Source organism: Sediminibacillus massiliensis (genome assembly GCF_900156915.1).
In the GTDB taxonomy this organism is placed as follows: Bacteria; Bacillota; Bacilli; order Bacillales; family Amphibacillaceae; genus Sediminibacillus_A; species Sediminibacillus_A massiliensis.
The window spans coordinates 3102026-3189603 of record NZ_LT732535.1 but is presented as its reverse complement, the minus strand read 5'-3'; the positions used below and the strand labels follow the sequence as shown (position 1 = coordinate 3189603).

86 protein-coding genes, 13 tRNA genes, 3 rRNA genes, 3 riboswitches and 3 other annotated features (1 of these 108 cut by a window edge) are annotated in these 87578 nt (G+C 43.9%); of the genes, 20 read left to right on the top strand and 82 right to left on the bottom strand.

The window, feature by feature from the left end; all coding sequences use genetic code 11:
* Nucleotide 1 precedes the first annotated feature (1 nt).
* From rrf (CZ434_RS16730) to CZ434_RS16630, 20 genes are all read right to left on the bottom strand, one after another.
* A 5S ribosomal RNA gene (gene rrf, locus CZ434_RS16730) occupies nucleotides 2–95 on the bottom strand.
* A gap of 281 nt (nucleotides 96–376) precedes the next feature.
* Nucleotides 377–1246, bottom strand: a sequence feature (23S ribosomal RNA rRNA prediction is too short).
* Nucleotides 1247–1255: 9 nt separating this feature from the next.
* Nucleotides 1256–1917 (bottom strand) — a sequence feature (23S ribosomal RNA rRNA prediction is too short).
* Between the two features lie 510 nt (nucleotides 1918–2427).
* Nucleotides 2428–2874, bottom strand: a complete 447-nt coding sequence (rimI, locus tag CZ434_RS16720; RefSeq protein ID WP_077624180.1) for a ribosomal protein S18-alanine N-acetyltransferase — start codon at nucleotides 2872–2874, stop codon at nucleotides 2428–2430.
* Nucleotide 2875: 1 nt separating this feature from the next.
* Nucleotides 2876–3574, bottom strand: a complete 699-nt coding sequence (gene tsaB / locus CZ434_RS16715; RefSeq protein WP_077624179.1) for a tRNA (adenosine(37)-N6)-threonylcarbamoyltransferase complex dimerization subunit type 1 TsaB — start codon at nucleotides 3572–3574, stop codon at nucleotides 2876–2878.
* Nucleotides 3571–4026 (bottom strand): tRNA (adenosine(37)-N6)-threonylcarbamoyltransferase complex ATPase subunit type 1 TsaE, encoded by a 456-nt coding sequence (gene tsaE / locus CZ434_RS16710; RefSeq protein WP_077624178.1) that lies wholly within the window; start codon nucleotides 4024–4026, stop codon nucleotides 3571–3573. Before tsaE ends, tsaB begins: the two co-directional genes overlap by 4 nt.
* A 174-nt stretch (nucleotides 4027–4200) precedes the next feature.
* Nucleotides 4201–4277: transfer RNA gene (locus tag CZ434_RS16705), tRNA-Asp, on the bottom strand.
* 3 nt (nucleotides 4278–4280) lie between these two features.
* Nucleotides 4281–4357, bottom strand: a tRNA-Met gene (locus tag CZ434_RS16700).
* 217 nt (nucleotides 4358–4574) lie between these two features.
* Nucleotides 4575–4690, bottom strand: a 5S ribosomal RNA gene (rrf, locus tag CZ434_RS16695).
* A gap of 199 nt (nucleotides 4691–4889) precedes the next feature.
* A 23S ribosomal RNA gene (locus CZ434_RS16690) occupies nucleotides 4890–7201 on the bottom strand.
* 207 nt (nucleotides 7202–7408) lie between these two features.
* Nucleotides 7409–7485: transfer RNA gene (locus CZ434_RS22810), tRNA-Ile, on the bottom strand.
* Between the two features lie 10 nt (nucleotides 7486–7495).
* A tRNA-Gly gene (locus CZ434_RS22805) sits at nucleotides 7496–7569 on the bottom strand.
* A gap of 22 nt (nucleotides 7570–7591) precedes the next feature.
* Nucleotides 7592–7668, bottom strand: a tRNA-Pro gene (locus CZ434_RS16675).
* 4 nt (nucleotides 7669–7672) lie between these two features.
* Nucleotides 7673–7749: transfer RNA gene (locus CZ434_RS16670), tRNA-Arg, on the bottom strand.
* A 73-nt stretch (nucleotides 7750–7822) separates the two neighbouring features.
* A tRNA-Leu gene (locus CZ434_RS16665) sits at nucleotides 7823–7910 on the bottom strand.
* Between the two features lie 37 nt (nucleotides 7911–7947).
* Nucleotides 7948–8020 (bottom strand) — tRNA-Lys (locus CZ434_RS16660).
* A gap of 60 nt (nucleotides 8021–8080) precedes the next feature.
* Nucleotides 8081–8155, bottom strand: a tRNA-Gln gene (locus tag CZ434_RS16655).
* 4 nt (nucleotides 8156–8159) lie between these two features.
* Nucleotides 8160–8236 (bottom strand) — tRNA-Asp (locus tag CZ434_RS16650).
* A gap of 21 nt (nucleotides 8237–8257) precedes the next feature.
* Nucleotides 8258–8329 (bottom strand) — tRNA-Glu (locus CZ434_RS16645).
* A gap of 6 nt (nucleotides 8330–8335) precedes the next feature.
* Nucleotides 8336–8426: transfer RNA gene (locus tag CZ434_RS16640), tRNA-Ser, on the bottom strand.
* 2 nt (nucleotides 8427–8428) lie between these two features.
* A tRNA-Asn gene (locus CZ434_RS16635) sits at nucleotides 8429–8503 on the bottom strand.
* 223 nt (nucleotides 8504–8726) lie between these two features.
* Nucleotides 8727–9200, bottom strand: coding sequence for a SprT family protein (locus CZ434_RS16630; RefSeq protein ID WP_179107299.1), 474 nt, complete (start codon nucleotides 9198–9200; stop codon nucleotides 8727–8729).
* A gap of 97 nt (nucleotides 9201–9297) precedes the next feature.
* Between CZ434_RS16630 and cmpA the strand changes: the two genes are divergently transcribed.
* A complete protein-coding gene (gene cmpA / locus CZ434_RS21765) occupies nucleotides 9298–9411 on the top strand; it encodes a cortex morphogenetic protein CmpA (RefSeq protein WP_095742930.1) in 114 nt (37 codons plus the stop codon).
* A gap of 42 nt (nucleotides 9412–9453) precedes the next feature.
* Here cmpA and CZ434_RS16625 read toward each other — a convergent pair whose 3' ends face one another.
* The 15 genes from CZ434_RS16625 to acpS form a co-directional block, all read right to left on the bottom strand.
* Entirely contained in the window at nucleotides 9454–11622 is a 2169-nt protein-coding gene (locus tag CZ434_RS16625) for a Tex family protein (protein WP_077624177.1), read from the bottom strand.
* A gap of 154 nt (nucleotides 11623–11776) precedes the next feature.
* Nucleotides 11777–12355 carry a SpoIIE family protein phosphatase gene (locus tag CZ434_RS16620; RefSeq protein ID WP_077625232.1) on the bottom strand — a complete coding sequence of 193 codons (579 nt, stop codon included), beginning with the start codon at nucleotides 12353–12355 and terminating at the stop codon, nucleotides 11777–11779.
* Between the two features lie 20 nt (nucleotides 12356–12375).
* Complete coding sequence (gene sigB / locus CZ434_RS16615; RefSeq protein WP_077624176.1) at nucleotides 12376–13164, bottom strand: RNA polymerase sigma factor SigB; 789 nt, start codon at nucleotides 13162–13164, stop codon at nucleotides 12376–12378.
* Nucleotides 13136–13612, bottom strand: a complete 477-nt coding sequence (gene rsbW / locus CZ434_RS16610) for an anti-sigma B factor RsbW (protein WP_077624175.1) — start codon at nucleotides 13610–13612, stop codon at nucleotides 13136–13138. The genes sigB and rsbW overlap by 29 nt, the downstream gene beginning before the upstream one ends.
* A gap of 1 nt (nucleotide 13613) precedes the next feature.
* Nucleotides 13614–13943: an STAS domain-containing protein gene (locus CZ434_RS16605; protein ID WP_077624174.1), complete on the bottom strand. Its 330-nt coding sequence runs from the start codon at nucleotides 13941–13943 to the stop codon at nucleotides 13614–13616.
* Nucleotides 13944–14003: 60 nt separating this feature from the next.
* A complete protein-coding gene (locus CZ434_RS16600) occupies nucleotides 14004–15014 on the bottom strand; it encodes a PP2C family protein-serine/threonine phosphatase (protein WP_077624173.1) in 1011 nt (336 codons plus the stop codon).
* Nucleotides 15015–15029: 15 nt separating this feature from the next.
* Entirely contained in the window at nucleotides 15030–15431 is a 402-nt protein-coding gene (locus CZ434_RS16595; RefSeq protein WP_077624172.1) for an anti-sigma regulatory factor, read from the bottom strand.
* 2 nt (nucleotides 15432–15433) lie between these two features.
* Entirely contained in the window at nucleotides 15434–15790 is a 357-nt protein-coding gene (locus CZ434_RS16590) for an STAS domain-containing protein (protein WP_077624171.1), read from the bottom strand.
* A gap of 5 nt (nucleotides 15791–15795) precedes the next feature.
* Nucleotides 15796–16665 carry an RsbT co-antagonist protein RsbRA gene (locus CZ434_RS16585; RefSeq protein WP_077624170.1) on the bottom strand — a complete coding sequence of 290 codons (870 nt, stop codon included), beginning with the start codon at nucleotides 16663–16665 and terminating at the stop codon, nucleotides 15796–15798.
* Nucleotides 16666–16924: 259 nt separating this feature from the next.
* The gene (locus tag CZ434_RS16580; RefSeq protein WP_077625231.1) at nucleotides 16925–17275 is read right to left on the bottom strand and encodes a type II toxin-antitoxin system PemK/MazF family toxin; all 351 of its coding nucleotides are present in this window, start codon (nucleotides 17273–17275) and stop codon (nucleotides 16925–16927) included.
* Between the two features lie 4 nt (nucleotides 17276–17279).
* Entirely contained in the window at nucleotides 17280–17561 is a 282-nt protein-coding gene (locus CZ434_RS16575) for a CopG family ribbon-helix-helix protein (protein WP_077624169.1), read from the bottom strand.
* Between the two features lie 213 nt (nucleotides 17562–17774).
* Nucleotides 17775–18935 carry an alanine racemase gene (alr, locus tag CZ434_RS16570; RefSeq protein ID WP_077624168.1) on the bottom strand — a complete coding sequence of 387 codons (1161 nt, stop codon included), beginning with the start codon at nucleotides 18933–18935 and terminating at the stop codon, nucleotides 17775–17777.
* A gap of 249 nt (nucleotides 18936–19184) precedes the next feature.
* Nucleotides 19185–20201 (bottom strand): LolA family protein, encoded by a 1017-nt coding sequence (locus tag CZ434_RS16565; protein ID WP_077624167.1) that lies wholly within the window; start codon nucleotides 20199–20201, stop codon nucleotides 19185–19187.
* A gap of 54 nt (nucleotides 20202–20255) precedes the next feature.
* Nucleotides 20256–21764 carry a bifunctional ADP-dependent NAD(P)H-hydrate dehydratase/NAD(P)H-hydrate epimerase gene (locus CZ434_RS16560; RefSeq protein ID WP_077624166.1) on the bottom strand — a complete coding sequence of 503 codons (1509 nt, stop codon included), beginning with the start codon at nucleotides 21762–21764 and terminating at the stop codon, nucleotides 20256–20258.
* Nucleotides 21765–21854: 90 nt separating this feature from the next.
* A complete protein-coding gene (gene acpS / locus CZ434_RS16555) occupies nucleotides 21855–22220 on the bottom strand; it encodes a holo-ACP synthase (protein ID WP_077624165.1) in 366 nt (121 codons plus the stop codon).
* A gap of 155 nt (nucleotides 22221–22375) precedes the next feature.
* On the opposite strand from acpS, the gene CZ434_RS16550 reads away from it, so the two are divergent.
* Complete coding sequence (locus CZ434_RS16550) at nucleotides 22376–23140, top strand: rhomboid family intramembrane serine protease (protein WP_077624164.1); 765 nt, start codon at nucleotides 22376–22378, stop codon at nucleotides 23138–23140.
* A gap of 48 nt (nucleotides 23141–23188) precedes the next feature.
* Here the strand turns inward: CZ434_RS16550 and CZ434_RS16545 are convergent, their stop codons facing one another.
* The 3 genes from CZ434_RS16545 to cshA form a co-directional block, all read right to left on the bottom strand.
* Nucleotides 23189–24637, bottom strand: coding sequence for a PH domain-containing protein (locus tag CZ434_RS16545; RefSeq protein ID WP_179107297.1), 1449 nt, complete (start codon nucleotides 24635–24637; stop codon nucleotides 23189–23191).
* Entirely contained in the window at nucleotides 24630–25064 is a 435-nt protein-coding gene (locus CZ434_RS16540; protein WP_425442064.1) for a PH domain-containing protein, read from the bottom strand. The genes CZ434_RS16545 and CZ434_RS16540 overlap by 8 nt, the downstream gene beginning before the upstream one ends.
* Before the next feature lie 162 nt (nucleotides 25065–25226).
* The gene (gene cshA / locus CZ434_RS16535) at nucleotides 25227–26690 is read right to left on the bottom strand and encodes a degradosome RNA helicase CshA (RefSeq protein WP_077624162.1); all 1464 of its coding nucleotides are present in this window, start codon (nucleotides 26688–26690) and stop codon (nucleotides 25227–25229) included.
* A 425-nt stretch (nucleotides 26691–27115) separates the two neighbouring features.
* On the opposite strand from cshA, the gene CZ434_RS16530 reads away from it, so the two are divergent.
* On the top strand, nucleotides 27116–28033 hold the full coding sequence (locus tag CZ434_RS16530) for a DMT family transporter (protein ID WP_077624161.1): 918 nt from the start codon (nucleotides 27116–27118) through the stop codon (nucleotides 28031–28033).
* A gap of 114 nt (nucleotides 28034–28147) precedes the next feature.
* Nucleotides 28148–29002, top strand: coding sequence for a DegV family protein (locus tag CZ434_RS16525; protein ID WP_077624160.1), 855 nt, complete (start codon nucleotides 28148–28150; stop codon nucleotides 29000–29002).
* A 71-nt stretch (nucleotides 29003–29073) separates the two neighbouring features.
* On the opposite strand, the gene CZ434_RS16520 is transcribed toward CZ434_RS16525, so the two are convergent.
* From CZ434_RS16520 to CZ434_RS16495, 6 genes are all read right to left on the bottom strand, one after another.
* On the bottom strand, nucleotides 29074–30564 hold the full coding sequence (locus CZ434_RS16520) for an MFS transporter (protein WP_077624159.1): 1491 nt from the start codon (nucleotides 30562–30564) through the stop codon (nucleotides 29074–29076).
* Complete coding sequence (locus CZ434_RS16515) at nucleotides 30561–31271, bottom strand: alpha/beta hydrolase (protein WP_342745704.1); 711 nt, start codon at nucleotides 31269–31271, stop codon at nucleotides 30561–30563. Before CZ434_RS16515 ends, CZ434_RS16520 begins: the two co-directional genes overlap by 4 nt.
* A gap of 213 nt (nucleotides 31272–31484) precedes the next feature.
* A complete protein-coding gene (locus tag CZ434_RS16510; protein WP_179107296.1) occupies nucleotides 31485–31853 on the bottom strand; it encodes a YppG family protein in 369 nt (122 codons plus the stop codon).
* Nucleotides 31854–31971: 118 nt separating this feature from the next.
* A complete protein-coding gene (locus CZ434_RS16505) occupies nucleotides 31972–32253 on the bottom strand; it encodes a glutaredoxin family protein (protein WP_077624157.1) in 282 nt (93 codons plus the stop codon).
* 135 nt (nucleotides 32254–32388) lie between these two features.
* Nucleotides 32389–33018: an SDR family oxidoreductase gene (locus tag CZ434_RS16500; RefSeq protein ID WP_077624156.1), complete on the bottom strand. Its 630-nt coding sequence runs from the start codon at nucleotides 33016–33018 to the stop codon at nucleotides 32389–32391.
* Between the two features lie 119 nt (nucleotides 33019–33137).
* Nucleotides 33138–33593, bottom strand: coding sequence for a MarR family winged helix-turn-helix transcriptional regulator (locus tag CZ434_RS16495; protein ID WP_077625228.1), 456 nt, complete (start codon nucleotides 33591–33593; stop codon nucleotides 33138–33140).
* Between the two features lie 147 nt (nucleotides 33594–33740).
* Here CZ434_RS16495 and CZ434_RS16490 point away from each other — a divergent pair, with 147 nt between their 5' ends.
* The gene (locus tag CZ434_RS16490; protein WP_077625227.1) at nucleotides 33741–34352 is read left to right on the top strand and encodes a class I SAM-dependent methyltransferase; all 612 of its coding nucleotides are present in this window, start codon (nucleotides 33741–33743) and stop codon (nucleotides 34350–34352) included.
* Between the two features lie 574 nt (nucleotides 34353–34926).
* Here CZ434_RS16490 and CZ434_RS16480 read toward each other — a convergent pair.
* From CZ434_RS16480 to CZ434_RS16470, 3 genes are all read right to left on the bottom strand, one after another.
* Nucleotides 34927–35352 (bottom strand): cupredoxin domain-containing protein, encoded by a 426-nt coding sequence (locus tag CZ434_RS16480; RefSeq protein ID WP_077624154.1) that lies wholly within the window; start codon nucleotides 35350–35352, stop codon nucleotides 34927–34929.
* Nucleotides 35353–35428: 76 nt separating this feature from the next.
* A complete protein-coding gene (locus tag CZ434_RS16475) occupies nucleotides 35429–36328 on the bottom strand; it encodes a YegS/Rv2252/BmrU family lipid kinase (protein ID WP_077625226.1) in 900 nt (299 codons plus the stop codon).
* A gap of 129 nt (nucleotides 36329–36457) precedes the next feature.
* The gene (locus CZ434_RS16470; RefSeq protein ID WP_077624153.1) at nucleotides 36458–37108 is read right to left on the bottom strand and encodes a DUF4396 domain-containing protein; all 651 of its coding nucleotides are present in this window, start codon (nucleotides 37106–37108) and stop codon (nucleotides 36458–36460) included.
* Nucleotides 37109–37279: 171 nt separating this feature from the next.
* Between CZ434_RS16470 and CZ434_RS16465 the strand changes: the two genes are divergently transcribed.
* Both CZ434_RS16465 and CZ434_RS16460 read left to right on the top strand, forming a co-directional pair.
* Nucleotides 37280–37960 (top strand): hypothetical protein, encoded by a 681-nt coding sequence (locus CZ434_RS16465; RefSeq protein ID WP_077624152.1) that lies wholly within the window; start codon nucleotides 37280–37282, stop codon nucleotides 37958–37960.
* A 5-nt stretch (nucleotides 37961–37965) separates the two neighbouring features.
* Nucleotides 37966–39225: an efflux RND transporter periplasmic adaptor subunit gene (locus CZ434_RS16460; protein ID WP_179107295.1), complete on the top strand. Its 1260-nt coding sequence runs from the start codon at nucleotides 37966–37968 to the stop codon at nucleotides 39223–39225.
* A gap of 136 nt (nucleotides 39226–39361) precedes the next feature.
* On the opposite strand, the gene CZ434_RS16455 is transcribed toward CZ434_RS16460, so the two are convergent.
* The 5 genes from CZ434_RS16455 to CZ434_RS16435 all read right to left on the bottom strand — a co-directional run bounded on the left by CZ434_RS16455 (nucleotide 39362) and on the right by CZ434_RS16435 (nucleotide 43409).
* Complete coding sequence (locus tag CZ434_RS16455; protein WP_077624150.1) at nucleotides 39362–39913, bottom strand: NADPH-dependent FMN reductase; 552 nt, start codon at nucleotides 39911–39913, stop codon at nucleotides 39362–39364.
* A 165-nt stretch (nucleotides 39914–40078) separates the two neighbouring features.
* Nucleotides 40079–40188: riboswitch (SAM riboswitch) on the bottom strand.
* A gap of 47 nt (nucleotides 40189–40235) precedes the next feature.
* Nucleotides 40236–40733 carry a GNAT family N-acetyltransferase gene (locus CZ434_RS16450; RefSeq protein ID WP_077624149.1) on the bottom strand — a complete coding sequence of 166 codons (498 nt, stop codon included), beginning with the start codon at nucleotides 40731–40733 and terminating at the stop codon, nucleotides 40236–40238.
* Between the two features lie 189 nt (nucleotides 40734–40922).
* Nucleotides 40923–41243 carry a thioredoxin family protein gene (locus tag CZ434_RS16445; protein WP_077624148.1) on the bottom strand — a complete coding sequence of 107 codons (321 nt, stop codon included), beginning with the start codon at nucleotides 41241–41243 and terminating at the stop codon, nucleotides 40923–40925.
* A gap of 70 nt (nucleotides 41244–41313) precedes the next feature.
* Nucleotides 41314–42132 (bottom strand): DUF368 domain-containing protein, encoded by an 819-nt coding sequence (locus CZ434_RS16440; protein ID WP_077624147.1) that lies wholly within the window; start codon nucleotides 42130–42132, stop codon nucleotides 41314–41316.
* Nucleotides 42133–42215: 83 nt separating this feature from the next.
* Complete coding sequence (locus CZ434_RS16435) at nucleotides 42216–43409, bottom strand: CapA family protein (RefSeq protein WP_077624146.1); 1194 nt, start codon at nucleotides 43407–43409, stop codon at nucleotides 42216–42218.
* A gap of 176 nt (nucleotides 43410–43585) precedes the next feature.
* Here CZ434_RS16435 and CZ434_RS16430 point away from each other — a divergent pair, with 176 nt between their 5' ends.
* The 3 genes from CZ434_RS16430 to CZ434_RS21760 all read left to right on the top strand — a co-directional run bounded on the left by CZ434_RS16430 (nucleotide 43586) and on the right by CZ434_RS21760 (nucleotide 45224).
* Nucleotides 43586–44395: a DUF2935 domain-containing protein gene (locus CZ434_RS16430; protein WP_077624145.1), complete on the top strand. Its 810-nt coding sequence runs from the start codon at nucleotides 43586–43588 to the stop codon at nucleotides 44393–44395.
* A 65-nt stretch (nucleotides 44396–44460) separates the two neighbouring features.
* Nucleotides 44461–44967, top strand: coding sequence for a cupin domain-containing protein (locus tag CZ434_RS16425; RefSeq protein ID WP_077624144.1), 507 nt, complete (start codon nucleotides 44461–44463; stop codon nucleotides 44965–44967).
* An 89-nt stretch (nucleotides 44968–45056) separates the two neighbouring features.
* A complete protein-coding gene (locus CZ434_RS21760; protein WP_077624143.1) occupies nucleotides 45057–45224 on the top strand; it encodes a YfhE family protein in 168 nt (55 codons plus the stop codon).
* A gap of 200 nt (nucleotides 45225–45424) precedes the next feature.
* Here the strand turns inward: CZ434_RS21760 and CZ434_RS22535 are convergent, their stop codons facing one another.
* The 7 genes from CZ434_RS22535 to CZ434_RS16390 all read right to left on the bottom strand — a co-directional run bounded on the left by CZ434_RS22535 (nucleotide 45425) and on the right by CZ434_RS16390 (nucleotide 52139).
* Nucleotides 45425–45520, bottom strand: coding sequence for a putative holin-like toxin (locus CZ434_RS22535; protein WP_245831012.1), 96 nt, complete (start codon nucleotides 45518–45520; stop codon nucleotides 45425–45427).
* A 149-nt stretch (nucleotides 45521–45669) separates the two neighbouring features.
* A complete protein-coding gene (locus CZ434_RS16415; RefSeq protein WP_077624142.1) occupies nucleotides 45670–46479 on the bottom strand; it encodes a ZIP family metal transporter in 810 nt (269 codons plus the stop codon).
* Between the two features lie 82 nt (nucleotides 46480–46561).
* Nucleotides 46562–46849, bottom strand: coding sequence for a YkvA family protein (locus CZ434_RS16410; RefSeq protein ID WP_077624141.1), 288 nt, complete (start codon nucleotides 46847–46849; stop codon nucleotides 46562–46564).
* A gap of 42 nt (nucleotides 46850–46891) precedes the next feature.
* Nucleotides 46892–48031 carry a PQQ-dependent sugar dehydrogenase gene (locus tag CZ434_RS16405; protein WP_077625225.1) on the bottom strand — a complete coding sequence of 380 codons (1140 nt, stop codon included), beginning with the start codon at nucleotides 48029–48031 and terminating at the stop codon, nucleotides 46892–46894.
* 161 nt (nucleotides 48032–48192) lie between these two features.
* Complete coding sequence (gene typA, locus CZ434_RS16400; protein WP_077624140.1) at nucleotides 48193–50022, bottom strand: translational GTPase TypA; 1830 nt, start codon at nucleotides 50020–50022, stop codon at nucleotides 48193–48195.
* Between the two features lie 87 nt (nucleotides 50023–50109).
* Nucleotides 50110–51444 carry a sensor histidine kinase gene (locus CZ434_RS16395; protein WP_077624139.1) on the bottom strand — a complete coding sequence of 445 codons (1335 nt, stop codon included), beginning with the start codon at nucleotides 51442–51444 and terminating at the stop codon, nucleotides 50110–50112.
* The gene (locus CZ434_RS16390) at nucleotides 51441–52139 is read right to left on the bottom strand and encodes a response regulator transcription factor (RefSeq protein ID WP_077624138.1); all 699 of its coding nucleotides are present in this window, start codon (nucleotides 52137–52139) and stop codon (nucleotides 51441–51443) included. Before CZ434_RS16390 ends, CZ434_RS16395 begins: the two co-directional genes overlap by 4 nt.
* Before the next feature lie 171 nt (nucleotides 52140–52310).
* On the opposite strand from CZ434_RS16390, the gene CZ434_RS16385 reads away from it, so the two are divergent.
* Complete coding sequence (locus CZ434_RS16385; RefSeq protein WP_077624137.1) at nucleotides 52311–53582, top strand: S1C family serine protease; 1272 nt, start codon at nucleotides 52311–52313, stop codon at nucleotides 53580–53582.
* A gap of 91 nt (nucleotides 53583–53673) precedes the next feature.
* Here CZ434_RS16385 and CZ434_RS16380 read toward each other — a convergent pair whose 3' ends face one another.
* Nucleotides 53674–53970: a hypothetical protein gene (locus CZ434_RS16380; RefSeq protein ID WP_077624136.1), complete on the bottom strand. Its 297-nt coding sequence runs from the start codon at nucleotides 53968–53970 to the stop codon at nucleotides 53674–53676.
* Nucleotides 53971–54134: 164 nt separating this feature from the next.
* Between CZ434_RS16380 and CZ434_RS16375 the strand changes: the two genes are divergently transcribed.
* Together CZ434_RS16375 and CZ434_RS16370 are read left to right on the top strand one after the other, a co-directional pair.
* Entirely contained in the window at nucleotides 54135–54587 is a 453-nt protein-coding gene (locus CZ434_RS16375; RefSeq protein ID WP_077624135.1) for a GNAT family N-acetyltransferase, read from the top strand.
* A gap of 16 nt (nucleotides 54588–54603) precedes the next feature.
* Nucleotides 54604–55002 (top strand): GNAT family N-acetyltransferase, encoded by a 399-nt coding sequence (locus CZ434_RS16370; RefSeq protein WP_077624134.1) that lies wholly within the window; start codon nucleotides 54604–54606, stop codon nucleotides 55000–55002.
* Here the strand turns inward: CZ434_RS16370 and CZ434_RS16365 are convergent.
* From CZ434_RS16365 to CZ434_RS16345, 5 genes are all read right to left on the bottom strand, one after another.
* On the bottom strand, nucleotides 54997–55521 hold the full coding sequence (locus tag CZ434_RS16365; protein ID WP_077624133.1) for a GrpB family protein: 525 nt from the start codon (nucleotides 55519–55521) through the stop codon (nucleotides 54997–54999). The two genes, CZ434_RS16370 and CZ434_RS16365, sit on opposite strands and share 6 nt — an antisense overlap.
* 59 nt (nucleotides 55522–55580) lie before the next feature.
* Nucleotides 55581–56282: a TraR/DksA C4-type zinc finger protein gene (locus tag CZ434_RS16360; RefSeq protein ID WP_077624132.1), complete on the bottom strand. Its 702-nt coding sequence runs from the start codon at nucleotides 56280–56282 to the stop codon at nucleotides 55581–55583.
* Between the two features lie 105 nt (nucleotides 56283–56387).
* A complete protein-coding gene (locus tag CZ434_RS16355) occupies nucleotides 56388–56831 on the bottom strand; it encodes a GNAT family N-acetyltransferase (protein WP_077624131.1) in 444 nt (147 codons plus the stop codon).
* Nucleotides 56832–56942: 111 nt separating this feature from the next.
* Nucleotides 56943–57986 carry a ribonucleotide-diphosphate reductase subunit beta gene (locus tag CZ434_RS16350; protein WP_077624130.1) on the bottom strand — a complete coding sequence of 348 codons (1044 nt, stop codon included), beginning with the start codon at nucleotides 57984–57986 and terminating at the stop codon, nucleotides 56943–56945.
* Between the two features lie 13 nt (nucleotides 57987–57999).
* On the bottom strand, nucleotides 58000–60249 hold the full coding sequence (locus tag CZ434_RS16345) for a ribonucleoside-diphosphate reductase subunit alpha (protein WP_077624129.1): 2250 nt from the start codon (nucleotides 60247–60249) through the stop codon (nucleotides 58000–58002).
* A 157-nt stretch (nucleotides 60250–60406) separates the two neighbouring features.
* A riboswitch (cobalamin riboswitch) is annotated at nucleotides 60407–60599 on the bottom strand.
* 224 nt (nucleotides 60600–60823) lie between these two features.
* Here CZ434_RS16345 and CZ434_RS16340 point away from each other — a divergent pair.
* Complete coding sequence (locus tag CZ434_RS16340) at nucleotides 60824–61699, top strand: NAD(P)-dependent oxidoreductase (protein ID WP_281252281.1); 876 nt, start codon at nucleotides 60824–60826, stop codon at nucleotides 61697–61699.
* A 36-nt stretch (nucleotides 61700–61735) separates the two neighbouring features.
* Here the strand turns inward: CZ434_RS16340 and CZ434_RS16335 are convergent, their stop codons facing one another.
* The 4 genes from CZ434_RS16335 to CZ434_RS16320 all read right to left on the bottom strand — a co-directional run bounded on the left by CZ434_RS16335 (nucleotide 61736) and on the right by CZ434_RS16320 (nucleotide 65406).
* Entirely contained in the window at nucleotides 61736–62038 is a 303-nt protein-coding gene (locus CZ434_RS16335) for a hypothetical protein (RefSeq protein ID WP_077624127.1), read from the bottom strand.
* Nucleotides 62035–62730, bottom strand: coding sequence for a class I SAM-dependent methyltransferase (locus CZ434_RS16330; protein ID WP_077624126.1), 696 nt, complete (start codon nucleotides 62728–62730; stop codon nucleotides 62035–62037). The genes CZ434_RS16335 and CZ434_RS16330 overlap by 4 nt, the downstream gene beginning before the upstream one ends.
* A 940-nt stretch (nucleotides 62731–63670) precedes the next feature.
* Complete coding sequence (locus CZ434_RS16325; RefSeq protein ID WP_077621189.1) at nucleotides 63671–64786, bottom strand: IS110 family RNA-guided transposase; 1116 nt, start codon at nucleotides 64784–64786, stop codon at nucleotides 63671–63673.
* A 422-nt stretch (nucleotides 64787–65208) separates the two neighbouring features.
* Complete coding sequence (locus CZ434_RS16320; protein ID WP_077624125.1) at nucleotides 65209–65406, bottom strand: cold shock domain-containing protein; 198 nt, start codon at nucleotides 65404–65406, stop codon at nucleotides 65209–65211.
* A 298-nt stretch (nucleotides 65407–65704) separates the two neighbouring features.
* Here CZ434_RS16320 and trhO point away from each other — a divergent pair, with 298 nt between their 5' ends.
* Together trhO and CZ434_RS16310 are read left to right on the top strand one after the other, a co-directional pair.
* The gene (gene trhO / locus CZ434_RS16315; RefSeq protein WP_077624124.1) at nucleotides 65705–66679 is read left to right on the top strand and encodes an oxygen-dependent tRNA uridine(34) hydroxylase TrhO; all 975 of its coding nucleotides are present in this window, start codon (nucleotides 65705–65707) and stop codon (nucleotides 66677–66679) included.
* 88 nt (nucleotides 66680–66767) lie between these two features.
* A complete protein-coding gene (locus CZ434_RS16310) occupies nucleotides 66768–67247 on the top strand; it encodes a glutathione peroxidase (protein ID WP_077624123.1) in 480 nt (159 codons plus the stop codon).
* 107 nt (nucleotides 67248–67354) lie between these two features.
* Here CZ434_RS16310 and CZ434_RS16305 read toward each other — a convergent pair whose 3' ends face one another.
* Entirely contained in the window at nucleotides 67355–67555 is a 201-nt protein-coding gene (locus tag CZ434_RS16305) for a hypothetical protein (protein WP_077624122.1), read from the bottom strand.
* 79 nt (nucleotides 67556–67634) lie between these two features.
* On the bottom strand, nucleotides 67635–69074 hold the full coding sequence (gene proS / locus CZ434_RS16300; protein WP_077624121.1) for a proline--tRNA ligase: 1440 nt from the start codon (nucleotides 69072–69074) through the stop codon (nucleotides 67635–67637).
* A 75-nt stretch (nucleotides 69075–69149) separates the two neighbouring features.
* Nucleotides 69150–69351: a binding site (T-box leader), on the bottom strand.
* Nucleotides 69352–69496: 145 nt separating this feature from the next.
* Here proS and CZ434_RS16295 point away from each other — a divergent pair.
* Nucleotides 69497–70273 (top strand): SDR family NAD(P)-dependent oxidoreductase, encoded by a 777-nt coding sequence (locus CZ434_RS16295; RefSeq protein ID WP_077624120.1) that lies wholly within the window; start codon nucleotides 69497–69499, stop codon nucleotides 70271–70273.
* A 59-nt stretch (nucleotides 70274–70332) separates the two neighbouring features.
* Here CZ434_RS16295 and ribH read toward each other — a convergent pair whose 3' ends face one another.
* The 5 genes from ribH to murB all read right to left on the bottom strand — a co-directional run bounded on the left by ribH (nucleotide 70333) and on the right by murB (nucleotide 75613).
* Nucleotides 70333–70797 carry a 6,7-dimethyl-8-ribityllumazine synthase gene (gene ribH / locus CZ434_RS16290; RefSeq protein ID WP_077624119.1) on the bottom strand — a complete coding sequence of 155 codons (465 nt, stop codon included), beginning with the start codon at nucleotides 70795–70797 and terminating at the stop codon, nucleotides 70333–70335.
* Nucleotides 70798–70836: 39 nt separating this feature from the next.
* On the bottom strand, nucleotides 70837–72036 hold the full coding sequence (locus CZ434_RS16285; protein WP_077624118.1) for a bifunctional 3,4-dihydroxy-2-butanone-4-phosphate synthase/GTP cyclohydrolase II: 1200 nt from the start codon (nucleotides 72034–72036) through the stop codon (nucleotides 70837–70839).
* A gap of 11 nt (nucleotides 72037–72047) precedes the next feature.
* A complete protein-coding gene (ribE, locus tag CZ434_RS16280) occupies nucleotides 72048–72710 on the bottom strand; it encodes a riboflavin synthase (protein ID WP_077624117.1) in 663 nt (220 codons plus the stop codon).
* Complete coding sequence (ribD, locus tag CZ434_RS16275) at nucleotides 72711–73805, bottom strand: bifunctional diaminohydroxyphosphoribosylaminopyrimidine deaminase/5-amino-6-(5-phosphoribosylamino)uracil reductase RibD (protein WP_077624116.1); 1095 nt, start codon at nucleotides 73803–73805, stop codon at nucleotides 72711–72713.
* A 592-nt stretch (nucleotides 73806–74397) separates the two neighbouring features.
* Nucleotides 74398–74544: riboswitch (FMN riboswitch) on the bottom strand.
* 118 nt (nucleotides 74545–74662) lie between these two features.
* Nucleotides 74663–75613, bottom strand: a complete 951-nt coding sequence (gene murB, locus CZ434_RS16270) for a UDP-N-acetylmuramate dehydrogenase (protein ID WP_077624115.1) — start codon at nucleotides 75611–75613, stop codon at nucleotides 74663–74665.
* A gap of 420 nt (nucleotides 75614–76033) precedes the next feature.
* On the opposite strand from murB, the gene CZ434_RS16265 reads away from it, so the two are divergent.
* Nucleotides 76034–76879 (top strand): STAS domain-containing protein, encoded by an 846-nt coding sequence (locus tag CZ434_RS16265; RefSeq protein WP_425442063.1) that lies wholly within the window; start codon nucleotides 76034–76036, stop codon nucleotides 76877–76879.
* A 63-nt stretch (nucleotides 76880–76942) separates the two neighbouring features.
* Here the strand turns inward: CZ434_RS16265 and argF are convergent, their stop codons facing one another.
* The 5 genes from argF to CZ434_RS16240 form a co-directional block, all read right to left on the bottom strand.
* Nucleotides 76943–77905 (bottom strand): ornithine carbamoyltransferase, encoded by a 963-nt coding sequence (gene argF / locus CZ434_RS16260; RefSeq protein WP_077624114.1) that lies wholly within the window; start codon nucleotides 77903–77905, stop codon nucleotides 76943–76945.
* The gene (gene carB, locus CZ434_RS16255) at nucleotides 77905–81153 is read right to left on the bottom strand and encodes a carbamoyl-phosphate synthase (glutamine-hydrolyzing) large subunit (RefSeq protein ID WP_077624113.1); all 3249 of its coding nucleotides are present in this window, start codon (nucleotides 81151–81153) and stop codon (nucleotides 77905–77907) included. Before carB ends, argF begins: the two co-directional genes overlap by 1 nt.
* Nucleotides 81146–82249, bottom strand: coding sequence for a carbamoyl phosphate synthase small subunit (locus tag CZ434_RS16250; protein ID WP_245831011.1), 1104 nt, complete (start codon nucleotides 82247–82249; stop codon nucleotides 81146–81148). The genes carB and CZ434_RS16250 overlap by 8 nt, the downstream gene beginning before the upstream one ends.
* Nucleotides 82250–82379: 130 nt before the next feature.
* The gene (argH, locus tag CZ434_RS16245) at nucleotides 82380–83801 is read right to left on the bottom strand and encodes an argininosuccinate lyase (RefSeq protein ID WP_077624111.1); all 1422 of its coding nucleotides are present in this window, start codon (nucleotides 83799–83801) and stop codon (nucleotides 82380–82382) included.
* Entirely contained in the window at nucleotides 83798–85057 is a 1260-nt protein-coding gene (locus tag CZ434_RS16240; RefSeq protein ID WP_077624110.1) for an argininosuccinate synthase, read from the bottom strand. Before CZ434_RS16240 ends, argH begins: the two co-directional genes overlap by 4 nt.
* A 273-nt stretch (nucleotides 85058–85330) precedes the next feature.
* Here CZ434_RS16240 and CZ434_RS16235 point away from each other — a divergent pair, with 273 nt between their 5' ends.
* A complete protein-coding gene (locus tag CZ434_RS16235; protein ID WP_077624109.1) occupies nucleotides 85331–86116 on the top strand; it encodes a carbon-nitrogen family hydrolase in 786 nt (261 codons plus the stop codon).
* A gap of 62 nt (nucleotides 86117–86178) precedes the next feature.
* Here the strand turns inward: CZ434_RS16235 and CZ434_RS16230 are convergent, their stop codons facing one another.
* Nucleotides 86179–86598 carry a DUF4064 domain-containing protein gene (locus CZ434_RS16230; protein ID WP_077624108.1) on the bottom strand — a complete coding sequence of 140 codons (420 nt, stop codon included), beginning with the start codon at nucleotides 86596–86598 and terminating at the stop codon, nucleotides 86179–86181.
* Between the two features lie 398 nt (nucleotides 86599–86996).
* On the opposite strand from CZ434_RS16230, the gene CZ434_RS21670 reads away from it, so the two are divergent.
* Nucleotides 86997–87578 (top strand): IS3 family transposase gene (locus tag CZ434_RS21670; protein ID WP_095742929.1). Its coding sequence is split into 2 segments (ribosomal slippage): nucleotides 86997–87465 and nucleotides 87465–87578, totalling 1359 coding nucleotides (it continues 776 nt past the right edge of the window); the frame shifts between segments, so codons are not numbered across the junction.

Here is an 87578-nt window from a genome sequence, read left to right as displayed (position 1 = left end):
GCAGGGGCAATGCCCCAACTACCATGGGCGCTGGAAAGCTTAACTGCTGTGTTCGGCATGGGAACAGGTGTGACCTTTCCGCTATTGCCACCAGACAATGTCTTTAAATTTCAAGGACAAGGTATATTATATGCAGATTCCGTGAAAAAAGCAAGCTTTTTTTGAAAATCTTTTTTATAATTTCTACCTTCAAAACTAGATAAGAGGGTGGAGACATCTAAAGGTGTTTTCATGTTGTGGAGTCTAGTTACGGCTCCTAACAGCTAGTGTATAGTTCATCCATCACCAGGACTCCAAAAGCAGAGTCCTTTGTGCTGGCTGATCTATCCATACGCTGTTGGACAGTCGCCTTCACTTTCTTTATATAGTTAAGTCCTCGATCGATTAGTATCCGTCAGCTGCACGTGTCACCACGCTTCCACCTCGGACCTATCAACCTCATCGTCTCTGAGGGATCTTACTCATTTAAAATGATGGGAAGTCTCATCTAGAGGGGGGCTTCATGCTTAGATGCTTTCAGCACTTATCCCTTCCACACGTAGCTACCCAGCTATGCTCCTGGCGGAACAACTGGTACACCAGCGGTGTGTCCATCCCGGTCCTCTCGTACTAAGGACAGCTCCTCTCAAACTTCCAACGCCCACGACGGATAGGGACCGAACTGTCTCACGACGTTCTGAACCCAGCTCGCGTACCGCTTTAATGGGCGAACAGCCCAACCCTTGGGACCGACTACAGCCCCAGGATGCGATGAGCCGACATCGAGGTGCCAAACCTCCCCGTCGATGTGGACTCTTGGGGGAGATAAGCCTGTTATCCCCGGGGTAGCTTTTATCCGTTGAGCGACGGCCCTTCCATACGGCACCGCCGGATCACTAAGCCCGACTTTCGTCCCTGCTCGACTTGTAGGTCTCGCAGTCAAGCTCCCTTCTGCCTTTACACTCTGCGAATGATTTCCAACCATTCTGAGGGAACCTTTGGGCGCCTCCGTTACTCTTTAGGAGGCGACCGCCCCAGTCAAACTGCCCACCTGACACTGTCTCCGGACCGGATCACGGTCCTGGGTTAGAATGTCCGTACAGCCAGGGTGGTATCCCACCGACGCCTCCACCGAAGCTAGCGCTCCGGCTTCTAAGGCTCCCACCTATCCTGTACAAGCTGTACCAACATGCAATATCAGGCTACAGTAAAGCTCCACGGGGTCTTTCCGTCCTGTCGCGGGTAATGCGCATCTTCACGCATAGTATAATTTCACCGGGTCTCTCGTTGAGACAGTGCCCAAGTCGTTGCACCTTTCGTGCGGGTCGGAACTTACCCGACAAGGAATTTCGCTACCTTAGGACCGTTATAGTTACGGCCGCCGTTTACTGGGGCTTCGGTTCAACGCTTCGCCTTGCGGCTAACGCGTCCCCTTAACCTTCCAGCACCGGGCAGGTGTCAGCCCCTATACTTCGCCTTACGGCTTCGCAGAGACCTGTGTTTTTGCTAAACAGTCGCTTGGGCCTTTTCACTGCGGCTTCTCGCAAAAGAAGCACCCCTTCTCCCGAAGTTACGGGGTCATTTTGCCGAGTTCCTTAACGAGAGTTCTCCCGCTCACCTTAGGATTCTCTCCTCGCCTACCTGTGTCGGTTTGCGGTACGGGCACCTCTTTCCTCACTAGAGGCTTTTCTTGGCAGTATGAAATCCGGAGCTTCGGTACTTATGTTCCCTCCCCGTAACAGCTTGAGATTGTTGGACGGATTTGCCTATTCCAACTCTCTTACTGCTTGGACGCACATTTCCAATCGTGCGCTCTCCTTATCCTCCTGCGTCNCTCCAGCCAGGCCCTTGGAAAGTCGATAGTGGTCTCGCCTTCTGCCGATAACTTATCGATTTGCGGCCCACCAGGATAAGGCAGTTTTAATGTTCGTGCCACTTTGTCGTATGCCTCTCCAGCCGCATCATCTCTTGTTTCGCCAATTACCTCGTATGATCCATGTTCTTTCATGATGATTAATTCGGTATGCCCTCCGGAAACGACAAGTGCAAGTAAAGGGAAAGTGAATTCTTTAAACAGGCGATTGGCATAAATGTGACCTGCTATATGATGGACGCCTACTAATGGTTTGTTTTTAGCAAAGGCCAAAGCTTTTGCGGTATTTACGCCGATAAGTAATGCCCCGACAAGGCCCGGACCCTCTGTAACAGTCACTGCATCCATGTCATCAATCGTTAAGCCGGCCTTTTGAAAAGTTTCTTCCAACACCATCGTTATTTGTTCAACATGATGCCTCGAAGCTATTTCCGGAACGACGCCACCAAAACGCTTATGGCTTTCTATTTGGGATGCAACTACATTTGCAACTATTTCTGTACCGTTTTTAACAATTGCTGCCGCTGTTTCATCACAGCTAGTCTCAATACCCAATATATATTTATCTTCATTCTTCATAATTTCACCCACATTACTAAAGCATCTTCTCCATTATCCGTGTAATAGTTACGCCGGATCCCACCTGGAGTTAATCCGAATTTTTTATACATATTCTGCGCCGTTATATTGGACACTCTTACCTCTAATGACAATGTGGCAGCTCCTAAGGCAACAGCTTGATTAAGTACAAAGTGAAACAAAGTCTGCCCGTATTTCTTCCCTCTGCACTGCGGCAGGATGGCAATATTGGTAATTTGGGCTTCATCAAAAATAACCCATAGTCCGCAATATCCAACAATTTGTTTACCTTCTTGCATGATGAAATAAATAGCATAAGGATTCTCAAGTATTTCTTTATAGAATATATCTTTTGTCCATGGGGTTCCGAAGCTGGCAGCTTCTACTGCCATGACCCGATCGATATCCTCTACCCTCATTTGTCTGATTACAGGGGCCGACATATCAATTCTCCCTTTGCTTTTCCAACCATTTTGACTCTGCCTCTGCCAACCGCAGATATTCCGGTGTCAACGCATGTACAGGCTCTGTCTCCTTATCCGCTCCTGCCAGAGCCAATAAAGACGGTTTTGGAAAATGATATGGCAATTCAGGAATGATGGCCAATTTCCCCATCGTTTCAAGAATCTTGTCTCGATGCAATTCGATATCCGGGCTGAGGAACAATACTTGCTGTCCTTGGTTTGCTAAGGTCGTCAGCCACTCTTCGAAAAGGATGTTTGTCTCCTTCGCAGCCAGCTGCGCCTTTCCATTTGAATCGAAGTTATATAAACCAGTATAGACAAGGCCTCTGCGGGCATCGAAAAACGGACAGACCGAAAAAGGTGAAAAACTACCTTGAAGGGCAACTGCCTCTAAACTTGAGACACCCACTACCGGAATATTCAACGCCCAGCCCATTGTCTTGGCTGTCGATAAGCCAATCCTTACACCGGTAAAGGATCCAGGTCCCTTCGCAACTACTATTTTATCCAACTCTTCCGGAGCTGTGCCCGTCTCGTCCATGAGTTTGGAAATCGCCGGCATTAACCGGACAGAGTGATTTTTTTTGATATTGTTAGTGTACTCTCCGACAATAACCCCATTCTTGACGATTGCTATCCCCATTGTCTGATTGGATGTATCCATTGAAAGTATATTCATCGTGCTAACTCCTTACAAACCGCTTCAAAATGATGTCCTTTTGGTGAAAAGGTTATCTCCCTCTCCTGTTCATCAATCAGACGTATTTCTATATCCAAGCGTTTTTCCGGCAAGTAATCCGCAATAAAATGAGCCCATTCGATCACCGTTATTCCATCGCCGTTAAAATATTCATCAAAACCAATGTCTTCCTCACTGTCTTCCAAACGATACACGTCCATGTGATATAGAGGAATTTCTCCCTGGTATTCTTTCACGATTGTAAATGTCGGGCTGTTAATCGTTCTACGAACACCGAGTCCGGCACCCAGTCCTTTGGTAAAGGTGGTTTTTCCAGCTCCTAAGTCACCTTCAAGTGTTAAGACATCACCAGGGCGAAGAGATAAAGCCAGCTTTTCAGCAAGCTTTCTTGTCTCTAATTCTGTTTTCGTAGTTATTACTATCGATTCCATATTTTCACCTATTTCATCAGGTTTCCTTATTATGTTTTGGTCAGTAATTCTATCATAGCAAAAAGGAAGCTAAAAAGAAAAATCCCAGTGCTTCTTTTCACTATTTCGATTAAAACATAAAGAAAGCCTTAGGATTTTCTCCTAAGGCGTATGCTTGATTTAAATTTATGTAAGTGGCGGTCCGGACGGGACTCGAACCCGCGACCTCCTGCGTGACAGGCAGGCATTCTAACCAACTGAACTACCGGACCATTTGGTTGCGGGGACAGGATTTGAACCTGTGACCTTCGGGTTATGAGCCCGACGAGCTACCAGACTGCTCCACCCCGCGATAGTGTAAGAGTGTTTATTACTGCATCTTACGATAGTGTTTCTGTTCGTCACGTTGCAAGTGAATTCGGAGATGATTACGCTCCTCACAAAGCCTTCACTGAAGTTAATCAATGGTGTTGAGCGGCTTTGCTCCACCCCGCGATAGTGTAAGAATGTTTTTTACTGCATCTTACGAAAGTGTTTCTATTTTGTTTTAAAAACATTTAGTAATTCAAGCCTAGCGGCGTCCTACTCTCGCAGGGGCAATGCCCCAACTACCATGGGCGCTGGAAAGCTTAACTGCTGTGTTCGGCATGGGAACAGGTGTGACCTTTCCGCTATTGCCACCAGACCTGAATTTTAAAGGATGTACCTTCAAAACTAGATAAGAGGGTGGAGACATCTAAAGGTGTTTTCATGTTTGTGCAGTCCAGTTACGGCTCCTAACAGCTAGTGTATAGTTCATCCATCACCAGGACTCCAAAAGCAGATTCCTTTATGCTGGCTGATCTATCCATACGCTGTTGGACAGTCGCCTTCACTTTCTTTATATAGTTAAGTCCTCGATCGATTAGTATCCGTCAGCTGCACGTGTCACCACGCTTCCACCTCGGACCTATCAACCTCATCGTCTCTGAGGGATCTTACTCATTTAAAATGATGGGAAGTCTCATCTAGAGGGGGGCTTCATGCTTAGATGCTTTCAGCACTTATCCCTTCCACACGTAGCTACCCAGCTATGCTCCTGGCGGAACAACTGGTACACCAGCGGTGTGTCCATCCCGGTCCTCTCGTACTAAGGACAGCTCCTCTCAAACTTCCAACGCCCACGACGGATAGGGACCGAACTGTCTCACGACGTTCTGAACCCAGCTCGCGTACCGCTTTAATGGGCGAACAGCCCAACCCTTGGGACCGACTACAGCCCCAGGATGCGATGAGCCGACATCGAGGTGCCAAACCTCCCCGTCGATGTGGACTCTTGGGGGAGATAAGCCTGTTATCCCCGGGGTAGCTTTTATCCGTTGAGCGACGGCCCTTCCATACGGCACCGCCGGATCACTAAGCCCGACTTTCGTCCCTGCTCGACTTGTAGGTCTCGCAGTCAAGCTCCCTTCTGCCTTTACACTCTGCGAATGATTTCCAACCATTCTGAGGGAACCTTTGGGCGCCTCCGTTACTCTTTAGGAGGCGACCGCCCCAGTCAAACTGCCCACCTGACACTGTCTCCGGACCGGATCACGGTCCTGGGTTAGAATGTCCGTACAGCCAGGGTGGTATCCCACCGACGCCTCCACCGAAGCTAGCGCTCCGGCTTCTAAGGCTCCCACCTATCCTGTACAAGCTGTACCAACATGCAATATCAGGCTACAGTAAAGCTCCACGGGGTCTTTCCGTCCTGTCGCGGGTAATGCGCATCTTCACGCATAGTATAATTTCACCGGGTCTCTCGTTGAGACAGTGCCCAAGTCGTTGCACCTTTCGTGCGGGTCGGAACTTACCCGACAAGGAATTTCGCTACCTTAGGACCGTTATAGTTACGGCCGCCGTTTACTGGGGCTTCGGTTCAACGCTTCGCCTTGCGGCTAACGCGTCCCCTTAACCTTCCAGCACCGGGCAGGTGTCAGCCCCTATACTTCGCCTTACGGCTTCGCAGAGACCTGTGTTTTTGCTAAACAGTCGCTTGGGCCTTTTCACTGCGGCTTCTCGCAAAAGAAGCACCCCTTCTCCCGAAGTTACGGGGTCATTTTGCCGAGTTCCTTAACGAGAGTTCTCCCGCTCACCTTAGGATTCTCTCCTCGCCTACCTGTGTCGGTTTGCGGTACGGGCACCTCTTTCCTCACTAGAGGCTTTTCTTGGCAGTATGAAATCCGGAGCTTCGGTACTTATGTTCCCTCCCCGTCACAGCTTGAGATTGTTGGACGGATTTGCCTATTCCAACTCTCTTACTGCTTGGACGCACATTTCCAATCGTGCGCTCTCCTTATCCTCCTGCGTCCCCCCGTCGTTCAAACGGAAAGGAGGTGGTACAGGAATATCCACCTGTTGTCCATCGCCTACGCCTTTCGGCCTCGGCTTAGGTCCCGACTAACCCTGAGCGGACGAGCCTTCCTCAGGAAACCTTAGGCTTTCGGTGAAAGAGATTCTCACTCTTTTTTCGCTACTCATACCGGCATTCTCACTTCTAAGCGCTCCACCAGTCCTCACGGTCTGACTTCGCTGCACTTAGAACGCTCTCCTACCATTGTTCGCAAGAACAATCCGCAGCTTCGGTGATACGTTTAGCCCCGGTATATTTTCGGCGCAGAGTCACTCGACCAGTGAGCTATTACGCACTCTTTAAATGATGGCTGCTTCTAAGCCAACATCCTGGTTGTCTAAGCAACTCCACATCCTTTTCCACTTAACGTATACTTTGGGACCTTAGCTGGCGGTCTGGGCTGTTTCCCTTTCGACTATGAACCTTATCACCCATAGTCTGACTCCCAAGATCGAGTAGCTGGCATTCGGAGTTTGACTGAATTCGGTAACCCGATGAGGGCCCCTAGTCCAATCAGTGCTCTACCTCCAGTACTCAACTCTTGAGGCTAGCCCTAAAGCTATTTCGGAGAGAACCAGCTATCTCCGTGTTCGATTGGCATTTCACCCCTACCCACACCTCATCCCCGCGTTTTTCAACACGCGTGGGTTCGGGCCTCCAGTCAGTGTTACCTGACCTTCACCCTGGACATGGGTAGATCACACGGTTTCGGGTCTACGACCAACTACTACNCCATGCAGAGAAAAGTGTTATCCGGTATTAGCCCCGGTTTCCCGGGGTTATCCCAGTCTTACAGGCAGGTTGCCCACGTGTTACTCACCCGTCCGCCGCTCGTTCCACAAGCGCACACCCCGAAGGGTGATTGCTTGCTTCCCGCGCTCGACTTGCATGTATTAGGCACGCCGCCAGCGTTCGTCCTGAGCCAAGATCAAACTCTCCATAAAATGTGAGCTTGCTTGCTCGAAAACTTGACTAGCATTTCTTGCTTGACATAATGATTGTTTTGTTCAGTTTTCAAAGATCAAATAATGGTGGGCCTGAGTGGACTTGAACCACCGACCTCACGCTTATCAGGCGTGCGCTCTAACCAGCTGAGCTACAGGCCCATTATCTAAATGGAGCGGGTGAAGGGAATTGAACCCTCGACATCAGCTTGGAAGGCTGAGGTTTTACCACTAAACTACACCCGCATATTCAATTTGTTGTACGAAATGGTCGGGAAGACAGGATTTGAACCTGCGACCCCTTGGTCCCAAACCAAGTGCTCTACCAAGCTGAGCTACTTCCCGTAAATGGCGCGCCCGAGAGGAGTCGAACCCCTAACCTCTTGATCCGTAGTCAAACGCTCTATCCAATTGAGCTACGGGCGCTTAATAAAGCAACATCATTTATTGTATCATTTTCATTCAGTTGAGTCAACAACTTTTTTAATTTTTTAATTTATGGTGCGGTCGAGAGGACTTGAACCTCCACGGGATTAACTCCCACTAGGCCCTCAACCTAGCGCGTCTGCCAATTCCGCCACACCCGCTAATTGGAAGCAACCTTATTAAGTTTGAACTTCCTGATGAGCCATGGAGGATTCGAACCTCCGACCCTCTGATTAAAAGTCAGATGCTCTACCAGCTGAGCTAATGGCTCAAGATTAAATAGTGATTGTTACGTTACGCTATGCCACTCTATTATTAGAAAACATGAAAATGGCTGGGCTAGCTGGATTCGAACCAGCGAATCACGGGATCAAAACCCGATGCCTTACCGCTTGGCTATAGCCCAAGAGTGGCGGTCCGGACGGGACTCGAACCCGCGACCTCCTGCGTGACAGGCAGGCATTCTAACCAACTGAACTACCGGACCGTTTCTGTTTAATTGTAAAAGTGACCCGTACGGGATTCGAACCCGTGTTACCGCCGTGAAAGGGCGGTGTCTTAACCGCTTGACCAACGGGCCATGTAATGGCGGAGAAGGAGGGATTTGAACCCTCGCGCCGCTTACGCGACCTACACCCTTAGCAGGGGCGCCTCTTCAGCCACTTGAGTACTTCTCCAATGGCTCCACCGGTAGGATTCGAACCTACGACCGATCGGTTAACAGCCGATTGCTCTACCACTGAGCTACGGTGGAACAAAAAAAATAATGCCTGCCGCTCTTTGCGACATTTAATATCATACAACATTGCCGGTAGTTTGTCAAACCTTTTTCCAAATTTATTTTGGATGAAAAGATTCAATCTGCGCAATGAAGAAAAAAAGAAAAAACTCAAAAACTCCGTTTTTTCTAGGGCTTATTTAATTTAACATGCATTACATCATTCGTCAATGGTTTTTGAGTGTTTTCTGCTAAAATTCTACTTTCTCGTGGTTTTTTCCGCTAGTTTAAGCTTTCCTCTGCACTTTCCGCACCTATATCTATCCGTATTCACCCTTCTTCTCCTTTTATATACATGCTGGCATGCTACGCACGTATATGTGTATATGGTTGTCTTTTTCTCTACGGACGGAAGTGGTTGGCAAAACCTTGGTGATCCTGTCTTTTTTAACAACTTCCTGAAGTCCTTGTCCCTGTGCTTATAACCTTTTCCTTCAATATGCAGATGATAATGACATAATTCATGTTTTATGATTCCCGTAAACTCCTCTTCCCCAAGCTCTCTCCGAAACTTTGGGTTCAACTCGATTTTCCGTTTGGATGGTATATATCTTCCACCAGTCGTTCTCAACCGGTTATTAAAACTTACCGAATCTTGATATGGCTTGTCAAAATACGTCAGCGATATTTCATTCACCAATTCTTTTAGCTGAGCTTGTGTCATTTTTTCCATATCTGTCACACCTTCTTCTTCTATTGCATACTGTAAATTAACTTGACTTCTGTCTGCATCCAAGAGTCACACATTTTATCCAGGGGGGTTGTTACGAATGCCTAATTGGTTTAAAAAGCAAATGACAGAAGCCTTCCTTGCAAAAGACTTGTACCAGATTAAAATACTTAATCAATGCTGGTTCTTCTATCAGAATAAAAATTGCTCGTAATATACCAGCCAAAGGAATAAAGGAGCTGCAAACGCAGCCCCTTTATTCTTTGACCATTGTCAAGGCGATTCGCTGTTTATTAATGTCCACGTTCTCTACCCAGACTGTTACGACGTCTCCTACTGCCGCTATATCCATCGGATGTTTCACAAACTGCTTCGACATTTTGGAGATATGGACAAGCCCATCTTGTTTTACGCCGATATCGACGAAAACGCCAAAATCGACAACATTACGGACAGTGCCTTGCAGCTCCATCCCTTCACTTAGGTCCTCCATTGCCAGGACATTTTGTTTCAGGATCGGTTTCGGCAAATCGTCACGGGGATCTCGTTCAGGTCGGACCAGAGCACTGATTATGTCTTTTAAGGTGGGCAGCCCGATCCCTAACTTATCAGCAGTTTCTTTCTTATCTAGACTGTTCAAATGCTGCTGAAGATTTTCTGAACCGATATCTTTAGTAGAAAAACCAAGCATCCTCAATAGGGATAAGGCGGCATCATAACTTTCCGGGTGGATAGGTGTTCGGTCTAATGGCTCCTCTCCATCAGGCACACGCAAAAATCCGATACTTTGCTCATATGTTTTACTGCCAAGCCGCGGAATCTTTTTCAATTGTTTTCTACTAGTGAATTTTCCGGCTTCATTCCGTTGCTTAACAATATTATTTGCAACAGTTTTACTTAGACCCGATACATATTGAAGCAAGGAAACGGAAGCAGTGTTTACATTGACCCCGACTTGGTTAACAGCCGTTTCTACTACAAACGTCAATGAGTCATTTAAATTTTTCTGGCTTACATCATGCTGGTACTGCCCCACACCTATGGACTTCGGATCGATTTTCACTAATTCAGCAAGCGGATCCTGGACCCTTCTCGCAATCGAGACAGCACTCCGTTCTTCCACTTTAAAATCAGGAAATTCTTCGCGGGCGAGCGCTGAAGCAGAATATACACTGGCCCCTGCTTCATTGACGATCATGTAAGCCGCGTCAAGGTCATTGTTTCTTATCATATCAGCAATAAACTGTTCCGTTTCCCTTGAAGCAGTTCCGTTACCGATAGCAATCAATTCGACAGGGTATTGACTCAATAAATGAAGTACAGTCTTTTCCGCCCCTTTTATGTCATTTTTAGGCGCCGTAGGATAAATGACATCGACAGAAAGCACTTTGCCAGTTTCATCTATAACCGCCAGCTTACAACCAGTTCGAAAGGCCGGATCAACACCGAGCACTACCTTCCCTTTTAACGGAGGTTGTAACAGCAAGTTCTTCAGGTTGGTCGAAAAGACGGAAATAGCCTGCTCTTCTGCAGTTTCCGATAATTGATTCCGGATTTCCCTCTCTATGGAAGGTTGAATTAACCGCTTGTAACTATCCTCAACCGCCGCCTTCAACAGTTCCTGAACTTCCTGCGAAGCTTGTCGTTTTACCAACTTGTTCACAAGATACGTGGTGATTTGATCGACCGGAGGGACTACGGTAATTTTTAAAATATCTTCTTTTTCCCCACGGTTCAATGCCAATACACGGTGGGATACGATGGACTTTATCGGTTCTTCATAATCATAATAGATTTCGAATATTCCTTTTTCGTCCTTTTCTTCATTTTTCCCACTGGATTTTATTTTGCCAGCCCTAAAGGTCTTCTCTCTTATGTAGTTACGGTGTTGTGGCTCATCAGAAATCCACTCCGCTATAATATCGTTAACACCGGAAAGCACCTCTTCGATGGAACTAAGTTCTTTTTCATCCGAGAGAAAAGCCTGAGCCTCTGAATGCAAATCCTCAACCTGGTTATTCCACACTTTTAAGGCCAAAGGCTCCAAGCCTTTTTCCTTGGCAACAGTTGCTCTGGTCCGGCGCTTCTGCTTATAAGGCCTATAAAGGTCTTCTACTCTTTGCAGCTGTTCGGCACTCTCTATTTCAGACTTCAATTCAACAGTCAATTTGCCTTGTTCTTCAATTAGGCGCAAGACTTCCTGTTTTCTGTCAGCCAGATTTTGAGCATACTCCCACTTATCTTCGATGGCTTTAATCTGAACTTCGTCAAGTCCGCCCGTCTGCTCTTTACGGTACCTGGCGATAAAAGGTACCGTATTGCCGGTTTCTAATAAAGAAATGACTTGGTTTATAGGATTGGCCGCCAGATTCGTTTCTTTGGCAACCCATTGAATTAAATGTTCTCTTGAACTGCTTTCACTCACATTAACTTCCTCCTTGCCTTCTTCTCTTCTATTTTACCAATAAATAAGAGGGATTAGCCACTATTACTACGGCTAATCCCTCTTCCTATTTCTTACCGGAAGTAATAAAACTCTTATCTTCCATGATAAGAGTATATCCTGTCCGATATTTCCCTTAATCCAAGTACCTCATTGCAATCAGTGTGGTATCATCATCTCTGTTCTTTCCGCCTATGGCAGCATACGTCTCCGTAATGCGGTCGACGTCTTTCCCTAAAAAGTACTTGGCTGACAAATCCATGGAGTTTACACCATCTGAAAACATGATAAAAATAATTCCTGGATCGAGCACTCCATCAAATACTTTGAAAGGGCGCCGGTATCCGCCCAAATATCCGGAGTTTGGAATACTTCGCTTTTTTTCCTGTTTTTCTGTAATAGTCATGATTCCGATATTGCCAATCGAACTGAACGTATAAGCGTTAGTGCGGAAATTAACTTTCAATACACCTAAAACAACTCCGCGTTTCCCGACCAGCTTTTCATTGCAAATTCTGATCAGTTGTTCAACATCGGCATGAACATTCTCTTCAATAATGTCCATAACAATTTGAGAAGACTCCTTAGCGTATTCACCGCTTCCCAGACCATCGGCCAAAGCGCAAATAAATTCATTTTCGGTTTCTTTATAGTAATAACTGTCCCCGCAATAGTAGTTGCCCTTTTTAGGCTGTTGAAAGACAGAAACTTCCATATGATTTTCACTTACACCCACTAGAAGACCTCCGAGCTTTCCGATTGCAATGTTTCCCTTAGCTTTCTTAACGCACGTCTTTGTAGCCTCGATACATGCATTTGTGATATTCCCAGCATTTCACCGGTATCTTTCTGGCTCATATTCTCAAAGTATGTACATTTGAGAATTTCCTGTTCTCTTTCTGTCAAGATTGGCAGGATTTTCTCCAGCAGCATACGTTGATCGATGTTTTCATATCCAGCATCCTGGTTACCGATCAGATCCAAGATCGAAACGGTACTCCCATCAGAATCTGCTTCAATTTTACGGTCGACAGACAAGGCTTTATAGCTTTTCCCCATTTCCATCGTTTCCAATACGTCCTCTTCACTCACTTCCAAATATGCGGCAATATCGGCAACGGAAGGGGATTTTTGCTGATCAGAAGTCAATTCTTCGATAGCCTTTTTGATTTTCGGTCCTAGTTCTTTTATACGACGGGGTACATGGACACTCCATGTCTTATCACGGATGAACCGTTTTATTTCTCCGATAATTGTAGGAATTGCAAAGGATTCAAAAGACTTACCAAATTCAGGGTCGTATCTTCTTATTGCAGCCAACAACCCCAGCATCCCGACTTGTACCAAGTCTTCGTGAATGGAACTATTTTTCGAATATTTACGGGCAATAGACTCCACCAGATCTTGATAGGCCAATACAATTTTCTCCTGAACTTCCTCATCTTGGGGATAATCTTGCAGATGCCTTATCCATTGGTAAATCTCATCCTCACCTCTATTGTGTGGTTGAGATTTGGTCGTCATCTAATCCCACCTTATATTCGTGAAGATATTTTGTCATCAATACGATTACCCCGTGGTCGCTATTTATCTCCACTTTATCCATTAATGCATCGATCAAAAACAACCCGAATCCGCCTTCTCTCAAATTCTCGATCGGTTCGGATTGTTCATAAGGACCGATATCAGCCTTCACCTTTCCAAGGTCAAAGCTTCCACCGTGATCAGCTACCATAACCTCCAATCGATCATTATAGACACCGAAACCGACTGTCACTTCACCCTCTTCGTTTTCATTATAAGCATGTGTGACAGCGTTGGTCATTGCTTCGGAAATGGCAACTTTTAAATCCTCGATATCTTCGTAACTGAAACCCATCCGATTAGCTACTCCCGAAGTACTGAGACGGACAACTCCGACATATTCCGATTTAGCAGGAACTTTAATTTCGATAAAGTCAAAAGGTTCCATATTAAGACCCACCCTGTACTGTAGAATCAATATTAATAATATCAGTCAAACCTGTTATTTCGAACAGTCGTAATACTCTGTCTTGCAGCTGTACGAGCTTTAACTCGCTGTTATTTTCTTTTGAAGATTTCAACGCACTGACAAAAACACCCAAGCCTGTACTATCCATATAATTAACATTTTCCAAGTTAACTTCTACTAACTGACCCTCTTGCTGGGTAAGCGGCATTAAAGTTTCCTTTAGTTTGGGAGCTGTATATGCATCAATCTCTCCACCTAGCACAACAACTGCTGAAGCTTCATTATTTATCACATCAATTTCCAGATTCATATTCATCCTCCTACTCCAGAAAAGATTCACTCAATAGATGTTACCCTGATTAGAAAGCAATCAAACTTCTTTACGCAAAATAATTAGTGTAAAGTCATCCCTCAGATGGAAATCCTGTAGCCGTTCAAAGTGTTTGTACACTTGTTCGACAATTTTTTGTGCAGGCAAATGCATGTATTGCTTGATAACATCCAATACTTCTTCAGGCTCGATAAAACGATCACCCTGCCTGCATTCTGTCACCCCGTCAGTCAGAAGAATCACCATATCATTGGGATTGATCTTCTTCTCATACTGCCGGTAGGTCGTATCCTTGGTTACCCCGAGGACAATTCCTTTTGCTTCTATTTCTTCGAATTTGTCTTCTTCTGCATTGTAATAAAAACCAGGCTCATGACCGGCAGAAGAATAGAAAAATGTGTCCAGATCAGGATCAAACAACCCATAAAACATGGTGATGAACATGCTCGGATCGACGTTTCGCTCCACCACTCTGTTCAAGCTTTGCAGGATACTGCTAGGATTCATTCCATTTTCAGGAAAACTATCCATTGAATACTTGATCATGGACATCGCCAGGGCAGCAGGGATGCCCTTACCGATAACGTCGGCTATCGCTATTCCCAATGAGCCGCGGTCATTATGGACGAAGTGGTAATAATCTCCATTCATTTGGTTGGCAGGAACACTGATAGCGCCGATATCTAATCCCTCTATCTGAGGTTTAACTGTCGTAAGCAACGTCTGCTGCATGCTTGCTGCCACGGATATTTCCGATTTCAATTCCAGCTGTTTCTCTCTCAGCGATTGGAATTCCTGGTATGCCAGGCCGTAAGATATCATCGCTTCCAACAAAAAATTCATGGAAGACTGGATACCCTCCGGCAAGTCTGGGTATATATCTTGTAAGGCCTGGATATGAACATTAATAATTTCTTCAGGGGAAATGTTGTGCTGCATCGACAACTTACTGAACTGTTCAGCTTGATATAAAGCCGTTTCATCCTGTGTCCTTATATATTGTTTCAATAAATCCCGATAATTGCCTAAATCCAGATTTAGTGTACTCATTTAGAACCCCCCTCATCAACGAACCCACTTAATGGTTCTTATCTCTGTCCCCTTCCCTTGCTCGGAAACAATATCAAACTCATCCATGAGTCGTTTTACCCCCGGTAATCCTGCACCCAATCCGCCGGATGTGGAATAACCATCTTCCATGACCTTATTTATTTCCGAAATACCCGGCCCATCATCCATGGCGATTATGCAGATACCTTTATGGTCAATTTCTTCGATTGTTTCAAAACATACCTTTCCTGTACCAGCGTATAAATATATATTACGAGCGAGTTCAGATATAGCAGTGGCTATTCGGGCCTGGTCCACAGTGCCGAACCCTATTTTTCTTGCAAAATCACGCCCTATTTGGCGAGCGCCGACTATATCCCACTCTTTTTGAATATTAACGCAGGATTGGAAGTCCATGCTCACTCCTCCAATTCCTGTCTCAATTTGATCAAGCCTTGCTCAAGGTCAAGGGCAGTCGGGACATCTTGAAGATGAATGCCTAAGTCAATCAATGTCATGGCAACCGCTGGCTGGATACCAGTCAAGACGACTTTAGCTCCCATGAGATCCGACATTGTTACTACATCCCCCAGAACTTTCGCAATAAATGAATCAATGATGTCGACTGAAGTAAGATCGATCACTACCCCTGTCGCGCCGCTTGTATGAATCTTATTCAACAAATCTTCCTGGAATTGAATCGCGCTCTGATCATCCAGATCTATTTGGATAGAAATCAACAAATAGTTATGCAGCTTTAGAATTGGTATTCTCATGACGTTCACTCCCTATCCAGAGAATCGACTAGTTTCTCTATATCTTCTTCTTGACTCTTCGTGCTGACAATTGTCCGGTTGGTTAGCTCCAATGCAGTCTGGAATCCTTTTCTCAAGGAACTTTTGGTCGGGAATTTCCCTAAATCAATGCCTAAGTTGACAATTGTCTGGGCGATTTCCGGACGAATCCCAACCAGGATACATGTGGAACCGATAAGACGAACAGCCTCCGCTGCTTGAATGATATGGTGTGCTACCATCGTATCCACGACCGGAACACCGGTAATATCAATTAACACAACCTCTGCGTTATGCTTTATTACCCCATCAAGTAAATTTTCCATGATCAGTTTGGCACGTTCCGTATCTATTGTTCCAATCAGGGGCATCACTGTAATGTTTTCCATTACCGGAATCAAGGGAGCCGATAACTCTTGAAGCGCTACCCTCTGCAAGGAAACAATATGTTCCCAGCTTCCAGAGTATTCGTTGACGAGATGGTTGATAATAGGGTCCACCCATTTATCAACCGCCTGCAGAACTTGGGTAAAGTACTTGGAGTCGACCTTTTCCGATCGTGTCAATATAAAATCAATCGTGACTCTGCGGAAAGCCTGAAGTCCGTCCGTAAGATAGCTCAAAGGCCATCCTAAATTAATCAGCCTTTCAGAAAAGTCATTTAATTCATTCGTTTTACCCTGCTTTTCGACACTGGCGAAGATGACATTGACAAACTCTCTGTTCGTGCTTTCGAATAGCTCTTCAGAGATTGTCGCCGTATAGTCACCCCGCCGGTTTTTCGAAACTTCTTCCAGCCACATTTGGACAATGGTGTCGCTGTTTTCGATCACTAGATTTTTAAGTTTCTTATCCATTCCGCTACCCCCTGATAAAATCCCAATAATATGCTGCTTCTATTGTCACATGTTTAGGACAAGTGCGCAAACTTTTTGATAGCATATGTAAGGACGCTCAATCCCTGTGTTGATAATAACCTACCATTAAAATTAACTTAATTCCACAAATTACCCTTTCTTCCAAGATCGAAATTTCCCTTATGCACAAAAAATGCCCAAGTCATTCCTATGACAAGGGCACGTTGTTTTACATTCGGTTTTTCAGGGTAACATTCCATTAAAAATCAGTCAGACCAAGACTTATTTCCAACGCTTTATTGATATTTTCCATCATATGATTGTCTAACTGGGTAATCTTATCAGTCAATCGCTGTTTATCAATAGTCCTAATCTGTTCTAATAAAATAACAGAGTCACGTTCAAATCCATATTTCTTGGCATCAATTTCAACATGTGTAGGCAGTTTTGCCTTTTGTATTTGCGCGGTAATCGCTGCAACAATAACCGTAGGGCTAAAACGGTTGCCAATATCGTTTTGCAAAACCAATACTGGACGAACGCCCCCCTGTTCTGAACCCACTACAGGGGAAAGATCGGCGAAATAAACTTCGCCTCTTTTTACAATCAATCCCTTACACCCCACTCACTAGTCGCTCTAGGGTGTTTTCTGCCTCCTCTTCAGCTTGGAAAGCTTCTGAAGCAATGTTGAGATTTATTTTCGCCATTTCCATGTAGCCTCTTTGCATTGATTCCCGAATATGGCGTTTTTTCTTTTCACGCAAATACGATTTTGTTGCCTGACAAATAAAGTCGCTCAGATCACTGTTCTCTGTTTCCATTAAACCATCCACCTCGCTAAGCAGGTTTTTTGGCAGCCTTACAACAACCTCTTGTAAGCTCTCTGACACAACCATACACCTCCACCATATCTACAAGCCCAGTCTGTTTTTAATCCATTTCAATCATATCATTCTATAAAGCGCTTTGCAAAGTCATTTCGTAACTTTTTGTTAGAAAAACTTGGTCATGAATAGTCTGCCGCAGTAATCGACCTGTTTGTTTTTCTGATTCCGGGAAACTTTTCCTTTCCGTTCACTGTTACAGGACGCTGAATTTTCCCTCTGTTCCTATAATAACCAATTTTTGATTTTCTTTACTTGATTATTTTCCATATAGATCCTGGGCACGCGTGGATTGATCATACAAGTTATTTCATAATTGATTGTTTCCAGATAATCCGCGACTTCATCGGCTGTGACTTCCTCACCGTCCTGGCTTCCGATGATTGTCACCTGTGTCCCGACAGGAAGCTCCTCATCCAGACGAACCATCAGTTGGTCCATGCAAATCCGGCCTACAATCGGGCATCTCTTACCGCCTACAAGAACTTCTTTTCCTTGAAGTTTTCTTGTCACCCCGTCTGCATACCCGAGGGGGACTGTTCCGATCCACTCTTCTGAAGCAGTGGTGTAAGTTGCCCCATAACTTATCGATTCTCCAGCCGGGAGCTTTTTGACATGGATGAGTCTGCTATGAAGAGAAAAGGCCGGTTTCAGATCAATCGGCTTTTCTGCCTTCACTTGAGAAGAGGGATAAAGACCGTACATACTAATTCCGAATCTTACATATTGTTTCATCCTGTCAGGGAACCTCATGCTCGCCGCACTGTTTCCTGTATGAAAAACAGGTGAAATTCCTTCCCAGTTCTTATTAAACACCCGGTAGAGTTCATCAAAACGCGCTTCCTGCAACTCAAAATAGCCAAACTCGGCCTCATCAGCGGTAGCGAAATGCGTGAATACTCCCTCTAGTTCAAAGCAGTCACTTTTCAGCTGTTCGAGCATCTCTGTTAGTTCTGCTGCCTCACGGAGCCCGAGCCGTCCCATGCCGGTGTCCCATTTCATATGAACTTTCACTCTACCCTCAAAATCTATGGTTTTCACTTGTTGCAGCCAGTCTTTTTGATAAAAAGTGACCGCGATGTCGTGTTCAACAGCGACAGGGACATCTTCCGGGCGGACTCTCCCCAATACCAGCACAGGAGCCGTTATCCCGTATTTTCTAAGTTTCAAAGCCTCATCCAACAGTGCAACCGCAAGCCTGTCTGCGCCAGCCTTCAAGGCTGCCTCCGCCACTTCTACATCCCCGTGCCCATATCCATTTGCCTTCACAACGGCAAATATGTCAGTCGTTTGCGGGAGACGCTGTCTTAGCTGTTGAATATTATAACCAATATTGTCTAAATTTACTTCCACCCAGGAGTCACGATAAAATCTGTCATGTTGCAACGCTTACCTCTCCCATCACTTTTCGTATTTTTTTATCATACCAAAAAGTGAAGGGCTGTGCATGGATGAAGGGGGAATCAGCCAACCTGTGACGGAACTGGTTTGTCCCGCCATGAAGAAACTTAAGATTATATCCGCTCCGCTCCCCTGTAATGATTGGTATTACACAATATACCTGGTAAACTTTCTTCCGGCGGCATCAAGATAAAAATAAAGCAGACCCCCACTATGAGCCTGCTTACGTATCCATCACTTCACTTGTTGTCCTGTTACCGAGCTCGCAACTTCCACCAATTCTTCTTTTGTCAATTCATCACTAGCCAGATAGTAGGTTGCCCCATTGTAGCTCCATTCTATGGAAGCAGCACTCAGCGCCCCCATTGTAAAGCCTAAGTTAACTGGTTCTCCATTTACTTTTTCAGGTGCTGCGGCACTGGCAGGGAATGAATTTGCCATTTCCTGCACAAGGGTGAAGTTCTTCTCGCCTTCGTAGGTTAAAATGACGCGTTTCCCGTTTTCTGTCTCGATTTCTTTTGTTTCGACCAACTCGGAACCAAGACTAACGTTTGGATACAATACCGCCAATTCCTTGTTTTCTGTACCCTCAGCCATGGCCGGAATGCCAAGCACACCGCTCGTCATATTCTTTTCGATTTCGAAAGTATCATCGGTAAATTCCGGATCGATTTCAAAGGCGGAGAATTGCACTTCCACCAGTGGATTTTTATCCTTGTCGAGCACTTTGACCATTACCGGCGTGTACGTTTTCTTATCAAAATAAATTTCCTGGAAAGGCAGATTATTATTGTTTTGATAATTCGTTTTCGTCTCAAACACAAAGTAGTTTTCCGTCGCTTTGAATACCGATTCCGCATCATTCAGGACATCTTGTACTAGCGACTGATAAAGATAAGGCTGACTGCTGTTATTCGGCCATTCACTTTGGAACTTGAAGCTTTTGTTCAATGCAGGTGTCAACACAAATACACCGTCATTGTTTCTCAGGATGATTTGACTGCCTTTCTCATCTTTTTCATTTTTTAAAAGAACACGATAGAAGTCTTTCTTTTTGTGAGCAACTTCTATATTGTAAGTCTGGCTTTCTTCTCCTGTCTGCAAACTCATGCTTGCCTGTGCTTTGTAACCATTCATTTTCTCCATATTGTCGGCTAGTTTCCCGGCTACGTCCTCTTTTGATTTTTCTCCGCAAGCTGCTAAGACCAGGATCAACAATAAAATGATTCCTAAGCCGAATTTTCTCCTCATTGTCACATCTCCTTTGTCTCATTTCAAAGGACAAAGGGAACGCACAAGCCTGTGTCAAGAAAATGTACGAAAGACAGATGCCAATCCATCAATAACGTCACTTGCCAATAAATCCTGTTGAGAATGGGAATCCCGTACAGCATCATCCGCTGATTTCCCATGAATAAAGCAGCCATTGGACAGCGCTTCCTGAATGGTCTGCTTCTGCATGATCATCGCCAACAAAATACCGGATAATACGTCGCCAGTGCCTCCTTTGGCAAGCCCGGCGTTGCCAGAGGTATTAACCCATTGATTCCCCTCGGGATCGGCAACAATCGTATTCGATCCTTTGAGCACCAAATACACTTGGTGTTCAACAGCAAACTCTCTGGAAACAGAAAATGGCTTCTGGAGTATTTCCTTAACTGAATACCCAGTAAGCATGGCCATTTCGCCGGGGTGCGGCGTCAACACGGTAGGCTTTTTCCGATTTTTCAACAAGGATATATTTTCTTTGGCATGGTGCAGCCCGTCTGCGTCGATTAAGACAGGGATATCCGCTTTCAACAGCAGATTCTTCGTAAAATTACTTGTATGAGGTTCTCGCCCCATCCCCATGCCGATCGCCAACGCGTCAAAAGCCGATACATCTATCTGTTGATCATCGATCCTTCCTTGTTTCTCCTGCAGTAACAGGTACGTTGCTTCAAGACAAGTTGATGAAAGGACAGGAATCACTTCCTGAACTGTTGCGGTAGTGATCAGACCCGAACCGGCTTTTAATGCTGCACGAGTTGTAAGCGAGATGGACCCCGGCATTTCCCTGGCACCACCGATCACAAGCCCTTTGCCGTGACTGCCCTTGTGGGAGAATCGGTCCCTATCCGGCAGAGACTTGCCTGCTTCTTTCTCCCCCCATAATTGGATGGAAGAACGGAATGCTTGATGAGGGATTCCGATACGCACGATCTCCAACTCCCCATAATAGGGGGCCGTATGCTGAAGATATGCACTCACTTTCGGCTGTTCGATAACAATGGTGCGGTCTGCCTGAATACCATCAAACTCCGCAACCCCTTCATCGGCGGGAACGCCGCTTGGTATGTCGACAGCAATTGTCAGTATTTCCATCTCGTTCACCGCCTCGACCGCTTCATCAAACGGGGATCTCAACGGTCCACTGACACCGATTCCGAGCATCGCATCGATCACCACCCCGAAATCCTTAAGCAACGCTTTGAAAGAATCGACTCCCTGCCAATAGCATATATCGCCTCCACTTTTGACAAACAGTTGTTTATGAAAAGCAGCATCCCCTTTTATTTTGTGATCGGGAACCAATTGGAGCAGGGTTACTCGATACCCGTTATTCGCCATTGTCCTGGCAATGACAAACCCGTCCCCACCGTTATTCCCGGCCCCAACAAGAACAAGTACAGCCGTTTCCTCCGTAATTCTGGACTGTATCTTTGAAGCTGCTTCTCGACCGGCATTTTCCATCAGCATTCTACCATCTATCCCTATTTTCTCGATCGCATAACGGTCTGCTTCGTACATTTCTTTCGCGGTAACAATGTGCACAATGTTCCCTCCTACCCGCACTAAAATATATGAGACAAACTATGTGATTATGCAGACTAGACTGACAAGCTTCTTGAAACGGACCAACTTCTATATCTCCCTTTCTTCCAATACAACCTGTGCCACTGCATACTCCTTACTATGGGAAATGGATAAGAAAGTGTGAACCCCAGACCCTCTTTTGTCTACTAATTGCGGAGCACCTTTCTCATCGGCCTGGATTTCGATGTCTTGAAATCCCAATTTACCCAAACCCGTCCCAAGTGCCTTAGAATAAGCTTCTTTTGCCGCAAATCTTCCTGCCAGATATTCTACTTGCCTGCCGGGAGATTTTATGGCGTAATAGGCTTCCCTTTCTTTTTCCGTCAAAACCCTTTGGACAAACCGGTCATTTTTATTTATACTGGACTGAATTCTTTTTAATTCAATTATATCAATACCTATACCCTTTATCATTTGCACCAACCTTTTCACACTACATTTTCCCATCATATCCGGTAAAACCTTAGAAAATCATGCATACTAACAAGAAACACGATGGTTGTGAATAACTCCAATTGTAAAGTATTATACATAAGTAGCAGCAATATATCATTCAAAGGAGAAACCATATGTTTATCCGAAATGAAAGCTTTAAAGAATTCATCCGTTTCTATCCTGTCGTGACTGCCCTTGTAGCTTTCCAGTTATTGATCTGGATATTGGTTCTGCTGGCACCCGAGTTCGGGAATCATATATTCCAGTTCGGCGTCGGAGTCAATTTGCTGATTGCCCAGGGAGAATACTGGCGGCTCGTCACGCCAATCTTCCTCCATGACCCGAACGGTGTCATGCATGTACTTTTCAACTCCTTTTCACTAGTCTTGTTCGGTCCTGCATTAGAACAAATGACGGGAAAATTCAAGTTCTTGCTTATTTACTTGCTGACAGGCATAATCGGGAACTTTCTCACTTTTATCACAGATCCAGGCGCGTACTATGTTCATGTCGGTGCATCAGGAGCCATTTATGGTCTGTTCGGGCTTTATATTTACATGGTTTTCTTAAGGAAGGACTTAATTGACCCAGGGAATGCCCAAATTATTACCACGATATTCATCCTGGGAATTATCATGACATTCCTGCGTCCGGGCATCAATATCCTCGGACATTTATTCGGATTTATTGCAGGGTTCGCTGTTGCTCCCATCTTTTTACGAAATGTCCTTCCTTTTTCCATATGGAGGAACAGAAGGCATGACAGGGATGGAGGAATACAGTTCGATCCAAACCGTTGGAATAAGAAGCGGTTTCCGTGGAGAAAGTACATCGGTCCGGCCATCTGGCTGTTCCTCGCCATCCTTGTATTCCTCGGGATAATCGCGATGTTTCTCTAATTTACAGCAGAAGGCCAAGCCTGATTGACTATCGGGCTTGGCCTTTTTTTATTCCCTTTCGAAAGAGTACCAATCTATTATGCTCTCTGCCTGGCTATCTTCGATGTCTTTGACTTTAAAACTTTTTCCCATGCCGGTATGGGAGGCGATTGAGAAAAAGGCCGTCTTCAGATTCCTCCTGGATTGGAACCAATGAACAGATGTCGATAAGGACTGTATCCTTTTTCTCTTTGTATAAATCGTTTCTCTACTGATATTTCTGTACCGGAACGCCAATTGATCGGCTTTTTTGATATAGCCGGCATCCTTATAACGAAAGTAACCCAGTAATCCCGCGGCCAGCAGCACAAACAGTAGAACCCAGCTATAAAAAGGAAAAAAATAGACTAACGGTGAAACAACGATCAGTACCGGCAAAACAGCTCGGATAATAAACCTCCTGGCCGAACGCTTGGGCAATGGATTCCATTCGACATCCATAGAATAATCAGGAACAAACTGGCTGATAAACACAGCAATTTCTTCTTGCTTAAGTAACGGAAACAGAACAGTGGAAAATTCCTCATCCTTGTCGGCGGATCCCCCGGCAACTTCCGCATACACTGCTGCATATCCGAACGGCTGCCGCAGAACATTCTCCTGGATCCGGATGCCCTGGATTCGTTTGAGTGGTACCGTTAATTGTTTTTTCTCCAGCAGACCTCGTGTTATATAAACTTCCTCACTGTTTTTTTGGATGGTAAAATAGCTATACTTCAATATGGTCCCCGCTATCGCCATCAGCCACAGCACCACGAAGACGAAAAATATGATGCTCACCAGGAAATAGATACTTAGATGTACTGCCCAATTATAAATGTCCATGAAAAAGTCATCTGGAATAACCTGATTTAATTGGGAGCCACCAAGGGCGAACAAAGATAAAAACACCCCGACCCCTCCTGAGGTAGTGGCCGCGATCAGCAAGCGGGAAAGATCGATTTTCCTGGTTGGACCTGCTACCGGGACTTTCTCGTCATCAGGCTGGTCCTCTTCCGGCAAAACAGGTTCCTGTCTGTTTTTCAAGGTTTCCCTGAGCAGCTCTCCATTTTGTCTGGTTACAGCTTTCAATCCTGCTTCTGCCGCGTTGTCACTGCCGGCAGTCTGAACCTCGACCCGGACCAATCCGAATATCCGGTGTATTATTCCAGCCGTTAAGTCGATCGACTGGATTCTGTTTTTAGATATGTAACGTTTCTTCCGGACGATTATGCCATATTCTATTTTCAGCTCATCATCTTCAACCCGGTAAGTGAACCTGTACCAGGATAAGAAACTATATGTAATAGTGATCACCAGAAAGAGAACGATATATAAAACTTCAAACCAGAACCCACCAAGATTGATATTGCTGAAGGTAGCAAAAAAACCGATAATTGCCGGGATAATGACATCTTTTATAATTCGGAGAAAATTAAATATGGTGGCCGCAGGATGCATGCGCATAGGCTTAGACATCATCTTCATCAACCCTTGCCAGTCTTGAAATTTTGTCCCTTAAATCCGATGCTTCTTCTTCTGCGAGAGCCGGGATTTCGTGCGTGGTAGCCGCAGTGGAGATAGTGACGGTAGCCAGTTTGAAATATTTCAAAATCGGTCCTTGCTTGGTATCAACATGCTGGACCCTGATCATCGGAACCAATGTTCTTTGTATAATAATGATGCCATGCTGGATATCTATTTCCTGCTCAAAGACTTCATAACGCCATCGCCTCCACTTAATCGAAGGAATCAAAACCACAACTAAATATGTAGCAAGTACAACAACACCCCAAGCGGTAAGTACCGCCCAAAGCGGAAGGGAAAACCGCTGCGCCAAAAACGACAACGCAATAACAGCAGCCCATAGTAAAATAAATGGCAGGGATGCAGCTATTCTCCACACTTTGACCGCATCCTTCGCAATATAATTCCTTGGTGGTTGCCTCACGTCTCTCACCAGCCTTTCCTAAAATGAAATCATTTCCATAATTCATTTTATCCTTTATCCACACACAAAAAAAGCCCCTTCAGCGATTGAAGGAGCTTCTTGTTATTACTTATAACATTAGTTGTTGTTATTAGAACGTTTATTTTGGAATTTACGGTTTCTGGATGACTTACCAGATGGCTTGCCTTTTCTGGAGAAACTGCGCTTTTTGTCATTATTTCTGTAATTCCGTTTCTTTTTATCCTTGTATGCCTGTTTAACACTCACAGGTGCAATCGAAGTCAAATTAACAGGCGTGTTTCGGCGTTCTTTTGTCAGCAATTTGAGAGCCGCAGATACAATGGTGACAGAATCGTATTGGTTCAACAACTCATTGGCTGTCTCACGATATGATTGAAGATCTTTCTTATCGATTGCAGACTGGAGCTTGTCGACCGTTATTTGCTGCTGGCCGCGCAACGCTTCATCAAAAGAAGGTGCCTGACGGCGTTTGATTTTACCTTTTGTCACTTTCTCGATCAAATGAAGATGCGGGATTTCCCTCGGTGTAATGAAAGAAGTCGCCTCACCAGTTTTTCCTGCACGGCCGGTACGTCCGATTCTGTGGACGTAACTTTCCGGATCCTGGGGAACGTCAAAGTTATACACATGAGTGACACCGGAAATATCCAATCCCCTTGCAGCCACATCTGTTGCAACCAGGATTTCGATACGGCTGTTCTTGAACTTGTTCAATACAGACATCCGCTTGCCCTGGGTCAAGTCGCCGTGTATTCCTTCTGCGCGGAACCCACGAGCTTGAAGTCCTTCCGTCACTTCATCTACTCGTTTTTTCGTACGTCCGAATATAATAGCAAGCTCTGGTGCATGAATGTCAAGCAAGTTTGTCAATGTATCAAACTTTTGCTTTTCGTTTACTTCGACGTAGTATTGGTCAATATTTTCTACGGTCATCTCTTTGGCTTTGACTTTGACTTCTTCCGGCTTCTTCATCAAAGTGGTCGCGATTTCCCTGATTTCCTTCGGCATGGTCGCAGAGAATAGCAATGTCTGTCTCTGTTCCGGAATTGCTTTTAAAATATCGCGGATATCATCGATGAAACCCATGTTCAGCATTTCGTCAGCTTCATCCAAAACAGCTGTATGAACATTGCTGATATTAATGGTTTTTCTGCGGATGTGGTCCAGTAAACGTCCAGGAGTCGCCACTACAATATGCGGACCTTCTCTCAAAGCCCTGATTTGGCGATCCATGTGCTGGCCGCCGTAAACCGGAAGTGTCCGAACACCTTTGAAACGTCCCAAACGGTGGATTTCTTCGCCAACTTGAATTGCCAATTCCCTTGTAGGCGCGATTACAAGTCCTTGAATTTTTTTCATGTCTTGCTCGATTTTCTCGATCATCGGGATACCAAATGCAGCAGTCTTCCCTGTTCCTGTTTGAGCTTGCCCAATAACATCTTTGCCTTGCAGTCCCAATGGAATGGTCTGTTCCTGAATCGGGGTAGCTTCTTCAAAACCCATTTTCTCCAAAGCCTTCATTATTGAACTGGATATACCTAAAGATTTAAAAGTTGTCACTATTTTTTCCTACTCCTTTAACAAAATTCTCATTTTCTGCACGTATCAGCACGTTAAAGAGAACTTGTCCATTGAGCCGATCCTTGGCTTTTAAGAGCTTTCAGAGCAATTGTCATACCTCTACTAAAAAATCTAATATAGTCGAATCGACTTCTCTATTGCAAGTTCGAATGAATTATAACGCGGTTAGAAAAACCAGTTTTGTTCCAGTGCTTAGTTTTCCCAATACTTTGCTTTGAATTATACCATCTTTCAATTCAAAAAGCCTTCCTCCAGCATAAGGACGGAAGAGGCCTGTTAGCAAGCATTCAATGGATTAATAAATCTTATCATACTCTACAGCCTAATTCTACCTGTATTAGAAATGATTTTCAAACAAATGAGTGTTAAACTTAGATAAAACGCTTACTGCAAGGAGGAGCTTCATGGACAAGCCTCCCTTTCATCCATATATCGCAATCTCTGTTGGAGTGCTTTCCATTTCAACTGCAGCTGTACTCGTCAAGATGGCGGAATCTGCCCCGGCATCCATCATTGCCAATTATCGCCTGTTGATTGCTGTTTTCCTGATGGCTCCGTATGTTCTATTGAAACACCGGCATGAGTTCCGGATGATCAGTAGAAAAGATTGGGTCTTATCTGGATTTGCGGGAGTTTTTCTGGCGCTTCACTTTATTTTCTGGTTTGAGTCATTAAATTATACATCTGTGGCAAGCTCTGTCGTACTTGTTTCGCTCCAACCGATTTTTGCGTTCATCGGAACTTACCTATTGTTCCAGGAAAAATTCTCTCCAGGTTCATTCATCAGCATGGTGATTGCGCTGACCGGGAGCCTGCTGATCAGTTGGGGTGATTTCAAAATGAGCGGTCTGGCTCTTTTGGGAGACCTGCTGGCTTTAGCCGGAGCTCTAATGGTCACCATCTACTTTCTGGCAGGTCAATCAGTCCGGAAGCGCCTTTCTCTAATGACGTACACTTTTATTGTCTATGGAGCGAGCTCGCTCACATTGATAGTGTATAATTATATCTTGGACAATTCCTTTACCGGTTATACTCTCAATGAATGGCTCCTCTTTCTTGCCCTGGCAATTATTCCGACTTTCTTTGGCCATACATTATTCAATTGGGCCATTAAATGGGTCAGTACTTCCACTATCTCCATGAGCATTCTTTTTGAACCGGTTGGTGCATCCATATTGGCTTATTTCCTTCTGGGAGAAGTCGTAACCTGGTCCCAATGGCTTGGAGGGACGATTGTCATCACAGGGCTGTTTTTGTTTATTGTGAGCACGTCGAAAAGAAAACCCAGGCTCGCTTTACCAAGGCTTAACAGGAAAAACTGACAGCCGGCAGATGGGACGCAAGGACTGCCTGTCCGGATATACCACCTGTTTAAACAGGTATAATAAAGGATAAATAATCGTACGATATTTATATCAGTGAAAAAGGTGATAAATATGAAGATTCAATTAATAACAGATTCAAGCTCAGACCTTCCTAAAGAAATGCAAAGGAAATTAAACATAGAAGTAGTCCCTATTTATTTACGGATTGATGGAAAACAATTCAAGCCGGGTATCGACCTGGAACTGCCCGAATTCTACGAAAGGATGGAAAACTCCAAGGAATTACCGAGCTCCTCTGCTCCTAACCCGAACGATTTCTATCAGGCTTTCAAGAAGGTGGATGCTGATACACCGATTCTTTGTTTAAGTCTCTCCAAAGGAATCAGCAGTACCTACAATAATGCAGAAATGGCCAAAAACATGCTTTTGGAAGAAGAACCTTCACGTAAAATCGAGGTTCTAAACAGCAAATCAGCAAGCAGCGGATTGATTATTTTACTGAACGAAGCAGCTCAAAAGGCAGAAGAAGGCCTCTCCTTTGAACAATTAATTTCGCATATGAAAGACAAAATCGAGCAGACACAGACTTTATTCGTCCTTAAAACACTGGAAAACGTCATCAAAGGAGGACGTCTCGACCGTGTTAAAGGTACCATCGCAAAAACTTTGAACATTAAATTACTGCTGAAAGCGAGTGACGAGGGTACGATTGAAGTATCTGAAAAAGTGCGCGGTGACAAAAAGTCAATCCGCCGGTTTGTCGATCAAATAGGAGAGTACACGAAAAACGTGGAAAACAAAGTGATTGCCCTTACACATTGCAATGCGGAAGACAGAGGAAAGTCCGTCATGGAAGAAATCAAAAATAAATATCCGTTCAAAGAAACCATCTTGACAGAAATGGGTCCTCTTATTGCCACCTATGCCGGCGAGGGCGGACTGGTCGTTTCTTTCTTCGGAGACTGATACATGGGGATATATTCACTCGACAAGCTGACAGCTGCCTGGGTCCAGGCAGCTGTTTTTTAGTTTATTCATTATGCTGAACGGTGGTATTCATAAGAAGGCTGGGGAGCCAGAAGTGCCAGAATCCCCGCTGTAACAGGCAGGAACATCATCACAATCAAAATTTGTTGATAACTACCGAACCAGTCATAGAACAGCCCGAAAGGAAGCGGCCCAAATGCAGAAGAAACCACCATACACGTCTGTGCTATACCTTTGATACTTCCCAAGTGTTCTCTCCCAAAATAATTCGGCCAGACAATGTTAAGCACGATCCGCTCAAATCCATTGACAATTCCCCAAAACACCCCAAACAAGAGAGCCATGAATGCAGAATTGGCAAACAATAAGATGAACAGCGATATCAAATGCCCCAGGAATGTCACGGCCAGGACATAGTGAACCGAAACTCTGTCGACTAAATAGCCGACCACAAAGCTTACCGGGAAACCCAGAATCGCCATCAAAGACAAGATGAGGGCCGCCGTTTCAGGGCTCAACCCTTTCCCTTCTGCTATAGAAACGATATGAAATGTCACACCGGTATTAACCAAAGCCGGGACACTAACGGCAAATAAAACAAACCAAAAAGCTCTTGTTTTCATCGCTTCATTCAGTGTCCAGCTTATTTCCGGTTCATCCGCATTCGGATTCGCAGCCTGTCCGGGTTGTTTTTTCCGCTTTTTCTCCGACGATTTCAACACTAGGAAAATACCGGCAGCAATCAATAGAAGTCCGGCCCAAAACGCTAAAACAAACAACAGCTGATAACTGACCGCTAACCAAATAGATACACTTATCACCAAAACAGCCATAACAAGCCAAAAAACTTTGGTACGGAAGATATCTTTTCCCGCACGTCTTGTCCCGCTTAATTCATCTCTTGGTTTACCATCCGGAAGCTCGCCAATATCTTTGGGCTGGTTGCGGACGAATAAAAAAGCCAACGGAACGAAAACAACCAACAAAGCAATACCCCAGAATGACCATGTCACTCTCCATCCAAAACTATCGATCAACCACGTATTCAGTGGCGGGAAAAGTGCCGGGCTGGCGAAGCCGCCGATTGTCATAATACTTAGCGCCCTCCCCCTTTTTATCCTGAACCATTGAGGGACAAGCGTATTCGGCAAAAGGGTCATCGAACCTTGTCCAAATAAACGAAGCACATAAATACCGATGAACATCATCACGGCTCCGGTCAACAGGGCATTCCAAAAGCAGGCAGCGGCCAACAAACCTCCGACTGCCACCATCATGGTCCTTTGCCCAAAACGGTCAACCAGCCGTCCGACCAAGAACAAGGAAAAGCCAGCACATAAGGTCGCTGTGGAGTAGATTCCAGAAACAAACGAGCGGGAATAGTCAAAATCCTCGATGTAGTGATCGATAAATATCGATATGGAATAAGTTTGACCAGGACCAGAGAAAAAAACACTTAGTCCGGCTATAAACACAACAATCCACCCATAAAAAAAGGGTGGGTTGACAACGGTTTGATTTTGATTCATTTTCGATTTCACGTAGCCAAAACTCCTTTGCGACGGGTGAGAAAAGAGAAAACAGTTTGGATCAATTCCTCTTTTTGTTCTCCAAGGCAAATCATGTGTTTTGATTTGTCATACAGGATTAGCTCCGTGTCTGCTCCTGATATCTCCTTATCAAGATAATGCAATGTTTTGAAAGGGACCAAACTATCCTGCCTTCCTTGGGCAATCAACACCGGGCATTCTATGTTCTCGAGATATGGTCTGGTAAAGCGGACACATTTTTGAAACTCGATCATCGCTTTGAAAGGCACGGAACCCCATTTGCATTTATAGTTGTTGAACATAGGATCATTGTCCAGTTCGCCTTTCAGTCCCTTTACGAAAAAACTGCCTAATTCTACCCCCATCTGTTTAATATCGATATACTTTCCGGCAGGTGAGAGCAACGCCAACTTTGCAACAGGGTATTTGGCAGCTAGATAAGATGCAATCATTCCACCCATCGAAAATCCAACCACGAATACTTGCTCACATTGCTTCTCCAACATTCTAAATTCATCTTCTGCCGCGCTCACCCATTGATCAAATGTAACCCCTTTTAAATTGAGGGTATCTCCATGACCTGGCAGGCAGGGAACTTTCACAAGCCAATCTGTGTTTTCTCTCACATATTCTGCAAGCGGATCCACTTCATACGGACCACCGGTAAACCCATGGATACACAAACATCCTTTCATCATGATGCTCCTCCTCAATAGTGTCGAACATATACAAAATATTAACGAATAACGTGGAGATGATGCCAGACATCTGCACTTCACTATAACTTTAATACCCTTGCCGGAAAATTTTAGTCCATGTATAACACCAAAATGGAATCAACCGGGATTTTTAGTGTGCGTTTGCCTGAAGATAAAAAAATCCCTGTCGAATTCGACAAGGAGATGATTTGATTATTTAATTCCTTGCAGGAAACTGCCGAATCCTTTAAATATTGGTGCAACTTGCTGGACAGTCGAAGCCATTTGGCCCACGGTCGATAACATCTTATCCAAGTCCATTTGACCATTCTTATCCTGGAAAAGATTCATGAAACCAGGAGCGGACTGCTGCTGCCAATATCCTGTCTGTCCCGGCTGGCTGCCGACGAATCCCGGCCAGGGTGCAGGATGAGGCGGCTTTGCGAAATATTGATATGGATTGGTGCCTGTTCCCCCAGGAAAACCTTGGCCAGGGTTTACGGGCCCACCCTGATAATAAAAAGGATCATACATCTGTGGATTTTGCCCATAGAAAGGATACGGCGCTCTCTCATGATTCATCATAGAAGACACCTCACATTCTTTCATTTACTACACTATATGCTCATGAAGAATGATTGTTAAGGAACTCTTCTCAGCACAAAAAAAAACAAGCAGGAATACCCAACTTGATTTAGTATCACTCGGAATATAACCCGCTCTGTTGGTAAAAAGAATAGACAGGCTCTATCCCGAGTGCTTTCTTTATTTTCGATTTTTGGAAACCCAGTATCTTTTGATCTTGGATAAAAACGGCCGGAGTTCCGTATACTTTGTGTTCTTGCAGTTCCTTGATGTGTTCTTTATTATTCGTAACGTTTTTCTCTATATAATCTACTTCCCACTTATCCAGATGGGACAGCAGCTGATCACATTGGCGGCAATTCTCACTTACATAAACAACGACACTTTGCCTTGTCATAGGTGTACCTCCTGGGTAATTTTTTCTGCGTCTTTTTTCCTAAAACATTCCCCTACTAAATCTTTCTATTGATATTTACCCATTAGCGGAGGGACTAAACCTACTTTTTTACAAATTTTTAACATCTTGTTTTGATCAATAAGCAAGCACTTCTCCCAATTCATCCGTACCCCTGATCAAGTCAAAACTTTTAAACTCTGCCCGCGGAACACTCAGCAGGTAAACCAGCACTTTTGCCACATCGGCACGGGGGATGGTTCCTCCTTCTGGAATAGATTCTTCCAGCCGGACTTTTCCTGTTCCTTCTTCATTGGTTAAGCCGCCCGGGCGGATAATCGTATAATTCAACCGCGATTTTCTTAAGTAATCATCTGCCCTGTGTTTAGCAAAAAGATAATGCTTCATGGCCGGGTACTGTTCGGGTTTATCTGCATTCATCGAGCTTAACATGATAAAGCGGCTGACTCCGAATTGTTCAGCCAGTTCGATCGATTTTATCGCGCCCTCCTGGTCGATGATGATGGTTTTGTCCGGACCAGTGTGCGGGCCGGATCCGGCTGCAAAAATCACACCATCTATTCCGTAGAAAGCTTCTTCGAAGTTGCTTTCCAGGTTGCCGAGGACTGTTTTGATTCCCTGTTCTTCAAACCATGGAACTTGATCTGTATCCCTGACCATCGCAACTGGTTCGTGGTCTGATTCTTGCAATGTTCTGGCAACATGTCTGCCTACTTTTCCATTGGCTCCTATGACTAAAACTTTCATGACAGTTCCTCCTTGTTACAATCTGATAATGACTTTGTTCCCACTTATGTCCTTAAGTAAACAAGAGCCGATTGTTCAAACAACAACAAGTGTTATAGAAGCCAAGGATGCACAGGAATCTATTTCATCTTTTCAGCATAGAGTCCAAGTTTTTTGAGCAGTTGGATTGCTGTTTGCTTCTCTTCCGTATCTAGACCGCCTGTAATTGCTTCAATTTGCTCCCAATGATCCGGGAAAATATCATGAAGGAATTCACGGCCTTTGTCTGTGATGGAGGCATAAGTAATTCTTCTGTCGCTTTCCGAGGGTTTCCTGATCAGATACCCTTTTTTCTCCAATTTATCTACCACATATGTTATACTTCCGCTCGCCAGCAGGATTTTATCACCGATTTTCTGCAATGCTTGGTCTCCTTGGTGATAAAGCAATTCCAGTACACCGAATTCAGTAGGATTTAATCCTTTTTTCCGGATATCCGCTTCTACTTGATCTGCAATTGACCGGTAAGCTTTGGATAATACCACAAAAAGCTTCAAAGACGGATCCTGCTTTTTGATGAGGTATTCGTTATCCATACTCATAAAGCCCACCCTTTCTTTTATCTTGAATTAAAGATAGTATATAAAACTTTGAAAAAGCATGTCAAATTCCGGTAAAATAGATAGAGTCTTTCTAATATAGGCGCGATTTACTAAATAGAAGGTAAGAAAGCGGTGGACAAATTGGTCAAAGATACAGGGGAAAGGGTCATCCCGGACTATATGACCCATATGAACAAGCTTGTGTTGGAGCATACAGCAAGATATCAGTTTGCTCTGAACTATGTGAAAGGCAGGGTCTTAGACTTATCCTGTGGCGCTGGCTATGGAACCCACATGATTGCAAAGGAAATGAAAGACGAGATAGATGAAATAATAGGGGTTGATATTGACCCTGAGATTATCAAATATGCCAAAGGAAGGTACTATCATCCCAAGTCAGCTTTTGTAGTCGCGGACGCAACAGAAGCTAAACTCAAGGAAAAAGTCGGCACATTCGATACTATTGTCAGTTTTGAAACGATCGAGCATATTGAGCAGGAAGAATCTCTTTTAAATAACTATGATCAATTACTGAACGATGGAGGTACGCTCATTGTTTCCACACCTTTCGGGGAAGGGCGCGGGAAGCCGTGCGGTTCTCCTTTTCATGTCCATCAGTTGAAGCCTGAAGAATTTATAGAACTGTTCCAGCAATATGAAACGGCATTTTATTATCAAAAAGGGGTATTGATCGAACCAGCCCGCCCCGACCTCGATTACCCGCTGGGAATAGCAGTTTGTCAAAAAGTCTAATCACCCCCCCTCATAAAGATTCCCATCCCCTTCTTTCAGATTTTACATTGAGAGGAATTGCGACATAGTGACAATTCTACATTATGAAGTTTTCATTCCTTCTGATGTTAGTTGAGTGCTAACCCAACGCTGCGGTAAAATACTCGCTTTCCACGGGGAACGCTTCTGCCAGGGTACTACTTGAGTAGGCTCCTTTGCTCCCTTGGGACTGCGATTACTCGTCCCACCGAAAACCATGCGTCGAGGAAGCTTGCTACGAAGCGATACTAGAAGACGCAGACGCATTACTGCGGGTTCTTCAGACTGTTCCTTTCCCGTAGGACTTTGAAAGACCTGGGGGAAGAGCATCTTCCGAAGACCCCGCAGTGAGTGCAGTTTGCTCACGAGGAGGCTGAGGTGTGCTGCCCCCGGAAAGGGAGTATTTTTCCGTAGCGCCGGAATACCACTCAATCTAAAAAGAATGGAAGGAAGCCACACAAGTTATGTCGCAGTTTATGGATTTTCTGAAGGATTAGAGTTCAACCTATATAATAAAAGCTTCCAAGTTTAATAGCCTGGAAGCTTTGCTGTTCTTTTATTGTACAACTAGTGTGGAGACCATGCCAGAGTGTCCTTGGCCACAGGGTACGCTGCAATAGATTTCATATTCACCCGGCTCTTCCGGTGTGAAAGTCGCCGAACCTTCACCCTCGATATTCACATCATACTCATCGATGGCCAAACCATGCTGCCCTTCTTCACTAGTAAGGTTGATGGTTACTTCTTCGCCGGCCTCAACTGTATATTCTTCTTGGTCAAATTGAAAGTTTGTAGCACTGATATTCAAAGTGTTTTCCCCTGAATCACCACCGGAATCTGCATTCTGGTCATCCGTTGATTCCGATTGCTCTGTTTGATCTTGACCACCTTCCTGGCTGCTTTCATCAGAGTTGTTGCCGCCGCAAGCTGTTAAAACAACCATCAAACTTATCACCATCACGATAAAAAGATTCTTCTTCATGATGTATTCTCCCTCCTTTGAAGTCTACTTTCTCTGTTTCTCCATTTATGTGTTTTTAAACTTCAACCATCTTTAATTATTCGGTACTTCCCACAATCATTTTCAAACGGCCCGGAACAATGGAGATTTCAGAAGGAGTGGTTGTATAAATTTCGCCATCCATATCGATCTCTTGGACTGTTTCCGACTCCACCCTCAACTCTTTTGCCTTGATATGCGACAATTCCGTTAAATCTTCCGAGCTGACGTCGCCTTGATTCATCATCATTAACTCTTTGAACAGAGTCAGGTTGGAATTCTTTACAATCAACAAATCCAGCTTGCCATCTCTTGGGTCGACTTGTTGGAGAGGTATTTCCCGCGTTCCTATAAACCTGCCGTTCATTACGAGGATCATGACTGCTTCACCAGACTGCTCTTCACCGTCTGCCGTCAATGTGTAGGGAAATGGCTCAGCCTGATTCAAGCTTCTTAACGTACTCAAAAAATAGCTCAATACCCCTAAACGCCTTTTCTGGTCACTGTCTATATTCATGGAGGTCTGTGCAACAAGACCTATCCCCCAAAAATTCAGGAAATATTGGTCATCGGCTTTCCCAATATCTATTTCTTCCACATCACCATCTAATATAGTCTGCGCGGCTTGAGACAGATTTTGGGGAATGTGAAGCATTCTGCTGAAATCGTTACAAGTCCCGCCTGGAAGAATGCCGATAGCAGGACGTTCATCCAACTTTGCAAAGACATTAATACATTCATGTATTGTTCCGTCCCCTCCGAGAATAATCACGGCGTCGACGATTTGGGCATACTCTTCACATGCTGCCCTTAATTGCTCCACGTCGGCAGTTTGAACGATAAAGAGCCTTTCAAAGCCTTTGGCGAGAACTGGCAATGTTTGATTGAGTTTCCGCTCTATCTCCTGTTCATCGTCATTTCCATTGAACAGAAATAAACCCTTCCCATATTTGGGCATGTTTTTCACACTCGCTTTCTAATTTCCCTACATTTCATATTTCCTCGAATCAGAAAATTTCAAACTGGAGTAATAGAGAAGAAAAAAAGAGACTATCACCCCTTCGAAGCGGGGGAGCAGCCTCCTGATTTACATCTCTTCCTTTATCCCTTTTCTGACAAGCCACCAGTTAACAGGGTAACTAGTGAGAAAACCAATAATCATGGCAATTTGCATCATAAACCAATAACTCGGCTCATTTGGTTTCGGTGGCTGGGAAAACAAGATAAAATGAACGATCGCCATCCAGCCGAACATACCGATCTGGAATGATATTAATGCCAAAGTGTCTGCCTTTATGGCATTTTTCAAAGAAGTGAGGATGCCATCTTCTTTATTCATAGGATATATGGCAAAGAATTGGAAAACTACCCCGAAAATATACGCTAAAATAAATTCGACAAAATAATGGGCGAAGAGCGCCATTCCAAACAGAGTAAAGCTTGTCATGAATACAATCGGAACACCAAGCACATCCCCCGCTGTACACCCTGATGCACAGTGGCTTGTAGAACCGAATACTTTAGCCGGTTTGCCTCTGTTATCTTCCGCTTCCGAATCTTTGGCCTTCAGTTTGCCCCATTTCCAATATAAATACACAGCTACAGGTCCTAAAAACCAGCCATTGATCGGCCAGACAATATTCATAATCCACATCATTTGCGGATGCTTATATACATCGAAAGCGATAACAGCTGATGATAATAAACCTGCAGCCAATGCAATAATCGATACAACCATTAACCAATCGATAATATCACCTACCTGTTCATTTTTGTTATATCATTAAGTTCCACTGTTCTGCACCACGTTAAACATCATCTCTTTTATATTCCATTAGAATTTAATGGAAATATGAGATAAAATGATAGAATATAAACATCATAAAATAACAGAAAAAGGATGACTTCCATGGTGTACTCCAGCAATATCGTGAAACTATTCTTTCATCCTGAAGACCACCTTTTCAGAATAAGAGAAGCAGAAAAGATCACTCATACCACTAGGCTCACCTTCTTACTGATCGGATTATGTTTAGTTGTTTACGGATGGATGAGCTGGCTCGGAATCGGGTCTGCACCTATCTCGGCTAATGCCGTAACTATGCCACAACCAAATTACGAAACAGCAAAAGTCTGGTTTTTGATAGCAAGGCTCGCATATGCTCTTCTATTTGCCTTATTCATTCTGACGGTTCCAACCTGCTTCTTTTGGCTCTTTTACAATATCCCTTTCAAAAAGATCGTCATTATGCAATTGCTTGTATTATCGGTGTTGTTGGTAGAAAGGTTATTGTGGATTCCTTTATTCATTTATGCCGGGCTGGAATGGTATGTTTCTCCGCTCTCGTTTGGAATAATAGCTTCACGCCTGACAGAAATTCCTTTGCTGATCCATCTACTTGGGGTCATTTCTATTTTTCAATTATGGATAGTCGGTTTCCAAGTAAGGTATTTAAGCTACCTTTCCAAGGTATATAAAGCATGGATATGGACCGGTGTCCTGTTATTCCACTTCACCGTGTGGTTCATAGCCGCTTTTGTTTCCAGTTATGACTCCTATCTTATCAATATGATCACGGAAAGATGGTGATGGGGATGAAAAGAAAAAGAATAACCAAAATTATCTTTTACAGCTTCATAGTCCTGCTTATCGGTACGAATATTACCTTGCTTATCACTGATGAAGATAACTATATTGATAGAATGTCTTACATAAAAGAGTGGTCAGAGATTTTCACACACGATTTATACGAAAGAACCCTTACAGAGGGTGTATTGGCATCGAGCGAGGAAACCCCTGTATATTTTGAAGAGAGCCAAGGCGCATTCCAGCAGTTCCTTGTGGAAGAAGGCGATACCGTCACGGAAGGCCAGCCCTTGTTCGAATATCGCGTGAAAGATTATGATGTCACACTGAACCGGTTGGAACAGGAAGTAGAAAAACTTACAGGAGAGATTACTGCGATTGAGACGGCACTCAGAAATATCAATACGTACCAGATCTCCCTCCCTGAAACAAATCCAGACCCTTTACGCGGCTTCGGCGATGAAGATGATGAAACAGAATCAGAGGAACAAACGGACACATCTGATACAGAATATATGAAAGAGCAATATTTGACTGAAAAAGAGTTGGAACTGGAACAGAAACAAGCAGCACTACAGGCTGCTGAAGCTCAGCTTGCCGAGCTTACCTCAGAAGGCAGCATTGTCACAGTTAACAGCCCTGCGCCCGGAAAAATCGAGGAGATTGAAACAGACTTGAAAAATCCCGTAGTTACGCTGCAAAGCGAAAATCTTCATATTGAGGGAGAACTTCCTGAAACAGACAGAAAGAGGATCGAAGTTGGAATGCCAGTGAATATCCATATCGATGACGTTGCTGGCGAGCTGGAAGGTGAGATAAAGTCTATTGCAGACTCGCCGAATGAAGTCAGTATTAATAACACCAGTTTTTATCCATTCGAAGTAGAAATGGATGAAGCGGAAACAGAAGTGCTTCCTGGTTATCACACAAATTTGGAAATCATCACAGATCAATTCTTAGAGGCACCGACTGTTAAGATGGATCATATCACTCAAGCCCCCTCCCCTGCTGTCTGGGTGATGACACCAGAAGGAACTGTTTACTTGCAAGAGGTTGAATTGGGTCTTGCTGAAGCGGGATTTCAAGGCCTTACTTCAGGAGTTGAAGTTGGTGAGACTATTGCAGAGGAGCCAAAGGGCCGGTTGATCGATCAATCACCATTTGTCACTCCTATAAGAGAAAGCAAAGTTCAATGGAAGAAAATGGCTGCAGCGGGAGACTATGCATTCAACAAAGCATCCTTTCTTACAGGGGTCATCTCCCGGTAAACGGAACATTAATAACCAGAGAAGCTTTTATCCCACACTCTGAAACCAGAATCTTATAAACAGTTCAGATAACACTAAAAAGGTTGACTATGCCAATAGCTTAGTCAACCTTTTTTCCTGATCGAATTAATTTGCATCAACCGACCAATCCAATCCCATGGATTTTTTCATGAAGCTCGACGATTGATTCACCAAGCCTTTTGAGACTTTTTTTAATCGATTCATCGGTTAATTCCCTTTCTGAATAATGCCTGTCATCTACATAAACATTGGAAGGGACAATATGTACTTTGAAGTAACCGGCTAACGGTTTTAATTGGTGGTCAATTACGTAAGAATGCCCGGACTTCTCTCCGATAGCGATGAAACCGGTGACTTTTGCCTCCAAGGCGTCTTCCGGCAAAAGATCGAACAAGTTCTTCAAGGCACCGGTAATGGCTCCCCTGTATATAGGAGACCCTATAATCAGGGCATCGGCTTCTTTTATTTTATCGATGACAATTCTGCTGTCACCCTCATACATCTCTGGATCCCTTCCATCGCAGAATTGCAATTGATAGTCTTCCAGCCTGATCAAGTCCACTTCCACGTCTGCAGAAACTTGATCTGCATGTTCCAAAGCCTTCCTCACTGCCTCCTGAACCTTTGATTCACTTTCCAAGCTGCCTGATAGTCCTAATAGCTTCATAGATGTCGCACCACTTTCCCCACAAATTTTGAAGTAATCGTCTTAAGAAGTACCCTGTGGCACATTCTCGAACCCCTTACAAATCCATGTCCATTCTTACAGAAACAAAAAACCTTCTCCCGATAAGAGAGAAGGTTTAAAGGCATATCATTATGTATTCCCTGCTTCTTATCTTCTGGACAAATATATCCACTCTGAAGTTGGCACCGTGCAATAATGTTAAGCTGGTTGCCGAGGCTTCGACGGGTCAGTCCCTCCACCTCTCTGGATAAGAATATAAGCGATTTTAATTGTTAACCTGAGTATAAACAAAATGAAACATTCAGTCAATTAGTTTATCAAAGTACCATAATTCATCATCTTTTTCTTCTACCCTTCTTGCCTGGACGAATTGGTATCCATTCTTCCTGAATAACCTCTGTGCTGACTGATTTTTTGAAAAGGTGTCTGTTTTCAAATAATGCAGGCCCTTCTCCCTGCCGACTTGTTCGGCATGCTTATACAATCCGGAAGCAATGCCACTTCCCCTGTTGGAAGGGTCGACGGCCACCCTCTTAACAGTTAAAGCCTTATCGTTTTTCCGCCAACTGATAAGCGGGTATTCGCTGTGTTCTTTTTCACTTATACAAGCTGCCCCTGTCACCGTTCCGCCTATTTCAGCGACGTACAGCTCCTGATTCTCCAAGTCTCCTTTAAAGTCTGATTCCAGGGGATAGTCCTCATTCCACTGCTCGTTCCCCTGTTCATTCATCACTTTGACAGAAGCCTTCACAATTTCCATAATTCTTGGCAGGTCTTCCTTGTTTGCAAGTCTGATCACGATGTCTCCTCCGTCGTTTTTTAGTCTTATCCTATCCCTTTCCTATATAAAAGGAAAATCATTTGTTTATTGATCAAACGTTTGTTTAAGATAGAAAATAGCATGAAAAATGGTGGCCCAACCTCTCTAAGCTTGTTTCTCTACGTATAAAAAAACCTTGCCGTTCTTACGACAAGGTCTTCAAGAGCATTACCCCAATTGCTGTTGCAAAAATTCCTGCACCTCTTCGGGTGTCTTAGTATAAGCACTATGCTGATGGGCAAGCTTTTCCCCATTTTGGAAAATCAACAAGCTTGGTATGCCCATCACATCATATTCCTGGGCAATTCCTTCCACTTCATCGTTGTTGATTTGGTACCATTTATACTGATTGTATTCTTCCAGGATATCACCGATGAACATATCCATCCGTTTACAATCCGGACACCAATCTGCATAAAACTTAATAATAACAGGTTCAGCAGAATTTATAATTTCGTTAAATTGTTGCTCTGACTTAATCTCTTCCATTTAGCAAAAACCCCTTTCTTAGCATTATAATCTACCAATTGTTTTCCAATCATGCAACATAACTGCTTGTCTAATCACCCTTGTATTCAAATCTCCCTAATGCCATCGCCGCTGCTAATCCCGCCGCAAATGTAAAGATGTTGACTACTACCGCTCCACCGTCAGAGGGCCAACCCGGAAAAATAACAACAACCGAACCGATTACCAGCCCTATCACCAATGCATAAGTACCAGTCGGGAAGCGTTCAAGGCAAAAATGAATGATTTTACTCATCACGATGATACCCAGCACGATACCTATCCCAACCACAATAATGACATCAAATTGAAAATTGGATATACCGTTTATGACGGTCGTATATACTCCGATGATCAACAGGATAAAAGAACCGCTGATGCCCGGCAGAATCATCGCGGAACTCGCAATAAATCCGGAGAAAAACAGGATAACGTATGAACCAAATGATAAATTCTGCATAGGTCCTGATTCGCTGGCCTGGAAGAATACCATGGAAGCTACCAGAATAGCACCAACAGCCAGCAATAAGATATGTTTTGCTTTGAAAGTATGTTTGGCATCTGCTTTGTGAAATAAAAACGGAAGCACGCCGACAATCAAGCCTAAAAAGAAAAACTGAGTCGGCCCTGGATAATGTTCAAATAACCATTCAATCAAATTGGCCAACAAAACGACCGAAGTTACTATTCCAATACCAAGCGGCAACAAGAAGCCGAGATGTTTTTTCCATTCTTTGCTGAAAAAACCATTGACGGCAGCAATCAACTGGTCATAGATCCCCAGTATTACAGCAATAGTACCCCCACTGACTCCGGGTACAACATCACTGGCCCCCATCAACATTCCACGATAGATATTTTTCCATTCCATATGACTTCTCCTTTTATCGAGCTTAAATTATACCATCCATATCATACCAAAAAAGCCCTTCCTTTCCTATCCTTATTGTAGGTTCACTCAATAAATTCAAGTTCCGGAACCCACCGGGACATGTGCTCTTTCACTCGATTATAATGCAGTTCCGGGCTCGGCATTTCCCTTTCATTCACTTGATGCATCGGGACGACCCGGTAATCGGCCCACTGTGAAAAGGTTACATATGTGGGCAAAAACCGGGGATTTACCACCTCGAACTCCCTTTCTTCCTTCTGTCCACTTTCTTGAATATCGAATTTCAGGATGCCGCCAATTTGATTGTAGAATTCATCCTGACCAGATAAAAAGTTACCCAAAGAATAAGCTGCAAATGTTTCATTTCCATTTTTCCCCTCCACCCAGTCGACCGGTTGCAGTACATGTGGATGATGCCCGATTACCGCATCCACTTCCTGATCCGCAGCAAGTTGGACCAAATCGATCTGTTCCTGGTTTGGCATTTGTTCATATTCTGTACCGAAGTGCAGGCTCAATATCAAGACATCTCCTGCCTGCTTTGCTTTTTTGATATCTTCCACAAGCGCTTTCCGCTCAATCAAATTCACCAGGTAATCTTTCCCTTCAGGAACAGGAATGCCATTCGTTCCATAGGTATAGCTGAGAAAGGCAACGTCAATGCCCTCATCTGTTTCCAACACCCTTATCCGATCGCTGTCTTTCTTATTCTTATAGGCCCCTGTGTACATCATGTCTATTTGTTCCCAATGGCTGATAGCATTCTGGACAGCCTCTTCTCCACGGTCGAGTGAATGGTTGTTCGCTATCGAAACTACATCGACACCTACTTCCTTGAGTGTATCCCCGATTTCATACGGGCTATTAAAGGCCGGGTATCCGGACAGGCCGATGTCTGTTCCTCCTATCATTGTTTCCTGGTTTGCAATCGTAATGGTTGTATCATCCAGATATTGTTCGACTTCGCGAAACATCGGCATGAAGTCGTATCCTCCTTGTGAATAAGCATCTTCATATACTTTCTCATGTATCAGTATGTCGCCGACAGCAGTTATACTAATACTTTTTGGGTCCTCTTTATAAGCTGTTGACGGTAATTTCTCTATCTTATTATGTGCCAGCGGTGAATCGATCTTTACTTCATGTGAAGCTACCAAAGGCTCATCCCCGTTCCCGGAATTCTCTTCACAGGCAATAAGCAACAAAAGGAAACAGATTGTAAGCGGAAACATAGTCAAACGGATGAACTTTCTCATGGCAGACTCCTTTTTGTCATAATTTACAACTCGTTCATTCTCATCTTATGACATAATTCTCTGTTTTTCAAAACTTGGATGATATTTCTTGTAGAATAAAATTCCGGGTTATGCTGATAAATGCTCAAAGCTTCGAATACATATAAATGATGACTATTTAAAGGGGATGTTTCTCATTGGCAGATTATTTACAAAGCGCATCATTCGAACATCAATTTTGGCTTCAGGTACTTGGTGATCATTCCAGGTTTATCCGTGATTCGCTCTATCCTTCTGAAACGAATGACGTCCAAACAGCCGCTTCATTTGTCCACACCTTCGATCAGCTTCTTAATCAGTCAAAGTCGCTGACAACGACGAATGTGATCGCCTTTACTAAACAGGCAGAGGCAGCTGTAGATCAATTAAAGGACTTCAAATTAAGTATCATCAAGCGCAAGTTGACAGGAAAGATTGGCATCCACCTGTCTCCTACCTTTATTAATCACATGGTAAATGAATTAGAAGAATATGAACTGGTGATTGGTTTTTTAAAACAAGGAGAGGCACCGCCTGTATTCCACGAGCTTCATCACCACCTTCTCTGGCTTGTCGATGCATCAGGGCATGCAGGAGCAATCAACGATCAGCTGGATGGAGTGGAAAAGAGACTGAAAAAGAAAAGCCATACTTTCAACAAACACTTTGACCAATTTTATCTGAAAGCGATCGAACTTACGGGTTATTTGCGGTCGAACCTGACTTCCTTCCCCGCACTGGCCAAATTCAATAGTAACGTGGAAGTGGAACTGAAATTATTCAAAACTTTTTTACATGAACTGGAGGAAATGGAACTTTCTGAAACAGTTCTAAGTACCTTTTCCGGTCTGATGGCGGATCATATGGCAAGAGAAGAATGCTACTACTTGATAAAGCTTGCCGAGTCGACAGGAAAAATGCCGCCAAATTGTGATCCCCTCAAACCACGCACACCTGATCCACATTAAATTCCATTTATCCGTTTGATTGCTCCCCGGCAGTGGAACAAATATGCTGAAGGAGTGATGTGAAGATGACTCAGCAAAAAGTACAGACCTATGTTTTTGAAGATAATGGCAAAATTCCAAACAACAAAATCTTGCCACTACTGGTGTACCCGCAAGTATTATTGGAGAGGGTAGTAGATTGTGAGATGGTATTCAACGGAAACAAATGGACAAATAGCTGGACCGGCGGAGTATATGATTACCATCACTTTCACAGCAATACCCATGAGGTATTAGGTGTGATCAGCGGAAATGCCACCATCATGTTCGGAGGTGAAAACGGTCGGGAAATAGATATGACAGCAGGTGATGTGGTCATTATCCCGGCTGGCGTCGGCCATAAGAAGGTACAGGCAAGCAGCGATTTCAAAGTAATCGGGGCATACCCGGGCGGCTTGTCTCCGGACCTATTGACAGGAACTCCCGAGGAACGAGAGAGATCATTAGAAAACATAGATAAAGTGTCATTGCCGGAACTAGATCCTGTCTTTGCTGAAGAGGGTCCGTTGCAAGAGTTATGGATCGAGGGCTGAATATTTTCGGTGTTTCAACCTCAACACCTCCGGGTATCGGAATAATATAGAAAAAATGAATCCCACTTCCGATAGAAAGGATGAACAGTATGGCTAAGAAAACACAGTATCAACCGATCAAATGGAATGGGGTAGAATTAACGGATGCACAAGAAGTTCGCTATGCGAAAGAATTCAAAGAAGCCGATATCGCAGGCGGATATAGAAGATCCAAAGTAAACGAGGCGAAAAGAGAAAATCCCGATTTGCTTAAATAACTTCATTCCAATTGAAAAAGCAGCCATCGGCTGCTTTTTTTATGCTTTTTTTTCATATTTTTTCTTTAAATATGATATCATGAGATAAAGAGATAAATTAAAAAGGACCGCAGCTCCAACTGCGGCCTCCGGATAGCAGTTCCCTTACAGGGAATCGGGGATTTGTGAATAGACCTCTGCCCACCAAAAGTGCAAGAGGTCTATTTTTTATTGGTTAATTTTATAACCAATGTGAACAAGGCAATCAAAAAGGTGCCGAAAGTGAACAAAATCATGAAAACCTCGAAAGTATTCATTGGCATCCCCCCATTCTTCCCGTTCGGGAGTTAGCCGACACCCTGTGAAAACTACCTATCCTATCGATAGTATAACACAAAAACAGAACACCTGTTCGTTAAAAGTATAAAAACACGACTATTTCCTTAGAGAAACATGTCTTTTTGACTTAACCTAAGGCCACATCCAAAATCATCATAACAGCAAATCCAACCATCAAACTCATCGTGGCCAACTGCACATGGCCTCTTTCCTGGGATCCCGGAATGACCTCCTTGGCTACGACAAAAATCATTGCTCCGGCCGCAAAACTAAGCGCATATGGAAGCAACGGCTGGATAAATACAACAGCAACCGCCCCGATGACTGCCGAAATAGGCTCGACCATTCCAGAAAATTGCCCATAAAAAAAGCTCTTGTTTTTCGTCATCCCCTCTCGTCTCAAAGGCAGAGAGACCGCAGTTCCTTCTGGTATATTTTGAATACCAATCCCGATCGCCAATGCAATTGCCCCAGATAAGGAAGCTGTTGAAAATTCAGACGACAAAGCACCGAATGCCACACCTACTGCCAGTCCTTCCGGTATATTATGGAGAGTCAGGGAAAAAACGAGCATTGCCGTCCTTCGCTTGGCACTTTTATCTTTTATGTCCTTAAAATACAATTTCTCATCTATCATCGGCAGCCATCTGTCTACCAGAAGTAAAAAGAGCCCGCCGAGTATAAAACCAGTTACCGCCGGAATAACAGGTGCATTACTTTGTTCCTCGGCCATTGAAATAGCCGGTGCAAGCAAAGACCAGAAACTGGCAGCTATCATGACTCCGCCGGCAAAAGCCAGCATACAGTCAAACAATATCGCATTCGTCTTTTTAGTGAAATAAACAAAGGACGCTCCCAAAGCTGTACACGCCCACGTAAACAAAGTGAAAATCAATGCCTGCAGCACAGGATTGACATCCACAAACATCTCATACAAAAAATCACCCCTTCTCTTCGTTGGCACGTCTTTGATGCGACGATCATCGACCTAGTTGTCATTCTCCCTAAACCCTGACAATCTATTTTATCTTATAGCCCAACCCGTGTTTCACCTTTAGTGCTTCCGGTGCATGCTTTATCAACTGCCGCAGAACGAAACCAGCAACAGCTACATCATCCAAAACACCCATCATTAACAAAAAGTCAGGAATGATATCAAAAGGAAACAGAATATATCCCGCTATTAATAACAAGGAGAATGCTTTAGTGGAAAGCTTTACCTCGCGGGATAGAAAAAAATCCTTCAGAAAAGGCACTGATTTTCTGAAATTCAGCAAAAACTTTAATCTACGGAAAAACCTTATCATACTATTTTCCTTTCTGGAATACTTTTGTCCATTATACTTCCTTTAAGAGCGCGGAACAAACAACAGTCGATCATCTTTTTCATCCGGGTTGCCCCGTCCGTCCGTGTTGTTCGTTACCACATACAGACCTTCATCTGTGGCGAGTACGTCCCTTATCCTTCCGAACCCTTCCAGAACAACCTGTTGGGAATTTTCCTCTGGATGAAACTCTCTCAATGCTTCGCCTCTAAGACTTGCAAAATAGAAACGACCATTAAAATAATCCATCCCAGAAGGTGCCCAAGTCTCTTCTCCCGAATGAAGAACCGGCTGCTCCATCCCGTCCATTTGTTCGTCGCCCTGTATTTCAGGCCATCCATAATTACTACCTGCGGAAAGTTTGTTTATCTCATCATGAGCCTGGTTCCCGTGTTCCGTCGCAAATAAAACTTCCTGTTCATCCCAGGCAAGTCCTTGAGGGTTCCGATGCCCCCATGTATAAATAAGAGAATCCTCAAAAGGATTATCTTCCGGGATGGTTCCGTCAAGGTTCATTCGCAGTACGCTGCCAGATAAACTATCACGGTTCTGAGCTGCACTCCGGTTGGTTGCATCGCCTACCGTGACATACAGTTTATCATCCGGTCCGATTTCCAGCCTGCCTCCGTGATGGACATTGCCGCCCGGAATGTTATCCAACAACGTCTCTTTTTCCACCCATTGTCCTTCCTGTTCCTGAATGAACGCGACTCTTTGAAACACTCCCTGTTGTTCGGCATAAGTATAATAGGCGATTGCTTCTTGCGTTTCCTGAAAATCAGCCGGAAAAGCTAGTCCAAGCAGTCCCGCCTCCGGTTCATCGGCTAAGTTCTCCTTTAACCGGACTTCCTTTCTCTCCAAATTATTGCCATTTACTTTTACAATCGCTCCTGTCCGCTCACTAATATAAATATCTTCCCCTTCCTTTACCAGTTCCCAAGGCACATTTAGATCCTCCGCCAATGTCTCTACGTTGTTAAAGTTCAATGACGCATTTTCGGATGCCCCCTCTTCTCCGGATTGCTCCGAGACATCCTTTCCTTGTTCAGATTGCGGCTGTTCCTGCTCTTCACTGCCGGAATTATTCGGTGATTCCTGTTGATCACAAGCAATCAATCCGAACACAAGAGACAAAATGAGTCCTGAGAATAACTTTTTCTTCACCACCTGATCCCTCCAGTAGAAATATTACTATAACGTTCCCCACCCACCCTTCTATTAACCTTTTTAAAAACACAAAAAACTCACAATGGATTATTGGGAGTACTTGTCGGCGTTTCCGATATAACAAAAAAGCCCAGCCTGCTGGCTGGACTTTTCTTCGATTAAACGGTTTTCTTCTTCTTAGCTGCTTTTTCCCGTTCGTTTTTATTAAGGATTTTCTTACGCAAACGAATGGATTCCGGTGTTACTTCACAGTACTCATCATCGTTCAAGTACTCAATCGCTTCTTCAAGCGTCAATGTACGAGTTTTTCTGATGGTCGCTGTTTGGTCTTTCGTAGCTGAACGGACGTTTGTCAGATGTTTTTCCTTCGTGATATTAACGGTTAAGTCATTGTCACGATTGTGCTCACCGACAATCATTCCCGCATAAACGTCTGTACCAGGTTCTACAAAGATGACACCGCGGTCTTCCAAGCCCATAATACCGTATGTCGAAGCTTTACCGTTTTCCAGTGCAACTAGTACACCTTGGCGGCGGCCGCCGACCGGTCCAGGAAGTAATGGCTCATATTTATCAAAAGTATGGTTGATAATACCATAACCTCTGGTTTGGGTCATGAATTCTGTTGCATAACCAATAAGACCTCTTGAAGGGACTTTGAATTCCATTCTGACTTGGCCATTACCGTGGTTTTGCATATCGATCATTTCGCCTTTTCTGGAACCAAGTGATTCCATTACAGCACCCTGATGTTCTTCCGGCACGTCTACTTGCACTCGTTCTACCGGCTCACATTGAACACCGTCAATCTCTCTGACGATTACCTGTGGCTTGGACAATTGAAGCTCATATCCTTCACGGCGCATGTTTTCTATCAAGATGGACAAGTGTAATTCTCCACGTCCTGAAACTGTCCAGGCATCAGGAGATTCCGTTTGTTCAACACGCAAACTCACATCAGTTTCAAGCTGTGTCAATAACCGCTCTTCGATTCTGCGGGAGGTAATATACTTACCTTCCTTACCGGCAAACGGACTGTTGTTGACAACAAACGTCATTTGCAAGGTAGGTTCGTCGATTCTCGGAATCGGCAGTGCTTCCTGCTGATCCTGCGGACAAACCGTTTCCCCGACGTTGATATCTTCCATCCCGGCCAGAGCAATAATGTCTCCTGCTTTAGCTTCTTCAATTTCGATTCGTTTCAATCCGATGAAACCAAACAGTTTGGAAACACGGAACGTTTTCACAGAGCCGTCTTTTTTCATAAGTGCAACCTGCTGACCGACTTTGATCGATCCTCTGAAGATACGGCCGACACCGATTCTTCCAAGGTAATCATTATAGTCGAGCAATGTCACCTGGAATTGCAATCCCTCATCAGAATTATCTACTGGTGCAGGAATGTTTTCCATGATCGTGGTGAAAATCGGTTCCATTGTTTCTTCTTGTTCTTCCGGTTCATTACCGGAGGTTCCATTCAAGGCAGATGCATAAACGACCGGGAATTCCAATTGATCGTCATCGGCACCAAGCTCAATAAACAGATCCAGTACTTCGTCGATAACTTCATTCGGCCTTGCATTAGGACGGTCGATTTTGTTTAAAACCACTACAGGTGTCAATTTTTGTTCCAACGCTTTTTTCAAGACGAAACGTGTCTGCGGCATACAGCCTTCGTAGGCATCTACGACAAGCAGAACACCGTCAACCATTTTCATGATTCGCTCTACTTCTCCACCAAAGTCCGCGTGGCCCGGTGTATCTAAAATATTTATTCTTGTATCATTATAATTAATGGCAGTATTTTTAGCTAAAATCGTAATACCGCGTTCTTTTTCCAAGTCGTTAGAATCCATTGCGCGTTCGTCGACTTGTTCATTTTCCCGGAATGTACCAGAATACTTCAACAGCTGGTCCACAAGGGTCGTTTTTCCATGGTCTACGTGGGCGATGATCGCAATATTACGGATATCTTCTCTTAATTGCATAATATATTTACTCTCCTCTTTTGTATCGAAATTCAGGTCTCCGAATACAACTCACCAATTATAACACAAACGATTAAAATATGGTATTCAATATTCCCTATTAAAGGTAATTGTAAACAGTGCTCCATTCAAATCAGATTTCCCGGCTGTAATTTGGCCCCCGGACCTCTCAACTATCGCCCGTGATATGGCCAGACCCAATCCTGTTTCTCCACCTTCACCTTTTACAAAACGATGGAAAAGGTTTGGAAGGAGATCTTCCTTTATCCCCTTGCCATCATCGGATATCTTAATGGAGATCTTTCCGTCTTTTTGTATCACGCTTATATCCACACTGGACCTGGCATGCCTGATGGCGTTTGAGACGACATTCATCATGGCTTGGAGCATTTTTTCCCTATCCACTTTTATAGTCGCATCGGCTGTGTACGTCTGCGTGAGCTGAACATGCCTTTCATTGGCAAGCGGCAATGCCCGTTCTCTGGTCATCTGAATCAAATCACTTACCTGGATATTTTCCGGACGATAAATGTTTTCTTCACTATCGAGTTTTGCCAGGAGAATCATTTCATTAATAATTTTTTTGAGTCGGGCTATCTCGGCTACCATTACATCCAATCCACGATCAGACTCTTCTTTTTCGAAAACGCCATCTCTTATCCCTTCCGCGTAACCCTGAATGGTCATCAAAGGTGTTTTCAATTCATGACTGGCATTTTGGAAAAATTGCTGTTGGGAGTTGATGTACCTCTCCAGTTCATTCGCCATATCGAGAACACTTTCTTCCACTTCTTTTATTTCTCCGCTGGCATGGATGGCCTCTACTTCATCAAATTTCCTTTTTTCTATTTTCTTGAGCTGGTCCTTCAGCCTTGTTAACGGGGTGGCCAAACGCTTGGTCATCAAATAACTCAACAGTACTGCCGCTGCTAAACCGATCAAGAAAACCAGCAATAAACGGAAGATGAACGTTTCCTGCACCTGCTGTAAGTCATTAAGAGGAGTAACCAGGATCAGCTCCGTATCTGGTTGTCCTGGAGAAAAACTGATTTTCGAAACTACGAAACGCTCTTCTCCTCCCCTCCATAATGGCTGTTCTTCTTCACCTATATCATAATTTTCAATCCAATAGTTGACGATTTGATTTGGGAGCGTCGAAAAAATGACACGATCAGCGGCATGATTGTATATGAACAATTGCAATTGCTGGTCTTGGAGCAGCTGGGACAGCCTCTGTGCATTCTCCATATTGGCCTCATCGTTCAATACACTTACCAACAACTCACCCTTTGCCTGAAGCTGGCGTTGTTCATCCTGAATCAACAAGTTCAGAATCAACGAATAAATGGTAAATGCCGTTACAGACATAATCACAATCAACAATGTCGTAAAGGCAGCATTTATCTGATACTGCAGCTTCATCTGGAACCCTCTTGTGAATTTCTCAACCGGTAGCCGTAACCCCAGACAGTTTCCACCGGAAGTCCATCCATTTTCTTTCTCAGACGTTTAATCAAATCATCCACAGCCCGGTCGCTTCCAAAGTAATCCTCTCCCCATACCTTTGTCAGCAATTCTTCCCTGGAAAAGGCCCTGTTTGGGTTTTTAATAAAAATCAGGAGGATTTCGAATTCTTTGGCAGTGATCTCTACTTCATTTCCTTCCCAAAAAACTCTGCGGTCATCGGGTTTAAGAAGAAGTCTGCCTGCCTCCCAATCATCCTGTCCAGTCCCATCAGCTTCTTCCACTTGATTCCCGGAACGCTTAAACAGTCTCTTCACCCGTGCTACGAGTTCCCTCGGACTGAATGGTTTGGTGAGATAATCATCTCCTCCAAGTTCCAAACCGAGAATCTTATCCAACTCCTCATCCTTGGCAGAAATAATAATGATCGGGACATTGCTTTTCTCCCTGATTTTCCTGCATAATTCATAACCGTCCATCCCCGGGAGCATTATATCTAAAATCCACATGTCAGGCGGGGCTTGCTGCCATAACTCGACAGCTTCCTCCGCTGTTTCTATTGTGGTGACACGATAACCATCTTTTTTTAAATAAGCGGAGACTATATCCCTGATATTGGCGTCGTCTTCCACCACAAAAATCCGATTGTTCATGTTTCGCCCTCCTTGCGTCTTCCTATTTTCGCACATAATTCTTTTATAAGAACATTTTAGCTTGAATTCCACACTTTTTACACAATTACACCAAAGAGTTGCCAAAGCTGATGTATAGAATGTGTAGTATAGAAAGCCAAACAAAATAACTTTTAGAAAGGTGTGACTTTCATGTACGACAATGAAAATCACGATTCAAATATCGAAACCAACCAACATGATGACGTTCAACACGAACAAACCGAGCAAAGCAATCATGTTACCGCGTCTAAAAGAACCAATAAATTCGGGATGTTTTTCAGCGGTATTATAGGAGGACTTGTCGTGGCTGTATTAGGTGTACTGCTGGTTTCTACCAATATCCTGCCTTTAAGTGGAATAAATTCTTCATCAGAAACCGATCCACAGGTAGCCTCTGAATCGACCAGCAATGACAGCAATATCGTGCAAACGTCGAATAATAACAGCAACTCATCGTTGACGGATGCAATCGACCAGGCCGCAGGAGCAGTAGTAGGAGTATCCAACATACAGCAGACAAATATGTGGGAAGAGTCCCAGGCAGCAGGTACTGGATCAGGAGTTATCTATAAAAAAGAAGACGGCAAAGCGTATGTTGTAACAAATAATCATGTGGTAGAAGGCGCAAATGAAGTCGAAGTCATCCTTCCGAATGGCGAGCATGTTGCAGCAACTATTCTTGGAGCAGACTCCCTTACCGATTTGGCTGTTTTGGAAATTGATGGAGCTCAAGTTGATACGGTAGCAGCCATTGGCTCTTCAGAAGAGTTAAGTGTCGGGGAAACGGCAATAGCCATCGGGAACCCGCTAGGAATGGAATTCGCAGGATCTGTGACAAAAGGAATTATCAGCGGAGTAGAACGTTCGGTTGAAATGGACGCCAATCAAGACGGACAGGCAGACTGGACAACAGAAGTGATTCAAACAGATGCAGCCATCAACCCAGGCAACAGCGGTGGCGCACTGGTAAACGAGAACGGGGAACTCATCGGGATAAATTCCATGAAGATTGCCCAAGAAGAAGTGGAAGGAATCGGGTTTGCAATACCGATCGATTCTGCCCTCCCGATTATGGAACAGCTTGAAACAGACGGAAACGTATCAAGACCGTTTATTGGTATCAGCGCCATAGAACTTTCAAGTGTACCGAACGAGCATAGACAAAAAGAACTCAATTTGTCGGATGACATCACAGACGGCGTTGTCGTTGCCCAAGTGCAAAACGGATCACCGGCAAATAATGCAGGGTTGAAACAATATGATGTCATAACGAAAATTAATGACCAGCCTATCGCATCCATGCTCGAACTGAAGGAGTACTTGTACTCCGAGACAGGCGTCGGGGAAAAAGTCGATATCACTTTTTACCGTAATGGAAAAGAACAAACAACATCTCTTACTTTATCAGAACAACAAGCCTGATAACTAATACCTCTTCCAGGTTTCCTCCCTTGCCTGGAAGGATTACATAGATGGACAAAGAGCCGGTATCCTGGATTTAGGATGCCGGCTCTTATTCATAATCCGATAAGGATTTCAATATTTTTGTCAAAATTCCCAGAAATACAACAATGACGGCAAGGAGAATTACAAATTGCACAATAACCAGAAGATAGATATTTTCAATGGTTTCACCAACCCATTGGCCACCATAATAAAAGGTCAAGGATGCTGCAACCAGTGAAATCACCATTAATGCAACCACCCCGATTAAAGGCCCAATCCCGATATTTTTTAAGGTAGTGCGATATTTAACCAATAAATAAAGCAGGCTCAAAACAAACACAACCATCAAGAAAACACTGCTCATGCGTATGCCACCACCACTAAATGATAATTTACTTGTCACAAGAATATGTAACCCTACCGTTATCCCTTCCCTTTTGCTCTTTTTCTAAAACTTCCGGAAAATAGCCGGCATGCGCTCTTATCACTGAATCAAACCTGTTATAATTAGTTTACGGAGGAAGAAAAATGAAAATTCAAAAATTAAACAACAAAGACACATATCCAATGGACTTACTGCTCACAGCAGACCCTGACCCAGCCATGGTAGCCAAGTACATCACAAACGGGGAATGTTTTGCAGCAATGGAAGAAAACAGAATAAGAGGGGTTTATATTCTTGTCAAGACGAAACCAGAGACGGCAGAGATTGTAAACATTGCTGTCCAATCCCAATACCAAGGGAAAGGGATCGGAAAAAGACTGCTTAGGGATGCCGAATACAGAACGAAGGCAATGGGATTGAAAAGACTGGAAATTGGTACCGGAAATTCAAGCATAGGGCAGTTGGCACTTTATCAGAAATGTGGATTCCGTCTTGATAAAATCATTCATGATTTTTTTCTTGAACATTATTCAGAACCCATATTCGAAAATGGAATCGCCTGCCGGGATATGATCCGCTTGTACAAAATGATGTAAGGAGTTGTTGCATAAAATGGCCGTTATCTATGAAGTAAATGGAAAAATAAATGAACAGGAACTGGCAGAAGTATTTAAAAGCTCGGGGATCAAGCGCCCTCATCAGGACGTAAAACGGTTATCCTCGATGATAGAAAAAGCCAACTTGATAATCACCGCAAGAGAAAATGGAACATTAATCGGCGTAGGGCGAGCATTGACCGATTTTGTTTACTGTTGTTATTTGTCCGATCTGGCTGTACACAGGGACTATCAGAAGTCAGGTGTCGGCAGGAAAATCCTCGATAAAGTCCGGGAAGAAATCGGGGAACAGACAGCCCTTGTACTCCTATCCGCTCCCGGAGCAATGGAGTATTACCCAAAAGTGGAATTTCAAAAAGCAGAAAATGCCTTCCTCATTCCGAGAAAATCATAGTTCTCTTTCTCGTTTCCATGTCGATGCTTTTTTGTCTATATCTTTTATAAAGGCATCTTTTCCGGAGATATAGCTTTCCATATCAGCTGAATACCGTCTGGCAAGGTTCATCTTCAGCTCCGCATATTTCCGGGCTTCATCGGGGTGGTTGATTAAATAATCCCGGAACGCCAAATGTCTAGCTATTTCCGGATCTCCCACCCCGAATATATGTACGTGATGTGTCCGCTCATTGCCTCCTTTACTGTAGAACCTCCTGCCCGCTATTCCATTCTCTCCATGCGATTTATAGCCCGCCGCTTCCATTTTCTCTTTACACGCCCTCATAGCATCTATATCCAGAACTTCGATCAATATATCGATGACCGGTTTTGCATGCATGCCCGGAATCGATGTACTGCCGATATGATGGACTGTGCGCAATTGGTATCCAAGCAATTCTTGAAGAAGCTCCTTTTCGCTCTGAAAATCCCGTTTCCATTGGGCCTTGTACTCCTTGACCTCGACTTTTCTGCCCATTTTTTCATCCCCCTCACTTAGAGAAAGAGGCCATTCAATGGGAGGAATGGCCTCTTTGTTTAATCATATAAAATAGAGTTAACATCCTGTTCATCCAAGTAATCTTCGTACTTTTCATGAGCAGGCGCGACGCCGGAGAAATTCCCCTCCATATCTGCGGTCAGCATGTTTTCAATATCTTCTGCACCGCCTACCAGCTCATCTGAATTGAAAAACATATCTTCGTAATCCTTCTCTGTATCGTAAAAATCGGAAGGACTTTCAGAAGAACCATATTTAGCTACACGCTGCCAGGAATCCTCTGCATCGAAAATAGTCGACTCTTCTTCATCAATCTCGGTTTCCATCTCATTCACACTTGGATGGATTACATCTTCCTCCGCCGGCCTTGCAAAAGAAATATGCTTTTCTGCATGTTCCATACAACGGTTTGTCGTGGGCATTGCCAATAATCTTTCATACGGTATATCAGCATTGCATATTTCACATTTCCCGTATTGGCCGGATTCCATCAACTCAAGAGCCGTATTGATATCTTTCATTTCCCGTTCCGCATGCTCGTTAAGCGCGACGTCTTTTTCCCTTTCAAAAAGTTCTGAGCCGAGATCTCCTGGATGGTTATCATAATTCGATAATTCACTCATGGATTCTTTAACAAGCTCATAATGGAGCCCATAATGGTCTTCCAAATGGTCCTCGAGATGCTTTTTCCGCTCTGTCAGCATCTCCCTGCACTTTGATATTTGACTTGGGTTAAGCACTAATAATCGCCTCCTGACAATCATACTTCTGCCGGGCATTATTAGTATATCCTTTATTACTGAACCAACCGGATTAGATTTTGGAAATTAACCAGACCAAAACGGTTATCCCTCATAAACCATATCTACATGCGGGATACCATCATCCAAGTAAACACTTGATACTTTCCGAAAACCAAAACTTCCATAAAAGGAGCGAAGGTATTCCTGGCCTTGAATTTTTATCCGTGGTTCCCCCCATCCCTCTGTGATCGTACTGATGGATCGCTTCAAGAGTTCCTTGGCATAACCGCGATTTCTAAAGTCTTTATGCACAAGCACTCTCCCAATTGATGGGAGGGCGTAAACGGTGTTGCTCGGCAGGAGACGGGCATAGGCGATCACCTGGCTGTCCTTCTTTAACATTAAATGTTCGGATACCTGGTCATAATTGTCCAATTCATGGTAGGGACAAGACTGCTCTACCACGAAGACATCTATCCTTGTTTTGATTAGATTGTACAGTTCTTGTTTCGTTAATTCTTGATAAGTCTTCAATATCCACTCCATCTGTTTCTCCTCCTGATGGCCAAACGGCTTTTCTTTCATGATACAGGATGCAGAAGCGGTTGGAAATTCAGGCGCAAAGAAAGACAGCCTTTGTCAGGCTGTCCTTCTTTCTTACAAATCGTCAAAACCATTGTCGGTAAAGTTCACTTTTGTGTACTGTCTTGATTTTTGTTCAAAGAAATCCGATTTACCTAGATCCACTTCTTCATAGGCTTTAATCCAACGAAGCGGGTTTTTCGTTATCTCCGGATAGATTTTCTCATAACCAAGCTGCTTACAGCGTGTGTTCGCGTAAAATTTGATATAGTCCTCTACTTCCTGAAGAAGAATTCCGTCGATTTTGTTACCGATGATATGGCGGGCCCAGTCAATCTCTAGTTGAACAGCTTCCCTGAAGGTATCATAAACAAACTGTGTTAACTCTTCTGTATCATGGTCTGGGTATTCGTTCAAAACCTCTTTGTAAATACGGACGAAGAGATCTACATGCAGCTGCTCATCCCGGTTGATATAGTTGATCATCGTGGAAGTCGCGACCATCTTCTGGTTTCTGGCCAAATGATAAAAGAAAGCAAAGCCCGAATAGAAGAACAATCCTTCCAAAATGACATCAAACACTACCGACTTAAGCAGATTGTCGACAGTGGCATCTTCCGCAAATGCACGGTAACCATCGGTAATGAAGTCATTCCGTTTTTCAAGGATCGGTTCAGTCCGCCAGAATTCAAATACTTCATCCTGCTTCTGTTTAGAGACAAGGCTGGATAATACATAAGAATAGGAATGATTGTGAATGACCTCTTGCTGGGCAAGGATGATCATAAGCGCATTCAAGCTGGAGTCTGTTAAGTAATCCGCTACTTTGCCCGCATAATCCGTTTGGATACTGTCTAAAAGAGCCAACAAGCCGATTATTTTCAAAAAGGCGTCTTTTTCTTCATCTGGGAGGTTCGGATACTGCTTGATATCTTGGGACATATTAATTTCAAACGGTGTCCAGAAGTTTGCCAGCATCTTTTTGTATTTGGGATATGCCCAGGAAAACCGGACATCATCCCAGTTCAAGATATTGGAGCTTCTCCCATTTATGATTTTCGTTGAGTTGTTTGGTGCCGTTTTATCCATTATGTCTCGTTTGTTTAATGTGTATGCCATGTTATTTCCCCCTTTAACTTGAACAAGATTCACAGTCGACTAAATCGGATGAAGTGGAACGAAGATAATACGTCGTTTTCAACCTCGATTTCCAAGCATCCAAATGGAGATTCAACAGTTCTTTAGCCTGGATGGTATTCGGCACATACATATTGAATGACACACTTTGATCGACATGTTTCTGTCGTGCTGCCTGTTGTTTTATGCTCCAATGCTGGTCGATGAAATAAGCGGACTTATAGTACCAATTTGTTTTTGCGTTCAAATCAGGAGCAGTCACCGGAATCTTATAATCCTTTTTCTCCTCTGCATAATACTTCTGGAAAATTGGATCGATACTCGCAGTGCTTCCCGCAATAAGGGAAGTGGAAGAGTTAGGTGCCACCGCCATCAAATAACTGTTCCGGATGCCGTTTTCAGCAACTGCTTCTTTTAATTGATTCCAAGGCAGTTCCGAGTCTCCTTCGGTATAACCCTTGTTATCAAAGTAACGGCCGCTCTCCCAATCGGAACCGGCAAATGCCTCGCATGCTCCTTTTTCTTTCGCAAGCTCCATGCTGGATTGAATAGTCAAAAAGGCAATTTTTTCATAAAGCTTGTCCGCTAGTTCTACCGCTTCATCGCTTTCCCAGCGAACACCCTTTAAAGCAAGCAAGTGATGCCATCCAAATGTTCCAAGGCCCACGGCACGGTATTTCTGATTGGTAAGCTGTGCCTGTAAAACCGGAATAGTGTTCAAATCGATGACATTATCGAGCATACGCACCTGTATCGGAATCAATCGTTCCAGTATCCCTTCAGGAACAGCCTTTCCTAGTGAGATGGAAGACAGATTACAGACAACAAAGTCACCAGGCTGCTTGTTGACGATAATTTTCCCATCTACGGTAGATTGCTCTGTCACGATCGTCGGGCTCTGATTTTGCGTGATTTCTGTACAAAGATTGCTTGAATAAACCATGCCCAGATGACTGTTCGGATTATGCCGGTTAACTTCATCACGATAAAACATGAAAGGACCACCGGTCTCAAGCTGGCTTTTCAAGATGCGTTTCATGATTTCAATTGCCGGAACTTCTTCTTTGGTAAGATTGGGGTTGGAAACACATTCCCAATACCGTTCCCTGAACATTCCTTCACCGCGTTTTTCATCAAAGAAGTCTTCCAGGGAATAACCCATAACCGTCCTGATTTCATGGGGGTCAAACAAATACCAGCTCCCTCTGGCCTCCACCTGTTCCATGAACAAATCAGGAAGGCAGATCCCTGTAAATAAATCATGGGTACGATAACGTTCATCTCCATTATTCAATTTGGAATCCAAAAAGGAATAAATATCCTTGTGCCAAATATCAAGATAAGCACAGATAGCACCTTTTCGCTGTCCGAGCTGATCAACACTTACAGCTGTATTATTCAACTGCTTCATCCAGGGAAGCACACCGGAAGACGCACCGTTAAACCCTTTTATCGCACTTCCGCGGCTGCGGATTTTTCCAAGATAGACACCGATCCCCCCACCATTTTTAGATAGGTTGGCAATATCGGTATTGCTGTCGAAAATCCCTTGCAGACTGTCATCCACTGTATCAATAAAACAGCTGGAAAGTTGTCCATAACTTTTGCCTGCATTGGAAAGAGTCGGAGTGGCGACAGTCATGTACAAATTACTAAGCGCCCAATATGCTTCCTTTACAAGCTCTATCCGCTGACCTTTTGCTTCGTTTCTCATCAAAGTCATCGCGATAATCATAAACCGCTCTTGCGGAAGTTCAAACACCCGTCCTTCGTAATCTTTGGCTATATAACGATCAGCCAGGGTGCGCAAACCAATGTATGTAAATAACTGATCCTTTGCAGGGTCAATCGTCCTTCCCAATTCTATAATCTCTTCTGAACCATACGAATCCAGCAGAAAGGAATGATAAATGCCGATGGAAGTCAAATGTTCAATTAACCCTTTGAAATCTCCATATTTCAATTCGGCATTACTCCCTCTATTTAGAGCAGCCTCCTGATAAAGTGTTTCCAGATACAATGCAGATGCTACATATGTCCAGTCCGGGCTGTTTTCATCCAGATAGGCAAGTGCCTCCAAAATCAGTTGGTACACCCACTCTTGATCAGACAACCATGGTTTTTGTTCCAAGAGGTTCTCTCCATAGGCGACCAGTGATTTGATATCCAAATTGGAAAATTTCTTAACCAATTCATCCATCATACCGGCTTTCCAATTCTTTGCGGTGTGCTTTGTTTCTATCATTTTATCTCCTCCTCCGAATGAATCTCATTACACGGAAAATTGTTTGAAGGTACAAAAAAACCGCTCATGGCGACATGAGCGGACAGAAAACGACAGAAACAGGGAATAAATATCCCCTGTACGCTATCGTTTCTACTCCTCAATCCCCGAAGAAATGAAACTAAAACAAGCGACGGCAGGTCTACTGACTTATGCTTCCATCTACTCAAGCCCTTCCCGAATCAAGACCGTCAAGCCTTTGATTCAGTGGTATCGCTCTTTCGTCCACAATTACAGTTGCGGGGACAGTCCAGGAATCTCACCTGGTTCCCTTTCAAGACAAAGTTGTCACCTTCACTTGCATTCAATACTACATATAGTGTTTTTAAATTAATCCAATAACGATATATTGATTTCATATACACTTTATCATAAGAACCATCCGCATGCAAACCAAATAATCGTTATTTGCTCAAAAACTTTCCGACATGTATTTTTTCCCCGCGGATAAGTTTTTTCCCTTTTATCGGGCAGGAAAAAGCAGGTCTCTGTCGAATATTGTTGTACAAAGAACATGATAGAAAGGATGTTTCATTTGGCTATAACAACCACCTCGAAGATCGGATTTATCGGCACGGGCGTCATGGGGAAAAGCATGGCTCAAAATTTAATGAATGCAGGTTATTCATTAAATATTTTCACAAGGACGAAAGAAAAGGCACAGGAATTAGTCGATAATGGCGCAACCTGGTTCGATAAAATTTCCGATTTAGCTGCCAAATCCGAGGTAATTATCACCATGGTCGGTTATCCTCAAGATGTGGAGGAAGTTTATTTTGGAGAAGACGGCATTTTATCTTCCGCCAAACCGGGTTCTTATATAATCGACATGACTACCTCCAAACCTGCGTTGGCAGAGGCAATTGAAGAATCTGCAAAGAAAAAAGACATTGCTGCTCTGGATGCTCCCGTTTCCGGAGGCGACGTAGGGGCGAAAAACGGCACACTTGCAATCATGGCAGGCGGTGAACAAAAAGCTTTTGATCACGTGTTTCCCCTTTTGGAGGTGATGGGTGAAAATATCCTATTGCAAGGACCTGCTGGCGCAGGCCAACACACTAAAATGAGCAACCAGATAACCATCGCAAGTAATATGGTTGGTGTCTGTGAGGCAATCACCTATGCGGAAAAAGCTGGACTGAATCCGGCTCGGGTTCTAGAAAGCATCTCGACCGGTGCTGCGGGAAGCTGGTCACTCAGCAACCTCGCCCCAAGGATGATTGCCGGTGATTATGATCCTGGGTTCTATGTAAAGCACTTTATCAAAGACATGAAAATCGCGCTGGAGTCCGCCCGGGAAATTGGTTTGATGACACCGGGACTGGAGCTTTCTCTTTCTCTTTACCAAAAGCTTGCAGAAGAAGGGGAGGAAAACAGCGGTACCCATGCATTGATTAAATTGTTCAAGTAAAACCCGAAAAAAATGCCAAGTCCCAAAGGGCTTGGCTCAATTCTTTTTCATCTTTTCGATTTCATTCGAGACAACGAATGCAAGATCATCATTTCCGAACAACTGCAAGACACCGAGAACAGTCTGGTCGGGTATCGTTTCCGACTCTTCTTTTGGCACAATCAATTCCATCGTTTTGGATAATTCCGGATTCCTTGACTGATTGGGATATGCCCGCCGATATAACTCATCAGGATCTAAGTCGTTATTGACGCACCACTGCGCAAACACCAGGATCATCATATTTTCATCTTGTTGGTACTGCTCGATAATTCTTTTTTCCATTTCGTTCTGACTCACATTGACCCCTCCTTTTCCTTTTCAAACATAAACAGCCACATAAACGACAATGCCTGTTTCAATTCCACCAGCAAATTATTAATATTGCTTTCCTCTATCCCTTGTTTGTAAACGCCTTTTCCATCTATCAACTTCCAGCCTTTTTCTTTGGCGAGTTTTTGAAGTTCCCAAGGCATCATAGTATTACAAATGGCTTTTTCTCCATAAAGTCTTGGGTAACTATTTATTCTTGGCCCTGCAGTCGGGCCGAGCAGCCCAATGCAGATTTTTCCTCCATTTTTCACAACCCGGTCAAACTCCGCTATAGCTTGAATCGGCTCTTCTGTCCATTCTAGCGAATTAATGGCAATTATAGCATCTGTTGACTCCTGTGACACTGGTAGTTGAACAAGATCTGATTTCTTGAAAGTAAGCTGGTTTCGGTATGTATTCCGGGCTTTTTCGATCATCTCCGACGATAGGTCAAAACCGGTCACATTATAACCGCTCTTCATTAACTTGTAAGAACCATACCCATCTCCACAACCCGCATCAATTACACTGCTATGTTTGGGTACATGTTTTTCAAAAAATGGAACGATGGACTTCCTGCTTCCTGTTTCCCACATTTCTTTGCTTGAGTTTTTCCAGAAGGCGGAACGTTCATCCCATTGTTTCTCGGCTTCTTTATGCCAGTCAAAAGAATTTGCCATCAAGTTCATCTCCTTATCAGCATCTATCCAGTAACTCTTCCTCCAAACCTTGTCGAAGCACCTCTGATACTACCTGCTTTTTAAGTTTAACAGCTGAGAGGAACTGCGACATAGTGAAAATTCTACATTGTGAAGTTTTCATTCCTTCTGATGTTAGTTGAGTGCTAACCCAACGCTGCGGTAAAATACTCGCTTTCCACGGGGAACGCTTCAGCCTCCTCGCTGGCAAAAAGCGCCAACTGCGGTGTCTTCAGACTGTTCCTTTCCCGTAGGACTTTGAAAAGACCTCCTTGATATACACCGCACGCAGAAAATCGACCTTTATTTTCAAGGAGTCTCGCATTTTACCGCAGCTTGGAATGGCATTCTGTAATGGTAAGAGGAAATAACAGTTTGAAGCTTTATAAGAGATTTTGCTTTCTACCCAAAATGCAGAAAATCCCAAACAGCGTAGGCAGAACACGTAGACTGATATGAACGAAACTGTCAAGCCCCGTTCAGATAAATATACTTTTGGCCAGCTTCAAATAAAGAGTCTTTTTAGGCTCTTTTGATCTTTTGATTCTTACGTTTCCATCCATATTCTTGCTAGCGCTATTCCTTCTTCTTAGCTTGCCAACTACTTTTCAGATGACTGAAACCCTGCTAAAAGCTAAGAATGATGGAATTATGTACCTCCTTTTTTTACACGAAGGAGATAATTACACGGCACGAAGGCAAAAATCTCTGCTTCGATAAGCATACTGATATCCGTGGGTTTTCACATTTTATCTTTCCGTTAAAGGATCTGTCACGAACTCCTGGCGTGCGTTCACCTCTTAAGGCTAGCACAAGTCTACGTCGTGCGTTATCCTATACGGTTTTCTTCTTTGCCTTCGAGCCCTATACTTATTTCCTTTGGATTAACCCTTGCCTCAAAGGATGCATATTTTAATTCCAACTAAGTCGTCTGAACGTCACCATCGGCTTCACGCGATATCGCCCAAATAAACCCTGCTAATTCTCTGGCGACTGCCGCAATGGCTTTTCCACTCTCTTTTCCTCGGCCCAGTAGCCGGAAATACTTTTTATGCAAGCGGTTCTGAGCTTTCCACGAGACCCCCAGGACATTAGTCGGGTGTCCTTTTTGTCTTTTCTTCAGTTCCCCTTTGACTGCAGGCTGGTATCTATAACTCCATGCTGCTTCGATTAAAAGCCTCCGAACATGGCGATTCCCTGTTTTGGTGATTTCTCCTAAATTGCGTGTCAACCCACTGGAACTTTCGCTTGGCACAAGCCCGGTGTATGCCATGAATTGCTTAGGGGTTTGAAATCGACTGAACGATCCTACCTCAGCTACCAGACTGGTAGCTGTAATTAGGGCAATGCCTCTTAAGGTCATAAGCGTCTGAATCATGGGTGCATGGACGCTTTCTTTGGCTTGTTCCTCCATTTCACTTTCCAGTATCTTCAGTCGCTGCTGATACTCCTTCAATTGTTGTAAATATTCTTGGAAGGTTACACGGGAAGCGGAACGTTCAAATTTTAGACTGTCCAGCCAATCCCAATATTTAGCCGTCCATGTCCTGGTACCCTTAGGAGGATGGATTTCATTTCTGAGAAGAAATTTGGTTAGTCTATGTTTAGCCCTTAATTCATCTTCCTTTACATCCTCACGTGCTCTAACTAAATCACGGAGTGCTTCATCATTTTCTGTCGGGACGTAGATTGGCGTCAGTTCCCCGGCACGATAAAGGGTTGCCAATTTTATTGCATCCCGTTTATCTGTTTTTACGCGCTCACCTGGTTTTTGTGGGATTAACGACGGTGCGATTACCTCACATTCAATATCCATACTCTTCAGAAGGCGATAGAGCCCGTAACCGGTTGGGCCTGCTTCATAACACACTTGCAGAAGTTCTGGTTCACCTAGTTTTTTCATTAATTTTCTAATCGCTTCTACCGTATAGTCAATCATACCAACATATCTTGGCTTGGAACGTCCCTCATCAGCAACTGCGACTGCAATTTTGTCCTTTGATACGTCTAGACCAACGTATTTTGTGGTATCATCCATAGTACTAGCTCCTTTCGTAATTATAGCTCTGATTTGGCTATGGGTTTTGGGCTTGCTTTACTATACCCACTATGACCAAATTAACCTACGTTGTTACGATTAAGGGGCTAGTTTCGTTCATAATAACTCATGTGGGAACAGCACAGGACTTAGATGGGACGAGTAATCGCAGGCCCAAGTAATGCTTCGAAGCGAATCACCGCACGCAGAAAATGGCCTTGTATTTTCAAGGAGGCTGAGGTGCTGACCTCGGAAAGCGAGTATTTTTCCGCAGCGCTGGACTACTACTCAATCAGAAAAGGATAGAAGGAAGTCCCGTTAAGTGAAGTTAGTTAGTTCGCAGTCTATGTTTATTGTTCAATTAAAAAAACATATAAAAAAAGTGCATCCCATGATGAGATGCACTTTTGCCGTAATATCTATTACAAAGGAGTTACGTTAGCCGCTTGTGGGCCACGGTTGCCTTCAACGATTTCAAACTCAACTTCTTGACCTTCTTCAAGAGTCTTGAAGCCCTCTGTTTGAATAGCTGAGAAGTGAACGAACACGTCGTCTCCACCTTCACGCTCGATGAAACCAAATCCTTTGTCTGCGTTGAACCATTTTACTTTACCAGTCATATTAACGACCTCCTTACAATAGAGTAACAAAGTAATTGAACTAGATATTACCTTTACAACGCTTATTGTTAAAGAGATCGTAAAGAAATATACACTTTCAATTTCCTTTTGCTCTTCAACTTTACTACTTTTTCCAGAAAAATGCAAGTTGATAGTTAAAATATATTTTTTGGCACAAACTATATATTGATTTTGGAACTGCTTTTTTGTTACAATATATGCTTGCAAGAGACAGTGTACAAAATCCAACCTATGCACATTTATATCTTGCAAATATGAATTGATAGGTGGTAATAACATGGAAAATAAAGAAAAGTACCAGGTTTTATTGTACTACAACTATGTTCACATCGAAGATCCGGAACAATTTGCTTCCGAGCATCTCCGATTTTGTAAGGAACTGGGTTTAAAGGGCCGTGTCTTAGTCGCCAATGAAGGGATCAACGGCACCGTTTCCGGTACAGTAGAGCAGACGAATGAATATATGGAAACCATGCACAACGATCCTCGTTTTGCGGATATGGTTTTCAAAGTCGATGAAGCAGACGGCCATGCATTCAAGAAAATGCACGTACGTCCTCGTCCGGAGTTGGTCACGCTCAGACTTGAGGATGATGTCAATCCAAAAGAAACAACCGGTCAGTACCTTAGTCCAAAAGAATTTTATGAAGCAATGCAAGATGAAGATACAATCGTACTCGATGCGAGAAACGATTATGAATATGACCTTGGCCATTTCCGCGGAGCAATCCGCCCGGACATTGAAACGTTCCGGGAACTTCCGGAGTGGGTTCAGGAAAATAAAGAAAAGTTAGAAGGCAAAAAAGTCTTAACATATTGTACAGGCGGTATTCGCTGCGAGAAATTCTCCGGCTGGCTTAAAAAAGAAGGTTTTGAAGATGTAGGTCAGCTCCACGGCGGAATTGTGACTTACGGTAAAGACCCGGAAGTCCAGGGAGAACTATGGGATGGTCAACTATATGTTTTTGATGAGCGAATTGCCGTTCCGGTAAATCGCAAGGAACATGTAGTGGTTGGAAAAGACTATTTCGACGGACAACCATGCGAACGCTATGTTAATTGTGCAGACCCTGATTGCAACAGACAAATGCTGTGTTCTGAAGAAAACGAACACAAATATATGCGCGGCTGCTCCCATGAATGCCGGGTTTCTCCGCGTAACATGTATGTACAAGAGCACAACCTTTCACAAGAAGAAGTGGAAGCCCGCTTAAAACGAATTGAAGAAGAAGATGGCGTTCCGAACGCCTAAACAGAGACGGCCAATAATCATTGGCCGTCTTTTCTTTTGACCAAACTGTTCCTATTTGCTATGTTCTCTTTAACTAGGAGGGGATAGTATGAGTGTTCATCAATTTAGCGCGACCACAATCAACGGGGAAAAAAAGTTATTAGCAGAATACAAAGGCAAGGTTTTACTTATCGTCAATACCGCAAGTAATTGCGGGTTCACCCCGCAATATGAGGGGCTTCAAAACCTATATAAGACATATAAAGAAGAAGGATTCGAAATTCTGGGATTTCCAAGCAACCAGTTCATGAATCAGGAACCGGGCACGGAGGAAGAAATTCAGGATTTCTGTCAAATCAATTACGGCGTCAGTTTTCCCATGTTCAGAAAAACGGACGTAAAGGGAAAATCTGCCCATCCACTTTTCAAACACCTTACTACCGAAGCTCCAGGCGCACTCACCAAACAAATCAAGTGGAACTTCACCAAATTTCTGATCGATCGGGATGGCAATGTGATTGCAAGATATTCTCCCCAGACGAAGCCAGAGTCAATTGAAAAAGACATCGAAAAGGCACTGGCAACATAAAACAACGATTATCCGATCACCCCATGTCTTAGAGAGAAATGATGATTCCCACCAAATCACTACTGGTTTCCATACATCATAAAAAAGGCTGGCCTACTGGCCAGCCTTTAATCTGCATCAATGTCTTTTCTTGATTTGGTTTTTTCCCTGTTGGCTTTTTCGTCTTTCTCCACTTCGTCCATCGGAAAGTCTTCCGCCGGTTCAGCAAATGTATCTCGTTCTTCTTGCTTCTCTCTTGTTTCTTTGAATTTTCGGTCGTTTTTTTGATCAGGAAGCAAGCTGCCGCGTTCTTTTTCAGATTTACCCACTTATAACATCCTCCTTTTGAATCGAACATGTTATAAGTATCTTTCCCTTTTCTCAAGAAAAGGCAAACCTGATTTTAATTTAATACGCCTTGGCCCAATACACTAGTTTATCTGCTTCCTTTCCACAGCAAATGCAACGTTCAGCGACTTTCTCCTGTTCGAATGGCAGACACCGGGAAGTCGCGCCTGTTTCTTCTTTTATTTTGTCTTCACAAGCAACATCTCCGCACCACATTGCTTTGATGAAACCTGGATTTGTTTCCAGGCTGCTTGCAAACTCTTCCATTGTTTTGGCAGTCGTTGTTTTCTCTTCTCTGTGTTTTCTTGCCTTTTCCAGTAACTGGTTCTGGATATCTTCAAGCAGTTCGGGGATGGCCGTTTCCAGCTCCTCCATTGGTACGAAGCTCTTTTCACCTGTATCCCTTCTAGCAAGAACGACATGCCCTTTCTCAATATCTTTCGGACCAACTTCCAGGCGTAAAGGGATTCCTTTCATTTCATACTCATTGAACTTCCAGCCGGGCATCTTGTCACTTGCATCAATATCAACCCTGGCCACCTTGTTTAATCGATCCTTAAGTTCGTACGCCTTATCAAGGACACCTTCCTTGTGCTGTGCGACAGGAACGATCATCACCTGTTTAGGAGCTATCCGCGGCGGCACTACCAATCCGCGGTCATCTCCATGTACCATGATCATTGCTCCGATTGATCTAGTTGTAAATCCCCATGATGTTTGATGGACAGGTTGGAGCTCACCCTCTTCATCGCTGAAACGGATATCGAATGCTTCCGCGAAACCAGTGCCCAAATGATGGGAAGTGCCGGCCTGCAGTGCTTTTCCATCGTGCATCAAGCTTTCAATAGTCAAGGTATATTTTGCTCCTGCGAACTTTTCTTTGTCCGTTTTGGTACCCATGAGAACTGGAATGGCCATGTAATCCTCAAAAACACTTGCATATACCTCGAGCATTTGCTTCGTTTCCTGTCCGGCATCCTCATCGGTAGCGTGGCATGTATGACCTTCCTGCCATAAAAATTCCAATGACCGCAAAAATGGACGTGTCGTCTTTTCCCAACGGACGACATTGCTCCATTGATTATAAAGTTTTGGCAGATCCCGGTAGGAGTGGATGATTTTGGAGTAATGTTCAGCGAACAACACTTCGGAAGTCGGCCTGACAACCAATCGTTCCTGCAGTTCTTCATCACCACCGTGTGTCACCCATGCCACCTCCGGAGCAAACCCTTCGATATGGTCCTTTTCCTTTTGGAGCATGCTTTCTGGAATGAATAGAGGAAAGTACATATTTTCATGACCCGTGTCTTTGATTTTCCCATCAAGAATATCACGGACATTCTCCCAGATGGCGTATCCGTAAGGCCGGATGATCATAGATCCTCTTACTGGGCCATAATCAACAAGGTCTGCTTGTTTCACCACGTCTGTGTACCACTGACCAAAATCTTCTTCCATCGAGGTTATCTTTTCAACGAATTGTTTATTTTTCTTACCCATATACAGTCACCTGTTTCTTTTGTAGTATTTGCTATTGATAAAAACCTAAAAATAATAAAAAAACCCCGCTCCCATGAAAGGGACCGAGGTCTGGTGGTACCACCCTTGTTTACAGTTTTCACTGCACACTTGATTTGGATAACGGCAGTAACCGCAGCAGTCTTCGTTCGACGCTGTGCTCCAAGGCAGGTTCTAATCAGGCTGCTGGGAGTTCTCACCTACCACTCCCTCTCTGAAAACAGACCAGGATTATACTAATCCTCTTCAACGCATACTATATATTTTCGCAAGTTAAATTTTATTTTACTATAATTATTTACATACCCAATGTCAAGCGAGTGCTAAAAGTCCTGGCAATTTGATATGATATAGGCAGCAATACAGGACAACTTTTCAAACAACTCACAAAGGCGGGATATACAATGAAGCCAACTGCATTAATCACAGGTGCTTCCGGTGGTATTGGATATGAAATGGCAAAATGGTTTTCCAAAGCAGGCTATGAGCTGATTCTAGTAGCGAGGTCTAAAGAAAAATTGTTCGAGATCAAAGAGGAATTAGGGCTTGATGATGTATTCGTCATTCCTCAAGACTTATCTTATGCAGGTGCTGCTTCTGATTTGTTCGAAAAAGTTCGCTACCATGGCAAGACAGTCGAAGTTTTGGTAAATAACGCCGGTTTCGGTGCCGGTGGTGATTTTATTACAACCGAGTTCGATAAAACCCAGCAGCTGCTGCAACTAAACATTCAAACTTTGACGGAATTGTGCCACCTTTTTCTCCCTGATATGCTGCACTCTCCTTTTAAAGGAGTTCCGACAGGCATTTTGAATATAGCAAGTATTGCTGCTTACCTGCCCGGACCGAAAATGGCGACATATCATGCATCCAAGGCTTATGTGTTAAGCTTTTCCGAAGCATTGGCAGAAGAACTGGAAGATAGTCCGATCACGATAAGTGTGCTTTGTCCTGGTCCGACCTCCACAAATTTCTTTCAAAACGCCCAAGTGGATCATGCAACAATCGAGAAGAACAGCCAAACACCGGAAGAAGTCGCTGTCTCCGGATTCAATGGATTTATAAAAGGGAAACGAGTGATCTTTCCTGGTCTTATGTACAACGCCGCGCCTCTTGTTTTGAAACTAGTATCACGAAGGCTGGCAGCAAAACTAACTAAAAAGTTCTACAGCAATGACTAGTCAGCTGCCCTCTCCCCAACAAAAAAGGCTGCCGGAAAAATAGCCGGCAAGCCTTTTTTTTAAAGTGACTTCATTAAGTTAGACATTTCGATAGCGGACACTGCTGCTTCGGCTCCCTTGTTTCCAGCTTTTGTTCCGGCCCGTTCAATTGCCTGCTCGATTGTATCCGTTGTAAGAACACCGAAAATAACCGGTAGATTCTGATCCATCGAAACACTCGCAACGCCTTTAGACACTTCACTGCTGACATAGTCAAAATGGGGCGTAGAACCTCTGATAACGGTACCTAATGCAATAACAGCGTCATATTTTCCGGAGGCCGCCATCTTTTTTGTAACTAACGGTATTTCAAAAGCTCCCGGCACCCACGCAATCGATACATCTTCTTCTTTAACTCCATGTCTTCTCAATGCATCTTGGGCGCCGCTTAACAGCTTGTTTGTAATGAATTCATTGAATCTTCCTACGACGATGCCGATTTTCAAATCTGTTCCAACTAAGTTGCCTTCATAAATATTACCCACTGTTTTTACCTCCTAGATCCCCTGTCACAGGGGTTTCCATTAATTATTATAATTGAATAAGTGATTTAATTTAGACTGCTTCGTACGCAAATATTTTTCATTATTTTTATTTGCTTCCATTTGGATTGGTTCTCTGGCCATAACTTCCAAGCCATAATCGTTCAATCCGGATATTTTTCTCGGGTTGTTCGTTAATAAGTGCAGCTTTTGGACACCGAGATCTTTGAGCATCTGAGCACTGACGGCATAGTCTCTTAAATCAGCCGGGAACCCAAGTTGATGGTTGGCCTCCACAGTGTCAAAGCCTTGTTCCTGGAGTTTATACGCCTTGAGCTTGTTCAGCAGTCCAATGCCCCGGCCTTCTTGTCTCATATAAATCAAGACCCCTTTCCCCGCCTTCTGAATCTGTTTCAAAGCAGTTTCGAGCTGGGGACCGCAGTCGCAGCGATGGGAACCGAATACATCCCCTGTTAAGCACTCGGAGTGGATTCTTACCAGAACCGGTTCACCCGGAGTGATTTCTCCTGTATGAAGTGCCAAATGCTCTTTTCCAGTAAACTTCTCTGTATAAGCAGTTAGTTTGAAATCTCCATACTCTGTCGGCAGGTTGATCTCAATTTCTTTATTGATAAGCTTGTCTTCCACTTTCCGGTAGGCCACTAAATCTTGAATAGTAATCAATGACAAACCATTCTTCTCTGCAATTTCCTCCAATTCCGGAAGCCTTGCCATCGTGCCGTCTTCTTTCATTATTTCGCAAATGACCCCTACCGGCTGTGATCCGGCCAAACGGGCTAGATCGACGGCTGCCTCGGTATGGCCGGGCCGTTCCAATACTCCTGCTTCTTTGGCAACCAGCGGAAATACATGGCCGGGCCTTTTGAAATCTACCGCTTCTGTTTCATCATCTAGAAATTTCTGTATGGTAAGAGCCCGTTCATATGCACTGATACCTGTATCGGTTGTTTTGTAATCTACACTTACAGTGAAAGCCGTACGGTGGGAATCTGTATTGTTTGCAACCATGGAATTCAACTCGAATCTCTTGGCAGTCTCTTCGTCCATCGGGGTGCAAATCAACCCACGCCCTTCCTTCGCCATGAAGTTTATAGCTTCCGGTGTAGCATGTTCTGCAAGAATGACAAAGTCACCTTCATTTTCCCTGTTTTCATCGTCCACCACAATGACCATTTTACCTGCCTTTAGCTCTTCTACAGCTTTTGCAATTGTCTGGAACATCGGCTGTCCTCCTAATCTAAAAAACCATTTTGTCTTAAAGTGTCTGTAGTAATCTTGGAACCCGGCCTGCTATCCTGTTGGTTATATTTTGCAGATAACAAACGATCCATATACTTCGCCAGCATATCGTATTCGATGTTGACTGAATCCCCTTCTTTTTTGGCAGAGAGAATCGTCGCTCTTTGCGTTTCCGGAATCAAGGAAATCGTAAAACCATCCTCGCTTACACCGAATACTGTCAGTGAAGTCCCATCTACCGAGATAGAACCTTTCTCTGTGACATAGGGAAGGCCTTCTTTTGGTATTTCAATATATATATAAAGAGCATTAGCATCCTGCCATGTCCTTGCAATTTTTCCAAGTGTGTCAACATGTCCGGAAACAAAATGGCCGCCAAAGCGGTCAGCCGCCCGCATTGCCCGTTCCAGATTTACGAGCGTGCCTGCAGTCACCTCGGCCAGTGAGGAAGTCCGATATGTTTCCGGAATGACGTCTACAGAAAACCAGCCTTGGCCGAATGCTGTTACGGTAAGGCAGACTCCATTAACCGAAATACTGTCACCGATCGAAGCATCCGAAACAACGACAGAGCCTTCGATGGTCAAGGTCAACGACTCTCTGTTTCGCTTGATGGTAGTTATTTTCCCTTTTTCTTCCACTATACCCGTAAACAATTACACTTCCTCCTTATTATCCGGATAGGCTGTGACCTTTATATCAGGACCGAGCTGTTCCATGCTTTCGATGATTAAATCCGCTGCATCTCCCATAAACTCAGGGGTCCTTCCTCCTACAGCTGAATAACTGTTCAGACCTCCCAACAGCTTTGGAGCAATATACCAATGGCATTCATCGAACAGCCTCCGCTCTATGAAAGAACCATGGATTCCCATTCCACCTTCTACATAAAGCGACTGAATCTGCTGGCGGCCAAGCAGCGACAATACATCTTCCAAATCAATCACCGACGTGTCCAGCTGCCAGACAGTTACATGCTTCCTCCGGAACTTCTCCTGACTCTTGTCGGCATTCGAACCGCAAATGAGCCATGTTTCCGCTTCGTCTGATTGCAGCAATTTGCTGTCTTCCGGGATTTTCAATTGAGTATCCAGTACAACTCGAATAGGATGTTTCCCGCCTTGGGGCAGTCGGGCCGTCAACATGGGGTCATCTTTCAAAACCGTATTTATACCGACCAGGATCGCATCATGCAGGTCGCGTTGAATATGGACATCATGCCGGGACTCCTCGGAAGTGATCCATTTGCTGTCTCCGCTTCCTGCAGCGGTTTTTCCATCAAGGGTCATTGCAGCTTTCAATGTCACGTACGGCCTGTTGCTCTGTATGAATCGAAAGAACTTGCGATTCAGCTTCTTTGCCCTTGCTTCCATCACACCTGTTTCTACTTCGATTCCAGCTGACCGAAGCTTCTCGACTCCGCGCCCGGCTACTTCCGGATTGGGGTCAAGGCAGGCAACATATACCTTTCGCAATTTATAATCGATTATTAAATCAGCACAGGGCGGTGTTTTGCCGTGATGGGAGCATGGCTCGAGCGTCACGTACATTTCCGCACCTTCTGCCTGTTTTCCTGCTTGGTTCAAAGCATGGACTTCCGCGTGTTCCGTCCCTGCTTTTAAATGGCTTCCCATGCCGATAATCCGGCCATCTTTTACTACAACGGCTCCGACAGAAGGATTCGGACTTGTTTGCCCAATGGTTGCTTCAGCTGCCTGCAGGGCAATTTCCATATATTTTTGTTTGGACATGTTCCACCCTCCTTTCGCACATTGCTTTTTCACATTCTTTGCGTTCTTTCCAGAACAGTTGTTTTATAATAAGTCCCTTTTTCGCACACATCATTGGCACCCCGGTTACTCGCCGTCAGAACAAAATGGCCTTTGCGCTCCACAGTAGAGGAGAACTGCGACATAGTGGCGATTCTATTCTTTGAAGCTTATTCTTGTTCTGATTTTAGTTAAGCTTATGTACTCGCTGCGGCAGAACACTTCGCTGTTAGATTTTTTCTGAATTTTGGTTAGGGAATATCCCATGTTAAACAAATTTAGGACCACTTCCCACTTGTTCAGAAGTTCTATCCAAAGCGAAGGGAGCAAAGGAGCCCACCCAAGTAGTACCCTGGCTGAAGCGTTCCCCACGGAAAGCGAGTATTTTTCCGCAGCGCTGGACTACCCTATCAATCCGAAAAGAATGGAAGGAAGCCAGAACAGGTTATGTCGCAGTTTATGGTTTTGGCACACTTGGTTCAATGTCTAATGGAAAAATAAAAAACCCCGGTAAATGCTACCGGGGCTGTTGGTTATTATCTCATAGTTAAATAAACGTATTGAATACGTTCATCTATCCCTTTTCCCATCCAGACTATAACTGTCGGCTTTGGAATTTCACCAAATCCACCGCTGCCAGATGCAGCGGGTCACGGACTGAGGGATTCATCGTTCTCCCATCACCGCCGGTCGGGAATTACACCCTGCCCCAAAGGAATACCTTATTCGATTACGGTTATCATATCATCTTTTTTGTAAAAATGCATTCAATTGACTCTGCCAGTCGAAAAATCTGCCACTCCCCATTTCGACTGGGGAGTGGCAGATATAACTTTGACCTAATTTTGTTTTACCGTTTTTTCCGTTTCCACATCGGCATCTTCTCCGATGATCTTCACTTCCCGTTCCAGGTTGACTCCGAACTTTTCTTTCACTGTCCGTTGAACCAATTCGATAACGGAAATATACTCTGTTGCCGTTGCATTGTTTTTATTAACGATGAAACCGGCGTGCTTTGTGGAAACTTCGGCGCCGCCGACCCCTTTGCCCTGCAAGTCGCTGTCCTGGATCAATTTACCTGCAAAATAGCCAGGCGGACGTTTAAATACGCTGCCGCAAGAAGGATATTCCAATGGCTGCTTAGATTCCCGTTTATAAGTCAAATCATCCATGACCGCTTTGATGTCCTCATATTTCCCGGGTTTTAAGTCGAACCTTGCTTCCAATACAATGTATCCTTTGTCCGGAATGTTGCTTGTGCGATAATCGAGGTCCAAATCAGAAGCAGACAAGGTAAGCAGTTCTCCATCTCGATCTACGACAACCGCCTCTGAAAGAACATCCTTGATTTCTCCGCCATATGCACCAGCGTTCATAAACAAAGCACCACCGACAGTGCCCGGGATGCCACAGGCAAACTCCAGTCCAGCCAATTCTTCTTCCAACGCTTTTCGGGAAACTTCAATAATCGCTGCGCCGCTTTGGGCAATAACTGTGTTGCCTTGCGTATATATGTCTTGAAACTTTTTCTGATTCATAACGATACCGCGGATTCCGCCATCTTTGACGATCATATTCGAACCGTTCCCAAGCAAAGTAAACGGGACACCTTCCCTTTTAGCAAGCTTTACCAGTTCCTGGACCTCTTCAAAAGTTTCCGGAGTTACAAGAATATCGGCTTTACCGCCCAGTCTTGTATAAGTATGGTGTTTAAGCAGTTCGTCTACCATGACGTTTTCTTCTGCTGTAATCATTCGTATTTGATTATAAATGTGATGGTAATTTACCATGAAATCATTCCTTTTAATTGATTGCAATTGTAAGTTTATCAGCCATATTCCGATTCATACATCAAGTGAAACATTCAATCAGCCGGTGGTTTGCTCTTTCCCCACTTCTTTTAGTAGGGAGAGCTCCATCGGGATAAGTTAGATTATATCAGGAATGAAGAAGAAACCACAACTTCATTTTGCCGACAAATAAGGATGGAAATGGCTATACACTTTTTATAATAATAATATGTGTGCTGGAATACTGGTGTGCCTGTCATCCGTTATACCGATTTGAGACCATTAGGTATTTTTCCCAATTAAAGAACAGTCAAACACGGCAGTAAAGTAATGAATATTATACAGAAAATTTAGATTTTGATATATTAATAGATAAATACTTTATACTTACTTTTAATCTTTCAAAAGGAAGTGGTTGGATTGGCTATTTATTATTCTGAAGGGATAGGCATGGGTGATTTTCTCAAGGAAAACCGTGCTTTATTTGAAGAAAAACTGTTGAGTGAAGCTGTTAATGTCCGAGATAAAATCGAAGAAATTCGTGTCATCGGAAATATAAACCTATTAAAAAATGCCCAAAAACTGGTTCTTCACGTAGTAGATGAAGAAAAAGAGGAGTTGGTGGCTTTCGCTCAACAGGAAGGGATCGCATGGGCAAAGTTTTCCCTTACGCTTGCATTTAAGCTAGAATGGGTCCAGGCCATCCGGAGGACGCTTTGGCACTTCCTCTATGAATATGACAAGTTGAGTGAAAGACCGGTGGACAGGATCGCTTTTTATGACTTGGAAAGCAAAATAAATGAGCAAATTGATGAATTCCTTAACAACTTTTTCATTAGTTATTCCAGGTATAAAGACGACCTTATTGAATCCCAGCGACAAATGGTAGAAAAGTTGTCTGTCCCTATCATTCCAATTTCTTCAAGCATCTGCATTCTTCCATTAATTGGTTCCATCGACGCATATCGTTCAGAAATAATAGAAGAGAAAATACTACTGGAAATCGGAAAGCTTCGCATCCAGACATTAATCATCGACCTTTCAGGAATCGTCGAAATAGAAACTGAAGTAATGCAGGAGTTTCTGAATGTGCTGGATGGCATTTCCATGATGGGATGTAAACCAGTCATTACCGGCATCCGCTCGGAGGTCGCCAGGAACTTGATTCAAAACGGGGTTTCTTTTGAACAAAAAGCCGTTACCAGCGGAACCTTGGAACAAGCCTTAAATCTTTATGCATTCCCAGATCCAACAGAAAAGGTATAAAAAACACAAATAGCAGAAAAGAAGCAAAGACCCCTTATAGCCAGGTCTTTGCTTCTTTTTTTCTCAACCCATTAATGCTGCCATTAATGCCTTTTGCGCATGGAGTCTGTTTTCAGATTGTTGATAGATGACTGATTGTTTTCCGTCAATTATCTCGGCCGTCACTTCTTCGCCTCTATGTGCAGGAAGACAATGCATGAAAACTGCGTCTTTCCGCGCAAGGGAATACAGGCCTTTGTTCACCTGAAATCCGGCGAAAGCTCTTTCCCTTATCTTCTGTTCATTCTCCTGTCCCATACTTGCCCATACATCTGTATAAATAACATCGGCTTGTTGAACAGCGACTTCGGGTTCTTCTGTTATGTTCACTTTGCCGCCGTGATATTTGGCAATCGACTTGGCTGTCTCTGTAATGCCGGCATCTGGTTGATACCCTTCTGGAGCAGCAATATGGATTTCCATTCCCATGGTTGCCCCGCCAAGCATCAAAGAATGCGCCATATTGTTTCCATCGCCTATATAAGCTAGTTTCACTCCACGCAGACTGCCCTTTGTCTCTCTGATCGTTTGGAGATCAGCTAAAACCTGGCATGGATGGTACGTGTCTGTCAAACCGTTGATGACCGGAATACTTGCTTTGGCAGCCAGTTCTTCCACCACCGACTGTGAATACGTGCGAATCATGATGCCGTCCAAATAACCGGAGAGGACTTGGGCTGTGTCAGCAACAGGTTCCCCTCTGCCTATTTGAATATCATTGGTACTTAGAAAAAGTCCAGTGCCACCGAGTTGATAGATTCCCACTTCAAAAGAGACACGTGTTCTGGTAGAAGATTTTTCAAAAATCATTCCGAGCGTTTTGCCTTTTAACGGCTGTTCCAGCTTTCCGGCTTTTTGTTGTTTTTTCAGATAGTCCGCAAGTTCCAGCAAATAAATCAATTCATCTTTGCTGTAATCTGCCAGTGTAAGAAAATCCCGTCCCCGGAGCTGCTGCTGGTAATCAATCTCTTTTGTATTTAATTCCATCAAAACACACGCTCCTTCTCTTTATTCAACCCTTCATTTTCTTTCAGGTAGTCATTTATTGCACGGGGCTTTTCTTTCACCTGTATGGATGCTTTCAGATAGGCTTGAAAAGTCTCGAGCGAAGAAAGACAAGGAATGTCGGTTTTCAAGGCCGCTTCTCTTAACTGGACATGTTCGTCTCTTACACCACTTTGCCCGGTATCGCAGACAAGCTGGAATCGATTATCCAGGCATGCTTCCTCCGCTTCTTCCATACTCATTATCTCTGTCACAGGAATACCGTTTCTCTTCAGTAAAGAAGCCGTTTCCTTATCGGCAGCAATTTTGATGGCAATCTCTGAAAACAGCTGTACGAGTTCATTCGGCAGAACGGAATCTTCGTTCCAATTCAGATAAACGCTGTTTGCCGATGGTGAAACGTCCAGCAGGCTTTTTTCTTTCCAGCCAAAAGCTTTTGCCATAGCTGCTTCGACGGTTGATCCCAATCCAATTGCTTCGCCGGTCGACTTCATTTCAGGCCCTAAAAATGGATCCACCCCAGGCAGTTTGTTTGTCGAGAAGACAGGCATTTTCACAGCATAGTAAGAAACATCGTCATGCAATCCTGTCTGCCAATCCATACTTGCCAAAGCCTCCCCCATCTGAACTTTCGTAGCCAGGTCGATCAATGGGACGCCGGTTACTTTACTGGCAATCGGCACTGTTCTGGAGGCACGCGGATTTACTTCCAGCACATAGATTTCTTGTTTGTCTTCACTTAAGACGAACTGGATATTCATGATTCCTTTGACATTCAGTTCCTGAGATATCTGGCGTGTATAAGTCTCTATTACTTGCTTTTGATGATTGGTAAGACTCGGCGCAGGAAAGACAGCAATACTATCTCCCGAATGGACACCGGCTTTTTCCACATGTTCGAAAATGCCCGGTATAAGCACGTCTTTCCCGTCACAAACAGCATCTACTTCCACTTCATATCCGCTAATGAACCGGTCAATCAATAATGGGAATATGCGCGAACCTGGTGCATCCTTTTTCAAGTTTTCAAGATAATTTACCAACTGTGACTCGTTGTGTAAAATGACCATCCCTCTCCCGCCGATCACGTAGGAAGGTCTGACCAATACAGGATAGCCGATTGTATCGGCAACCTGAACAGCATCCTTGCCATCCATGACTGTCTCACCAGGGATGTGTGGAATCTTAAGCTTTTTGAGCAGCTGGTAAAATTGCTCTCTGTCCTCGACTGCTTCAATCGAAGCTAAGGAAGTGCCGCATATTTCTACGCCATTTTCCTTCAATCCCTCCGCCAGGTTTATTGCTGTCTGGCCCCCGAATTGTACCAGGGCGCCATCTGCCTGCTCTTTCTCTATGACATGAAGGACATCCTCTTCGGTTAACGGCTCGAAATACAGGTGGTCTGCTGTGTTGAAATCCGTACTTACCGTCTCCGGATTATTGTTTATTACAATTGCTTTTATATTCTGCTCCTTTAATGACATTGCTGCATGTACAGAGCAGTAATCAAATTCTACACCTTGGCCGATACGGATAGGACCTGAGCCCAGGACAACCATCTTTCGTCCGTCCTCTAAAGGATCCACTTCGTCTATTTCATTCCAGGTACTGTAGAAATAGGGAGTGTCCGCAGAGAATTCCGCCGCACAAGTATCAACCATTTTAAATGAAGGGATAAGGGACCATCCGGCAAGTTTTTCTCTGACTTCCTTTGCAGTCACTTTAAACAAAGAAGCGAGAAGCCGATCAGAAAATCCTAATAATTTCGCCTTATTTAAATTGGCAGGACTCACATCATCCCAGCCCTCCTGTTCAAGTTCTTGCTCCAATTCAATCATCCGCTTCATTTCATGCAAGAAAAATTTATTGATTTCTGTCAAACCATGTAGCTGTTCGACTGAATAATTACGGCGCATGGCTTCTGCCAAGATGAACAGTCTTTCATCTGTCGCGGTTATTAATCCCTCTTCCAATTCCGCATCGGTCCACTCAGCAAGACCAGGCATATGAAGGTATTCCAAGCCTATTTCAAGCGACCGGACCGCTTTATTCAAAGCTGATGGAAAGTTTCTTGCAAGGGACATTACTTCACCAGTTGCTTTCATCTGGGTCCCGAGAGACCTGTCGGCAAATGTAAATTTGTCAAATGGCCAACGCGGAATCTTTAAAGCGAGGTAATCGATGGCAGGTTCAAAGCTTGCGTAAGTGTCGCCTGTTATCGGGTTGATCACCTCATCTAAATGGTAGCCCATGGCTAGTTTGGCCGCTATCCGGGCAATCGGATAGCCTGTAGCTTTTGAAGCCAATGCACTGGAACGGCTTACTCTTGGATTAACTTCAATGATGACATATTCATCGCTTTCCGGGTTTAAGGCTAACTGAATATTACAGCCACCGATAACTCCAAGTTCACGAATCACTTTACACGAAGTACTGCGCAGCATTTGATACTGTCTGTCGTTCAACGTTTGTGAAGGAGCAACTACAATGCTATCACCTGTATGGACTCCTACCGGATCGATATTTTCCATGTTACAGACGATGATGCAAGTATCGTTGGCATCCCGCATCACTTCATACTCCAGTTCCTTCCAGCCCTTTACACTTTGCTCAATCAGCACCTGACTGATCGGGCTGGCGTGAAGGCCGTTTTTCACAATTTGGATGAGCTCTTTCTCATTATTGGCGATACCGCCGCCTGCACCGCCAAGTGTATAGGCTGGTCTGATTATGATCGGATAACCTACTGATGCAGCGAACCGGACTGCTTCATCCACCGAATTCGTCGACACACTTTCGGGAACCGGTTCATCTATGGAGCGCATCATCGATTTGAAAATCTCCCGGTCTTCCCCCTTTTGAATGGTTTCTAAAGGCGTGCCAAGCAATTCAACATTATGTTTGTCCAAGACTCCTGCTTCGGACAAGGAAACAGCAAGATTCAGACCAGTCTGTCCTCCGAGAGTTGGAAGGAGGCCATCCGGCTTCTCCAATTCGATAATTTCCGTCAGCGTTTCCAAGGTCAAAGGTTCCATGTACACTTTGTCTGCAATGTTCTGATCGGTCATGATGGTAGCCGGATTGTTGTTGACTAAAACAACCTCCACTCCTTCTTCCTTCAAAGCGAGGCATGCCTGGGTTCCAGCATAGTCGAACTCAGCTGCCTGACCGATTACGATGGGTCCAGATCCGATGACTAGGACTTTTTTGATGTGGGATAATTTAGGCATGTTGTTTCTCTCCCTTGTCTGGTATCTTATCGACGAATTCCTGGAACACACTGAAGGTATCGATAGGACCCGGATGAGCCTCCGGATGAAATTGGACAGTCATTACAGGCAAGCTGCGATGAACAAGGCCTTCGACAGATCGGTCATTTACATTGATATGGGAAACTTCCCAGTCTTTTGTCTCAACAGAATCAGTATCCACCACATATCCATGGTTTTGAGAAGTGACCCATACTTTGCCAGACTTCAATTCTTTTACCGGATGATTGCTGCCCCGGTGGCCATATGGAAGACGTTTTGTTTTAGCTCCATATGCAAGAGCCACAAGCTGATGGCCGAGACAAATTCCAAGGGTAGGATACGTTTCTGTCAACTCTCTGATGTCTTGTGCAAGATAGTCCAAGTACTGAGGATCTCCAGGACCGTTTGATAAGACAATTCCGTCCGGTGCGAGGCTGTGGATTTTATCTGGTTTTGTATTATAAGGAACAACGGTTACGTCACACCCCAATTCTACCAGCGTATGGGTGATGGAATGTTTATAGCCATAGTCAAAAACAACCACATGAGGTTTGTTTATGCTCTGATAGGCAAAATTAACTTTTGATGTGATAGGTGTGATTTTACTTACCGAAACCTTATGGACAATGTCCGGATCTACCATTGCATTTTCCGGGACATCATCCTTGCGAGAGGAAAGTTTCCCGTAAACTTCTCCATGTTCGCGGATTATTCGCGTCAGTGCCCTTGTATCTATTCCGTATAGAGTAGGAATGTTATATTTGTCTACCATATCAGTCAAAGTAAAACTAGATTGATAGTGTTCCGGTGTATGACAAGGGTGCGAGATAATCAAACCGGATAAAGAGGGCTTGAAGCTTTCCTTATCTTTTTCATTAAAACCATAGTTTCCGATCAGAGGATAGGTCATCGTAACAATCTGTCCGGCATATGACGGATCTGTCATCACTTCCTGGTATCCAGTCATCGCCGTATTAAATACCAATTCTCCTTCTGTGGCTTTGACCTCGCCAAGCCATTTCCCTTCCAATACATCCCCCGTGCTCAAGACGAGGTAGCCTGTTTTTTCATCCAATGTCTTCACTCCTCTGGGCCAAGCATTAATATTAATGTATAAAAAGTTATAAATATTCATCGCTTTTAAAAATAGGAGAGCGCCGGGTCAGTCAGCGCCCTCGATGTTTAAAATATAAAGAGTAATTCGATTAAAAATCCACTTCAATCAATGTTTGATGGTCATGAATCCACTTTTCACTGATCTTTATTAGTTTAGTAGCATTATCCATTTGTTGCTCGACTCTATTTTTAGCAGTTCCTCCTGTTACATCCCGGGCATTCACCACTGCTTCAGGAGAAAGTGCGTCATATATATCTTCACCGACCAACTCGGAGAACTGGTGAAATTCATCCATTGATAAGTCCAGTAAATATTTACCATTGTTGATACAATATAATACTACCTGCCCGACAACTGCATGTGATTCCCGGAAAGGCATATCCTTACCTACCAAGTAATCAGCCAAGTCGGTAGCATTCGAAAAATCTTGGATGACTGCTTGGTACATGTTTTCTTTCTTAACATGCATGGATTCAATCATTGGCGCGAACAATCCCAATGCACCTTTCAAAGTTTCTACCGTATCGAACATTCCCTCTTTGTCTTCCTGCATGTCTTTGTTATATGCAAGCGGAAGGCCCTTCAATGTTGTCAGCATTCCGATCAAATGGCCATAAACTCTACCGGTTTTACCCCTTACAAGTTCAGCGACGTCAGGATTTTTCTTTTGTGGCATCATACTGCTTCCTGTACAAAACGCATCGTCGAGCTCCACAAAATTAAATTCCGCGCTGGACCACTGTACAAGCTCTTCACATAGTCGCGATAAATGGGTGGATACCAACGAAGCATTCGCCAAAAATTCCACTACAAAATCGCGATCGCTCACAGCATCAAGGCTGTTCTCGCAGACTCCGGCAAAGTTAAGTTTATCCGCTACATACTCTCGGTCAATCGGAAAAGTCGTGCCAGCGAGCGCACCCGCCCCGAGCGGGGACAGGTTCACCCGTTTCCAACTGTCGGAAAGTCTTTCGATATCTCGTTGGAACATGAATACATATGCCATCATGTGATGTGCAAACAAAACAGGTTGTGCCCGCTGTAAATGTGTGTAGCCAGGGAGAACTGTCTCCAGATTCGCCTCTGCCTGCTGGTAGAGGGATTTTTGGACGCTCACCAGCTGTTGGCTTAGTTGCACCAGAGCTTCTCTTAAATATAAACGCATATCCAATGCAACCTGATCGTTTCGGCTTCTGCCAGTATGAAGTTTCCCGCCGACAGGGCCGACTTCTTCTATCAATAGTTTCTCTACATTCATATGAATGTCCTCATTTTCCTCGGTTAGTTCGGCTTCTCCTTTAGCAATTTTTCCGGCTACTACCTTGAGGCCATCCGCAATTGTATTAGCGTCACTTTCGGAAATGATCCCACAAACTTTCAGCATGTCGACATGGGCGAGACTTCCCTGGATATCATGTTGTGCCAATGTTTTATCAAAATTTATTGATGCGGTATATTCATCTACTAACTCATTTGTTGGTTTCGTGAAACGTCCGCCCCATAGTTTCATTGCTTAACAGCTTCCTTTACATCGACAGCTGCTTTTTCGATTGACTTGTCTTTTTGGGCATGGGTCTGGTTTACAGAAGCGTGCACTTGTGTCGGTAGTCCCCATAACTTGATAAACCCTTGCGCTGCTTCATGATCAAAAGCATCATCCGGCTTATACGTGGCCAAATCGAAGTCGTAAAGAGACTGGGCAGATTCCCGTCCAACCACTTGTGCATGCCCTTTATATAACTTGACTTTCACTGTGCCGGACACATATTCCTGTGTTTGTTCGATAAATGCTTTAAGAGCTTCAGTCAATGGAGAATACCATAAACCGTCATATACCGTTTGGGCAAGCTTTTGCTCAATAGTCGGCTTGAACTGCGCTACTTCCCTCGGTAATGTCAATGCCTCCAACTCCTGATGTGCTGCGATCAGTGTCAAAGCAGCCGGGGCTTCATAAATCTCCCGTGATTTAATACCGACCAGCCGGTTCTCCACATGGTCGATCCGTCCCACTCCATGCTTTCCAGCCACTTCGTTCAATTTCAAGATTAACTGATCCAACGGAAGAGATTCCCCATCCAAAGACACCGGCTTTCCTTGTTCGAATGTTATTTGGATGATTTCAGGTTTGTCAGGTGCATCCACGGGATCTGTAGTTAAATCATATGCTTCTTTTGGAGCTTCAACCCATGGATCTTCCAAAATCCCGCATTCGTTACTGCGGCCCCACAGGTTCTGGTCCACACTATAAGGGTTGTCGACATCGACAGGAACCGGAATGCCATTCTCCTGGGCATAGGCGATTTCTTCGTCCCTTGACATCGCCCACTCACGAACAGGAGCCACGATTTTCAAGTCAGGATTCAATGCAGTGAAAGCTACATCAAATCTCACTTGGTCATTCCCTTTCCCAGTACAACCATGAGCAACCGCTACCGCCCCTTCTTTGTCAGCAATGTCGACAAGAATCTTGGAGATTAACGGACGGGACAAAGCGGAAATCAACGGGTATTTTCCTTCATACAATAAATTCGATTTCAATGCGGGCAGTACATATTCATTTGCAAAGAGTGATTTCGCATCAATAACATAAGATTTTATCGCTCCGACATCCAGCGCTTTATTCTTTACAAATTCAAGGTCTTTTCCTTCACCAACATCAAGGGCAACTGCGATGACATCATAATTATATTTATCTTGAAGCCATTTGACCGCAACAGAAGTATCAAGCCCTCCAGAGTATGCTAAGACGATTTTTTCTTTTTTCATGTCAATCTCCCCTTCAACTTTTTTATATGTTTAGTAGATTAATTGTTTTTGATTTCGTATGAATTATTATGCACTAATAGGTATATTAATTCAAGCGGAAATGATTAATTTTTTAAATTTTTTTACTACAATAACGTATGATGGACTTCTGCAGGTGTGATTGCCGCCTACCGCCCATTTTGAGCAAATCCTGTTCCCGGGCCAACGATTGTATTTTATACATTTATCCTTCATACTTATAAACACATTTTCATTCATAAGGGAGAGATTTCATTGAAGATTCGGATCGCCTTAATTCAAATGGACATCACCTTCGGACAACCGGCCAGGAATAAGGAAAAAGTTATTGAAAAAGTTCGGGAGGCAGCAAGGAAAAAGGTAGATATTATCGTCCTTCCAGAACTGTGGACGACCGGATATGACCTATCTAGAATAGACGAGATTGCTGATCAAGCAAACGAATCTATCGATTTGATCAGTAAGCTGGCCAAACAATACCAAATTAATATTGTGGGCGGCTCTATTGCCAAGAAGGGTCCTGAAGGTGTTACCAACACTCTATTCGTCATCAATAGACAGGGCATGTTGGTAAAGGATTACAACAAGGTACACTTATTTCGACTTATGAAAGAAGAAAAGTATTTAATAGAAGGAAGCGATGATGGCCTCTTTTCACTTGAAGGAATCCCGAGTGCCGGGGTTATCTGTTATGACATTAGATTTCCAGAATGGATACGCACCCACATGCTCGCCAACACGAAAATGCTGTTCGTTGTAGCTGAGTGGCCGGAACCGAGAATCGACCATTGGAGAGCTCTTTTAGTTAGCAGGGCCATCGAAAATCAGTGTTTCGTTATAGGCTGCAACAGGACAGGAGAAGATCCTGCCAACAAGTTTGGAGGCAGATCCCTTATTGTAGGGCCTTGGGGGGAAATGATCGAAGAAGCTGATAACAGCGAAACAATCCTATATGGAGAAATTGACTTGGCGGATGTCGATAAGACTAGATCGGCTATCCCTGTTTTTACCGATCGACGTCCGGATTTATATCGATACTAGACTAAAAAAAGCGTGGAGGCAGGCTCCACGCTTTTTTTTCAGTTATATTTTCAAGCTAGTTGCTAGACCGTTTCCGGTTTCGGTTTTCGGACGAGACACATTATTCCGGCAATCAGGTAGAAAATCCCGCCTATAAATCCGATTAACAAAATGATGATTCCCATGGCTATCCCAACCACAATCAGGATAATTCCTGCCAGTTTCGGTTTCTTGTTACCTTTCATCAGAAAAGCACATATAATTCCGATGATGATTGCTATGATGGAGCTAATAACTAGAAACCATCCTCCACTTGTCATCATCTCAATCATTGTATCGAGATCACCGACTGATAATTCTGGCTCCTGTGCTGCTGCATCTTCCATCAACTGTTTTAATTCTGCATTGTCCTTCAGCCCGATCAGCACTGCTCCCATAGCTGTGAACAATAAAAACATGAGTGATCCTATCACTGTCAACACAATTTCTACGGTTCTTTTCATTCATTCCATCTCCCTTCCTAAACAATTCTTTCTCGTCAAAGGCTCAAAAAAACAGGCCTCTTTCTTCTTTTCCCTGTAACTTTCATCCGCTACCTGCTTTCGGTGAACTCCCATTCTTACTTTACGTGATAAATATGTAAAAGTTTCATCGCCAAATCATTTCTTTAACAAAACCCATTTAAATACAGTGTCCTTCGGTTTACAGTTGAGACAAACTACGAACTAGTGACAATTCTATTCTTTGAAGCTTATTCTTGTTCTGATTTTAGTTAATCTTATGTACTCGCTACGGCAGAACACTTCGCTTTCCGCGGGCACGGCCTCAGCCTCCTCATCAGCAAAAAGGTGCACTGCACCCCTATTGTTGGACACATCATCTGACAATAGGAGGTACCTAAATGAGAAAGTTTTCCGTGTTGGAAAAACATTTTGCTGTGCAGCGTTATCTAAACGAAAGGATTAGCTACCGGGACCTAGCGAAAGAATTGGGGATTGATAACTCTTCCTTACGTTATTGGGTCAAATTATACGAATACCATGGAGATACTGCTTTTCTATTTCCCTATACAAACTACACGCCTGCCTTTAAACTGAAAGTAATTCAGTTTATCGAAGAGAAAAATTATTCAATTCGAGAGGCATCGGCGCTCTTCCATATTCCGGACTCTTCCATGGTCCGGAGGTGGAAGAAAAAGTGGGAGACTGGCGGATTCGATGCCCTTAAACCAACCGGAAAGGGGAATTCCCGTATGACTTCCCAAAAGAAAAATTCCAAGAATGACCAATCAGATAAGCACTCTGTAGAGGAAATGCAGAAAGAACTGGAATATTTGCGTATGGAGAATGCCTATTTAAAAAAGTTGAGAGCCTTAGTTCAAAACAAGGAAAAATCACCAAACAAGACAAAGCGAAAGTAGTCTATGAACTAAGGGGCGAATTCTCGGTGAAAGAACTTTTAAAGCTGGCAGATATCCCTCGCA

Coding starts and splice junctions, on each gene's coding strand:
- CZ434_RS16230 (WP_077624108.1), bottom strand. CDS start 86,598: ATGAAAAGAACCGTAGAAATTGTGTTGACAGTGATAGGATCACTCATG.
- CZ434_RS16330 (WP_077624126.1), bottom strand. CDS start 62,730: ATGGCAAATTCTTTTGACTGGCATAAAGAAGCCGAGAAACAATGGGAT.
- CZ434_RS16385 (WP_077624137.1), top strand. CDS start 52,311: ATGTACGACAATGAAAATCACGATTCAAATATCGAAACCAACCAACAT.
- tsaB (WP_077624179.1), bottom strand. CDS start 3,574: ATGAATATACTTTCAATGGATACATCCAATCAGACAATGGGGATAGCA.
- CZ434_RS16600 (WP_077624173.1), bottom strand. CDS start 15,014: ATGAGTACACTAAATCTGGATTTAGGCAATTATCGGGATTTATTGAAA.
- CZ434_RS16585 (WP_077624170.1), bottom strand. CDS start 16,665: ATGGATAAGAAACTTAAAAATCTAGTGATCGAAAACAGCGACACCATT.
- CZ434_RS16530 (WP_077624161.1), top strand. CDS start 27,116: ATGGACAAGCCTCCCTTTCATCCATATATCGCAATCTCTGTTGGAGTG.
- CZ434_RS16440 (WP_077624147.1), bottom strand. CDS start 42,132: ATGGAATGGAAAAATATCTATCGTGGAATGTTGATGGGGGCCAGTGAT.
- typA (WP_077624140.1), bottom strand. CDS start 50,022: ATGCAATTAAGAGAAGATATCCGTAATATTGCGATCATCGCCCACGTA.
- CZ434_RS16285 (WP_077624118.1), bottom strand. CDS start 72,036: ATGTTCCAGACAATTGCAAAAGCTGTAGAAGAGCTAAAGGCAGGTAAA.
- CZ434_RS16410 (WP_077624141.1), bottom strand. CDS start 46,849: ATGATAAGGTTTTTCCGTAGATTAAAGTTTTTGCTGAATTTCAGAAAA.
- CZ434_RS16605 (WP_077624174.1), bottom strand. CDS start 13,943: ATGAATCTGGAAATTGATGTGATAAATAATGAAGCTTCAGCAGTTGTT.
- CZ434_RS16380 (WP_077624136.1), bottom strand. CDS start 53,970: ATGAGCAGTGTTTTCTTGATGGTTGTGTTTGTTTTGAGCCTGCTTTAT.
- CZ434_RS16500 (WP_077624156.1), bottom strand. CDS start 33,018: ATGAAAGTTTTAGTCATAGGAGCCAATGGAAAAGTAGGCAGACATGTT.
- CZ434_RS16345 (WP_077624129.1), bottom strand. CDS start 60,249: ATGATAGAAACAAAGCACACCGCAAAGAATTGGAAAGCCGGTATGATG.
- CZ434_RS16425 (WP_077624144.1), top strand. CDS start 44,461: ATGACTCAGCAAAAAGTACAGACCTATGTTTTTGAAGATAATGGCAAA.
- trhO (WP_077624124.1), top strand. CDS start 65,705: ATGGAAAATAAAGAAAAGTACCAGGTTTTATTGTACTACAACTATGTT.
- CZ434_RS16350 (WP_077624130.1), bottom strand. CDS start 57,986: ATGGCATACACATTAAACAAACGAGACATAATGGATAAAACGGCACCA.
- CZ434_RS16545 (WP_179107297.1), bottom strand. CDS start 24,637: ATGTCTAAGCCTATGCGCATGCATCCTGCGGCCACCATATTTAATTTT.
- CZ434_RS16495 (WP_077625228.1), bottom strand. CDS start 33,593: ATGGATAACGAATACCTCATCAAAAAGCAGGATCCGTCTTTGAAGCTT.
- acpS (WP_077624165.1), bottom strand. CDS start 22,220: ATGATAAAGGGTATAGGTATTGATATAATTGAATTAAAAAGAATTCAG.
- CZ434_RS16465 (WP_077624152.1), top strand. CDS start 37,280: ATGGTGTACTCCAGCAATATCGTGAAACTATTCTTTCATCCTGAAGAC.
- CZ434_RS16505 (WP_077624157.1), bottom strand. CDS start 32,253: ATGACAAGGCAAAGTGTCGTTGTTTATGTAAGTGAGAATTGCCGCCAA.
- CZ434_RS16470 (WP_077624153.1), bottom strand. CDS start 37,108: ATGGTTGTATCGATTATTGCATTGGCTGCAGGTTTATTATCATCAGCT.
- cmpA (WP_095742930.1), top strand. CDS start 9,298: ATGCCTAATTGGTTTAAAAAGCAAATGACAGAAGCCTTCCTTGCAAAA.
- ribD (WP_077624116.1), bottom strand. CDS start 73,805: ATGTCCAAACAAAAATATATGGAAATTGCCCTGCAGGCAGCTGAAGCA.
- CZ434_RS16445 (WP_077624148.1), bottom strand. CDS start 41,243: ATGGAAGAGATTAAGTCAGAGCAACAATTTAACGAAATTATAAATTCT.
- CZ434_RS16575 (WP_077624169.1), bottom strand. CDS start 17,561: ATGGTTGTGTCAGAGAGCTTACAAGAGGTTGTTGTAAGGCTGCCAAAA.
- CZ434_RS16365 (WP_077624133.1), bottom strand. CDS start 55,521: ATGGGCAGAAAAGTCGAGGTCAAGGAGTACAAGGCCCAATGGAAACGG.
- CZ434_RS16320 (WP_077624125.1), bottom strand. CDS start 65,406: ATGACTGGTAAAGTAAAATGGTTCAACGCAGACAAAGGATTTGGTTTC.
- CZ434_RS16630 (WP_179107299.1), bottom strand. CDS start 9,200: ATGGAAAAAATGACACAAGCTCAGCTAAAAGAATTGGTGAATGAAATA.
- murB (WP_077624115.1), bottom strand. CDS start 75,613: ATGGTAAATTACCATCACATTTATAATCAAATACGAATGATTACAGCA.
- CZ434_RS16390 (WP_077624138.1), bottom strand. CDS start 52,139: ATGAACAATCGGATTTTTGTGGTGGAAGACGACGCCAATATCAGGGAT.
- CZ434_RS16240 (WP_077624110.1), bottom strand. CDS start 85,057: ATGAAAAAAGAAAAAATCGTCTTAGCATACTCTGGAGGGCTTGATACT.
- CZ434_RS22535 (WP_245831012.1), bottom strand. CDS start 45,520: ATGAATACTTTCGAGGTTTTCATGATTTTGTTCACTTTCGGCACCTTT.
- sigB (WP_077624176.1), bottom strand. CDS start 13,164: ATGACGACCAAATCTCAACCACACAATAGAGGTGAGGATGAGATTTAC.
- CZ434_RS16595 (WP_077624172.1), bottom strand. CDS start 15,431: ATGGACTTCCAATCCTGCGTTAATATTCAAAAAGAGTGGGATATAGTC.
- CZ434_RS16375 (WP_077624135.1), top strand. CDS start 54,135: ATGAAAATTCAAAAATTAAACAACAAAGACACATATCCAATGGACTTA.
- proS (WP_077624121.1), bottom strand. CDS start 69,074: ATGGGTAAGAAAAATAAACAATTCGTTGAAAAGATAACCTCGATGGAA.
- carB (WP_077624113.1), bottom strand. CDS start 81,153: ATGCCTAAATTATCCCACATCAAAAAAGTCCTAGTCATCGGATCTGGA.
- CZ434_RS21760 (WP_077624143.1), top strand. CDS start 45,057: ATGGCTAAGAAAACACAGTATCAACCGATCAAATGGAATGGGGTAGAA.
- CZ434_RS16475 (WP_077625226.1), bottom strand. CDS start 36,328: ATGCCCAAATATGGGAAGGGTTTATTTCTGTTCAATGGAAATGACGAT.
- argH (WP_077624111.1), bottom strand. CDS start 83,801: ATGAAACTATGGGGCGGACGTTTCACGAAACCAACAAATGAGTTAGTA.
- CZ434_RS16460 (WP_179107295.1), top strand. CDS start 37,966: ATGAAAAGAAAAAGAATAACCAAAATTATCTTTTACAGCTTCATAGTC.
- CZ434_RS16515 (WP_342745704.1), bottom strand. CDS start 31,271: ATGATGAAAGGATGTTTGTGTATCCATGGGTTTACCGGTGGTCCGTAT.
- CZ434_RS16455 (WP_077624150.1), bottom strand. CDS start 39,913: ATGAAGCTATTAGGACTATCAGGCAGCTTGGAAAGTGAATCAAAGGTT.
- CZ434_RS16370 (WP_077624134.1), top strand. CDS start 54,604: ATGGCCGTTATCTATGAAGTAAATGGAAAAATAAATGAACAGGAACTG.
- CZ434_RS16395 (WP_077624139.1), bottom strand. CDS start 51,444: ATGAAGCTGCAGTATCAGATAAATGCTGCCTTTACGACATTGTTGATT.
- CZ434_RS16435 (WP_077624146.1), bottom strand. CDS start 43,409: ATGAGAAAGTTCATCCGTTTGACTATGTTTCCGCTTACAATCTGTTTC.
- tsaE (WP_077624178.1), bottom strand. CDS start 4,026: ATGGAATCGATAGTAATAACTACGAAAACAGAATTAGAGACAAGAAAG.
- CZ434_RS16325 (WP_077621189.1), bottom strand. CDS start 64,786: ATGGATGATACCACAAAATACGTTGGTCTAGACGTATCAAAGGACAAA.
- CZ434_RS16525 (WP_077624160.1), top strand. CDS start 28,148: ATGAAGATTCAATTAATAACAGATTCAAGCTCAGACCTTCCTAAAGAA.
- CZ434_RS16295 (WP_077624120.1), top strand. CDS start 69,497: ATGAAGCCAACTGCATTAATCACAGGTGCTTCCGGTGGTATTGGATAT.
- CZ434_RS16620 (WP_077625232.1), bottom strand. CDS start 12,355: ATGGAAGTTTCTGTCTTTCAACAGCCTAAAAAGGGCAACTACTATTGC.
- argF (WP_077624114.1), bottom strand. CDS start 77,905: ATGGAATTAAATACAAAAGAGATTGATTACCAGCAGCAGCTCCGGGGA.
- CZ434_RS16510 (WP_179107296.1), bottom strand. CDS start 31,853: ATGAATCATGAGAGAGCGCCGTATCCTTTCTATGGGCAAAATCCACAG.
- CZ434_RS16480 (WP_077624154.1), bottom strand. CDS start 35,352: ATGAAGAAGAATCTTTTTATCGTGATGGTGATAAGTTTGATGGTTGTT.
- CZ434_RS16550 (WP_077624164.1), top strand. CDS start 22,376: ATGTTTATCCGAAATGAAAGCTTTAAAGAATTCATCCGTTTCTATCCT.
- CZ434_RS16565 (WP_077624167.1), bottom strand. CDS start 20,201: ATGAGGAGAAAATTCGGCTTAGGAATCATTTTATTGTTGATCCTGGTC.
- rimI (WP_077624180.1), bottom strand. CDS start 2,874: ATGTCGGCCCCTGTAATCAGACAAATGAGGGTAGAGGATATCGATCGG.
- CZ434_RS16310 (WP_077624123.1), top strand. CDS start 66,768: ATGAGTGTTCATCAATTTAGCGCGACCACAATCAACGGGGAAAAAAAG.
- rsbW (WP_077624175.1), bottom strand. CDS start 13,612: ATGGAACCTTTTGACTTTATCGAAATTAAAGTTCCTGCTAAATCGGAA.
- CZ434_RS16355 (WP_077624131.1), bottom strand. CDS start 56,831: ATGGAGTGGATATTGAAGACTTATCAAGAATTAACGAAACAAGAACTG.
- CZ434_RS16590 (WP_077624171.1), bottom strand. CDS start 15,790: ATGAGAATACCAATTCTAAAGCTGCATAACTATTTGTTGATTTCTATC.